Genomic DNA, 112,666 nt, shown 5'->3' on the forward strand with positions numbered 1-112,666 from the left:
GCAGGGCGTAGCACTTCTTGCCGAGCAGGGCGTTGCCGCCGTAGCCGGAGCCGTAGGACCAGATCTCGCGGTCCTCGGGGAAGTGCGAGATGTACTTGGTCGTGCTGCACGGCCACGGCACGTCGGCCTCGCCCTCCGCCAGCGGGGCGCCGAGGGAGTGCACGGCCTTGACGAAGAAGCCGTCGGTGCCGAGTTCGTCCAGCACCGGCTGTCCCATGCGGGTCATGGTGCGCATGGACACGGCGACGTACGCAGAGTCGGTGATCTCCACGCCGATCGCGGACAGCGGGGAGCCGAGCGGGCCCATGCAGAAGGGGACGACGTACATCGTGCGGCCGCGCATCGAGCCGCGGAACAGGCCCTTGTCACCGGCGAAGATCTCCCGCATCTCGGCAGGGTTCTTCCAGTGGTTGGTGGGCCCCGCGTCCTGCTCCTTCTCGGAACAGATGAAGGTCCGGTCCTCGACGCGGGCGACGTCGGTGGGGTCGGAGGCGGCGTAGTAGGAGTTGGGGCGCTTGATCGGGTCGAGCCGGCGGAAGGTGCCCTTCTCGACCAGCTCGCCGCACAGCCGCTCGTACTCGGCCTCGGATCCGTCGCACCAGACCACGCTGTCCGGCTGGGTCAGTTCGGCGATCTCGTGGACCCACGAGATCAGTTCCTGGTGGTTGGTCGGGACGGAGGGAGCCGCGATGTCGCGCGCCACGATTGCTCCTAGATGAGGGGTTTTTTGTTGGAGGCCCCGTGGGGGCTGCGGCCCGGATGCTGCACGATTCCCGATCTTCGGCGCTCATCCGGTGCCGACCGCACTCATCTGATCATCCGACGCTCGCGCCCATCTGTCCAGAAGGCATCACAGGTGAGCGACGTGAGGATCGCCACGCATAACCCGCGTTCTTTGCGTCCGCTTGACGTCCCGCTGAAGATTCTTTTGAGGGATCCCGGCCGGGCCCGCCGGCGGCCCGCGTGAGATGATGGCCACTCTTCGCCCCTCAACCGCCGACCCTGATCCGTAACTTACGGGTCCGTAGGTACGATGCCGCCCATGACTGCGCCCGCCCCCGACGCCTCCACGGACACACCGGCCGCCGGCCGCGGCCCCGTCGCGTTGTCCCTGCCGCATCCGGTCAAGCCCAAGCTCCGCGGCTGGCTGCATCTGGCCATGTTCCCGGCCGCGCTCATCGCCGGTCTGGTGCTCACCGCCCTGGCCGACTCCACCCGCGGGCGGATCGCCTGCGGGATCTACGCCCTGACCGCCTGCCTGCTGTTCGGCGTGAGCGCGCTCTACCACCGGGGCGACTGGAGCCCGCGGATGGACGGTGTGCTGCGCCGCCTGGACCACGCCAACATCTTCCTGATCATCGCGGGCACCTACACCCCGCTCACCCTGCTGCTCCTGCCGGAGACCAAGGGCCAGTGGCTGATGTGGGGCATCTGGGGCGCGGCCCTCGCGGGCATCGCCTTCCGGGTGTTCTGGGTGGGCGCCCCGCGCTGGCTCTACACGCCCTGCTACATCGCGATGGGCTGGGCGGCCGTCTTCTTCCTGCCGGACTTCATGCGCACCGGCGGTATCGCCGTGCTGGTCCTGGTGATCGTCGGCGGGCTCCTCTACAGCGCGGGCGGTGTGATCTACGGCATCAAGCGGCCGAACCCGTCACCGCGCTGGTTCGGCTTCCACGAGGTGTTCCACTCCTTCACGCTGGCCGCGTTCGTCGTCCACTACGTCGGCATCTCGCTGGTGGCGTACCAGCACACATAGGCGATTTTCAGCCTTCTCCTGGCCACGGCTTCCGAGCCGTGGCCATTTTTCATGCCTTCCGATACCCCACACAGGGTCAATTTTGACTGTGACTCGATTTTGAGAGTTACTCTCATTTCATGGACACTGTCACTACAGCAACCGTCACGCCCCACCCCCGTCGCTGGTGGGCCCTGGGCGCCCTGGTCGCGAGCATGCTGACGCTCGGCTTCGACATGACGATCCTCAACGTGGCCCTGCCGACCATGGCCGCCGAACTCGGCGCCGGCACCGGCGAACAGCAGTGGATGGCGGACGCCTACATCGTCGTCTTCGCGGCCCTGATGCTCCCGGCCGGACTGCTCGGCGACCGGTTCGGACGGCGCCGGATGCTCGTCGCCGGACTCGGCGTCTTCCTCGCCGGATCGGCGCTCGGCGCGCTCGCCGGGGACGTGCGGTGGGTGATCGCCGCCCGCGCCCTGATGGGCGTCGGGGCCGCGCTGGTCACCCCGCTCGCGCTCTCCGTGCTGCCCTCGCTGTTCCCGCCCGGGGAGCGCACCAAGGCCGTCGGCATCGTCTCGGCCGGGTCCACGCTCGGTCTGCCGCTCGGCCCGATCCTGGGCGGCTGGCTGCTCGGCCACTTCTGGTGGGGCTCGGTCTTCCTGATCAACGTCCCGATGGCCGCCCTCGGCATCGCCGCCTGCGTCCTGCTGCTGCCCGAGACCCGCGACCCCTCCTCGCCCCGGGTCGACGCCCTGTCCACCGCGCTCACCGCGGCCGGCCTCGGCACCCTGATCTACGCGATCATCGAGGCGCCCGCCCGCGGCTGGTCCGACCCGCTGATCCTCGCCCTGCTGGCCGCCTCGGCGGTCCTGATCGCCGCCCTCGTGGTGCGGGAACGGCGGGTCGCGCGGCCGATGCTCGACATGGGGCTCCTCGCCCACCGCGGGTTCCTGTTCAACACCCTCGCCGCGACGCTGGTGATGTTCGTGCTGTCCGGCCTGATGTTCGTGCTGCCGCCCTACCTCCAGGCGGTCCTCGGCCATGACGCCCTCGGCACCGGGGTACGGCTGCTGCCGCTGATGGCCGGGCTGATCGTCGCCGCGCGCGCCGCCCAGCCGGTCGTGGACCGCTTCGGGGCCCGGGCCGCGGTGACCGCCGGACTCGTGGTGATGGCCTTCGCCGCGTTCCTCGGCAGCCGTACGACGGCCGGGTCCGGCTACGGCTTCACCGCGCTGTGGCTGACCTTCGTCGGGGTCGGCTTCGGCTTCTCCGTCGTCCCCGCGATGGCCGGCGCCCTCACCACCCTGCCCGCCGACCGGGCCGGCAGCGGCTCCGGACTGCTGATGACGCTGCGGCAGGTGGGCGGCGCGATCGGGGTCGCCCTGCTCGGCAGCCTGCTCGCGGGCGCCTTCCGCGACCGGCTCGACGTCACCGGACTGCCCGCCGACGCCGCCCACACCGCCGGGGAGTCCGTGGTCGCCGCGCATCTGATCGCCGAGAGGGCCGGCTCCGCGCACCTCGCCGCCTCCGCGAACGGCGCCTACGTCCACGGCATGACCCTCGTCCTGCTGGTCTGCGGGGCGGCCGCCCTGGTCGCGGCGCTGCTGGCCGCCGCGTTCCTGCCCGCCGCACAGGCCGGACGGGACGCGGAGAGCGCGGACGACGACATGGCCGCGCCCACGGCCGATGCCCGACAATGAGGTCCATGACGGCCGCACGCACCACCTCCCCCGCAGAACGCCCCCGGACCCCCCGGCCGGGCCTGCGCGAACGCAAGAAGACCAAGACCCGCGAGGCGATCCGCACCGCGACGTACGCGCTGATCAGGGAGCAGGGGTACGACACCACGACGATCGACCAGATCGCCGAGCGGGCCGAGGTGTCGCCGTCGACCGTCTTCCGGTACTTCCCCACCAAGGAGGACATCGTCCTCACCGACGAGTACGACCAGGTCCTGCTGGAGGAGCTGCGGGCCCGCCCTGCGGACGAGCCGTGGACGGACGCCCTGCGCTGGGTGATGCGGGAGGCCGTCCGCACCGGCGTCGAGGAGGACGCCGAGGTGGCCCGCCTGCGCACCCATCTGATGGTCCAGGTGCCCGCCGTGCGCTCCCGGATGATGGAGAGCATGTCGGTCACCGGCCGGCTGCTGTGCACCGCCATCGCCGAGCGCACCGGCGGCGACCCCGACAGCCTGGAGGTCCGCGTCTACGCCATGTCCCTGATCGGCGGTCTGATGGAGACGTCCCTGTACTGGGCGGAGAACGGCCACCGGGACGACTTCGAGACCCTCGTCGACCGCACCCTGACGGTCCTGGAACACGGGCTGCCGGCCGGAAAACACTGAGGCCGCCCACCCCTCCCCCGTGCCATCCTGGCGGGGTGAACGCAGCGCAGATCCACGTCGAAGTCGCCCCCGAGCTGGCCCTGTTCGTCCCGCACGCCCGCCGCTCCGGCGCCACCGCGCTGGCCGTCGACGGCGTCTCCACGCTCGGCCATGTCGTCGAGTCGCTCGGGGTGCCGCTGACCGAGGTCGGCACCCTGCTCGTGGACGGCCGCGCGGTGGCCGTCTCCCATGTCCCGGCGGACGGCGAGGCGGTCGCCGTCCGCCCGGTCGAGCGCCCGCAGCGGGTGCCCGGCGCCCCGCTGCGCTTCCTCCTCGACGTCCACCTCGGCACCCTGGCCCGCAGGCTGCGGCTGCTCGGCGTGGACACCGCCTACGAGTCGACGGACATCGGCGATCCCGCGCTCGCCGCCCGCTCGGCCGCCGAGCGGCGGGTGATGCTCAGCCGCGACCGGGGCCTGCTGCGCCGCCGTGAGCTGTGGGCGGGCGCGTTCGTCTACAGCACCAGCCCGGACGAGCAACTGCGCGACGTCCTGGCCCGGTTCGCGCCCGAGCTGCGCCCGTGGACGCGCTGCACCGCCTGCAACGGCATGCTGCGCGAGGCCACCAAGGACGAGGTCGCCGACCAGTTGGAGCACGGCACCCGGCGGTCCTACGACGTGTTCGCGCAGTGCTCGGCGTGCGGGCGGGCGTACTGGAAGGGCGCGCACCACGAACAGCTCGAAGCCATCGTGGAGCGCGCCCTCAGCGAGTTCGCCGGCGACCGCTAGCAGCGGCCGGCAGCGGCTAGGACAGCCGCTGACTCTTGGTCACATCACCCTTTCCGCAGGCCACGCCGTCCCGGTTCGGGTCGATGCGCAGCGGGTCGTCCTTGCCGTTGACCTCCAGGCGGCCGTAGTCGTTCGCCTTGAGCCAGGTGCAGCGGGCGGCCGCGGTCGCCTTGACCTTCTTGGGGAAGGCCGTGGGCACGCACACGTTGATCGACCCGTAGTGCCGGTCGCAGCCGGACACGGTCGGGGCGACCTTCTGCGAGGTCCGCTTCTTGCCGGGCCCGGTGACCTTGCCGGACAGGTCGTCGGCGAAGGTGTGGACGTGCGGGGCGGCCGTCGTGCCGTCCGAGACGGAGAACGTCGACGGGGAGTCCGCGGTGAGCGCGGCCGGGCCCTGGAGGTGCACCCACTTGGCCACCGACGGCACGCCGTTGGCGTCCACCGCGAAGAGCATGTACCAGCCGGGCGGGGCCAGGTTGGGGTTGCTCGTCACGTTCAGGTCGATGTTGTTGCCGTCGACCGAGAGCGGCAGGTCCACGAACCGCTGGTTGGGGTCGGAGGAGTGGGTGACCGCCGCCGGGCGGATCAGCTCCGCCTTGGCGATGGGCCGGTCCACGGTGATCCGCTGGGTGTCGCCGTAGTTCCACTCGGTGTCGATGACCGAGGTGATCGTCGGCCGGGTGCCCTTGAGGAGATAGGGCGGGGTGTAGATCGACACGTTGTGGTTCCAGGTGCCGTTGCCCGGGTTGTCACCGGTGGACATCACCCGGCCGTCGGGCAGCAGGAACGACGACGAGTGGTAGCCGCGGGCCTGCGGATCGGCGGTGACCGGGTCGAAGGTGTTGGTCTCGGGGTCGTAGAGCGAGGACTCGAAGACCGGATCGGCCCGGTTGTGCAGCGCGCCGCCGGTCTCCAGGACCTTGCCGTCGGGCAGCAGCACGGCGGAGACGTACATCTTGCCCTGGGCGCCGGTCTGCGGGACCTTGCCGGCGCCGAGGTCGACCGTGCCCTGCGGGATCGGCGGTCCGGCCACGTACGTGGGGTCGGGCTGCTTGAGGTCGATGACGTCGGTCAGCCGGTTGGCGTCCGGGTTGGAGTCGATGTTGCCGCCGCCGAGGGTGAGGACCTTCTGGTCCTGCGCCGGGGGCAGCAGCACGCTCGCCGACTGGTCGCGCTGGTCCTTGTTCTGGAGACCGGGGACCTGGGTGACGGTGTTGGCGTCGTAGTCGTAGATCGCGGCGCCGGTGCCCGGGATGTTGTTGCCGAAGACATGGCTGCCGGAGTAGAAGAGCCGGCCGTCCTGCATGAGGATCATCGACGGGTACAGGCCCCAGTACGACCAGGTCTGGTTGACCTTCCACAGCGGCTGCCACTGCTGTTCCTCCTGGGAGAACAGCTCCGCGGTGACCGAGCCGGTGGAGTCCTCGCGCAGACCGCCGAAGGACAGCACGTCACCGTTGCCCATGATGGTGGCCGACGGGTACCAGTGGCCGTCGTTCATGTCGTTGGTCTTGATGTAGCTCTCGGTGGCCGGGTCGAAGATGTACGAGTCCTTGAAGCCCTCGTAGCCGTGTCCGCCGGGCACCGGGTACGCCTTGTTGCCGCTCATCACGAGGACGCGCCCGTCCTGGAGCTGGACGTGTCCGGCGCAGAACATGTCCTTCGGGGTGGGGATGACCTTGTAGCTGCCGTTGGCCGGGTCGTACACCGCGGAGGTGAAGGTGCCCGCCTCGAACTGCTCCTCGCTGTTGCCGGAGCCGGCGATCAGCAGCACCTTGCCGTTGTGCAGGACCACGGAGTGCATGGAGCGCACCGGGTTCTCGGTGGGCAGCACGTCCCAGCGGCCGTTGGCGCACTCGTCGGCGGTGCCGGTGCAGGCGGCGGGCGGCAGGACGTCGGGGACCTGCTCCATCGTGTAGTCGTCGGTGGTGGCCGAGCCGGTGCCGTAGACGGAGACGCCCCAGGTGATCTGGTCGGTGCCGGCGGGCACCTCGGGGGTGCGCACCGACGCCTCGGTCCAGGCGGCGGCCGTCTCCAGCGTCTTGAGGTCGGTCCAGTACTGCCAGCCGGCCGTGGTGTCGTGCCGGAACAGGGTGACGGCGGTGTCGGGCGTCGTCGACTTGTACCAGAGGGACAGGTCGTACTGCTTGCCCGGTGTCACCGTGGGCGCGCAGGCCGCGGACTCGGTGATCAGCGCCTTGCGGTCGCCGTCCACCCGCCGGGTCAGGGTCACCTTCATCGCCTTGGACCCGGTGTGGGCGTCGGAGGTGTGCTCGAAGGTGAAGTCGTTGTCGCCCCAGCCGGACTTCTCCCAGCAGTGCGGCATTCCGTCGGTGCCGGCGGTCTCGAAGCCGGGGTTGGTGATGAGGTTGGCGGCGGAGGCGGGTTGTGGTCCTGACAGCAACAGCCCTCCGGTGAGGGCCGTCACCGCCAGGACGGCGGTTCTCCTACGGCGTCTGTTCACGCAGTGCTCCTTGCGGTGGAACGGCTCCTGCGCAGTCCCTTGCGCGGGAGGTAGACCAGCGCTTCCGTGCCGGCGAAGCGCAGGACGAACGTGGTCACCAGCGCCAGCGCGGTCGCGGACAGCGCGTCCATCCCGAAGCGGTGCACGAACAGCGCGATCAGCGGGATGCGCAGCACCAGGTCGGCGTTGGCGAGCAGCGCGAACCGGCCGACCCGGTCCCACCAGCGGCGGTGGGCGCGGCGGTCGCGGAACAGCAGGTGTTCGATGAGGACGAAGTTCCAGGCCACGCCGAGCTGGTTGGCGAGGATCTCCGCCGGTACGTAGTGCAGTCCCGCGGCGGTGAGGGCGTACAGGCCGAGCAGGTTCGGCAGGAAGCCGCTCAGGCCGATCAGGCCGAAGCCGACCATGCGGGCGGCCGGGGAGGCGGTGCGCAGCCCGGCCAGATGGCGCAGGAAGCGCAGGCCCTCCTGTGCGGAGGACTTGGACTCGCCGGCGAAGCGGTCCTGGAAGACGAACGGGACCTCGCTGACCCCGCGCGGCCTGCTGCGGACGGCGAGTTCGAGGAGGATCTTGTAGCCGAGCGGTTTGAGGACGTCCGCCGTGACGGCGCTGCGCCGGATCGCGAAGAAGCCGCTCATCGGATCGCTGATGCCGTGCAGCCGGCGCGGGAACAGGGACTTGGTGAGCCAGGTCGCGCCGCGGGAGACGGCGACCCGGTAGCTGCCGGCGAGTCCGGCGCGGCTGCCGCCCTTGATGTACCGGGAGGCGACGACCAGTCCGGCGCCGGAGCGTTCGCCGGTGGCGACCAGCTCCGGTACCAGGGAGGGCGGGTGCTGGCAGTCGCCGTCCATGACGACGATCCAGTCCGACCCGGCGGCCTTCATGCCCTCGACGACCGCGCCGCCGAGCCCGCCGGCGGGCACCTCGCGGTGGATGACGGTGACCGGGTACGGGCAGTCCTTGGCCGCGTCCCGGATGACCTCGGGGGTGTCGTCGGTGGAGTCGTCCACGAAGACGACCTCGCAGGGCAGCCGGCCGGGCACCGAGTCGGTGATCAGGTGCAGCAGACGGCGGATGTTCGCGGACTCGTTGAAGGTCGGGACGACGATGGTGACGGCGGCCGGTTCGGCGAGTTCGGCGGTGCGCAGATCGGGGACGGGTGCGGTGGACTCGGTGTGGTCGTGGCTCATCGGACGCCTCCGGAGACGGTCTGGATCCGCCGGATCTCGATCCGGTCCTCGCCGGTGCCGAAGGTGGCCACGGGCGTCGAGTGTTCGAGGGCGGCGCCCACGCTCGGCAGGTCGCGGGCGTCACGCCGTACGGTCGGGGAGGCGACGACGTAGTCGATGTCCCGCCAGCCGTTCGGCAGGGTCTTGGTGACGGCGGGGTCGAGGTCGGCCTTGTAGAACCAGATCGCGCCGAGGCCCGGCCGGTAGCCGGCGTGCACGAGGTCCAGCCAGAGCGCGTCGTCGACCAGGACCCGGGTGTCGGCCGGGTTCTCCACCTCGGTGGCCAGCCACTTGGAGGCGGCCTGGTAGGGGGCGTTGGCGTCGGCGGTGAGGGCGGTGCGGTTGCCGTCGTACCAGTGCGGGACGACGTAGGCGCCGGCGGCCAGGGCGAGGACGACGGCGAGGGCGTAGCGGCCGCCCGTTCTCCAGCGGACCTCGTCCGGGCGGCGCCACCGGCGGAGCACGCCGTGGGCGACGCTGGCCGCGGCGGCGGCGAGGACCAGGGCGAGGAAGGGCAGCGCCTGGATGACGTACATCGCGGGCAGGTAGCCGCTGGGCCGCATCGCGACCAGGCCGAGGATGGCCACCGCGAGGGAGGGTCCGGCCAGGGCGCGGGCGGTGACCGACCAGCGCCAGGTCAGCAGGAGCAGCAGGGCGCCGGCGAGGCCGCCGACGATCAGGACGCGGTCGTAGTAGAGCCAGGACTGGAGGACGCCGTGCGAGCCGGAGCCGGCGTCCAGGATGAAGCCCGAACCGGGCCTGGTCATCTGGTACTTGATGCCGTCCCAGAGGGAGACATGGCCGCTGCCGGGGAACAGCTCGCCCTTGAGGAGGGCGAACAGCGGGTACGAGAAGCCGATCAGGGCGCAGGCGGTGACGGCGCCGGTGACGGCGAACTTGCGGGTGTCGCGGTGGCTGTGGCGCCACATGGTGACCAGGACCGCGGGGAGGACGAAGAGCATCGTCTCCTTGGTGAGCACGGCCGTCGCGGCGGCGATGCCGGCGCCGAAGTGGTGCCAGAGGTGACGGCTGGGCGAGGCGGCCAGGGTGAACGCGAGGAGCGTCCACATCACGGCGAGGTTGTCGAGGAAGATCTCCCGCTGGAGGACGACGGACAGCGGGGAGAGCCCGAACAGGGCCATGCCGAGTCCGGCGGCCCAGCGCGGCAGCGACAGCCGCCGGCCGAGGACGTAGACGAGGACCGCGCTGACGGCGCTGACCACGAGCATCGCGGCGCGCATGGTGCCGACGGTCATCGACTCGGGGCTGATCAGCTTGGGGATCCAGGTGAGCAGGGCGAGCTGGATCCAGCCGAACGGCGGGTGGTCGTACCAGTAGGTGTAGTGGGCGAGGCCGCGGCCCTCCTGGACGGCCCACGCCTGGGCGAGGTAGGTGCCCTCGTCGTCGCTGAGGGTGGGGTAGTCGGCGATGTTCCAGCCCTGGACGACGAGGATCGCCACCAGGAGGACACCGCAGAGCAGGAGGTCGGGACGGGACGAGCGGAGCCGCTTCGGCGGGGCTGTTCGGCCGGTCGGACGCGTATCAGGCACAGGTCGGCGCTGCGCGGGGACCTTGGCTGTGGTCACCGCGGGAAGGGTGGAGGTCACGCAGGAACGTCCTCTCGGGTCACTGCGGGTTCGGGTGCCGCGTCGGTCAGGTGCGCCCCGGTGTGCTCGGTCAGTTCCCAGTCGTTGCGGCCGCGCTGCTCGCGCCAGACGGCGCGCAGGGCCGCTCCCGCGAGGAGCACCTGGTAGAAGGGGCCGCCCACGACGAGCTTGACGTAGTGGACGAACCGGACGCGCAGGCCGTACTGCTTGCCGAAGTCGTGCAGTCCGACGAGTTCGAAGACGAAGGTGACGAGCGCGGTCACGGCCGGCAGGAAGGTGACGAAGGCGATGCCGACGGGGACGTCGAGGAAGAGCGCGATCGCCACGTTGAGCGGGATGATCACGCCGGAGAACGCCTGTAGGAAGGGCGTCATGAGGGTGTAGCGGGCGAGGAGGCGCTGCCCGAAGCCGGGGAGCTGCTTCCAGTCCTTCTTCCGGTACACCTGGAGGAAGCCCTGGTTCCAGCGGGTGCGCTGCTTGAGCAGCGACATCAGGGAGCCCGGGGTCTCCTCGCGGGTCACCATGTCGGAGTCGTAGGCGACGACGACCTTCTTGCCGACGCTGGACAGGCGGACGCCCAGGTCGCAGTCCTCGGCGAGGCAGTTGGGGTCCCAGCCGTCGGCGGCCCGCAGCACGTCGGTGCGGACGAAGACGGTGTTGCCGCCGAGCGGGATGAAGCCCTTCTGCGCGTGCAGATGGAGCCGGGAGCGGAACCAGAAGAAGTACTCCAGGCAGTTGCGCAGGCTGTACCAACTGGAGTGGAAGTTGATGAGCTGGACGCCGCCCTGGACGACGTCCGCGCCGGTGGTGCGGAAGGCGTGGTCGACGTGGGCGAGCAGCTCCGGGTGGACCTGGTCCTCGGCGTCGAAGACCCCGACGACGTCGCCGCGGCAGTGCGGCAGCGCCGTGTTCATGGCCTTCGGCTTGTTCTTCTTCTCGTGGGTGTCGACGACGACCCGGACCCGGGTGTCACGGGCGGCGGCCCGCTCGGCCACCGCCGTGGTCTCGGGGTCGTCGTGGCCCACGATGACGATGATCTCGAAGTCGGTGTGCGTGGACTCCAGCAGGCGCTGGATCGTGTGGTCCAGCACGGCCTGTTCGTGCCGTGCGGGAAGCAGCAGCGAGAAGGAGACGTGTTCGTCCCCGTCCGGACTGCTGAACCGAGTGGAGGCGAGCACTTCGGGCGTACGCCACGCGTGCATCTGCCACCACAGGGTGAAGGCCGCCATCCAGAACAAGGCCAGGGATATGGCGGTGATGAAGACAGACGTCAGCAAAACAAGATCCCCCCAGATCTCACTACCCCCTGTCGCGACGGCCTGTCACAGGCGTCGCGTCACTGTGAGGAGATTAGGGGGAAACTGTGAACCGCGGGGGATCTTCCGATAAATAGCTTGTTTCGCAACTGACCTGCCGGTAACCGGACTTATCCCGAACAGACGCTCACCTTCCGCGTCTGTCAGGGCCTGTCACCGATGCGTTTCAGCCGTTCAGCGCGGTGCGCAGACGCTCCGGATCGGTCGTCGGAGCGTCACACGTAAAGTTACGGCAGACGTACGCCGTCGGTTCACCGTCGCGCAGCGGCCGTCCGGCGAGCAACGGAAACTCGTCACTGTCCGTGGCCCCATAGGCTACGACAGCGCCCGGGGCGGTGCCCAGCAGCGCCGTCCGGAGCAGCTCCCGCGCCGCCTCGTCCTCGAACCCCTCGAACCTCTCTGCCACGACGGCGACTTCGCGCGGACCGTCGAGCAGCGCCTCCGCGGCGGCCAGTCCCCAGCCGACGAACCGGGGCACCCGCGGGCCGAGCGCCGCGACGACCCCGAGGGCCCTCTCCGCGGCCGTACGGTGCGGCTCCGAGCCGGTCTGGGCGGCGTACGACAGCAGCGCGGCCGCGGCGGCGGTCCAGCCGGAGGGCGCCGCGTTGTCGGTGGGGTCCTGCGGGCGCCGGATGAGCCGCTCGGCGTCCTCGGCGGTGTCGAACAGGGCGCCGGACTCCGGGTCGGTGAAACGGGCGAGCACATGGTCGAGCAGCAGACCGGCGAACTCCAGCCAGACGCCCTCCCCCGTCACCGAGGCGAGCGCGAGGAACCCCTCGGCGACGTCGCCGTAGTCCTCCAGCACGCCCGCGTGGGCGCCGGCCCGGCCGTCCTTGCTGGTGCGGAACAGCCGTGCCTGGTCGTCGAGATGGAGCCGCACGAGGAGATCGGCGGCGCCGACGGCGGCCTCGACCAGATCCGGCCGGCCGAAGTAGGCGCCGGTCTCGGCCAGCGCGGCGATCGCGAGGCCGTTCCAGGCGGCCACGACCTTGTCGTCCCGGCCGGGCGCGGGCCGCTCGGCCCTTCGCGCCAGCAGCCGCGCCCTGATCCCGGCCACCTTCTCCGCGTCGAACACGCCCTCCTGCTGCGGGAGTTGCAGCACCGAGGCGCCCTCCTCGAAGGTGCCCTCCTCGGTCACCCCGAAGTACTCGGCGGCCGTGCGCGCGTCGTCCTCACCGAGCACCTCGGCCAACTGCCCCGGCGTCCACACGTAGTAGGCGCCCTCGACGTGCCGCCCGGTCCCGTCGTCGCTGTCGGCGTCCAGTGCGGAGGCGAACCCGCCCTCGGCGGTGCGCAGTTCACGCACCATGAAGTCGGCCGTCTCCAGCGCGACCCGGCGCGCCGGCTCGGACCCCGTGGCCCGCCACAGGTGGGCGTACACCCGGCACAGCAGCGCGTTGTCGTACAGCATCTTCTCGAAGTGCGGCACGATCCAGTCGCGGTCGACGGAGTACCGGGCGAAGCCGCCGCCGAGCTGGTCGTAGAGACCGCCCCGCGCCATCCGTTCACAGGTGTCCCGGGCCATCTGGAGCGCGCCCTCGGCACCGGTGCGCGCGTGATGGCGCAGCAGGAACTCGATCACCATGGACGGCGGGAACTTCGGCGCCCCGCCGAACCCGCCGCGCTGCGCGTCGTACTCCCGGGTCAGCCCCAGCAGCGCCTGCGCCTGCTGCTGCTCCCCGGGCGGGCTGCCGTCGCCGTAGGAGATCTCACGGCCCGACAGATCCCGCACGATCTTCCCGGCGACCTCCGCGACCTCGTCCCGCCGCCCGTCCCACGCCTGCCGCACCCCCTCCAGCACCTGCCGGAAGGACGGCATGCCGTGCCGGGGCGCGGGCGGGAAGTAGGTCCCGAAGTAGAACGGCTCGGCGTCGGGCGTGAGAAACACGGTCATCGGCCACCCGCCCTGCCCGGTGGCCGCCTGCACGGCCTCCATGTACACGGCATCGACGTCCGGCCGCTCCTCCCGGTCGACCTTGACGGCCACGAAGCCGGCATTGACCAGATCGGCCGTCTCCTGATCCTCGAAGGACTCGTGGGCCATGACGTGGCACCAGTGGCAGCTCGAATACCCCACGCTCAGCAGCACCGGCACGTCCCGCCGCCGGGCCTCCTCGAACGCCTCCGGGGACCAGGGCCACCAGTCGACGGGGTTCTCGGCGTGCTGGAGCAGATACGGGGACGTCTCGTCAGCAAGGCGGTTCGGCATACGGCCATCCTCGCGCACCGGGGCTCCGGTCGCCGCTCTCGACCTGGCGTGAACGCGGGTCCGTTCGCACCCTCGCGCCCCGCAGCCCCTCACCCGCACACTTGAGCCACGGACGCTGTGACCGTTGGAGGGGGAGACGGGACGTGCGGGACAGCCACAGGACGGACGCCGAACGACTGCTGACTCGGGCCGTGGAGGAGGAGGTGCGGCGTTCCGGGGGCCGTACCGACCGGCAGGCGCTGATGACCCGGGCCCGGGGTGCGCTGGACGCCATGGCGAGCAGCGCGGCCGAGGAGTACGAGGCGTACGCGCGTGCCGCGGACGCGACGGAGGCGGGCCGGAGCGGCCTCGTGCGACGCTCGGCGCGGGCGGGCGGGCGGACCCCGCTGCTGGTGGCGGGCGTCGCCGCGGTCACCACCACCGTCGCCGACCTGGCGCTGGGCACCGGGCCCGGCACGGCGCTCGGCGCGGGGGTCGCCGTCGGGGTCGTCGGCGCCGCCACGACCGTGGTGAAGGCCGCCGGCACGCACCGGCCCGCCGAGGTCCCGCCCGGCGGTGCCGAGCAGTTGCGGCTCCAGTGGCTGACCGCGCTGGAGGTGCGGGGCATCCGCCCGTTCCTGGACCAGCAGCGGATGCTGGGCGCGACGACCGGGCCGAAGAAGCGGCCGGGACCGCGGCTGCGCGGCACGGACAAGAGCGCGGCGGCCCGCGGGCGGACGGTACTTGAGCAGTCGTTCGGCCAACTTCCCGATCCGGCGGGGCCGTTCGCGGGGCGGCGGGAGGAACTGGCGCGGATCCGGCAGTGGGTGCAGGCGGCCCGGGCCGGCACCGCGACCCGGCCGGTGGTCGTCGTCCTGCACGGCCCGCCCGGCAGCGGCCGCAGCGCGCTCGCGATCCGCGCCGCGCACGAGCTGCGCGACCAGTTCCGCGGCGCCTGCGTGGTCGATCTGCGCGGCGACGGCGCCCAGGAGGGCGTAGGTGAGGGCATCCGGGAGGGCACGCGCGAGGGGACCCTCGCCACCCGGCCGCTCACCACCCGGGACGCGCTGCTGCATCTGCTGAACCGGCTCGGCGCGCCCCGCGAGCAGCTCCTCTTCCGGGAGCGCACCTCCCCCGACCAGCAGGTCAAACGGCTCGGCGAGCTGTACCAGCAGCATCTGACCGGGCTGCCCGTCACGATCGTCCTGGACGACGCCCACGACCCGGAGCAGGTCCGCGCGCTCGTCCCGGAACGCTCCGAGAGCCTCGTCCTGGTGACCGCCCGGACCCCGCTCGACCTGCCCGCCGACCTGTCCGCGCAGGTGCACGAAGTGCCGGTGCTCCCGCTGGAGGCGGCCGGCGCCGAGGAACTCCTCGGCACCGCCGCACAGGACGCCTCGGGCCCCTACGACGCCGAATCCGCCGACCGCATCAGGGAGTTGTGCGGCGGACTCCCGCTGGCGCTGCGCATCGCCGGCTCCTCACTGGGCCCGCGCTCCCCGCGCGCCCTCGCCTCCGACCTGGCCGCCTACGGCCCGGTGGAACCGGCGGAGCGCGCCCTGTGGCTGCGCTACACCGACCAGCCCGAACCGGCCCGCCGGCTGCTGCGCCGGCTCGCGCTCGCCGGCCGGGCCTCGCTCGGTGCCGCCGCGGCCGCCGCGCTGCTCGCCACCGACCGCGAGGAGGCGACCCGGCTGCTCACGGCGCTCGCCGACGCCGGACTCGTCGACCGGGTGCGCGGCGACCGCTACCGTCTGCACGCCGTGGTCCGCGCCTTCGCCCGTGCCCGGCTCCTGGACGAGGAGGAGCCGGCCGAGCGCACGGCCGCCCAGGAACGGCTGATCGTCAGCCACGCCGAACTCGCCGACTCCGTCCTGCGGCTGGTCGACGGCAACATGTCGACCCGCTCGGACCGCTTCACCCCGCACGGCTTCACCTCCCTGGACGAGGCGCTGCGCTGGCTGGACGACGAGTCCAGCTTCATCACCGCGGCCCTGCGGCAGGCCGAGGGCGTCGACGAGGAGGCCGTGCTGAGCCTGCTGGGCGCGCTGTGCGACTACTGCCTGCTGCGCGGCGACCTCTACCGGCTCGGCGAGATCAACGAACTGGCCCAGGCCGTCGGCCAGGACCTGCTGGTGCGCTCCGTGCAGTGGCGCACCGGCATCGCGGCCCGGCAGCTCGGCGAACTGGACAAGGCGCGGACGACCCTCAGCTCGGTCGTGGACCTGTACCTCCAGGCCCATCACGACGCCGGCGCGGCCCGCGCCCTGTGCTCCCTGGGCATCACCCTGCACCACCAGGGCAACCTCACCGAGGCGGCGGCCCGGCTGCGGGAGGCGCTGGACCTCCAGGCGGCGCCCGGGCTGGCCACCGACCGCGCCTGGACCATGCACGCCCTGGCGGCCGTCGAACGCGACCGGGCCCGGCTCTCTGAGTCCCTGGACCTGCTCACCCGCTCCCTGGTCCTGCACCGCGAGGGCGGCTCCCTGCACGGCGAGGCATGGGCGCACTTCCAGCTCGGCCAGCTCCATCTGCGGCGCGGTGACGTCCCCCTGGCGGAGGGCGAGCTGCGCGACGCCCTCGGTCTGTACGGCCGTACCCGCGACGCCCGCGGCGAGGCATGGGCCCTGACCCAGCTCGCGCGGGCCCGGCTGGTCGCCGGGGACGCCCCGGCGGCGGAGGAGGGCCTGCGCACGGCGGCGGCCCGGCACCGGGACAACGAGGACGCGCGCGGCGAGGCGTGGACCGTGTACCACCTGGGCCTGGCCCTGGAGGAGCGCGGCGACCTCGACCGGGCGGTCCGCGAGCTGGAACGCTCCCGGTCGCTGTTCTCCCGGATGCGCGACGTCTACGGCCTGGCCTGCGCCCGGCACCACTCGGCGCGCGTCACCCGGGACCAGCGCGCCGCCCAGACCGGCTCGCTGCGCAACTCCGGCTTCGCCCGGCAGCTCCTCGTCGACGCCCGCGCCGACTTCCAGCGCATCGGCGTCGCCCACGGCGAGGCGTGGACCTGCCTGGAACTGGCGATCGTCGAGGCCGGCAACAGCCGCACCCCGCAGGCCCTGTCCCTGTGCGACGAGGCCCTGTCCCTCTTCACCTCCTACGGCGACCACCGCGGCGAGGACTGGGCCCGCTTCCTGCGCTGCACCCTCCTGCCGTACGCGTCACCGGGCGGCGTGGAGGTGGGCACGGCGGTGGCCTCGGCGGAACTGGCCCGGCTGGGCGAGGCGCCGGGTCCGCTGCGGGACCCGAGGCTCACCGAGTGCGCGGAGGCGTACCGGATCCTCCTGGAGCGGGGCGTCCGGCTGGAGGCGGGCTGGCAGGCGTGGCGCCTCGGCATGATCCCGGGACGGCACGCGCGCGAGGTGATGGGGGTGGCGGTGCCGGGGGCGGAGTCGTCGTAGGCGGCGGGGCGGGGGCACGGGAACGGACCGGCCCGGGTCTGTCGCCCGGGCCGGCCGTGATGTCCCGCTCGCGGCCTCGGTCAGCCCTGGGCCGGGGAGGGCTTGCCCTTGCCGGTGGCCGCCGTGGTCGCCGCCGCGCCGTCCTCGGCCGGCGGGGTCTCCTCGAAGGAGACCTTGCCCATGTGCTTGTTCATCGACTTCATGAGGCCCCACACCGCCACGGCCATCACCGCGAACACGATGAAGCCGAGGACGCCGGGGGTGACCTTGTTCTCGTCGACCTCCTTGGCGAGGGGGACGAGATGCGTCATTGCCAGGCTCACGCTTGCGCTCATGTCAGGCATTGTCGCGGATGCCCGCAAAGAGGTCGTCCTCGGGGAGGGACGTTCCGACGAGGGTCTTCGCCAGCTCGTACTCCTCCGTCGGCCAGACCTCCTTCTGGATCTCCATCGGGACCTTGAACCAGCCGCCGTCGGGGTCGATCTGCGTGGCGTGCGCGATCAGCGCCTTATCGCGGATCTCGTAGAAGTCGGCGCACGGGACGTGCGTGGTCAGCGTGCGCTCGACCCGCTCGAACTCGCTCCACCGCTTGAGCCAGTCCCCGTACGGCGACTCCAGGCCGCGGTCCAGCATCGCCTGGTGCAGCGCCTCGGTGCGGGGGCGGTTGAAGCCCTGGTTGTAGTACAGCTTCTGCGGCTGGTACGCCGGGCCGAACTCGGCCTCGGGGTACGTCTCGGTGTCGGCCGCGCCCTCGAAGGCCACCATCGTGATCTTGTGGGTCATGATGTGGTCGGGGTGCGGGTAGCCGCCGTTCTCGTCGTAGGTGGTGATCACCTGGGGACGGAAGGAGCGGATCTGCTTCACCAGCTCGCCGGCCGCCTTGTCGACGTCCTCCAGGGCGAAGCAGCCCTCGGGCAGCGGCGGCAGCGGGTCGCCCTCGGGCAGCCCGGAGTCGACGAAGCCGAGCCACTCCTGCTTGACGCCGAGGATCTCGCGGGCCTCGTCCATCTCCTTCTTGCGTACCTCGTGGATGTGCTCCTCGATGTACTTGTCACCCTGAAGCTTGGGATTGAGGATGGAGCCGCGCTCCCCGCCCGTGCAGGTCACGACCAGCACGTCCACCCCCTCGGACACGTACTTCGCCATGGTGGCCGCGCCCTTGCTCGACTCGTCGTCGGGGTGGGCGTGGACGGCCATCAGTCGTAGCTGGTCAGTCAAGACTCATCCTCGGTAAGTCGGCGCCCGGTGTGCACCGGCGCGATCGCAGGCTTCTATAGTGACCGAACCGGGGGGCGAATAATTCCGGGAGCCGGACGGGACGACCCGAATTCGGGACCGCGGTCCGCCCCCGCCGGACGCCAGGGCCCGGTCCGCCGGATGCCAGGGCTCAGCCGGATGCCAGGGCCGGATCAGCCGAGAGGACGATCATGAGTACGGCGAGCACGCGACCGCCCGAGGGCCGCTACGGCCGGGTCTCGGACGAGCACGCCGACCGCAGGCTCAGGATCCTCGGCGGGGTGCTCGGCGCGGTGCTGCTGGCCGTGGTCGGCTTCTTCGCCTACCACTACGTCGGCCAGAACAAGATCAGCGCCGAGGTGATCACCTTCAAGGCGACCTCGGACGACGCGGTGCGGGTGCATCTGGAGGTCCGCAAGGACGCCGGGGCGAGCGGCTACTGCACGGTCCGCTCTCAGGCCGAGGACGGCGCCGAGGTGGGCCGGGCCGACTTCCGCTTCTCCGGCGACGAGACCCGGATCGACAAGGTCGTCACGCTGCGCACCACGGCCCGCGGGACGACGGCGGAACTGCTCGGCTGTCACGCCGGCTGACCGGGCTCGATCCCCTCAAAACGTCCGCACTGACCTGCGTCGACGTAATTCTGGTGGCTTATGTCCTCCCCCTTTGCCCGCTGAATTGTTAGGCTCGTGGTTTCGCCCTTCCGCTGAGGAACATGCTTGAGGCAGGGCGATGCTTTGTCTTCCCAGTACCGACGAGGAGCACCTGTGACCCAGACCAGCGAGTCCGTCACCTGGCTGACCCAGGAGGCGTACAACAAGCTCAAGGTCGAGCTTGAGTACCTTACTGGTCCTGCGCGCACGGAGATCGCCGCCAAGATCGCGGCCGCGCGCGAGGAGGGCGACCTTCGCGAGAACGGCGGGTACCACGCGGCCAAGGAGGAGCAGGGCAAGCAGGAGCTCCGCGTGCGCCAGCTCACCCAGCTCCTGGAGAACGCCAAGGTCGGCGAGGCCCCGGCCTCCGCGGACGGTGCGGTGGCGCCCGGCATGGTCGTGACGATCGCCTTCGACGGCGACGAGGACGACACGATGACCTTCCTGCTGGCCTCGCGCGAGTACGCCAGCTCCGACATCGAGACCTACTCGCCCCAGTCCCCGCTGGGCACCGGCGTGATCGGTCACAAGGTCGGCGAGGACGCGGAGTACGAACTGCCCAACGGCAAGAAGGCCTCGGTCCGCATCCTCAAGGCCGAGCCCTACAGCGGCTGACCCCTCCCCGTTTCTTTCCGACGAGCCCCCGGCACCCGTGCGGCCGGGGGTTTCGTCATGCGGTCGTCTTGGTCATGCGGTGGCCGAGCGGTACTTGCGGACTGCCAAGGTGCGGAAGATGGCGATGATGACGATCGAGTAGATGATCGAGGCCCAGACGGGGTGGGCCATCGGCCAGGCGTCGGACGGGGAGACGCCCGGGTCGCCGAAGAGGGTGCGGCATGCCTGGACGGTGGCGCTGAACGGGTTCCACTCGGCGATCGGTTGCAGCCAGGACGCCATCTGCGAGGAGTCCACGAACGCGTTGGAGATGAAGGTGACCGGGAAGAGCCAGATCAGGCCGCCCGAGGTGGCCGCCTCCGGGGTTCTCACGGTCAGGCCGATCAGGGCGCCGATCCAGGTGAACGCGTAGCCGAGGAGGAGCAGCAGACCGAAGGCGGCCGCGATCTTGCCGGCGTTGGTGGGTTCGGCGTAGCCGGGGCGCCAGCCCACCAGGAGGGCGACGACCGCCAGGACGAGCAGGGTCAGCGAGGTCTGCACCAGGTCGGCGAGGGTGCGGCCGGTGAGGACCGCGCCGCGGGCCATGGGCAGCGAGCGGAACCGGTCGATGAGGCCCTTGTGCATGTCGTCGGCGATGCCCGCGCCGGCTCCGGCGGTGGCGAAGGTGACGGTCTGGGCGAAGATGCCGGCCATCAGGAAGTTCTTGTACACGTCCGGGTCGGTGGAGCCGCCGATGCTCATCGAGCCGCCGAAGACGTATGTGAACAGGACGACGAACATCACCGGCTGGATGAGCCCGAAGATCACCATCTCGGGGATCCGGCTCATCCGGATCAGGTTCCTGCGGGCGATCACCAGGGAGTCCCGGACGGACTGGCCGATCGCGCCGCCGGAGGCGGGGGCGGGTGCGGTGCCGCGCGCGGTGTCGGTGAGGGTGCTCATACGGCGGTCTCCTTGGCCTTGCCCTTGCCTGTACCGGTGCCGTCCTCGTCGTCGCCGCGGGCGTCGCCCGGTTCCGCGGCGTGTCCGGTCAGGGAGAGGAAGACGTCGTCGAGGGTGGGGCGGCGCAGGCCGATGTCGTCCATCTCGATGCCGCGGACGTCCAGTTCCCTGATGACCTCGGCGAGGAGCTTCGCGCCGCCGGTGACGGGGACGGTGAGTTTGCGGGTGTGTTCCTCGACGGTGGTCTCGCCCTTGCCGAAGCCGGCGAGCACCTCGCGGGCCGTGGCGATGTCCTCGCGCTCGCGGACGACGACCTCGACGCGCTCGCCGCCGGTGCGGGCCTTGAGCTGGTCGGAGGTGCCGCGGGCGATGACCTTGCCGTGGTCGACGACCGCGATGTCGTGCGCGAGGTGGTCGGCCTCTTCGAGGTACTGGGTGGTGAGCAGCAGGGTCGTACCGCCGGACACGAGGTCCTTCACCACGTCCCACAGGAGTTGGCGGTTGCGGGGGTCGAGGCCGGTCGTCGGTTCGTCCATGAACATGACGGGCGGGGAGACGACGAGGGCGGCGGCCAGGTCGAGGCGGCGGCGCATACCGCCGGAGTAGGTCTTGGTGGTGCGGTCGGCGGCGTCAGTGAGGTCGAACTGTTCGAGCAGTTCGGCGGCGCGGGCCTTGGCCGCCTTCGCCTTCATCTGGTAGAGCTGTCCGACCATCTGGAGGTTCTCGCGGCCGGTGAGGTATTCGTCGACCGCGGCGAACTGGCCGGACAGGCCGATGGAGCGGCGCACCTCGTTGGGGTGCTTGAGGACGTCGAGTCCGGCGACCTGGGCGCGGCCGCGGTCGGGCCGCAAGAGCGTGGTGAGGCAGCGGACCGTGGTGGTCTTGCCCGCGCCGTTGGGCCCGAGAAGGCCGAGGACGGTGCCCTCCGGGACGTCGAGGTCGACGCCGTCGAGGGCCTTGACGTCGCCGAAGGTCTTCACCAGCCCTTCGGCGTAGATGGCGCCTGGCATATGGGTCTCCACGTCGTTGGGGATTCTTCCGAAAGCCTAGGTCCGCGTATTTCGTCGTGCGCGGGATTTTCGTGGCGGGGCGACCACGAGACACACCATAACGCGATGTATCGCGTCTCACAATGGACTTACCCGAACGAGTGACACGACGGCGGGGCCGGCAGCCGCCCCGCGTCAGCCGACGACCGTGTAGCCCGCCTCGTGCAGCGCCCGGCCGACCTCCGTGCAGTGCTCCGGGCCCTTCGTCTCCAGGTGCAGTTCGACCTCCGCCTCGGTCAACCCGAGCCGCGGATCCGTCCGCACATGGCTCACGTCCAGGACGTTGGCGTCGACCACCGTCAGCACGCCGAGCAGGGTGGCGAGGGCACCCGGCCGGTCCGTCAGCCGCACGCTCACCGTGAGATAGCGGCCCTGCGCCGCCATGCCGTGCAGCAGCACCCGCTGCATCAGCACCGGATCGACGTTGCCGCCGGACAGCACCGCCACCACCGGCCCCTCGAAGGCGCCGGGATCGCTCAGCAGCGCGGCGACCGGGCTCGCCCCGGCCGGTTCGACCACCAGCTTCGCCCGCTCCAGGCAGAGCAGCAGCGCGGTGGACAGCTCGTCCTCCGAGACCGTGCGCACCTCGTCGACCAGGTCCGCGACGATCCCGAACGGCACGTCACCGGGCCTGCCGACCTTGATCCCGTCGGCCATCGTCGCCGGAGCGGACACCGCCACCGGATAGCCGGCGGCCAGCGAGGGCGGGTACGCCGCCGCGCCCGCCGCCTGCACCCCGACGATCCGCACGTCCGGCCGCAGCGCCTTCACCGCGACCGCGATCCCGGCCGCGAGACCGCCGCCGCCGATGCCGACGACGATCGTGCGGACCTCCGGGCACTGCTCCAGGATCTCCAGACCGACCGTGCCCTGCCCCGCGATCACGTCCGGGTGGTCGAAGGGATGGATGAACACCGCGCCGGTGCGCGCCGCGTACTCCTGCGCGGCGGCCAGCGTCTCGTCCACCACCTGTCCGTGCAGCCGCACCTCGGCGCCGTACCCGCGGGTGGCACTGATCTTCGGCAGCGGGGCGCCGCGCGGCATGAACACGGTGGCGCGGACGCCGAGCAGCGACGAGGCGAGCGCGACGCCCTGCGCGTGGTTGCCCGCGCTGGCCGCGACCACCCCGGCGGCCCGCTCCTCGGGCAGCAGCCCGGAGATCCGCACATAGGCGCCGCGCAGTTTGAAGGAGCCCGTGCGCTGGAGGTTCTCGCACTTGAGGTGCACCGGCGCGCCGATCAGCCGGGAGAGGTACCGGCTGCCTTCCATCGCGGTGGTCCGCGCCACGCCCGACAGCATCTTCTGGGCGCCGCGGACGTCGTCGAGAGTGACGGGCCGCAAGGAGTCAGCCGTGCCGTAGCTCATGACACCAGCATCGCAGTTCACAGGCGGGAACGACCGCTGTGACCAACCTCCGAGACCGGATTCCGAAGGGCAGGTACGGTGCGCCTTCCGGCCGCGTACCCTGTCCCCCAACCAGCAGCCCTTTCATGAAGTGAGCCCCCGGCCATGCCCACAACACCTGAAATGTCGATGGACATGACGACCGTCGGTGACACCGGCCTTCTCGACACGCTTCAGCACGAGGTCGCGGTGTTCGCGCGCCGTGCCGAACAGACCCGGCTCGGCGGCGTGGGGCAGGTGCGGAACTCCATGGACCGTGCCGCGTACCTGCTGCTCAACCGCCTCGACAACGAAGGCCCGATGGGCGTCAAGGCGCTCGCCGCGAGCATGGGCATCGACTCCTCGACCGTCACCCGGCAGGTCGCCCCGCTCGTGGACACCGGCCTGGTCAAGCGCACCTCGCACCCCGAGGACGGGCGGGCCGTGGTGCTCCAGCTCTCCCCGCGCGGGCAGTCCCGTCTCGAGGAAGTACGGTCCTCGCGCCGCCAGTTGATGGCCGAGCTGACCGAGGACTGGGCTCCGGAGGAGCGCGAGGCGTTCTGCTCGCTCCTGACCCGCTTCAACACCGCCCTGTCCGCTCGCATGGCGGCCCAGGGCCTGCCCGGCGCGGACGCGGGGACCACCGCGTCGTAGGTCCGCCCCCGCGCCCCGCCGTCCGGCACGTATCCCGCGCGTGCGCGGCTCTTGACCGAAAGCGTTCGCCTGGCCTCATATGAGAGCGGGGTACGAGGGGTGCCAGGGGGTCGCCGTACGGCGGGAGGCTCGATGTGCGTGAGACGCGTGCGGTACGGGAAGCCCGACGGGCCGGGGAGTTCGAGGCGTTCGTGGCCGGGGCGGGCGGCCGGCTGCTGCACACCGCGACCCTGCTGACGGCCGAGAACGACCGGGACAACCCGCGCGCGCGGCGCCTGCTGACACTCGCCCTCGCGCACACGTACGCGTGCTGGGACCGGCTGCGCGGCGAGGACCCCTACCACCACGCGCGCGTGCGTCTGGCGCTCCGCTTCGCGCACGGCGCCTGGCACCGGTACGCCGTCCTGCCGTTCGGCCGCGGCCGCCGGTCCGCCGTCGGCCCGCTGGCGGGGCTCACCCCGCAGGAACGGCTGATCCTGGTGCTGCGGCTCTACGAGGGGGTCGCCGAGGAGCAGGTGGCGGCACTGCTCGGACTGCCCGGGGAACATGTGCGCGCGGTCTGCGACCGGGCCACGGCGACCCTGCTGCACCCGCCGCGCGGACCGGCGCCCGCGCGTGTGGGGGCGGAGGTGACGGTCTCGTGAACCGGACGCAGCGGGAGGCCGCCGTCCGCCGGATCATGGAGGGCACCGAGCCGCGCGTCCCGCCGGGTCTGTGCGCGGACGCCGTGCGCCGGGGCGGCCGGCTGCTGCGCCGCCGGGAGCGGGCCCTGCGGCTGATGTGGCTGGTGCTGTGCGCGGCGACGGTCGCGTTCACCGTCTGGGCGCTCGTCGCCCGGCCGTGGGTGGAGCCGCCGTCGGAGACGACCCCACCCCTCACCGGCTGGTGAGTGAAGGCCGGTGGGTGAGCCGGTGGGCTACTTGCCCAGCGCCTGCTGGAGGTCCTCCAGCAGGTCCTCGACGTTCTCGATGCCCACCGAGAGCCGCACCAGGTCTCCGGGGACCTCCAGCGCGGAACCGGCCACGGACGCGTGCGTCATACGGCCCGGGTGCTCGATGAGGGACTCCACGCCGCCCAGGGACTCGCCGAGCGTGAACACCTTCGCGCGGTTGCAGACCTCGACCGCCGCCTCCTCGCCGCCGGTGACGCGGAAGGACACCATGCCGCCGAAGGACCGCATCTGCTTCGCCGCGACCTCGTGACCGGGGTGCTCGGGCAGGCCCGGGTACAGCACGCTCGTCACACGCGCGTGCCGCGACAGCATGTCGGCGACCTTCGTGGCGTTCTCGCTGTGCCGGTCCATGCGCACCGACAGCGTCTTGGTGCCGCGCAGCACCAGCCAGGAGTCGAACGGCCCGGCCACCGCGCCCATCGCGTTCTGGTGGTACGCCAGCTCCTCGCCGAGCGTCTCGTCGGCGGTGATCAGCGCGCCGCCCACGACGTCGGAGTGGCCGCCCATGTACTTGGTCAGCGAGTGCACCACGACGTCCGCGCCGAGCGACAGCGGCTGCTGGAGGTACGGCGTGGCGAAGGTGTTGTCGACGACCAGCCTGGCGCCCGCGTCCCGGGCGATCTGGGCGACGGCTGCGATGTCGGTGATGCCGAGCAGCGGGTTGGAGGGGGTCTCCACCCACACGGCCTTGGTCTTCGGGGTGATCGCGGCGCGGACGGCGGCCGGGTCGCTGGTGTCGGCGACCGACCACTCCACGCCCCAGCGGGCGACGACCTTGGCGAACAGCCGGAACGTGCCGCCGTAGGCGTCGTCGGGGATCACCACGTGGTCACCGGGGCTGAGCAGCGTACGCAACAGGCAGTCCTCGGCCGCCAGTCCGGAAGCGAACGCGAGGCCCCGGCGGCCGCCCTCCAGGGCCGCGAGGTTCTCCTCCAGGGCGGTGCGGGTCGGGTTGGCGCTGCGGCTGTACTCGTAACCGCCGCGCAGACCGCCGACGCCGTCCTGCTTGTAGGTCGAGACCTGGTAGATCGGCGGGACGACCGCGCCGGTGAGGGGATCGGCGGTGTTGCCCGCGTGGATCGCCAGGGTCTCGAAGTGCTGACTGATGTGCCTGTCGCTCATGGGAACCGAGCGTAGTGCGCTCACGGGAGTGCTGCCGGACAGGGCGCCCGCGGGGCCTGCGACGGGAGTGTGTCCGAAGGGTTATCCACAGGTGGGGGGACGGGTTGGCCAATTGTCGGCGCGGTCTGGTTCGCTGGAGGCATGGAGATTCTCTGGGTCCTGATGGCGCTGGTCATGCTCGGCTTCGTGGTCGTGCCGCTGCTGCGGCGCAGGCGCGGCGCGGTCGGGCTGGTCCCGGCCGGCCACCCGGACGGCGCGGACCCGGCGACCTACGGCTTCGCGCGCACGGAGGAGCTGGACATCCGTATGCCCGGCCCCGACCACGACCTGCTGGACGTCCTGGACGTCGTCCAGCGCACCCAGGACCACCGCGCGGCGCAGCAGTTGCTGGCCGGTACGGAGACCGAGGGCGAGCTGCGCTGGCAGCGCGTCCAGGCGTTCGCCGGCGCGGCCTCCCTGGAGCTCCAGCAGCGGCCGCGCGAGGTGAGCGAGACGCCGGGCGGCCAGTGGCTGCGGGTCTGGCGGACCGAGGCGCCGAAGGACCCGGGCGGTGCCGCGGTGTACGCCGAGTTCCTGGTGCAGCAGGCGTGGCGGACGTCGACGCCGGGCACCCAGGACTTCCGGATCATCATGGAGGAGGCCCGGGACGCGTGCGGTCATGCGGCGCTGCTCGCCCCCGACGACCCGATCCCGTACATCGTCGAGCTGTCGGTGGCCCGTGGCCTGGACTACCCGCAGTCGGAGTTCGAGCAGCTCTGGCTGAAGATCCTCGACCGCGCCCCGGCGCACATGGGGGCGCATCTGGCGGCCCTGCACTACTGGTGCGAGAAGTGGCACGGTTCGCGCGCGCAGGCGTACGCGTTCGCCGAGGCGGCCGCGGCCCGCGCCCCGCAGGGCTCGCTGCTGGCGGCCATGCCGCTGTTCGCGGTCTTCGAGCATCTCCCCGAGGTGAACCTCGTCCGCGGCTTCTACCAGAGCGAGGTCGTCACCAAGGCGATACACGGCGCGCTGTACGCGGTGCACGCGGCCCGTCCCGACGACCCGATGCTGGCGCACGTCCGCCATCTGCTGGTGTTCTTCCTGGTGGGCTCCGAGCGCTGGGCGGAGGCCATGAACCAGCTCGTCCACGTGGACGGCCATGTGGGCGCCCTGCCGTGGACGCTCTCGGCCGACCCGGCCGCCGAGTTCGCCGTCTACCGCGCGCTGGCGGTGGCGGGCTACGAGGCGAACGGCGGCAGCCCGGCGACACTGCCGCACTGATCCCGCCGGCTCCCGTCGACTCCCCCCGACGGAGACGCGAGACGCGACGGAAACGGGCCCGCCGGAGCGGGCCCGTCACGGCATTGCGGTCGGTCGGCCGTCAGCCCTCCGCGCGGGCGGGCAGTCGCCACCCCGGGCGGGGGAAGTGGCAGGTGTAGCCGTCCGGGTAGCGCTGGAGGTAGTCCTGGTGCTCGGGCTCGGCCTCCCAGAAGGGGCCGACCGGCTCCACCTCGGTGACGACCTTGCCGGGCCACAGCCCGGAGGCGTCCACGTCCGCGATGGTGTCCTCGGCGATCCGCTTCTGCTCGTCGTCCACGTAGTAGATCGCCGAGCGGTAGCTGAGGCCGATGTCGTTGCCCTGGCGGTTCCTGGTGCTCGGGTCGTGGATCTGGAAGAAGAACTCCAGCAGCGTCCGGTAGTCGGTCCGCTCGGGGTCGTAGAGGATCTCGATGGCCTCCGCGTGCGTGCCGTGGTTGCGGTAGGTCGCGTTCGGCACGTCACCCCCGGTGTATCCGACCCGGGTCGCCGTCACGCCCGGAAGTCGGCGGATCAGCTCCTCCATCCCCCAGAAGCATCCGCCGGCCAGTACGGCCCTCTGCGTCTGCGCCGCCATCACGGCCCCTCTCGCTCTTCGTCGTCCAGGTCTCTCGGGCCACGCCGTACGGGACCCACTGACCTCAACACACGAGGGCACCTGCCGATTCCGCGCCTCCCCGATACCGCGTCTGCACCGGCTCAGCGGACGGTGAAGCCGGCCGCCTCGGGGTCCAGCGTCGAGGTGCCGTCCTCCGCGGTGGCCAGGACGGCGACGTGCCAGCGGCCGCGCGGGGACGACGCGGCGTCGGCGCCGGTGACCTTCACGGTGTAGGAGCAGCGCACAGTGTCCCCGTTGGAGGGCGTGCAGTCGGCCCGCTCGGCGGCGGCCATGTCCGAGGGGGTCAGCTTCTTCTCGGCGAGGGACGAGTCCTCGGGCCAGGCCAGCACCTTCACGCTCTGCACCCCGGAGCCCGCCGTGACGTCGGTGACGAAGGACAGCGAACCCTCGCGGTCGCCGTCCGGCGCGGTGTAGCGGGCGGTGCTGCCCGCCAGCGTCGGCGCCTGCTCCCCCGCGTGGGCGAGAGCGAACGCGCCTGCACCGGCGCCGCCGAGGACGACAAGACCGGCGGCCACGGACAGGGCGATACGTCGGGACATGGAACTCTCCATCAGGCTCGGCACGAGAATCGGTCCGGCGCACTCCCCCGCGCCGCTGCGCCGATCCTCGCCGCCCGGCACCCCGCCGGGCATGGGCGCACATACTCAACCGGCCCTGAGTAGAACCCCCGAACACCCGGACACCCCGGACACCCCGGACACCCCGGACACCCCGGACGCCCCGGACGCCCCGGCTAGTCGACCTCGATGCCGAAGTCCCCGACGAGTTCTCCCAGGCCGCCCGGGTATCCCTTGCCGCCGAGGACGAAGTCCCAGTCGCCGTTGGGCCGGTGGCGGAAGGAGCCGAGGACCAGCGCGGTCTCGCCCGGCCGCCCGTCGGAGACCTCCAGTTGCCCCAGCTCCGCGAAGCTCGGGTCGAGGAGGCGGATACGGGCGTCGGTGAACCCGGCGAGGTCGGCGTCCGGGTCGGTCTCCGGGTCGACGGCGGCCACCAGGACGAGCCGGTCGGCCTCGGCGGGCAGTCCGTCGAAGGAGACGCAGATCGCGGCCTTGTCAGGAGGCGTCGCGGGGAGCGCGCGCACCGAGCCGTCCGGGGTCCGCGGGTTGTTGAAGAAGACGAAGTGGTCGTCGCTGAGGACCCGACTGCCGCGGCAGACGAGGGCGCACACGTCCAGACCGACGCTCCCGGTCCACGACATGCCCAGGACGTTGTAGTCGGCCGGCAACGCAGCGCCCGAGCCGGAGGCCGGACGGGAGGCCGAATCAGCAGCCGGCCCGGACGCCCCCGCCGGTGCTGGCGCCGCTCCCCGCCCGCCACCGTCCCCCAGACGCCCCCGCAGACCGTGCCGATGCAGCAGGTCGACGAGTTCGGTCCCCGACACGAGTTCCAGCGGCTTGCCGTTGGCGAAGGTGTGCGAGCCGGGGCCGAACCTCGACGTCGTCACGAGGACGCCCTTGTTGGCGCCGGCGTCCTGCACGGTCCCGTACAGGTCCCGTACGGCCGTGGGCGGCACGGTGTTGCGGTACCGCTTCACCTGCACGACGATCTTGCCGCCGCGGATCGGTGCCGGGTCCCGGGCGTCGACGTCCACCCCGCCGTCGTTGGAGCGCTGGGTGGTCACCGCCTGCATCCCCATGGCCCGGAAGAGGTCGGCGACGAGGTTCTCGAAGGCGATCGGGTCCATGGCGAACAGGTCCGGTTCCTCGTCGCCGCCGTGGGCGACGACCCGGTTGCCGACGTCGTCCGGACGTCTGCCGGGCCGTACCGGGGCGAGCTGGTCCGGCCGGGCCGAGAGCTGGCCGCGCAGCGCGTCGGTCAGGCAGCCGACGGGGTCCACCTGGGCGAGGTGCAGATCGTCGAACGTGGAGCGCGCGACCATGACGGTCGCGAGGAAGAAGCGTCCCGGGCGGCCCGTCGTGGGGTCGTGGCCGTCGACGAAGCCGTTCAGGGTCACCGATTCGAGGGCGCCCAGCTCGCCGTCCGCCGTGAACAGCTCGTGCAGCACGAGGAGCGCGCACTGGGCCAGCGTCTCCCGGTACAGGGCCCGGCGCTGGGCTGCCGGGCGGGGCACGTCCTTGTCCTGGTCGGAGCCGACCATGTACCGGACGGCCTTCGCCTCCGGGACGATGTCGAGCGCGGGCAGCTCCCAGTCCAGGACGAGCTGCCGGGCCGCCGGGTCGTAGGCCGCGGCCACCTGGCGCGGGAAGTCCTGCGGCCACGCCGTCGAGGCGTAGAGGGCGGCGGAGAGGTACTCGATCACCGAGTCGGGGTCCTGGCGCCGCATGCCGTCGGTGAGCGCGGCGACCCCGGCGTTGTGCCGCCGCACCTCGGCCAGTCGGGCGTCGGCCCACTCCTGGTACTCCCGCTGGTACGACGCCAACTGCTGCTGCCGCCGGGCCTCCGCGGCCTGGGCGGTCCGCCAGTCCCGTTCGAAGCGCGCCCGTGCCTCGGCCTGTGCCTGCTGGCGGCGGCTCGCGGTCCAGCCGCCCTGTGTCTGGTAGTGCTGGAGGTCCGGCATGGGCACCGGCTGCGCCAGGGCGCCGGGAGCGAAGGGCTCGACCACCTCGGGCCGCAGCAGCGAGGCGACCTGGAACGCGGGCGCGCGGCAGCCCGAGGCGAGGAGCCCCTGCAAGGCCGCGACCTGCGCGTCCAGTTCCTCCGTACGACGGATCGCCTCCGCCGTACGGTACTCACGGTGGCTCTGGGCGGCCCGGCGCTGATAGGCCCGCGCCTCCCGCTCCTGGTGTCTGCGCCGCCTGGCCTCGGCCTCCAGCTCGCGCTGCTGCTGGCGTTGCATCTCGGCCCAGACCCCGACGAAACCGGTAGAGCGACGACTCATGTGCTACACGCCCTCCCCAGGACGTCGGCAGCCGGAAATCACCGTGATGGCCCCCCACCCGGTGTGACGAGCCGACTCTATCCAGCGATCGCCGCTTCGCACATCCACTCGGCAAAGGCGGTCCACTGCTGCGATCCGCGCAGGTCGACGTCGCTGTGACGCCGAGTCCGGGTGATCACCGCGCCGCCGGGGCCGTGATGCCGAGGACGCGGTCGTGGAGGACGGGGAGTTCGGTGCGGATGCGGGTGACCTCGGACATGTCGAGGTCCGCGGTGAGCGTCTCCTGGTCCGGTCCGGCCTCGGCGAGGACGGTGCCCCAGGGGTCGACGACGACGCTGTGCCCTGCCTGGTGGATGCCGCTGTGGGTGCCGGCGGCGCAGCAGGCCAGCAGGAAGACCTGTTCCTCCAGGGCCCTGGTGCGGGTGAGGAGCCGCCAGTGCGTGAGGCGTGCCGCGGGCCAGGCGGCCGGTATCACGATCAGCTCGGCGCCCGCGTCGATCAGGGCCCGGAAGAGTTCCGGGAAACGCAGGTCGTAACAGATGGCGAGGCCGACGACACCGAAGTCGGTGGGGACGGTGACCACGTCCTCGCCGCCGCCCATCAGGGTCGCCTCGCCGGTGTCGAAGCCGTAGCGGTGGATCTTGCGGTAGCGGCCGCGCAGCTCGCCGTTCCGGTCGAAGAGCAGGGCGGTGTTGTACAGCGTGCCGTCCGCGTCCCGTTCGACGATCGATCCGGCGTGCAGCCAGGACCCGGCCTGCCGGGCGGCGGCGGACAGGGCGACGGCCGTGGGGCCGTCGACGCTCTCGGCCTCGCGGTCCCAGCCGTCGTAGGACCAGGCGCCGGCCGTCCACAGCTCCGGCAGGACCACCAGGTCGTCGCCCGCCCGGTCGCGGACCAGGGAGGCCGCCCGGTGACGGCGTTCTTCGGCGGACTCCGACGCGTCCACGGACAACTGGATCAGCGAGGCTCGCATGACTGTCACCTCCGGGACCGCCGTCGCAGGGGGCGCACGGTCCAGTCCGAGGGAACCTCTTCCCCTACGAGCCTAAGGACGCCGGTGAGCCTCCCGCACGTCCCGGCCCACGGAAAACCGGCCGGTGACGGCCGCGACCAGCGGATATGGCAGGGTGAGCCGACCCATTCATGATCTCTGGCCGGCCGAGCCGCCGGCTGAACGGCGATTGTCGGTGCCCGGTGTTTTCATGGAGGCATGGGTAGCAGGAGTGTCGCCGTCGAGCGTCTGGTCGGGGCCGGGCAGGGGGCCGTGTGGGAGGCGTTGACCGATCTGCGCGGGATGGAGCGGGTGCTCAGCGGGGTCAGCGAGGTCGAGGTGCTCACCGACGGGGCGTTCGGTGTGGGGACCCGCTGGTGTGAGACCCGCCGGATGTTCGGCAAGGACGCCACCGAGGAGATGTGGGTGACGGTCAGCGTGCCGCCCGAGCGGTACGTGGTCGAGGCCGAGTCGCACGGATCCCGGTACGTCTCGGCCTGGGACCTGATCCCGGCGGGCCCCTCGGCGACGACCGTGTGCATGACGTTCTCCGCCACCCCGACCGGCGGGGTGAGCGGCCTGCTCGCCAAGCTCATGGGCGGGCTGGGCGAGCGGGCGGTGCGCAAGGCCATCGCCAAGGACCTCGCCGACGTCGCCGCGGCGGTCGAGAACCGCGGCGCCTGAAGGACCGCCCTGACCTCAGATCGTCGCCGCGTCGATCACGAACCGGTAGCGGACGTCGCTCGCCAGCACCCGCTCGTACGCGTCGTTGATCTCCTGCGCGCCGATCAGCTCGATCTCCGCGCCGATGCCGTGCGCCGCGCAGAAGTCCAGCATCTCCTGGGTCTCCCGGATGCCGCCGATGCCGGAGCCGGCCAGTGTCTTGCGGCCGCCGATCACGGAGAACAGGTTGAGGGCGACGGGCTCCTCGGGCGCGCCGACGTTCACGAACGCGCCGTCCGTCCTCAGCAGCGACAGATAGGCGTCGAGGGGGAGCGGCGCCGACACCGTCGACAGGATGAGGTCGAAGGTGCCCTTGAGGTCCTTGAACGTCCGCTCGTCACTCGTGGCGTGGTAGTGGTCGGCGCCCAGCTTCAGGCCGTCCTCCTTCTTGCGCAGCGTCTGGGACAGCACGGTCACCTCGGCGCCGAGCGCGTGGGCGATCTTGACGCCCATGTGGCCGAGGCCGCCCAGGCCGACGATCGCGACCTTCTTGCCAGGGCCGGCGTTCCAGTGCCGCAGCGGGGAGTACGTGGTGATGCCGGCGCAGAGCAGCGGCGCGGCCTCGTCCAGCGCCAGGGTGTCGGGGATGCGCACGACGTAGTTCTCGTCGACGACGATCTTCTGGGAGTAGCCGCCGTAGGTGGGCTCGCCGTCCTTGCCGATCGCGTTGTACGTACCGACGCCGCCGCCGGTGCAGTACTGCTCCAGGCCGGCCGCGCAGTTGTCGCACTCACGGCAGGAGTCGACCAGGCAGCCGACGCCGACCCGGTCGCCGACGGTGAACTTCGTGACGCCGGGGCCGACCTCGGAGACGACGCCGGCGATCTCGTGGCCGGGGACCATCGGGAAGATCGCCTCGCCCCAGCCCTCGCGGGCCTGGTGGATGTCGGAGTGGCAGATGCCGGCGAACTTGATGTCGATCAGGACGTCGGACTCACGGACCGCGCGACGCTCGATCGTCGTGCGCTCCAGCGGTGCCTTGGCTGCGGGTGCGGCGTACGCGGCAACGGTGGTCATGCCGGGGTCTCCTAGCGGGGGGTTCGCGGTCCGGTCCGTCGTCGGACCGGGTACGGCGTCCAGCCTGCCCGCCGCCGCCCGGCTCACCCAGCCCACGCCTTTGCGTACGACCGCCGTGCCTACCACCGGCAAGGTCAGGCTGACGGTCGTACGACCGTGAATACTGGACGTATGGACGAACAGCCCGGACTGTCCGGCGCGCCCCTGGACCGGCGGGCCGAGCTGAGCGAGTTCCTGCGCACCCGGCGGGCCCGGCTGAAGCCGCAGGACGTCGGCCTGCCGGACTTCGGCAGGCACCGGCGGGTGCCCGGACTGCGGCGCGAGGAACTGGCGCAGTTGGCCGGGGTGTCGGTGGCGTACTACACGCGCCTGGAGCAGGGCAACGGGCGGAACGTGTCGGCGGAGGTGCTGGACTCGATCGCGCGGGCGCTGCGGCTGACCGACGCCGAGCACGCGCACCTGACGCATCTGGCGAAGCCGAAGCACAAGAAGAAGCACACCGCGCGACCCCAGCAGGTGCGGCCGGGGCTGCGGCAGTTGCTGGACAGCATGGACGGCGTGCCCGCGTACGTCGTCGGGCGGCGCGCGGAGATCCTGGCCTGGAACCGGATGGCGGCGGCGGTCTTCGGCGACTGGGCGGAGCTGCCCGTGGCCGAGCGGAACTGGGCCCGGCTGGTCTTCCTGGACGCCGGCTACCACGAACTGTTCGTCGACTGGGAGCAGAAGGCGATCGACGTCGTCTGCGCGCTGCGCATGGACGCCGGCTGCTACCCCGACGATCCGCGGCTGTCCGCGCTCGTCGGGGAGCTGTCCGTCAAGAGCGAGGAGTTCCGGCGGCTGTGGGCGACCCATGACGTCAAGGAGAAGAGCCACGGCGTGAAGCGGCTGCGGCATCCGCTGGTGGGCGAACTCTCCCTGAACTTCGAGGGGTTCCGGCCGGCGGGCGACGGCGACCAGACGATGTGGGCGTACCACGCCGAGCCGGGTTCGGCGTCGGCGGAGGCGCTGCGGCTGCTGGCCAGTTGGGGGACGGACGCGACCCGGGCGGGGTCCCAGACCCAGACCCCGTCCTCCTGACCGCGCCCCTCCCCCGAAACCCCCGTACTGGAGCCCTCGTACGACCGGCTCAGGCCGCTCCCGCGTTCTCCTTCACCGTGATCTTCCCCTTGCGGATGGTGGCGAGGCGCGGGGCCTTCTTCGCGATGGAGGAGTCGTGGGTGACCATGATGAAGGTCAGCCCGTGCTCCTTCCACAGGCTCTCCAGCACCTCCATGATCTCGTCGCGCATGCTCTCGTCGAGGTTGCCGGTGGGCTCGTCGGCGAGGAGCACCTTCGGCTTCTTCACCAGCGCGCGGGCGATCGCGACACGCTGCTGCTGGCCGCCGGACATCTCGGACGGCAGATGCCCGAGGCGTTCGCCGAGGCCGACGGAGCGCAGCGCCTCGGCGGCCCGCTCGCGCCGCTCCTTGACCTTGACGCCGAGCGGGACGAGGGCGGTCTCGACGTTCTCCTGCGCGGTGAGCGTCGGGATGAGGTTGAACGACTGGAAGACGAAGCCGATGTTCTCGCTGCGCACCTTGGTCAGCTTGGCCTCGGACAGCTTGGCCAGATCGGTGCCGTCGAGGACGATCTCGCCCTCGGAGGGCCGGTCGAGGCCGCCGAGCATCTGGAGCAGGGTGGACTTGCCGCCGCCGGTGGGGCCCTGGATGACGAGCCGGTCGCCGTCGGCGATGGTCAGGTCGACGCCGTCGAGCGCGTGGACGGTGCCCTTGCCGCGGGTGTAGCGCTTGGTGACGCCTCTGAGTTCGTACATGGGGAGGACAACTCCTGGTGTGGGTGAGGGGGTTGGCTGCGCGAAACGCCTGTTCCGCGCGCCTACTCGACGCGGCGCAGCGCGTCCGCGGGCCGCAGCCGGGAGGCGCGCCAGCCGCCGAACGCCCCCGCGATCAGACCGCCGGCGACGGCGAGGCCGACGGCCGTCACCACGGTGGTCACGCTGACGGGCGCGGTGAGCGCCACGTCGAGCGTCTTGGACGCCGCCTCACGCGCGGGGCCGCCGAAGCCGCCTCCGCCGCCCGGACCGGCCATGCCGCCGGGACCGCCCTGGCCGCCGCCCCCGCCGCTGCCGAGCTGGGCCTGGAGGGTGGGGCTGACGGCGGTGACGGCGTAGGCGCCCGCGAGGCCGAGGGCGATACCGAGGACGCCGCCGAGCAGGCCGTTGACCATGGCCTCGCCGACGACCTGCCGGGTGACCCGGCCGGACTTCCAGCCCAGCGCCTTCAGCGTGCCGAACTCGCGGACCCGGCGGGAGACCGCCGAGGAGGTCAGCAGACCGGCGACCAGGAACGCGGCGACGAGGACCGCGATCGACAGCCACTTGCCGACGTTGGTGGCGAGGGAGGAGGCCGTGGAGAGGGAGCCGGACACGGTGTCGGCGAGGTCGGCGGAGGTCGTCACCGTCGTACCAGAGACGTTCTTCTGGATGGTCGACTTGACGCTGTCGATCTGCTGGGAGTCGGTCGCCTTGACGTAGATCGTGGTGACCTTGTTCTTGGACTCGCTGAGGGTCTGCGCCTGGGCCAGCGGGATGTAGACGTTGGCGGCGGAGTCGCCGCTGTCGGCGGTGGCGACGCCGATCACCTTGAACTTCACGCTCTTGACGGTGATCGTCGAACCGACCTTGAGCTTCTTCTCCTTGGCGTACGCCGAGTCGACCACGGCGACCTTGCCGCTGGTCTCGGCGGAGGTGAAGGTACGGCCGCTGGTGATCTTGGAGGAGGTCAGCGGGCCCAGGTCGGGCCGGGTGACGTCGGTGCCGAAGACGGAGTAGCTGTTGACGTCGAAGTCGGCGCCGCCGCCGCGTACTTCACCCTGCGGCTGGCCGCTGCCGCCCCCGCCGGGGCCGCCCTGACCGCCGCCGTTGCCGCCGTTGCCGTTCTGCTGGAACTCGCCGCGGGTGAACTGGCCGCTGACCTTGAGGACTTGGAGGCTCAGTCCGCCGACCGCGTCGGAGACGCCGTTCTGCTTGCCGACCTTGGTGACGGTCGACGTGGACAGGGTCTGGAAGCCCTGGACCATCACCCGGTCGGTGCTCTGCTCCTCGTCGGAGTCGCCGTCCCGCGCGTCGAACTGGAAGCGCGGACGTTCGGAGGTGCTCGCGCTGGGCGAGGCGGCCTTGGTGACCGTCATGTCCGTGCCCAGGCCGTACAGGGACTGGAGGACCTTGTCCTGGGCCTTCCCCATGCCGGAGGACACGGAGGAGACCACGATGACCAGCGCGATACCCAGCGCGAGCCCGGAGGCGACGACGAGGGCCGCCTTTCTGCGGCGGCGCAGTTCGCGCCTCAGGTAGGTGAAGAACATGCGCCGCACGGTAGGTACGGCGCGTGATGACTGGATAAGGCGGAAATAAGAGAACCATGAGAAGGCTGTGATCGGCCCCGGAAACACCGATGCCGCCCCTGAGGGCGGCACCGGAAAAGCTGTGGATCCCGAAGGGTCCGGAGGGGTCCGGAAGGGCTGTCAGACGGCCGAACCGGCCTTCCACTGCGCCCAGTCCATGTTCCAGCCGTTGAGGCCGTTGTCCGGGGAGACCGTCTTGTCGCCGGTGTTCTGGACGACCACGACGTCACCGACGATGGAGTTGTCGAAGAACCACGCGCCCGGCGTGCTCTTGTCGTTGGCGCCCTTGGTGTCGGACAGGCCGACACAGCCGTGACTGGTGTTCACCGAGCCGAAGATGGACTTCGCGCCCCAGTAGTTGCCGTGCACGAAGGTGCCCGAGGTGGTCAGGCGCATGGCGTGCGGGACGTCCTTGATGTCGTACTCGCCCTTGCCGTCGTCGTCGGTGAAGCCGACCGTCGCGCCGTTCATCCGGGTCTCCTTGAACTTCTCGGAGATCACCATCTGGCCTTCGTACGTCTTGTTGTCGGGCGAGCCCGCGGAGATCGGGATGGTCCGGACCGTCTTGCCGTCCTGCGTGACCTTCATCTGCTTGGTCTTCGCGTCGACGTAGGTGACCTGGTTGCGGCCGATCTTGAAGGTGACCGTCTTCTGCTGGACGCCGACCACACCGGCCGCGCCCTCGACGCCGTCGAGGTCCAGCTTCAGGGTGACGGTGGAGTCCTCCTGCCAGTAGTCCTCGGGACGGCAGTCCATGCGCGTCGTGGAGAACCAGTGGCAGACGACTTCCTGGTTGCTGCTGGTGGTGACCGAGACGCCCTTCTGCACGGCCGCCTTGTTGGTGATCTCCTTGTTGAAGTTGATGGAGACCGGCATGCCCACGCCGACGGTCGAGCCGTCCTCGGGCGTGAAGTTGCCTATGAAGCTGTTGTCCGGGGAGACCGTGGTGAAGGAGGCGTTCTCATGGGCCTCCAGGCCCTTGGAGTCCTTCGCGGTCGCCGCCACCTTGTAGGTGGTCGAGCGCTCGAGCTGGGCGCTCGGCTTCCAACTGGTCTTGTCGGCGGAGAGGGCGCCCTCGACGGCGGTGCCGTCCGCGGTGGTCATCTTCACCTCGGTGAGCGTGCCCTTGCTCACGGTGACGGCCGCGGAGTTGTTGATGGAGGCGTTGTCGGAGCCGTCCTTGGGCGTGATCTCGATCTGCGCCTCGGAGGACTTCTGCGCGGCCGCCTCGTCGGCCCTGGCCTGGGAAGACCTGTCGCCGCCGTCGGACGCGCTGCTGTCACCGCTGGAACACGCAGAGAGCACCAGAACACCGCCGAGCAGTGCGGACGCGGTCATCAGACCTCGGCGCCGCCTACTGTCCGTCATCACACGCTTCTCCATCGTTGCCGATTTCCCGAACCCCGAGAGTCCCCGTCAAGAGCTTCAACGCTACGACCGGTTCGTCCCGTTCCACATTGTCCCAAGGTGTGGGGCATGCCACGTCCACGGGGTGGTGGGCCGCCCGGGGCGGGCGGCGCGGGTGATGCGGGTGCCGGTCGGTGCGCCCACTGAGACGACGCGACCCCGGGTGGCGGTTGCCGTCCGGGGTCACGATTTCCCCAAGACGATCAGCCGGCGCCGCCCGCGCGCGGGTCGTCGTCGCCCTCGTCGACGTCTTCGTCCACGTCATCCTCGTCGACATCTTCGCCGTCCAGGTCCCAGTCCGGCGAATCGGGGTCGTAGTCGACGCGTTCGCTGGACCAGGACGCCTGCTGGAGTTCCACCCCGGGCACCTCGCCGACCAGGTCGAACGGGTCGACCAGCGAGGCGAGCGCCTCGGCGGTGTCTTCCGTCACAGCGCTCGCGGCCAGGGCCTGCTCCGCCTCCGGGATCCGCGGACCGTCGGGATCCTCGGCGTCCCGGGCGATCCGTTCCAGCGCGGCCCGCGCCACGGCGTCCTCGTCATGAATTTCCAGGACCAGTTCCACGCGAAGACGGACAAATCGTGATGTCTTTTCGGCACTCATGCCCGGAGCGTACGGCTGGTTCGTCCCGCAACTTTCCCGCGACCCGCGCCTTTCATTAGCATCGGGCCACACGGCCAATTCGCCAGCGCCACAAGGGGATCGATATTCCGTGTCATCCGCTCGCCGTCCGTTGCTGACCGCCACCGCCGCGGGGACCCTCCTGGGCGCCCTGTGGTTCGTCCCGTCCGCCAACGCGTCCCAGGACGCCCCGGCCAGAACGGAGACGACGACGCAGGTCACCACCCAGGCGCGCGCCGCGTCCACGACGACGTCCAGCGCGACGTCCACGACGGCCACGACCACGGAGTCCGGCACCGCGACCGTCACCGACGCCACCACGACGACGGACGACGGCACCCGCCTCGCCGACACCGGAAGTTTCGACACCACGCCCTACGTCGTGGGCGGAACGTCGCTGCTCGCCCTGGGTGCCGGATTCGTCGTGTATTCCGTTCGCCGGGAACGTCTCGGATTTTGAATTGACTTGACTCTTTGTTGACAGCCCGTTCATAGTCCGCTCATGAAGAGATCATCGGGGGCGCGGCTGTGCGCCACTGCCGCGGTGGGCGCGCTGTCGCTCGCGCTCGTGACGGGTTGTGGATCGTCGGACGAGGGGTCGAAGGACTCCGGGGGCTCGAAGGGTTCCTCCTCCTCCTCGTCGGCCGCGGCGTCGGACGCGAAGGCGCTGACCAAGGCCGAGCTGGAGAAGCTGCTGCTCGCCCAGGGCGAGATCAAGGGATTCAAGGTCGACTCGGGCGACGACACCCTGCCGGCGTCGAAGTCGCTGGTGAAGACGGACAAGGCGGAGTGCGACCCGCTGGCCTGGTCGACGGCGGCGCTGGCCCCGGGCGACACGGACGCGAGCGTCGGCAACACCGTCTCGGAGGACAAGGCGTCGTCCGCCCCCACCTCCCTGGAGGAGCTGGACGAGGACGCCTTCGCGGACGCGTTCAACCTGGACATGACCTTCGTGGGTCTGTCCTCGTACGACGGTGACGGCGCGGAGAAGGCCATGAAGGCGGTCTCCGACGGTGTGAAGGCGTGCTCCTCCGGCTACGCCCTCAAGGCCGAGGGCGAGACCACCAAGGTCACCAAGGTGGCCCCCGCCGAGGGCACCGGCGGCGGCGACGAGGCGATCGCCTTCTCCGAGGACGTCGACATGGACGGCGAGGGCACGGCCACCTTCCACACCGAGGTGGTCCGCAAGGGCAACACCATCGCCACGTTCTACACCGTGAACTTCGCCGCGTTCGGCACCGGTGAGGCCATGAAGATCCCGGCCGCCGTGGTGCAGGCGCAGGTCGCCAAGCTCAAGTAGCCCAGCAGACATACGAAGGGGCCCTGCCGTCTGGTGACGGCAGGGCCCCTTCAACTGCCCTACCGCAGCGGCCCCGTGACCGACTCCGCCGCCGCGACCAGACGCCCGTCGCGCACGAACGCGTCCGCCGCCGCGAGGTCCGGGGCCAGGAAGCGGTCCGGGCCCGGGCCCTGGACGCCCGCCTCGCGTACGGCCGCGATGACGGCCCGGGTCGCGGGCGCCGGGGTGAGGCCCTCGCGCAGCTCCACGCCGCGGGTGGCGGTGTACAGCTCGACGGCGAGCACGCGCGTGAGGTCGTCGACGGCCGTGCGCAGCTTGCGCGCCGCCGACCAGCCCATGGACACGTGGTCCTCCTGCATCGCGGAGGACGGGATGGAGTCCGCGGAGGCCGGGACGGCGAGCCGCTTCAACTCGCTGACCAGCGCGGCCTGTGTGTACTGGGCGATCATCAGGCCGGAGTCGACACCGGCGTCGTCGGCGAGGAACGGCGGCAGGCCGTGGCTGCGGTTCTTGTCCAGCAGCCGGTCGGTGCGCCGTTCGGCGATGGAGGCGAGGTCGGCGACGGCGATCGCGAGGAAGTCGAGGACGTAGGCGACCGGCGCGCCGTGGAAGTTGCCGTTGGACTCCACGCGTCCGTCGGGCAGCACCACGGGGTTGTCGACGGCGGCGGCCAGTTCGCGTTCGGCGACCAGGCGGGCGTGGGCGATCGTGTCGCGGCCGGCGCCGGCGACCTGCGGGGCGCAGCGCACCGAGTAGGCGTCCTGGACGCGGGGCGCGTCGTCCTGGTGGTGGCCGGTCAGCTCCGAACCGGCGAGCACGGCGAGCATGTTGGCGGCGGAGTCGCCCTGCCCGGGGTGCGGGCGGATGGCGTGCAGTTCGGGGGCGAGGACCCGGTCGGTGCCGAGCAGGGCCTCCAGGGAGAGGGCCGCGGTGATGTCGGCCGACGTGTAGAGGCGGTCCAGGTCGGCGAGGGCCATGATCAGCATGCCGAGCATGCCGTCGGTGCCGTTGAGGAGGGCGAGGCCCTCCTTCTCGCGCAGTTCGACGGGCTCGATGCCGTGCGCGACGAGCAGGTCGCCGGCGGGCGCCACGACGCCGTCGGGGCCCTCCGCGTCGCCCTCGCCCATCAGGGTCAGGGCGCAGTGCGAGAGCGGGGCCAGGTCGCCGGAGCAGCCGAGGGAGCCGTACTCGTGGACGACGGGGGTGATGCCGGCGTTCAGGATGTCGGCCATGGTCTGCGCGACCTCGGGCCGTACGCCGGTGTGTCCGGAGCAGACGGTCTTCAGGCGCAGGAACATCAGCGCGCGCACGACCTCGCGCTCCACGCGCGGGCCCATGCCGGCGGCGTGCGAGCGGACGATGTTGCGCTGGAGCTGGGTGCGCAGTTCCTGGCTGATGTGCCGGGTGGCGAGGGCGCCGAACCCGGTGGAGACGCCGTAGACCGGGTCGGGCTTGGCGGCCAGGGCGTCCACGATCCCGCGGGCCGCGGCGAGGGCGGCGAGCGCCTCCCCGGACAGTTCGACGCGGGCCCCGCCGCGCGCCACGGCGAGCACGTCGGACGCCGTCACGCCAGATGTCCCCACCACCACAGTGTGCATATCCATATTCAGGAGCGTAGGCGGTGAAGACGAAGATGTCACCAGTGGAACCCCGGTTCGCCCCTTACCGATCGCGTCACACCCGGGAGGCGGTCAGGACCGGCCCCGGAACCGCCGACGCTCGGCCGCCTGCTCGCGCGGCGGCTCGTCGGCCAGGCGCACGACGGGGTCGTCGGGCCCCTCCCGGCCCGCGACGACCGGCCGGGAGGGGCCGCGTATCGCCTTGGCGCGGTACTGGGCGGCGTCGGCCAGCCGGAAGAGCCGGCGGGCCGAGCGGACCGGCCCGATCGGGTCCTCGGTGGAGGCGACCCCGCAGGCCACGCCCTCGCCCAGCTCCAGTTCATCGGCGCGGCGGCAGAGTTCGCCGGCCACCTTGACCACGGCGTCGGCGGGCGGCCCTGCCGCCAGCAGACAGAACTCGTCGCCGCCGAGGCGGGCGGCCAGGGCGCCCGGCAGCATCGCCCCGCAGAGCGACAGCACCGAGCCGAAACGTTCCAGCAGGCGGTCGCCGACCGCGTGCCCCCGGGTGTCGTTGACCCGCTTGAGCCCGTTGAGGTCGCACACCACCAGGCTGACGACGGTGCCGTCCGCCCGGTGCCGTTCGATCGCCTCCTCCAGCCGTACGTCGACGGCGCGGCGGTTGGCGAGACCGGTGAGGGCGTCGGTGAAGGCCAGCCGCCGGGCCTCCTCCAGCCGCTCGGTCTGGGCGATCCCGGCGGCCACGACGGCGGCCAGGACGGTGGCGAAGTCGGCGTCGGCCCGCGCGAACACCGTGGCGCCGGCCGCGCGCGCCACGTACAGCTCGCCCCAGGCGCGGCCGTGCAGCACGATCGGCGCGACCACGCAGGAGCCGCGGCCCCTGCGGCGCAGGGCGGCGACCCGCTGGTGGCAGTAGCCGGGCCGGCCCGCGGCGGGGCCCTGGGCCGTCTCCACCCAGGCGTCGGGCTCGCCGCCGGACGCCCAGCGCTCGTGCAGGAACTCGGTGATCTCGGGGAACTGGTGCACCGGGTACGCCTCGTCCTCCGGGAACTCGTCCTCCCCGGCGGCGCGGTCGCCCACGTTCACCAGGACGCGCAGCCGGCCCAGATCGCGCTCCCACACCGAGAGCGCGGCGAAATCGCCGTCCAGGGCCCGGCACGCGCCGAGCGCCGCGGCCCGCCACGACTCCCGGGGCGTACGGGCCGCCGCCATCCCCTGTGCCAGCTCCACCACGGCCGCGAGGCGTCTGTCCTCACCCATCTCCCCAGGTTAGGGACATTCGCCGCGAAAGGTGACGTCGGAGGGTCACCCGCCGTGACCGCCCGCCCTTGCTACTCCCCCGGCCACTCGGGCCGCCGCTTCTCGTTGAACGCCGCGACCCCCTCGGCCCGGTCGCCCGAGAACGCCACCGAGCGCCAGGCCGCGTCCTCAACCTCCAGGCCCGCCCGCAGATCGAGCCCCTGCCCGAGCCGCAGCGCGCGCTTGGCCGCCCGCAGGCCCACCGGCGAGTTCGCGGCGATCCGCGCGCCCATCGCGAGGGCCTCCTCGCGGTCCCGCCCCTCGTCCACCAGCACGTCCACCAGGCCCAGCTCGCGCGCCTCGGCCGCCTCCACCCGCCGTGCGGTGAAGATCAGCTCGGCGGCCCGCGCCGCGCCCACCCTGCGGGGCAGCAACTGCGTGCCGCCGCCGCCCGGGATCACCCCCACCGACACCTCCGGCAGCCCCACCACGGCGGTCCGGTCGGCCACGATCACATCGCAGGCCAGCGCCAGCTCGAAGCCGCCGCCCAGCGCGAACCCGTGCACCGACGCGACCGTCGGCACGGGCAGCTCCAGCACGCCGGTGTACGCGCCGCGCGCGACGGGCCGCTGCCGCACCAGGTCGGCGTCGCTGAAGGAGTTGCGCTCCTTGAGGTCGGCGCCGACGCAGAACGCCCGCTCGTGCGTCGAGGTCAGCACGACCACCCGTACGTCCCGGTCCTCACCGAGCGCCGCGCAGGCCCGGGCGACGGAGCGGGCCATCTCGGTCGACACGGCGTTCATCGCCTTGGGCCGGTCGAGCGCCAGCTCCGCGACCCGGCCGCCGTCCCCGTGCCGCCGCACCAGCACGAACTCCCCGAACCGCACCTCACTCATGACACCCTCCGGCTCCACACGGGTTAACGCGGGTTAACATCCCGCCCGCCCGATCATCGCAGGCGGGATCCGGGAGGGAAAGTGCCGCCGGGACGGGGGTGCGTACCGGCGGCACGCCGTGTTCCGTTCGCTGATGTGTGGCCCGTCCACCCGTTCGAGTGATATCTCGCCCAACTCGCCCCTGATCACCCAAGGCAGCGCATACCGTGCCGTCCGCCCCGGCGTTGACGGGGGCGGACGCGCACCGGGAGGGGACGCGATGGTGAGCACACCGGTGGACGACAAGCGTGACCAGGCAGAACACACCCCGATCTGGGCCATGCCGCGCGGCCGGCACCGGCGTCCGCGCCGGCGCAGGGTGCTGTTCGCGGCGGGCGGGCTGGCGCTGGCCGCGGGGGTGCTGAGCCTCGTACGGCTGACCTCGGAGCCGGGCGGTGTCGCCGGGCTCGGCACCGCCGAGGCCGAACCGCACCCCGACCCCGTCATCGGCGGCGCCCCGTCCACCGGCCTCCCGGCCGAGGCGGGCGCGACGGTCTCCCCGACCCCGACGAACGCCTCCCCCATGGGCGGCACCAGCGGGACTCCGACCCCCGAGGCGAGCCGGGTGCCGGGTGCCTCGGCCACCCCGACACCTGCGGCCCCCACACCGGGCACCGGCTCCTCCCCGGTCACGCCCGGCGCGATCCCGCTGCCTCCCCGGGCCCCGTCAGCCGCGCCTTCCGCGCCGTCCGCGCCCGACGACGACGATCCGCGCCCGGCCCCCACGACACCCACCCGTCAGCCGGCGCCCACCCCGTCCGCCACCCCTACGCCCCCGGCCCCGGCCCAACCCGGCCACCCGGGCCTCTGCGTCCCGATCATCGGGCTGTGCGTCGACGCCCTGGGCGGCCAGAACCGCTAGGTGGGCGGGGCGAGCCCATGCACAGTCCCGCGCCCGCCCGGGCCGGTCCGCTGAAGCGGGGGAAGAGCGGGAGAAGACCTCGTCGGCGCCCCGCACCCGCCCCGCCCGGCTCCCGGGTGCCGCAGGCCGGAGCCGCTGAGCGGGCGGGAGGGCTCCCGCGCCCGCCCGCCCCGGCCGGCCGGACGGTCGAAGCCGACGAGGGCAGCGGGCCGCAGACACCAGCGGGGCCATTCCCCGCCGCCGCCTACTCCTCGCCCCCGCCCCGCCGAGTCAGCAGCCAGGGCTCCACCACGCCCAAACCGCGCACCGGGCGTTGCCACATCGGCTGGAGGGCGAAGCGGTACGTCGGCGGGTCCTCGCCCTCCTTCTCCGCTGCGGCCGCCGCTTCCGCGGCCTCGGCCTCGGAGGCGGGGGCGTCGCCGGTGCGGATGAGTTCCTCCGCGAAGGCGCTGTCGACCAGGACCGCGTCCCGCGGCGCTATCGACGTCAGCCGTGACGCCAGGTTCACCGTCGTACCGAAGACGTCGCCCATCCGGGTCGTGACCGTGCCGAACGCCATGCCGACGCGCAGCTCCGGCATCGTCTCGTCGTTGCTCATCGTCTCGACGAGCCGCAGCGCGATGTCGGCGGCGGTGCCCGCGTCGTCGGCCGCGTAAAGCACCTCGTCGCCGAGGGTCTTGATGAGCCGTCCGCCGCGCGCGGCGACCAGGTCGGCGGCGGTGGTCTCGAACGCCTCGACCAGCTCGCCGAGTTCCTCCTCCTCCATCCGCCGGGTCAGCCGGGTGAAGCCGACCAGGTCGGCGAAGGCGACGGCGAGCCGCCGGTCGACCATCTCCTCGTCGTCGGCGGCCTGCACGACCCGCCCCGCCGAGGCGGCGAGCTGCCGGCGCCAGACGTAGACGAGGAACTCCTCCAGCTCGGGCAGGAGCAGTTCGACGATCGGATAGGTGACCTCGGTGCGGGTCATCCCGGGCTCGGGCGGCTCGGTCAGGCCCTCCAGGAAGGAATCGATCTGCCACTCCGCCAACCGGGCGGTGGTCTGCCCCGTGGACCGGGCGACCTGCACCGCCATGGCCTCGCTCAGCAGCCCCGCCTCGACGAGACCGGCGAGCCGGCGCAGCGCCAGCACGTCGGCCTCGGTGAGCGCCTTGGCCTGCCCGATGTCGGCGAAGCCCATGGCGCGCCAGAAACGCGACGCCAGCTCCATGGAGACCCCGGCGCTGCGGGCGGCCTGAAAGGGCGTGTAGCGCCGCTCGGCGCCGAGGATGAGCTGTTCGAGGCGGAGGGCGAGCGGGTCCTCGCCGGAGTCGGCGTCGGACTCGGCCGCGGAGAGCCCCCCGGGGTCGGCCGAAGCCTCGAACGGGGAGGGGTCCACCCGGCGTTCCGCGCCCGCGCCGGAGCCCGTGTCGTCGACGGTCACGCCTGCTGCCCTTCCGATCTTCCGCGGTCAGGTATCGACCGGCCTCAACTCTACGGCAGTGTGCGCCAGCTCACTCCGTCGGTGACGGACAACCGCTCCCTTCCAGGACCCTGCGCACCGCCGTCCGCAGCGGAGTACGTCCGCACCGGACGACCTGCTCATCCTCACCCCTCACGACCCCTCACGCAGGGCGTCTCACGCCGGCCGCAGATGGACCACGTCACCGGCGCCCACCGGTTCGCGCACCCCGTCCGCCGTGGCGATCACGAGCCGTCCGTCGCCGTCGACCGCCACCGCCTCGCCGACCAGGGCGCGCCCGCCGGGCAGCTCGGCGCGCACGGAGCGTCCGAGGGTCGCGCAGCCCGCCGCGTACGCCTCCTGGAGTCCCCCGACCGCCGGGTCCCCGCCGGCCTCGCGCCAGCGGCCGTACCACTCCTCCAGGGACCGCAGGACGGCCCGCAGCAGCGGGTCCCGGTCGGTGCCGGCCGCGCCGGCCAGGGCCAGCGAACCGGCCTGGGGCACGGGCAGCTCGTCCGCGCGCAGGGTGACGTTGATGCCGACGCCGACGACGACGCCGTCCTCCCCGGCCCGCTCGGCCAGGATGCCGCCCGCCTTGCGTTCCTCCCCGCCGACGGTGACCAGCAGGTCGTTGGGCCACTTCAGGGCGGTGTCCACGCCCGCCGCGCGGGCCAGCCCGGTGGCCACGGCGACCCCGGTGAGCAGGGTCAGCCAGCCCCAGCGGGCCACCGGCACCTCGGCGGGCCGCAGCAGGACGGAGAAGAAGAGCCCGGAGCGCGGCGGCGCGGTCCAGCGGCGGTCGAGGCGGCCGCGGCCCGCGGTCTGCTCCTCGGCGACCAGGACCGCGCCCTCGGCGGCCTCGCCCTTGACCGCCAGGGCCGCCAGGTCGGAGTTGGTGGAGCCGGTGCGCTGCACCACCCGGACGTCCGACCACAGTCCGCCCTCGCGGACCAGGGCCCGGCGCAGGGCGGCCGCGTCGAGCGGCGGCCGCTCCAGATCGGACCAGCGGCTGTTGTCGTCTGAGGCATCTCGCGGCGTCATGCAAGCCACCCTAGGTGTGTGAAACGCCGCACTGCCGATCGGTAGGTGCGCCACTACTCTACGGATGAGTAACCGTCCCCCCTTTTGAGCAGGCAGGGAGCCGCATCCCGATGTCCGAGCCGGAAGAGCGTCACGAGATCCACGAGACCCAAGGGATCGACATCCACACCACCGCGGGCAAGCTCGCGGATCTCCGTCGCCGTGTCGAGGAAGCGACGCACGCCGGCTCCGCGCGCGCGGTCGAGAAGCAGCACGCCAAGGGCAAGTTGACGGCCCGTGAGCGGATCGAGCTGCTCCTCGACGAGGGCTCCTTCGTCGAGTTGGACGAATTCGCCCGGCACCGCTCCACCAACTTCGGTCTGGAGAAGAACCGCCCCTACGGCGACGGCGTGGTCACCGGCTACGGCACGGTCGACGGCCGTCCGGTCGCCGTCTTCTCCCAGGACTTCACCGTCTTCGGCGGCGCGCTGGGCGAGGTCTACGGCCAGAAGATCGTCAAGGTGATGGACTTCGCGCTGAAGACCGGCTGTCCGGTCATCGGCATCAACGACTCCGGCGGCGCCCGCATCCAGGAGGGTGTGGCCTCGCTGGGCGCGTACGGCGAGATCTTCCGCCGCAACACCCACGCCTCCGGTGTGATCCCGCAGATCTCCCTGGTCGTCGGCCCGTGCGCGGGCGGCGCGGTGTACTCGCCCGCGATCACCGACTTCACCGTGATGGTCGACCAGACCTCGCACATGTTCATCACCGGCCCTGACGTCATCAAGACGGTGACCGGTGAGGACGTCGGCTTCGAGGAGCTGGGCGGCGCCCGCACCCACAACGCGGTCTCGGGCGTGGCGCACCACATGGCCGGCGACGAGAAGGACGCCATCGAGTACGTCAAGCAGTTGCTGTCGTACCTGCCGTCCAACAACCTGTCCGAGGCACCGGTGTTCCCGGAGGAGGCGGACCTGTCCGTCACCGACGAGGACCTCGAACTGGACACGCTGGTCCCGGACAGCGCCAACCAGCCGTACGACATGCACACCGTGATCGAACACGTGCTGGACGACGCCGAGTTCTTCGAGACGCAGGCGCTGTTCGCCCCGAACATCCTGACCGGCTTCGGCCGGGTCGAGGGGCAGCCGGTCGGAATCGTCGCCAACCAGCCGATGCAGTTCGCCGGCTGCCTGGACATCACCGCGTCCGAGAAGGCCGCGCGGTTCGTGCGCACCTGCGACGCGTTCAACGTCCCGGTCCTCACGTTCGTGGACGTGCCCGGCTTCCTGCCCGGCGTCGGCCAGGAGCACGACGGCATCATCCGCCGCGGCGCCAAGCTGATCTACGCGTACGCCGAGGCCACCGTCCCGCTGATCACCGTCATCACCCGCAAGGCGTTCGGCGGCGCCTACGACGTCATGGGCTCCAAGCACCTGGGCGCCGACCTCAACCTGGCCTGGCCGACGGCCCAGATCGCCGTCATGGGCGCCCAGGGCGCGGTCAACATCCTGCACCGGCGCACGATCGCCGAGGCGGAGGCGGCGGGCGAGGATCTGGAGGCGGTGCGCGCGCGGCTCATCCAGGAGTACGAGGACACCCTGCTCAACCCGTACATCGCGGCCGAGCGCGGCTATGTCGACGCGGTGATCATGCCGTCCGACACCCGCCGCCATGTCGTGCGCGGGCTGCGCCAGTTGCGGACCAAGCGGGCCTCGCTGCCCCCGAAGAAGCACGGCAACATCCCGCTGTAGTCCCGGATCCCGTGATCCCGTGATTCCGTGATCCCGTGATCCCGTTAGGAGTGGTCGTGACGATCAAGGTCGTACGGGGCAACCCGACCCCGGAGGAGCTGGCCGCCGCACTGGCGGTGGTCCGAGCCCGCGCCGCGGCGGCAGCGGCGGTGCCGTCCGGCGCGGCGGGCCCGAAGGACGCGTGGTCCGACCCGGCCCGGCTCGCCGGCCGCCGGGTGCCGCAGCCCGGGCAGGCGTCCTGGGCCCGTACCTACTGGCCCGGTTAGCCGGCCTGTCCGGAAGGACCGCGGGCGCCGGTCCGAGGATCTGAGTATCCCTACTCAGGCGCCCGCGTCCGCCAGGGGTCACGCTGGTGGAATGCTGTGGTCCGACCCCGAGAACGAGCCGCCCGAGGAACTCCGCGCGATGCAGGAGACCCTCAGACGGCTCGGCTTCTTCCTGGCGTGGGCCATGGTCATCGCGCTGTTCGTCCTCGCCCTGAAGTGCTGACGACGCCAAGAACACCGGGGGCGCCGCGGCGCTACGCTGACCGCATGCGCCGACTCGTCCTCGCCTCCCGTTCCCCCGCCCGACTGAACCTGCTGCGCCAGGCCGGCCTCACCCCCGAGGTGATCGTCAGCGGGGTCGACGAGGACGCCGTCTCCGCCCCCACCCCCGCCGAGCTGGCACTCGCCCTGGCGGAGGCCAAGGCGTCCGTGGTGGCCGCCCGGCCCGACGTCAAGGGCGCCCTGGTGATCGGCTGCGACTCGGTGCTCGACCTGGACGGCCAGGCGCTGGGCAAGCCGGCGGACGCCGAGGAGGCCGTGGCCCGCTGGAAGGCGATGCGCGGCCGCGCGGGGACCCTCCAGACCGGCCACTGCGTCTACGACACGGTCAGCGGGCGGTACGTCTCGGCCACCGCCTCCACCGTGGTCCGCTTCGGCGAGCCGAGCGACGACGAGGTGGCGGCGTACGTGGCCTCGGGCGAACCGCTGCACGTCGCCGGTGCCTTCACCCTCGACGGCCGCTCGGCGCCGTTCATCGACGGCATCGACGGCGACCACGGCAACGTGATCGGGATCAGCCTGCCGCTGGTGCGCCGCCTGCTCGGTCAACTGGGCGTGAACATCACGGAGTTGTGGACCCCGGCGGAGCACTGACGACGACGGGGCCGATGTCCTTGGAGGGCGTGCCCTTCGCGGGGGCGGGCTCGGCGGCGGGGGCGTCCTGGGCTCCGGTGGCCGTGACGACGGTGGTGTCCTCGGCCGGGGTGTCCTCCGTGCCCTTGGTGAGGCCGGCCTTCGCGGGCGCGTGCTCGACGGCGGTGTCCTTCGTGAGGCCGACCTTCGCCGGGGCGTCCTGCGCCGAGGCGACCGGCGCGCCCGTCTCCCCCGTGCCCTTCTCCCCCGCGTCCGCCTCCTGGGTCCGCTGCGGCGGGACCTTGCCGGAGGCGCTCTGCGCCGCGGGACCGCCCGCGCCCGCCGTGCCCTCGCCGGGCGCCGCCGGGGCCTCGGGCGGGGCCGCGGGGCCTCCGTCGGCCGCCGCGCCGTCCGTGGGGCCGCCAGGGCCCTGCGCGGGCGCTGGCTGACCGGCCGCGGGCTGACCGTCGTAGGTCATCAGCAGGAGCACGATCAGGGCGAGCATCACGATCATGAAGATGAACTGCGGCACGCCGAGCAGGCCCCAGGCGACCGCGCCCAGCAGACCGTGCACCACCGCCACGCTGATCAGCGCGACCCGGCCGAGGCCGGCCGGGGGCCGGTTGCGCAGGGCCACGAGCAGCGCGACCACGCCGCAGAAGACGAAGTAGAGCCCGAAGACGATCCCGCCCGCCTTCGACGACGTCGACATCACGTCCGGGTCCAGGCCGGCGAGGGACATGTCCTGCCGGTCCACGACCACACCCATGAACCATTGCAGCGCGGCGACCCCGAGGCCCTCCACGAAGAGCACGATCGCCACGATCCATGCCACCGGTCTGCGGACCACCGGCCCCCACCCACTTTCGACTGCCGCCCGAGCAAGACTGCGGTTACCCCAAGTACGTTCGAGACATCGCGAACGCTACTAACGGGTAAACCGCGGGACAAGGGTTCTGCGCACGGCAAAGAATCGTTGGGCCATTCGTAGGGACTCCACAAAGAAACGGAGTGTGCCGCAGCACGCTCTCACAGAGACCTTGGCCACATCAGAGGGCTAGGGTTGCCGGGAGGAGTGCTGCGTACGGCGGTACTACAAGGGATTTCGCGGTCCAGTGAGCCTCGCATCACGCTCCGTGTGGGCAAGCTCACCTTTGGGGACGGGTCGAAGTGCCGTGTCGGCAGTCCCTAAACTCGCGCTTGTTTCAAGGAGGGAGCCTCAATCGTGCGCAAGGTGCTCATCGCCAACCGTGGCGAAATCGCAGTCCGCGTGGCCCGGGCGTGCCGGGATGCCGGCATCGCGAGCGTGGCCGTGTACGCCGAGCCGGACCGGGACGCTCTGCATGTCCGGGCCGCGGACGAGGCGTTCGCCCTGGGCGGTGACACTCCGGCGACCAGTTACCTGGACATGGACAAGGTGCTGAACGCCGCGCGCGAGGCCGGCGCCGACGCGGTCCACCCGGGGTACGGCTTCCTGTCCGAGAACGCCGAGTTCGCCCAGGCGGTCCTGGACGCGGGCCTGATCTGGATCGGCCCGCCGCCGCAGGCCATCCGCGACCTCGGCGACAAGGTGGCCGCCCGGCACATCGCCCAGCGCGCCGGCGCGCCGCTGGTGGCCGGCACCCCGGATCCGGTCTCGGGCGCCGAGGAGGTCGTCGCCTTCGCGGAGCAGCACGGGCTGCCCATCGCGATCAAGGCGGCCTTCGGTGGCGGCGGCCGCGGCCTGAAGGTCGCCCGCACCCTCGAAGAGGTCCCGGAGCTGTACGACTCGGCGGTCCGCGAGGCGGTCGCCGCGTTCGGCCGGGGCGAGTGCTTCGTGGAGCGCTACCTGGACAAGCCGCGGCACGTGGAGACGCAGTGCCTGGCCGACAGCCACGGCAACGTGGTGGTCGTGTCCACCCGTGACTGCTCGCTCCAGCGGCGCCACCAGAAGCTGGTCGAGGAGGCCCCGGCGCCGTTCCTCTCCGAGGCGCAGGTCGCCGAGCTGTACTCCTCCTCGAAGGCCATCCTCAAGGAGGCCGGTTACGTCGGTGCCGGCACCGTGGAGTTCCTGGTCGGCCTCGACGGGACGATCTCCTTCCTGGAGGTCAACACGCGTCTCCAGGTCGAGCACCCGGTGACCGAGGAGGTCGCGGGCATCGACCTGGTCCGTGAGATGTTCCGGATCGCCGACGGCGAGGAGCTGGGCTACGGCGACCCCGAGCTGCGCGGACACTCCTTCGAGTTCCGGATCAACGGCGAGGACCCGGGCCGCAACTTCCTGCCGGCGCCGGGCACGGTCACCGCGTTCAACCCGCCGTCCGGTCCGGGTGTCCGGCTGGACGCGGGCGTGGAGTCCGGTTCGGTCATCGGCCCGGCGTGGGACTCGCTGCTGGCGAAGCTGATCGTCACCGGTGCCACGCGCGAGCAGGCGCTCCAGCGGGCGGCGCGGGCGCTGGAGGAGTTCCAGGTGGAGGGCATGGCCACGGCCATCCCGTTCCACCGCGCGGTGGTGAAGGACCCGGCGTTCGCGCCGGAGCTGACGGGCAGCGAGGACCCGTTCACGGTGCACACGCGCTGGATCGAGACCGAGTTCGTCAACGAGATCCCGGCCTTCGCGGCTCCGTCCGACGCCGAGGCCGAGGAGGACACGGACCGCGAGACGATCGTCGTCGAGGTCGGCGGCAAGCGTCTCGAGGTCTCCCTCCCGTCGTCGCTGGGCATGTCGCTGGCCCGTACGGGTCTCGCGGCGGGCGCCAAGCCCAAGCGCCGCGCGGCGAAGAAGTCCGGCCCCGTCGCCTCCGGCGACACCCTCGCCTCCCCGATGCAGGGCACGATCGTCAAGGTCGCGGTCGAGGAGGGCCAGGAGGTCAAGGAGGGCGACCTGGTCGTCGTCCTGGAGGCCATGAAGATGGAACAGCCCCTGAACGCCCACCGCTCCGGCACGGTCAAGGGCCTGACGGCGGAGGTCGGCGCGTCGATCACCTCCGGCGCGGCGATCTGCGAGATCAAGGACTGACCCGCCCTGTCCTTCCGTGAGGCGTCCACCTTGGTGGGCGCCTCACGGCGTTCCCGGGCCCGGGCAGGGCCGCCGTTCAGCCCGGCGCCGATGCCCTCGGCGACAGCGAGGGTCCGCGGACCGCAAGGCGGGCACGTTCGGCACGGAGCGCTGTCCGCCTCGCTCCGCGCGTGGGGGCCGTCCATCCCCCGCGCCCGGTGCGGGTGCCACGCACCGTTTCGCGTCACACGCCCCGCCGAGGGCCGCCCGGACGGCGCCCCGAGCCTGGGCGCGATGCGCACCGGAGGCCACGCGGGTCGGTCCCGTCGTAACCCACCCCACGGACACTGTTCGGGCTCACGCGTCCCGCGACGGTCGGCGCGCTCAGGGCCGTCCGGGCGGAGCCCCCTTTCACGGCCCCGGCCCCGCTGGGCGTCGCTCGGGCAGAGCCCCTCTCCTTGGAGATCCCGCCGGATCCCGTTCGAGCCCCCCGGCTCGACGCTCCAGGCCCCGCCGACAGGCGTCAGCGGCGGGGCACGTCGGCTACCCGGGGGCCCTTCCGTGCGAGGCGGCTATCCACCCAGGACCCGGCGAACGAAGGCCCCGCCGAACCCCGTTCGAGCCTCCCGGCTCAACGCTCCAGGCCCCGCAGGAAGCCGTCGGCGGCGGATGTCGACTACCCGGGGTGTCGTGCCAGGCGGTAGTTCGCCCAGGCCCCCGGCGACGAAGTTCCCCACCGGACCCGTTCGAGCCCCCTCGGCCAAAGCACTCCGCCCCCGCCGACAGGCTTCAGCGGCGGCACACGTCCGCCACCCTGGGGGGCGTTCCCTACCAGGCCGCTGTTCGGCTCAGGACCCGGCGAACGCAGGCCCCCGCCGAACCCCGTTCGAGCCTCCCGGCTCAACGCTCCAGGCCCCGCAGGAAGCCGTCGGCGGCGGATGTCGACTACCCGGGGTGTCGTGCCAGGCGGTAGTTCGCCCAGGCCCCCGGCGACGAAGTTCCCCACCGGACCCGTTCGAGCCCCCTCGGCCAAAGCACTCCGCCCCCGCCGACAGGCTTCAGCGGCGGCACACGTCCGCCACCCTGGGGGGCGTTCCCTACCAGGCCGCTGTTCGGCTCAGGACCCGGCGAACGCAGGCCCCCGCCGAACCCCGTTCGAGCCTCCCGGCTCAACGCTCCAGGCCCCGCAGGAAGCCGTCGGCGGCGGATGTCGACTACCCGGGGTGTCGTGCCAGGCGGTAGTTCGCCCAGGCCCCGGCGACGAAGGCCCCCACCGGATCCGGTTCGAGCCCCCGGCTCAACACTCCGGCCCCGCCAGCAGGCATCGGCGTGAGTGGCAGCGCAGGCGCCCGGGGGCGTTCCCTACCAGGCCGCTGTTCTCCCAGGCCCCGGCGACGAAAACCCCCGCCGGACCCCGTTCGAGCCCCCTCGGCCAAAAACGCTCCGCCCCCGCCGGCAGGCATCAGCGGCGGCGCATGTCCGCCACCCTGGGCCGTTCCGTGCCGGGGGGCTGTTCGCCCAGGACCGTGGCTGCGCGGAGGGGGGACGCGGTGCCGCCGGGGACCTGGCCTCGGCGGGGGGACGGCAGGGGGACGTCCCGGCGCTGCTGGGGGCGCGCCGGGACCGTGTCACCCCCCGGGCTGCCCGACGCCCCGGCCACGGCGATCTGCACCCCCTGGTCCGCGAGGGCCTGGAGTTCCGTGGCGGCACGGTCGTCGTGGGCCGGCGGTTCGTCGGTGACGAGCCGGGTGATGAGATCCGTCGGCACGGTCTGGAACATGGTGTCCGTGCCCAGCTTGGTGTGGTCGGCGAGGACGACGACCTCGGCCGCGGCCTGGACCAGCGCCCGGTCGACGGACGCCGACAGCATGTTGGACGTGGACAGCCCCCGCTCGGCGGTCAGCCCGCTCCCGGAGAGGAACGCCCGGGAGACCCGCAGCCCCTGGAGGGACTGCTCGGCACCACTGCCCACCAGGGCGTAGTTGGAGCCGCGCAGGGTCCCCCCGGTCATCACGACCTCGACCCTGTTGGCATGGGCCAACGCCTGGGCCACCAGCAGCGAGTTGGTGACGACCGTCAGGCCGGGGACGCGGGCGAGCCGGCGGGCCAGCTCCTGTGTCGTGGTTCCCGCTCCCACCACGATGGCCTCGCCCTCTTCGACGAAGTTGGCGGCGAGGTCCGCGATGGCGGTCTTTTCGGCGGTCGCGAGATGGGATTTCTGCGGAAAGCCGGACTCACGCGTGAACCCGCCCGGCAATACCGCACCGCCATGCCGGCGGTCGAGGAGTCCTTCTGCCTCCAGTGCGCGCACGTCCCGCCGTACGGTCACTTCGGAGGTCTGGACGACGCGGGCGAGTTCACGGAGCGACACGGCTCCGTTCGCTCGCACCATTTCGAGGATCAATTGGCGACGTTCTGCAGCGAACACGAAACTGACAGTAACGCGGGCGACCGTCTGCTTTCAGCTCTTTGCGCTGAATAGTAGAAGTTGTTCGCACAGAGGGTCGGAGAGTGGTATAGGGCCCCATTGGGCCCTTATTCCCGCACTCCACACCCTCCGGTCAGCCCTCCCCCGCCGTCTTACGGGTGTGCAACTGCCGGGCCACCTCGGCGATCGACCCCGAAAGGGAGGGGTACACGGTGAACGCGTTCGCGATCTGTTCGACCGTCAGATTGTTGTCGACGGCGATCGAGATGGGGTGGATCAGTTCCGAGGCGCGCGGTGCGACCACCACACCACCGACGACGATCCCGGTGCCGGGACGACAGAAGATCTTCACGAAGCCGTCACGGATGCCCTGCATCTTCGCGCGCGGGTTGCGCAGCAGCGGCAGCTTGACGACCCGCGCGTCGATCTTGCCCGCGTCGACGTCGGCCTGGCTGTAGCCGACGGTAGCGATCTCCGGGTCGGTGAAGACGTTGGAGGAGACCGTCTTGAGGTTGAGCGGCGCCACCGCGTCGCCGAGGAAGTGGTACATCGCGATCCGGCCCTGCATCGCGGCGACGGAGGCGAGCGCGAACACCCCGGTCACGTCACCGGCGGCGTAGACGCCCGGCGCGGTGGTGCGGGACACCTTGTCGGTCCAGATGTGCCCGGACTCGCGGACCTTGACGCCCGCGTCCTCCAGGCCGAGGCCCGCGCTGTTGGGGATGGCGCCGACGGCCATCAGACAGTGCGAGCCGGTGATGACCCGCCCGTCGGCGAGGGCGACCTCGACCCGGTCGCCGACCCGCTTGGCGGACTCGGCGCGCGAGCGGGCCATGACGTTCATGCCGCGGCGCCGGAAGACGTCCTCCAGGACGGCCGCGGCGTCCGGGTCCTCGCCGGGCAGCACACGGTCGCGGGACGAGACCAGGGTGACCCGGGAGCCGAGCGCCTGGTAGGCGCCGGCGAACTCGGCGCCGGTGACACCGGAGCCGACGACGATGAGTTCCTCGGGCAGCTCGGCGAGGTCGTAGACCTGGGTCCAGTTCAGGATCCGCTCGCCGTCGGGCTGGGCGTCCGGCAGCTCGCGCGGGTGACCGCCGGTGGCGATCAGGACGGCGTCGGCGACGAGGGTCTCCTCGGTGCCGTCGGCCGCGGCGACCACGACCTTGCGGGAACCGTCGAGGGCCTGCATGCCCTCAAGCCGGCCGCGCCCGCGCATCACCCGGGCGCCGGCCCGTGTGACGGAGGCGGTGATGTCGTGCGACTGGGCGAGCGCGAGGCGCTTCACCCGTCGGTTGACCTTGCCGAGGTCCACGCCCACGACCCGGGCCGCCTGCTCCAGATGCGGGGTGTCGTCGGCGACGATGATGCCCAGTTCCTCGTACGAGGAGTCGAAGGTGGTCATCACCTCCGCCGTGGCGATCAGGGTCTTCGACGGCACGCAGTCGGTCAGCACCGACGCCCCGCCCAGACCGTCGCTGTCGACGACGGTCACCTCCGCGCCGAGCTGCGCCGCCACCAGCGCCGCTTCGTAGCCGCCGGGCCCACCACCGATGATCACGATCCGAGTCACGTACTCCATTGTCCCGCACGCGCCCCGGTGGTACGCGCCGGGGCGCCCGGGGGCCCGCTCCCACCCGTGCACCCTCCCGCAACGGGGACGGCCCGGACCGGGAAGGGCCAGGTCCGGGCCGCACCGCGGAGCCGCGCCGGCGCCCCGCCGCCTCCGGGGACGGCAGCACCGCAGGGCGGGACGGGAGCCGCACGGGACAGGACCGCACCGAGGAGGTCCCGGCACACCGCCGGGCCGGGGCACGGCCGAGCGACCAGAGGGCCAGAGGGCCAGAGGGCCAGAGGGCCGGCACGCGGCCGTACCGCAGCCACGACGGCCCCCGTGCGAGCGCGGCACGCGACCGGCACGGGCCCCCAGCCACCCCCACCACCCCGCCCGCCGCCCGGCAAGCCCCCTCCCCCCGCTGCCGTACCCTCCTTCCATGTCGCTCTACGCCGCTTACGCCGGCAACCTCGACGCGCGGCTGATGACCCGCCGCGCACCGCACTCCCCTCTGCGTGCGACGGGCTGGCTGAACGGCTGGCGGCTGACCTTCGGCGGGGAGCAGCTCGGCTGGGAGGGCGCGCTGGCGACGGTCGTCGAGGCCCCGGACGACCCCGACGCGCAGGTGTTCGTCGCGCTGTACGACATCGCGCCCATGGACGAGGAGTCGCTGGACCGCTGGGAGGGCACCGGCCTCGGCATCTACCGCCGGGCCCGGGTGCGGGTGCACACCCTGGACGGCGAGACCGGCGCCTGGGTGTACGTGCTGAACGGGTACGAGGGCGGCCTGCCCTCGGCGCGCTACCTCGGTGAGATCGCGGACGCCGCCGAGTCGGCCGGCGCCCCGCACGACTACGTGATGGAACTGCGCAAGCGCCCCTGCTGACCGACCATGGGCGCATGAGCGGAACGCGCCATGTGTACGAGGTCCACTACACCGAACAGGCGGCGGCCGCGCGGGACCGATTGGCGCCGCACGAGCGCAACCGGTTCGACAAGGGTGTCTCGGTGCTGGCCCGCGACCCCTACGTGCTCGCGTCCCGGGCCGTCAGCGCCACCGGCGACGACCGCACGGTCCGGCTGACCCGGCACATCTGGGCGGAGTACCTGGTCAGCCGGGGCCGGCTGCTGATCTTCGTCATCGAGGTCTTCAGCGACGAGGACGTCCTCGTGCCGGACGAATGACCGCGGGCCGGACGAGTGACCGCGGGCCGGACGAGTGACCGCGAGCGAGACGGCCGTCTCGTTGGAAACGACAAGACAACGATCGCCATCCCGTGGGCTCTGTCATCTACGCGCGTAGGCATCGACCGGCTAGGCTCATCCGCGTGAACGCATCTCTTCTCCCGGACGACATCCAGGGCGCCACCCCGAAGGATCCCAGGGTCGCCGCCGACGCCGCCGCCGCGCGCCTGCGCGAACTGACCGGCGCCGAGACCCACGACGTCGCCCTCGTGATGGGCTCCGGCTGGGCTCCGGCCGTGGACGCCCTCGGCGCCCCCGAGACCGAGTTCCAGGTCACCGAGCTGCCCGGCTTCCCGCCGCCGGCCGTCGAGGGCCACGGCGGCAAGATCCGCTCGTACCGGATCGGCGAGAAGCGCGCCCTGGTGTTCCTCGGCCGCACCCACTACTACGAGGGCCGCGGGGTCGCCGCCGTCGCCCACGGGGTCCGTACCGCGGTGGCGGCGGGCTGCAAGACCATCGTCCTGACGAACGGCTGCGGCGGTCTGCGCGAGGGCATGCGCCCCGGCCAGCCGGTCCTGATCAGCGACCACATCAACCTCACGGCGACCTCCCCGATCGTCGGCGCGAACTTCGTCGACCTCACCGACCTGTACTCGCCGCGGCTGCGCGCGCTGTGCAAGGAGATCGACCCCACGCTGGAGGAGGGCGTCTACGCCCAGTTCCCCGGCCCGCACTACGAGACCCCCGCCGAGATCCGGATGGCCCGGGTGATCGGCGCGGACCTGGTCGGCATGTCCACGGTCCTGGAGGCCATCGCGGCACGCGAGTCGGGCGCGGAGGTGCTGGGCATCTCCCTGGTCACCAACCTCGCCGCCGGCATGACCGGCGAGCCCCTCAACCACGAGGAGGTCCTCCAGGCGGGCCGCGACAGCGCCACCCGCATGGGATCCCTCCTGGCCCAGGTGCTGGGCCGCCTGTAATCACCCGGGGGGGGGCGACCCACCGCACGACGATCCGAGAGGCTGACCACACCGTGACCGCGACCGACCACGACGCCGACGACCTCCTCGCCCGCGCCCGCACCTGGCTCGCCGAGGACCCGGACCCGGACACCCGCGAGGAACTCGCCCGTCTCCTCGACGCCGGCGACGTCAAGGAACTCGCCGACCGGTTCGCCGGCACCCTCCAGTTCGGCACCGCGGGTCTGCGCGGCGAACTGGGCGCGGGCCCGATGCGCATGAACCGCACGGTGGTCGTCCGCGCCGCCGCCGGCCTCGCCGCGTACCTCAGGGGCAAGGGGCAGCAGGGCGGTCTCGTCGTCATCGGCTACGACGCCCGCCACAAGTCGGCGGACTTCGCCCGCGACACGGCCGCCGTGATGACGGGCGCCGGGCTGCGCGCCGCGGTGCTGCCCCGCCCGCTGCCCACCCCGGTCCTCGCCTTCGCCATAAGGCACCTGGGCGCGGTGGCGGGCGTCGAGGTCACCGCCAGCCACAACCCCCCGCGGGACAACGGCTACAAGGTGTACCTGGGCGACGGCTCGCAGATCGTGCCGCCCGCGGACGCGGAGATCGCCGCCGAGATCGCCGCCGTACGGTCGCTGACGGACGTACCGCGTCCGGACGGCGGCTGGGAGACCCTGGACGACGCCGTCCTGGACGCCTATCTGGCCCGCACGGACGCCGTCCTCGCGGCGGGCTCGCCGCGCACGGCCCGTACCGTCTACACGGCGATGCACGGCGTCGGCAAGGACGTCCTGCTCGCCGCGTTCGCGCGGGCCGGTTTCCCGGAGCCCGTGCTCGTCGCCGAACAGGCCGAACCGGACCCGGAGTTCCCGACGGTCTCCTTCCCCAACCCGGAGGAGCCCGGCGCGATGGACCTGGCCTTCGCGAAGGCCGCCGAGACGGACCCGGACCTCGTGATCGCCAACGACCCGGACGCCGACCGCTGCGCGGTGGCCGTCAAGGGCCGCGACGGCGCCTGGCGGATGCTCCGCGGCGACGAGGTCGGCTCGCTGCTCGCCGCGCACCTGGTCGCCCGCGGCGCGCGCGGCACCTTCGCCGAGTCGATCGTCTCCTCGTCCCTGCTCGGCCGGATCGCCGAGAAGGCGGGTCTGCCGTACGAGGAGACCCTCACCGGCTTCAAGTGGATCGCCCGCGTGGAGGGCCTGCGCTACGGCTACGAGGAGGCCCTCGGCTACTGCGTGGACCCGGAGGGCGTCCGCGACAAGGACGGCATCACCGCCGCCCTGCTGATCACCGAGCTGGCGTCGGAGCTGAAGGAGCGGGGGCGGACCCTGCTCGACCTGCTGGACGACCTCGCCGTGGAGCACGGGCTGCACGCCACCGACCAGTTGTCGGTGCGGGTGCAGGACCTGACGGTCATCGCCCGTGCCATGGAACGCCTGCGCACGAACCCGCCGACCTCGCTCGGCGGCCTCGCGGTCACCCGCGCCGAGGACCTCACCCGCGGCACGGAGACCCTCCCGCCCACGGACGGCCTGCGCTACACCCTCGACGGCGCCCGCGTCATCGTCCGCCCGAGCGGCACGGAACCCAAGCTGAAGTGCTACCTGGAGGCCGTGATCCCGGCCCCCACCCACGATTCCCTCCCGTCCGCCCACACCAAGGCGACGGCCCTACTGGCAGCGATCAAGCGAGACCTGTCGGCAGCAGCGGGCATCTGAACGACGACACGACCGGGGGTCACGGCAGGACGACAAGGCCGCGGCCCCCACGGCGGGTTGCTCAGTTTCACCAGGGGCACGGCAGGAACAACACCGCCGTGCCCCCACCCGTGGATGACTCAACTCCACGGACGCAGCCCTGGGCCCCTTCACATCACCGCGCCCGAACGGGACTTCCCGACTGCCGTCGCCATCCGAGCGGCGCCCTCGCCGGGCGGGCGCGACAACACCCCGACCGGCCACACCGCCCCGGATCGCCGCCAGGCGCGGCCCCGGAGTCCGGCCACACCGCCGCGGCCGAACGGCTCGCCGCAACCAAGCCGGATCTGTCAGCGACCGCCGCTGTCCGAGCAGCGGCACCGCCAGAGGTCACGGCAAGAACAGCACCGCCGCAGCCCCCGCCGCCGCGATCAGCACCCCGAGCGGCCACACCGCACGTCCCCGTCGGGCCGGGGTGCTCAGTTCCGTCGGGCGCAACTGCGGGTCGCGCCACATCGCCGTGATCTCGGCCGCCGTTCGCTCGTACGGGTGTACCAGGCCGATGCGGTGTTCCAGCCAGGCCCAGCGGGGTGTGTGCACGGTCCACTCGCCGAACGACGTCCCCTCGCCGTCCACCCGTAGCTCGCCCGCCTTGGTCCGTACCGTGCGGATCTCGTCCCAGGGGAGCTGCCGGGCGCGCCGGAGGCCGTTGAACCACAGGCCCTCGCGGTCGGCGGTGACCCGCCAGGCGAGCCGGCGCGGCAGCACCAGCGCGGCCACCAGCGTCAGGCCGAACCCGGAGATCAGTCGCCACCACCCCGCGTCCCCGGCGAGGACGGCGGCGTAGGCCAGTGCCAGCAGGCCCGTGAACCAGTCCGGCCACCCGGCCCGCCACCGCCCGGCCGGCAACGCATCCGTGCCGGTCTCGCGGCGCACCTGATCGGCGGCGGCCACGCGCCGCTCCTCCTCACGGGCCTCGCTCTGTGCCTTGCCCCGCGCGGCCGCACCGCGCCGCCGCAGGGTCCACTCGGTCACCGGCCGCACCGCTCCCACGCCCACCTCGACAACCGGCGGCTCACCGGCCCGCTCGGCGGCGGTGAGGAGCACGACCTCGGCACCGTCGTACGGCACCCCGAACAGGACGGCCTCGCGCAACGGCCCGACACGCTCGTCGCCGAAGGCATCCTCGCCGTCGCCCCCGCCGTCGACCACCCGCGTGGCGACCGTGAACAGCGGACGCACCGCGCCCTCGTCGTCGGCGGCGAAGACCTCCGTCTCGACCTCGGCGCTCTCCCGCACGAGCACCCGCAGCACCGGCACCGGCGCCCCGCGCAGCCCGGCCGCGCGGTGCCGGGTGAGGGCCGCCGCGAGCAGGACGGTCAGTCCGAGCCCGGCCAGGCACCAGCCCGCGGCCGGGGCCCCGGCACGGTCACCGGGGTCCTCCCAGACGCCGGTGGCGGCACCGACCACCCCACCGGCCGCGGTCAGCAGCAGGCCCGCCCCGAAGAGGAACCTTCCCCGCTCCAGGCGTCCGGCCACCGCCGACGGCAACACGGCGGTCACCCCGCCGGAGGCGACGAGCGCCGCCGCCCTCTGCGGCCCCCGCGCGGTCACCCGAGCCAGCGAGAGCGCCCAGGCGAGCACGACCGCCGAGCCGAGCGCCAGGCTCCGCAGCGGCGACTCCTCCCCGTACGCGAGGACGACGCCCACGGCGACCGGCGCGAGGATCCGGGCCGCCTCGGGCCGCAGCACCATCCATACGAACGGCAGCACGGCGAGCGCCGCACCCCAGGCGGGCAGCACGCCGTACTCCCCGAGCAGCCCCGCCCCGGCGACCGTCACCAGCGGCAACGCCACGAACATCGCCGGATGCGCCCGCACCGGCACCCACCGCGAGGGCAACGCCCCGGTCCACCGCCGGGCGGCCTCACCGTCCCAGGACCGACAGCCCTCGGGTATCGCCGCATCCGGCAGCCGCAGCACGCCGTCGGAACCCGTACTCATCTCTCCCCCACCCGTTCACCTGCCCCTGACCTGCTCCTTCACGGCAGGGACGCGCGCCGATGATGGCTCAGGAACGGGTGATCCACAACCCTCACCCCACGATCAGCAGAATCCCCAGCACCACCGCGCCCGCGACCGCCGGCCCCACGATCTCCCAGGCCCACCGCACGGTCACCTCGCCCTGCGCGGTCTCCTCCTTCTCGCGGGACTCCCACAGGGCGCGTACCTCGTCCATGACCTTGTCGGTCTCGGCGCGCGCCGGGCCGCCGTCCGCGGCGCTCGCGTCGGCCCCGCCGAGGCCGCCGAACCCGCCGAAGCCACCGCGGCCCCGGCCGCCGCCGCCCTTGCCCTCGCGTTCCGCCGCCTGCCGGGCGCGGGCCCTGGCCTCCTGGCGGTTCGCCTTCTTGCGGGCGCGCAGCGAGACCGGGATCGCCCAGAGCTGGTACTTGGTGCCGTCCTTGGCCACCACCTCGTTGGAGTAACCGGAGCGCAGTCCGGCGATCTCGCCCCAGGGCAGCACGATCACCCGGAACGGGTTGCGCACCCGCAGCCGGTTCTCGCCCGCGTACACGGCGGGCCGCAGGGTGAAGGCGACGACCAGCGGCACCAGCAGGATCAGCGTGGCGAGCGCCAGCCACGGGGTGCGGCCGTGGCCGGCCACGATCGCGTCGATGCCGAGCCAGCCGATGAGGCCGAGCAGCAGCACACCGCCGACGATGCCCGCGGGCGACCGGTAGATACGGTCGTTGCTCGGGGTGGCCGGGGGCCGCGGTGACTGGTCTTCCGGGGTCGTCATGGCCCCGATTCTGCCCGACGCCCTCCCGGGCCTCATCCGGGCTCCCCTGTCGGAGGCCGAAGCCGAAAAGGGACCCGGGGAGAAACCCGGGGAGAAACCCGGGGAGGAACCCGGGAGCATCCCGGGGGCTGTACACCCGCTACGCGCGTAGATATGCTCGTCTGGTGACCATGCCCACCAATGCACCCACCGCAGCTCACGCCCTCACGGACGTCACCTCGTCCGCCAGCGCGCTGCGCCGCTTCCTCCACGGGCTGCCCGGCGTCGACGCGGTCGGCCTGGAGGCACGCGCCGCGTCGCTCGGCACCCGTTCCATCAAGACGACCGCGAAGGCGTACGCCATCGACCTCGCCATCTCGATGGTCGACCTGACGACGCTGGAAGGCGCGGACACCCCGGGCAAGGTCCGGGCGCTCGGCGCGAAGGCGGTCCTCCCCGACCCGACCGACCGGACGGCCCCCGCCACGGCCGCCGTCTGCGTCTACCCCGACATGGTGGCCGTGGCCAAGCAGGCCGTCGCCGGCTCCACCGTGAAGGTCGCCTCCGTCGCCACCGCCTTCCCGGCCGGCCGTGCCGCCCTCCCCGTCAAGCTGGCGGACGTGCGCGACGCGGTTGCGGCGGGCGCCGACGAGATCGACATGGTCATCGACCGCGGGGCGTTCCTCGCGGGCGACTACCTGAAGGTGTACGACGAGATCGTCGCCGTGAAGGAGGTCGCGGGCGCGGCCCGGCTGAAGGTCATCTTCGAGACCGGCGAGCTGTCGACGTACGACAACATCCGGCGCGCGAGCTGGCTCGGCATGCTCGCGGGCGCCGACTTCATCAAGACGTCGACCGGCAAGGTGGCCGTCAACGCCACCCCGGCCAACACCCTCCTCATGCTGGAGGCCGTGCGCGACTTCCGCGCCCAGACCGGCGTCCAGGTCGGCGTGAAGCCCGCCGGCGGCATCCGTACCAGCAAGGACGCGATCAAGTTCCTGGTGCTGGTCAACGAGACCGCGGGCGAGGACTGGCTGGACAACCACTGGTTCCGCTTCGGCGCCTCCTCGCTCCTGAACGATCTGCTGATGCAGCGTCAGAAGCTGGCCACCGGCCGCTACTCCGGCCCCGACTACGTGACGGTGGACTGATCACCATGGCATCCGCATTCGAGTACGCACCGGCGCCCGAGTCCCGCTCGGTCGTCGACATCGCCCCCTCCTACGGCCTGTTCATCGACGGCGAGTTCACCGAGGCCGCCGACGGCAAGGTCTTCAAGACGGTCTCGCCGTCCACCGAGGAGGTCCTCTCCGAGATCGCCCAGGCGGGCGAGGCGGACGTCGACCGCGCGGTGAAGGCGGCCCGCAAGGCGTTCGAGAAGTGGTCGGCGCTGCCCGGCTCCGAGCGCGCCAAGTACCTGTTCCGCATCGCCCGGATCATCCAGGAGCGCAGCCGCGAACTCGCCGTCCTGGAAACCCTCGACAACGGCAAGCCGATCAAGGAGACCCGCGACGCGGACCTCCCGCTGGTCGCCGCGCACTTCTTCTACTACGCGGGCTGGGCCGACAAGCTCGGCCACGCCGGCTTCGGCGCGGACCCGCGTCCGCTCGGTGTGGCGGGCCAGGTCATCCCGTGGAACTTCCCGCTGCTGATGCTGGCGTGGAAGATCGCCCCGGCCCTCGCCACCGGCAACACGGTCGTGCTGAAGCCGGCCGAGACGACCCCGCTGTCCGCGCTGTTCTTCGCGGACGTCTGCCGCCAGGCGGGCCTGCCCCGCGGTGTCGTCAACATCCTGCCGGGCTACGGCGACGCGGGCGCGGCGCTGGTCGCGCACCCCGACGTGAACAAGGTGGCCTTCACCGGCTCCACGGCCGTCGGCAAGGAGATCGCGCGCACGGTCGCGGGCTCGCACAAGAAGCTCACGCTCGAACTGGGCGGCAAGGGCGCCAACATCGTCTTCGACGACGCCCCGATCGACCAGGCCGTCGAGGGCATCGTCAACGGCATCTTCTTCAACCAGGGCCAGGTCTGCTGCGCGGGCTCCCGTCTGCTGGTCCAGGAGTCGGTCCAGGAGGAGCTGCTGGACTCGTTGAAGCGCCGCCTCTCCACGCTCCGCCTCGGCGACCCGCTGGACAAGAACACGGACATCGGCGCGATCAACTCCGAGGAGCAGCTCTCCCGGATCACCTCGCTCGTCGAGCGGGGCGAGGCCGAGGGCGCCGAGCGCTGGTCCCCGGCCTGTGAACTGCCGGAGGCGGGCTACTGGTTCGCGCCGACGCTGTTCACCAACGTCACCCAGGCCCACACCGTCGCCCGGGACGAGATCTTCGGCCCGGTCCTGTCGGTCCTCACCTTCCGCACCCCGGACGAGGCCGTCGCCAAGGCCAACAACACGCCGTACGGCCTGTCGGCGGGCATCTGGACGGAGAAGGGCTCCCGCATCCTCGCGGTGGCGAACAAGCTCCGGGCCGGTGTCGTCTGGTCCAACACGTTCAACAAGTTCGACCCGACCTCGCCGTTCGGCGGATACAAGGAGTCGGGCTTCGGCCGCGAGGGCGGCCGCCACGGCCTGGAGGCGTACCTCGATGTCTGACCGCACCAACGAGCGTCTGAGCGTCTTCAAGACCTACAAGCTGTACGTCGGCGGGAAGTTCCCGCGTTCCGAGAGCGGCCGGGTGTACGAAGTGACGGACCCGAAGGGCAAGTGGCTGGCCAACGCCCCGCAGTCGAGCCGTAAGGACGCCCGGGACGCGGTGGTCGCGGCCCGCAAGGCGTTCGGCGGCTGGTCCGGGGCGACCGCCTACAACCGGGGCCAGGTGCTCTACCGCGTCGCCGAGATGCTGGAGGGCCGCCGGGACCAGTTCACGCGCGAAGTGGCCGACGCCGAGGGCCTGTCGAAGTCGAAGGCGGCCGCGCTGGTCGACGCGACGATCGACCGCTGGGTCTGGTACGCGGGCTGGACCGACAAGATCGCCCAGGTGGTGGGCGGCGGAAACCCGGTCGCGGGCCCGTACTTCAACCTGTCCTCGCCCGAACCGACCGGTGTGGTCGCCGTGGTGGCACCGCAGGAGTCGTCCTTCCTGGGCCTGGTCAGCGTGGTCGCCCCGGTGATCGCCACCGGCAACACGGCGGTCGTGATCGCCAGCGAGAAGGCCCCGCTGCCCGCGCTCTCCCTGGGCGAGGTGCTCGCCACCTCCGACGTCCCCGGCGGTGTCGTCAACGTCCTGTCCGGCCGTACGGCGGAGATCGCGGCGCCGCTCGCCTCCCACCAGGACGTCAACGCGATCGACCTCGCGGGCGCCGACGAGGTGCTGGCGAAGGAGCTGGAGATCGCGGCGGCCGACAACCTCAAGCGCGTGCTCCGTCCACAGCCTGTGGATTACGCGCTCACCCCGGGCACCGACCGCCTGACGGCCTTCCTGGAGACCAAGACGGTCTGGCACCCCACGGGTTCCCTGGGCGCGTCCGGCTCGGCGTACTAGCCGCCGCCCCCGGGCATGAACGAGCCGCGCCGCCCCTCCGTCCGGGGGCGGCGCGGCTTCCTGTGCGGACCGGGTCAGCCGAGCACCTTGGCCACGTCCCCCACCAGCGGGAGCGTGCCGACCGACTGTGCCTGCGCCACCGGGCCGGTGAGTGCCTGGGACGTCAGCGGCTGGAAGTCGGCGAGCTGGGTGCCGACGCCGTTGTCGAGGGGGTCGACGCCCGTGCCCGCGAGGGGGTTGGGCTTGAGGGCGGAGACGGCGCCGGTGACGTACGGCAGCGCGCCGAGGGTTCCCTGGACGCCGGAGGCGGCGTCGAGGGAGCCGACGGGGAGGGGCGCGTCGGCGGCCGCCGAGGCCGATCCGGCACCGACGCCCAGCGCCACCCCGGCGGTCGCGAGGGCGGCGAGCGCACGCCGGCCGGTGAGGTTCTTCGGGGATGCGTGTCGGGCCATCGATGCCACCTTCTGCTGCGCAAGGTAATCCGGTCGACACGAAGGGTAGTTGAGGTGTGACGCGCGCTTCAAAGCCGACCCGCGGGGTCGTGAGGGGCCCGGCGGATGCCGCACACTGGTGTCCCGTGACCTCCCTGCCGCCCATACCCACGCGAGTCGTGCTGCTCTGCGGCCCTTCCGGCTCCGGCAAGTCCCTCCTCGCCGCCCGCTCCGGCCTGCCCGTGCTGCGGCTCGACGACTTCTACAAGGAGGGCGACGACCCGACGCTGCCGCTGGTCGCCGGGAGCACCGACATCGACTGGGACCACCCGGACTCCTGGGACGCGGAGACGGCCGTCGCCGCGATCGTCGAGCTGTGCGGCACGGGCCGTACGGACATCCCCGTGTACGACCTCTCGCTGAGCGCGCGGACCGGCACGGAGGCGGTCGAGTTCGGGGCGGTCCCGCTGTTCATCGCGGAGGGCATCTTCGCGGCGGAGATCGTCGAGCGCTGCCGTGCACTGGGCGTGCTGGCCGACGCGCTGTGTCTGAGCCGGGGTCCGGTGACGACGTTCCGCCGGCGTTTCCTGCGCGATCTGCGCGAGGGCCGCAAGTCGGTGCCGTTCCTGGTGCGCCGCGGCTGGCGGCTGATGCGCGCCGAGCGGTCCATCGTGGCCCGGCAGACGGCGCTCGGCGCGTACGCCTGCGACCGGGACGAGGCGCTGGACCGGCTGGCGGCCGCGGCGGGCACCTCCGAACCGGACACCTCCGCACCGGGCACCACCGAACCGGCGGCCCGCACCGCGGCGTAGAGCTTCGTAAAAACGAGTGCGGGACTGGACGGACCCCCCGGCCCTCCAGTCCCGCGTCCCCCGCTCCCCCGTGCTCCCCGGATCCCCCCGGATCCGAGGATGGTGCTTCCCCAAGTGGTGCGGTACCGCTCCCCCACGTCCCCCGTCGGGTCCCCCCGGTACCGCTCCCCCGTTACCCCCCGTGTCCCCCGTTCACCGGCTTCCCTGAGCGAAGCCGGGTCCCTCCCCCGTGACCCTCAGGCGACCAGCTCCCCGAAGGCGTCCTCCTCGTCACGGCCGAAGCTGAGGACCTCGTCCTCGCGCAGCCGGCGGAGCGACCGCCAGATGCTGGACTTCACCGTGCCGACACTGATGTCGAGGATCTCCGCGATCTCCGGGTCGGTGCGGCCCTCGTAGTAGCGCAGGACCAGCATCGTCCGCTGGAGTTCGGGCAGCCGGGCCAGCGCCTGCCACAGGACCGCGCGCAGTTCGGTGCCACGCATCGCGTCCGTGTCGCCGGCCGTCTCCGGCAGTTCCTCGGTCGGGTACTCGTTCAGCTTGCGGCGGCGCCACGCGCTGATGTGCAGATTGGTCATCGTCCGGCGGAGGTATCCGCCGACCGCGGCCTTGTCGCTGATCCGCTCCCAGGCCCGGTACGTCGAGAACAGCGCGCTCTGGAGCAGGTCCTCGGCCTCGAAGCGGTCGCCGGTGAGGTGGTAGGCGGTGGCGTACAGGGAGGCGCGGCGCTCCTGGACGTAGGCGGTGAACTCCGCCTCGGTCAGCGAGCGACGCTCCCCCGTGTCCTCCCTGTACGCGGCTCCCCCGTGAGCCGCCGTCTCCCCCGATTCGACGACCGTCATGAACCCGGTGTGCTGACGCCCGGTGTTGCGAGCGCACCCCCGCCCGCTCACAACACCGGACTTCTCTGAACCCCGGTGGACGTCGTGCAGGCGCGTGATCACTGCGCTGGTGTTCAGGCCGTGCAGCTTGTTCATCTCGCGCCCCCCGTCGTGGACTTACCGGTGTTCGGTCTGTGCTTCGGCCCGGCGTTCGTGGTGCTGCCTTGCCTGTGCCGAAAAGCTTGCCCACGCCAGTTCATGGCGGTGTCCGCCGACTGTCACAGACCTGTCACAGGGGTCTGTCACCGTCACACCGCGGTCGTCGCACAGACGTCGCCGGCGGGGTCCGCGGTTCTCCCCGAACACCCCTGCGAACGGGGTCCCGCGCAAGACCGGTGCCCCACGGGTCGAACGACAGCCCCCTCATGGGCCAGAATGAGCCCGTGCCTTCCCTGTTGCTGATCGAGGACGACGACGCCATCCGTACGGCCCTGGAGCTCTCACTGACGCGCCAGGGGCACCGTGTGGCGACCGCTGCGAGCGGTGAGGACGGTCTGAAGCTCCTGCGCGAGCAACGACCGGACCTGATCGTTCTGGATGTGATGCTGCCCGGGATCGACGGCTTCGAGGTGTGCCGGCGTATCCGGCGCACCGACCAGTTGCCGATCATCCTGCTGACCGCGCGGAGTGATGACATCGACGTCGTGGTCGGACTGGAGTCCGGCGCCGACGACTACGTCGTCAAACCCGTCCAGGGGCGGGTCCTCGACGCGCGGATCCGGGCCGTGCTGCGGCGCGGCGAGCGCGAGTCGACCGACGCGGCGACCTTCGGCAGCCTGGTCATCGACCGGGCGGCGATGACCGTCACGAAGAACGGCGAGGACCTCCAGCTCACCCCGACCGAGCTGCGGCTGCTGCTCGAACTGAGCCGGCGGCCCGGTCAGGCGCTCTCCCGGCAGCAGTTGCTGCGGCTGGTCTGGGAGCACGACTACCTGGGCGACTCCCGGCTGGTGGACGCCTGTGTCCAGCGGCTGCGCGCCAAGGTCGAGGACGTGCCGTCGTCCCCCACGCTGATCCGCACCGTGCGCGGCGTCGGCTACCGCCTGGACGCCCCTCAGTGACCGAACGGCACGGGGGGTTCCGCGGCTGGACCGCGGGGCGCAAGGGGAAGCTGTCACGGCTGCGTTTCACCAGCCTGCGACTGCGGCTGGTGATGGTCTTCGGGGCCGTGGCGCTGACCGCGGCGGTGTCCGCCTCGGGCATCGCCTACTGGCTCAACCGCGAGGCCGTGCTCACCCGTACCCAGGGGGCGGTGCTGCGCGACTTCGAGCAGGAGATGCAGAACCGGGCGGGTTCGCTGCCCGAGCATCCCTCGCAGGACGAACTGCTGCACACCGCCGGGCAGATGGCCAACAGCAGCCAGCGCTTCAGCGTGCTGCTGGTCGGCGCGGACGTCACCGGCCGGACCGTGTACGGCAGTTCGGGCGGGCTGAACGGCTTCTCGCTGGAGGACGTGCCCGCCTCGCTGCGCACCGCGGTGAACAAACAGCAGGACGGCGGCGACAGTTCGCCGTACCACGTGTACTGGCAGCGGGTCGTGGACGACGGGACGCCGTATCTGGTGGCCGGGACGAAGGTGATCGGGGGCGGGCCGACCGGGTACATGCGCAAGTCGCTGGAGCCGGAGGCCAAGGACCTCAACTCGCTGGCCTGGTCGCTGGGGATCGCCACCGGGCTCGCGCTGATCGGGGCCGCGCTGCTCGCGCAGGCCGCCGCCACGACCGTACTGAAGCCGGTGCACCGGCTCGGGGTCGCGGCGCGGCGGCTGGGCGAGGGGCGGCTCGACACCCGGCTGCGGGTCTCGGGGACGGACGAACTCGCCGATCTGTCACGGACGTTCAACCGGACGGCGGAGGCGCTGGAGAAGCGGGTCGCCGACATGGCGAGCCGGGACGAGGCGTCGCGGCGGTTCGTCGCCGACATGTCGCACGAGCTGCGCACGCCGCTGACCGCGATCACCGCCGTCACGGAGGTGCTGGAGGAGGAGCTGGACGCCGAGTCGGGCAGCATCGACCCGATGATCGAGCCGGCCGTGCGGCTGGTGGTCAGCGAGACCCGGCGGCTCAACAACCTGGTCGAGAACCTCATGGAGGTGACCCGCTTCGACGCGGGGACGGCCCGGCTGGTCCTGGACGACGTCGACGTGGCCGACCAGATCACCGCCTGCATCGACGCGCGCGCCTGGCTGGACGCGGTGGACCTGGACGCCGAGCGCGGCATCCACGCCCAGCTCGATCCGCGCCGGCTGGACGTGATCATGGCCAACCTGATCGGCAACGCGCTCAAGCACGGCGGTTCGCCGGTGCGGGTGTCGGTGACGGCGGCGCGCGACGAGGTCGTCATCGCGGTGCGCGACCACGGGCCCGGCATCCCGGAGGAGGTGCTGCCGCACGTCTTCGACCGGTTCTACAAGGCGAGCGCCTCCCGCCCGCGCTCCGAGGGCAGCGGGCTCGGCCTGTCCATCGCGCTGGAGAACGCCCACATCCACGGCGGCGAGATCACGGCCGCCAACTCCCCCGAGGGCGGCGCGGTGTTCACCTTGCGGCTGCCCCAGGACGCCTCCGATCCGGACGATCCGGATGATCCGGACGAGGCGGTCGATCCAGGGGATCCGGGTGAACCCGGCGAGACGGCCGCGCGTTCCGTGCCGGACGAGGAGAAGGCTCGATGAGGGTACGGGGACTGTTCGCGCTGCCGCTGCTGGCGGCGCTGCTCGCCGGCTGCGGGATACGGGCGACCGAGGTGCCCACCGACTTCGGGCCCGCGCCCTCCCGGGTGCGCTGCTCGCTCGCCGAGCCGGACATCACGACCCAGGCCGCGCCCGGGGTGCCGGTGCAGGTGTTCCTGCTGTGCGGCTCGTCGCTGGTGGCCGTCGACCGGGCGGTCCGGGTGACGGCCGGTCCCGCGGACGCGGAGCGGCGCGCGCTGGTGGCGCAGGGCCTGCTGGACCAGCTCGCGGAGTCGCCGACGGCCGCCGAGAAGGAGGCCGGGTACACGACGGACGTGCGCGGCGGCATGACGGTGGACGGCCCCGGCCCCGGCGACCCCGACGACGCGCTGCGGCTGAGCACCCCGCCGAACAGCCTGACCTCGTACGCGCTGGCCCAGGTGGTGTGCACGTTCTCCGACTCGGCGGCGGCCGAGGGCGACGGCTCGGTCATCCTGGGCGGCCCCGGCACGGACCCGCTCCGCCGCTACGAATGCACGGACGAGGTCCGCTCCCGCCCGGGCAGCGCGGAACCCCCGTCCTCCGAGGTCACGAACGACGCCTGACCGTCACCGGCGAGCCCACTCATAAAGGAGCACCGAACCGCCCAGGCGGACCGGCGGGGCCGCCTTCCCGACACATGGGCAAGGACCGCGTTTCCCTGAAGCGCCGACGCAGGCCGCTTCCCCGCGCGCGGAAAAGCACCGATCCGCCCCGGCACACCGGCGAAGGCCGCCTCCTCCTGCGCACGCGGATGAGGCCGGTCGCGCCCCCGGGCACAGGTGCGCCTGCGGCACCGTCCGGTGCACGGGCCGGGCTCCGCCCGCGTCGCGCACGGCACATGTGCGCCTGCCGCACCGTCCGGTGCGCAAGCCGGGCTCCGCCCGCATCGGGCACCCGTGGGGCGGAGGATTCGTCCCGATGTTCCGTGGGTCGTCGGAACCGAAGGTGCCGGGGGGTGCGTCTTGGGGGGCGTGCAGCGTCAAGGCTCCATCGGCGGCAGCGCCGCGATCCGTCTCCGTGCGACCGGGATTCTCCTCCTGGCCGCCCACCTCGCGTTCGTCGCCTGGTGCACGCTGCGCCCGCTCGACGTGCCGTGGGTGAGACCCGGCAATCTGCACCCCTTCGACGGGATCCGCGCCGACCTCCGGCTCGGTGGGCCCGAGGCGGCCCGGCGGATCGGTGAGGGGCTGGCGCTGCTGGCCCCGCTGGGTGTGCTGCTGCCGCTGGCGCACGGCCGGCTCCGGGTGTCGCCGTGGGCGTCCCTGCTCCGTACCGTCGCGGCGGGCGCCCTGATCTCGCTGGCCATCGAGCTGCTCCAAACCGGCGTGCCGGGGCGGGTCGTGGACGTGGACTCGCTGCTGCTGAACACCCTGGGCGTGGCGCTGGCGCACGCCGCGGTGGTGCCGGCGGCCCGGACCTGGCTGCGCCGCAAGAACGAGCGGCACGGGCGCGCGGCGGTCCGCACGGAGGAGGGGGCTCAGGGTCGGACCCCGAGGATTCCCAGGGTCGGGATCGCCCCCTAGAGCGACGCTTCCTCCCCTTTGTCTCCGTAGGGTCGAAGACAGACGGGGCCGCCGGAAGGGCCGCCTCGCACCGACGCCCGAGGGAGCCGCAGATGTCCAGCCTCGTCCGCCCCACGCAGGGCCGCATGATCGGCGGAGTGTGTGCCGCGCTGGCCCGGCGCTTCGGCACCTCCGACACCACGATGCGCGTGATCTTCCTGCTCTCCTGCCTGCTGCCCGGACCGCAGTTCCTGCTCTACATAGCGCTGTGGATCCTGCTGCCCGCGGAGGGGAAGGCGCGCACGACGGCCTGGTGACGGCCGTCCGTACGCCGCGGGGCGCCTTCCGTCACAGGGGGGCGCCCCGTCGGCGTGTGCTGCGGGAGAGCGTCAGCCCAGCGGGATGCCGTTCAGGGGCAGACCGTGCGTGGGCAGGCCCTGGCCGACCGGGAGACCGCCGAGGAGACCGGCGACGGGCTGCGTGGGGCCCTGGGCGAGCGCCTGCTGGGCGGCCGGCTGCACGGCGGCGACACCCGTGGCGAGCGCGGGCTGCGCCTGCTCCAGCTTGGCCTGCCCCAGCACCTTGCCGGCGCCTGGCAGCAGCTTGCCGACGTTCTCGACGGGCTGGGTGACCGGGCCCAGGGCCTGCGTGGCGTCGGGGAGCGCCGGGGCGGCGTTCGCGGCGCCCGCGCCGGCGGCGGCGAAGGCGGCACCGAGGGCGGCGACGCCGAGGGTCTTGGCAGCAGACTGCTTCATGATGAGCGTCCTCGAATGGGATACGGGAACCGAGCGGTCCACGACCGTAATCACGGGACGGGGGACGCCGCAAACATCGAAATGCGGACGGATGGTGAACGTCCGTCCGCATTCCGCGCCGGGAAAATGCCCTGCTCAGTCGCCCGCGGCCACAGAACCGCTGGTGGAAGCGGTCTGCTGGAACAGCCATTCGGACTTCAGCTCGGCATATCCGGGCTTGATCACGTCATTGATCATGGCGAGTCGTTCATCGAAAGGAATGAATGCTGACTTCATAGCATTGACCGAGAACCATTGCATGTCGTCGAGCGTGTAACCGAACGCGTCGACCAGGTGCTCGAATTCACGGCTCATGCTGGTGCCGGACATCAGCCGGTTGTCGGTGTTGACCGTGGCCCGGAAGTGCAGCCGCCGCAGCAGACCGATCGGGTGCTCGGCGTAGGAGGCGGCCGCGCCGGTCTGGAGGTTGGAGGAGGGGCACAGCTCCAGCGGGATCCGCTTGTCGCGGACGTAGGAGGCGAGCCGGCCGAGCGTGACCGAGCCGTCCTGCGCGACCTCGATGTCGTCGATGATGCGCACCCCGTGCCCGAGCCGGTCGGCGCCGCACCACTGGAGGGCCTGCCAGATGGACGGCAGCCCGAACGCCTCGCCGGCGTGGATGGTGAAGTGGTTGTTCTCCCGCTTCAGATACTCGAAGGCGTCGAGGTGCCGGGTGGGCGGGAAGCCCGCCTCCGCGCCCGCGATGTCGAAGCCAACGACCCCGAGGTCCCGGTAGCGGTTGGCGAGTTCGGCGATCTCCAGGGCGCGGGCGGCGTGCCGCATGGCGGTGAGCAGGGCGCCGACGCGGATCCGGTGGCCGTCGGCGCGGGCCGTGCGCTCCCCTTCGCGGAAGCCCTCGTTGACGGCCTCGACGACCTCTTCGAGGGTGAGCCCGCCTTCGAGGTGCTGCTCGGGGGCGTAGCGCACCTCGGCGTAGACGACGCCGTCCTCGGCGAGGTCCTCGGCGCACTCGCGGGCGACCCGGACGAGCGCCTCGCGGGTCTGCATCACACCGACGGTGTGCGAGAAGGTCTCCAAGTAGCGTTCCAGGGAACCGGAGTCGGCGGCCTCGCGGAACCAGATGCCGAGCTTGTCGGGGTCGGTCTCGGGGAGCCGGGAGTACCCGGTGTCCCGGGCGAGGTCGACGATCGTGCCGGGGCGCAGCCCGCCGTCGAGATGGTCGTGCAGCAGAACCTTGGGCGCCCGCCGGATCTGGTCCGCGCTCGGGGTGTGGCCCGTCTGGATGCTCTGGCTCGTCATTTCCGCACCCTAACTCCTACGCGCGTAGATCGCGCGTCGAACCACACCGTCGATACGTAACGGTGACCGCACGGACGGGTGGAGTACACCACTGCTTCTGACACTGTTCTGTCATGGCACAGCAAGCGACTCCGGCCCGAACGGCCCGGCTGGGGAAGGCACTCGGCCCCGAGCCGACGACGGTGAGCGGAGCGGTCCTGCTGCTCCCCGGCGGCGAGGAGGTCTCCGACCGCAGACCGTCCCCGCTGTGGGCGACGGCGTCCGTCCGCACCCTGGGGCGCTCCCTGGCCCGGGCGGGACAGCGGGAGGGTCTGGCCGTCCACGTCGTGCACTACCGCTACCGCGGCTGGAACGGCGGCGAGGCCCATCTCGCGGCCGACGCGGCCTGGGCGGTGGACGAGGTCGTCCGGCTGTACGGGGACGTGCCGGTGTGCCTGGCCGGGGTCGGCATGGGCGGCCGGGCCGCGCTGCGCGCCGCGGGCGGGGAGGCCGTCGACTGCGTGCTGGCGCTGGCCCCGTGGCTGCCCGCGGAGGACCCGGCCGCGGAGCCCGAGCCGGTCCGGCAGTTGGTGGGGCGGCGCGTGATGATCGTGCACGGCACCCACGACGAACGCTGCGACCCGGAGCGGTCGTTCCGGCTGGCGACCCGGGCGAAGAAGGCCAACCGGGACGTGTGCCGGTTCGAAGTGCACGCCGACGGACACGGGTTGCACCAGTACCGCGACGAAGTGCACGCCCTCGCCGCGGACTTCGTCCTGGGAGCGCTGTTCGGGCATTCCTTCGCCCGGCCGGTGGAGGACGCGCTCGCGGCCCCGCCGCCGCTGGGGCTGCGGATGCCGCTGGCGGTGGGGTTCGGCAAGTCCCTGCACCACTGAGGCGGTTCAGGCCGGGAGCAGGCTGCCCCGCCGGGAGAGCAGGAACTTCTTGAAGGCCGCCACGGGCGGGGTGTCCGGACGGCCGTCCAGCCAGGCCACGCCGATCTCGCGGACCGCGCGCGGCGCCGTGACCGTCAGCTCCACCACCCCCGGGCGGGCGACGGCCGGCGGCGGCAGCAGGGCCACCCCCAGACCGGCCGCCACCAGGCCCCGCAGGGTCTCCGCCTCCTCCCCCTCGAAGGCGACCCGGGGCCGGAAGCCGGCCTCCGCGCAGAGGTCGTCGGTGATCCGGCGCAGGCCGTAGCCGGGTTCGAGGGTCACGAAGGTCTCCTCGGCGGCCTCGGCGAGCCGGACCCGGCGGCGGGCGGCGAGCCGGTGGTCGGCGGGCACGACCAGACGCAGCTTCTGCTCGTCGAGACGGCGGGCGACCAGGTCGGGGGCGTCGGGCACCGGGGAGGTCAGACAGAGGTCCAGCTCCCCCGCGCGCAGCCGTTCGAGCATCGCCTCGCCGTAGTTCTGGACGAGACTGAAGCGGACCCGGGGGTGGTCGGCGCGGAAGGCGTGGATCAGTCCGGGCACGGTCTCGGCGCCCATGGTGTGCAGGAACCCGAAGGCGACCTTGCCGGTGGCCGCGTCGGCGTCGGCGCGGACCTCGTCGGCGGCCCGCTCGATCTCGGCGAGGGCCCGTTCGACATGGGTGAGGAAGGTGCGCCCGGCCGGGGTGAGGGAGACCGTGCGGCCGTGCCGGGCGAACAGGTCGACGCCCAGGTCCTGTTCGAGGCGGACCATGGCCCGGGAGAGGGTCGACTGCGGCACGCGCATCTCCCGCGCGGCCCGGGTGACGTGCTCGGTGCGGGCGACCCCGGCGAAGTACGCGAGCCGGGGCGCCAGCGACAGCACCATGTCTTCTGTGTCACCGGACGGTGACGGACGCTCCTGTGACCTCTGCTGATGCACCATGGGAACGATTATGGCCAGTTCATGCATTGGACGGATGAGCGGGAACGTCCGTAGGTTCGAGGCATGTCTCCCGCCAGTACCGGGGCGTCCGCAGTCGTGGACGCCGCCCCGTCCGTGTCCTCGCCCGACTCCCGTATGGCCCCCGGCGGTCCCGGCTACCGCCGGATGAGCCTCGCGCTCTTCCTCGCCGGGGTGGCGACCTTCGCCCTGCTGTACTCCACCCAGGCGCTGCTGCCGCTGATCTCCGGCGACTTCGGGGTGGCGGCGAGCGACGCGAGCTGGACCGTGGCGGCGGCGACCGGCGGACTGGCCCTGTTCGTGCTGCCGATGAGCGCCCTCTCCGAGCGCTACGGCCGCCGTACGGTGATGACGGCCTCGCTGGCGGTCGCGGTGACCGTCGGCGTGCTGGTCCCGCTCGCGCCCTCGCTGGGCGCGCTGGTGGTGCTGCGGGCCGTGCAGGGCGCGGCGCTGGCCGGGCTGCCGGCCTCGGCGACCGCCTACCTCGCCGAGGAGGTCCGGCCGAAGGCGCTGGTCACCGCGATCGGGCTGTTCGTGGCGGGCAACAGCGTGGGCGGGATGAGCGGCCGGGTCATCACCGGCTGGGTCGCGCAGGAATGGGGCTGGCGGGCCGCCGTCGCGGCGATCGGGGTGCTCGCGGTGGGCTGCGCCGTCGCGTTCCGGCTGCTGCTCCCGGCACCGCGGCACTTCACCCCGGGCTCGCTGCGGCCCGGCGACCTGGTCCGCACGGTCCGCGGGCATCTGTCCGACCCGCTGCTGTGCCGGCTGTACGCGATCGGCGCGCTGTTCATGACCGTCTTCGGCGGGGTGTACACGGTCATCGGCTACCGGCTGACGGAGGCGCCGTTCTCGCTCCCCCAGGGTGTCGTCGGCTCGGTCTTCCTGGTGTACCTGGTCGGTACGGTGTCGGCGTCCACGGCGGGCCGGCTGGTCGGCCGCCTGGGCAGGCGCGGCTCGCTGTACCTGGCGGGCGGGACGACCGCGGCGGGCCTGCTGCTCTCGCTGGCCGGCTCCCTCGCGCTGGTGCTGCTCGGCCTGGTGCTGATCACGGCGGGCTTCTTCGCGGGGCACGCGGTGGCGTCGTCGGCGGTCGGCAGGACGGCCACGACGGGACGCGCGCAGGCCGCCGCGCTGTACCAGTCGGCGTACTACATCGGCTCCAGCGCCGGTTCGACGGTCGGCGCGCTCGCCTTCCACACGGGCGGCTGGGCCGGCACGGTCGGGGTGGGACTCCTGGCGGTGCTCGGGGTCGTGACGATCACCCTCCTGGGCACCCGGGCGGCCCGCCGCGAGACGGTCGTCACGACGGCCTGACGGCGCGCGTTCCGCCGATACTGTCCTTGACACACCCCTCCCCACCTGCGGTTTCACCGACTCGGCGGGCCGTTGTCAGTGGGCTGCGGTAGCTTCCGAAGTGCTGGGCGCGAAGGCGCGCGACAGAGCGGAACGGCCACAGGGGCGGGTGGACGAGATGAGTGACGGCACGGCCGGTACGGCGACGGTGGAGGACCTCGACGTCAGGCTGGAGAGACACCGGGTCGAGCTGACGGGCTACTGCTACCGGATGCTCGGCTCGTCCTTCGAGGCCGAGGACGCGGTGCAGGACACGCTGGTGCGGGCCTGGCGCAGCTTCGACAAGTTCGAGGGCCGCTCCAGTCTGCGTTCGTGGCTGTACCGGATCGCGACGAACGTCTGCCTGGACATGCTGACGGCCGGCAACAAGCGGGCGCGTCCGATGGACCTGACCGAGGCCACACCGCTGGCCCGGGCCGCCCTGTCCCCCCGCCCCGACCACACCTGGCTGGAACCCATGCCGGACACCCGTGTACTGCCCACGGTCCAGGACCCGGCGGAGGCCGCGGTCGCCAAGGAGTCGGTGCGGCTGGCGTTCATGGCCGCGCTCCAGAAGCTGCCGCCGAAGCAGCGGGCGGTGCTGATCCTGCGGGAGGTGCTGGCCTGGAAGGCGAGCGAGGTCGCCGAACTGCTCGACACCTCGGTCGCCTCGGTCAACAGCGCGTTGCAGCGGGCGCGGGCGACGCTCGCCGAGCGGGCGGAGGCGGGCGCGGACGCGGAGGTGTCCGACCCGCTGGACGAGGAGCAGCAGAAGCTGCTGGAGCGCTATGTGGCGGCCTTCGAGGGCTACGACATGGCGGCCCTGACGGCGCTGCTCCACGAGGACGCCGTCATGACGATGCCGCCGTTCGACCTGTGGCTGACCGGGCACGACGACATCACGGGCTTCATGACGACGATCGGCGCGGCCTGCGAGGGCTCCCGTCTGCTGCCGGTGGAGGTCAACGGCCTGCCGGGGTTCGCCCAGTACAAGCCCGATCCGGAGAAGGGCGGGTTCACGCCCTGGGCCGTGCAGATCCTGGAGATCTCAGACGGCCGCCTCACCGGGTTCCACTTCTACCTCGACACCCAGCGCTGGTTCCCCCTCTTCGGCCTCCCCCTCCACCTCGACGGGGATACCGACGAGGTCGAGCAGGGCGCGTAGGGCCGGGTCGGGGGCGCGCAGCAGGATCCGCCCCCCGGCCCGCCGGGCGGCGAGCTGGAGCCGGGCCAGCAGATCCACGACGGCCAGCCCCGGCGGCCCGACCCCGCCCACATCGCAGACGACGACCCCGGCGGCCTCCACCAGCCCCCGCACCTCATCGACCAGCCCCACCACCCGGTCACGGGCAACGGGACCGGCCAGCACGAGCACGGGCGGTATCGGTGTCATGGACTCCACGACAGGTAGACCCCACCACCCCGCCCAACTCATCGGACCTGCGTGTGGCTAGTCCGCCGGGAACTCGGCGGTGTCGATCGTGACGTCGAAGGGAGCGGGCAGAGCGAGGGGCTCGCCGAACTTCGCGACGACGAGCGGGCGGTAGACATCGCCCTGCGGCTCCCCGAAGAGGGTCGCGGTGGGGCCCTCCGGCGACCAGCGGTCGACGAGGATGTAGAGCGGGATGCCCGCGGAGGCGTAGGCGGCGGGTTTGGCGACGCGGTCGTGGCGGGCGTTCTTCATCGACGTGACTTCGACTACGAGTTCCGCAGCGCCGGCCGGAATGTAGTTCCCCGCTTCGGCACACACCCTGGCAGGGACGACCAACAGGTCCGGAATGAACATGCCCAGGCACGACGGGACGGCGACGGCTTGTCTCTGGAAGATCTCCCAGGCCTCGGGAATCACGGAGTACAAGCGACGCTGGATGCGCTCCACGATCACGTGATGGCGGTAGGCGGGAACGGGCGACGTGGTGACGACCCCTTCGACGATCTCCGCCTTGCTGCCCTCGGGCCACTCCATCTCGTCCCAGAGCCGGACCAGGTCGTCCCAGCCCTGCCCGGGGTCGTGGTCCACGGTGAGTGCGCTCATTGTGGTCTCCCCCATCCAGCATCACTTCGGTGCGCGACCGATCTCAACATGCCGAACGGGACCGGTGCGGATGCACCGATCCCGTTCACCCGAAAGGGGAAACCGCAGGTCAGGCGATACGTTCCAGCACGACGGGGGACGGTGTGCAGGTCGTGGCGGGGGGTGCGATGTCGTAGGAGCCGTCGATGGCTGACAGGGCGTAGGGGAAGCGGTCCGGGGTGTCGGTGTGGAGGGTGAGGAGGGGCTGGCCCTCGGTGATCGTGTCGCCGGGCTTGGCGTGGAGTTCGACGCCCGCGCCGGCCTGCACCGGGTCCTCCTTGCGGGCGCGGCCCGCGCCGAGGCGCCAGGCGGCGATGCCGATGTCGTAGGCGTCCAGACGGGTCAGGACGCCGGAGGCCGGGGCCTTCACCACGTGCTGCTCGCGGGCCACCGGCAGGGCCGCGTCCGGGTCGCCGCCCTGGGCCGCGATCATGCGGCGCCAGACGTCCATCGCCGACCCGTCGGCCAGGGCCTTCGCCGGGTCGGCGTCCTTCACGCCGGCCGCGTCGAGCATCTCGCGCGCGAGGGCGATCGTCAGCTCCACGACGTCGGCCGGGCCGCCGCCCGCCAGGACCTCCACCGACTCGCGGACCTCCAGCGCGTTGCCCGCGGTCAGGCCGAGCGGGGTGGACATGTCGGTGAGCAGGGCGACCGTCTTCACGCCGTGGTCGGTGCCGAGGCCGACCATGGTGGAGGCCAGCTCGCGGGCGTCCTCGATGGTCTTCATGAAGGCGCCGGTGCCGACCTTGACGTCCAGGACGAGCGAGCCGGTGCCCTCGGCGATCTTCTTCGACATGATCGAGGAGGCGATCAGCGGGATCGCCTCGACCGTGCCGGTGACGTCACGCAGGGCGTAGAGCTTCTTGTCGGCCGGGGCCAGGCCGTCGCCCGCCGCGCAGATCACCGCGCCGGTGGTGTCGAGGACGTGCAGCATCTCCTCGTTGGAGAGCAGGGCGCGCCAGCCGGGAATCGACTCCAGCTTGTCCAGCGTGCCGCCGGTGTGGCCGAGGCCGCGGCCGGAGAGCTGCGGGACGGCCGCGCCGCAGGCCGCCACGAGGGGGGCCAGGGGCAGCGTGATCTTGTCGCCGACGCCGCCGGTGGAGTGCTTGTCGGCGGTCGGGCGGGACAGGGACGAGAAGTCCATGCGCTCGCCGGAGGCGATCATCGCGGCGGTCCAGCGGGCGATCTCGCCGCGGTTCATGCCGTTGAGCAGGATCGCCATGTTGAGGGCGGCCATCTGATAGTCGGCGACCTCGCCGCGGGTGTAGGCGTCGATGACCCAGTCGATCTGTTCGTCGCTCAGCTCACCCCGGTCCCTCTTGGTGCGGATGACGGAGACGGCGTCCATGGCCATGGCTTTCCTTCCGAGTGGTTCCAGAAGACGGTGCAAAGAAGACGTAAGCGGAAAACGTGCGGCCCCTCCGGCCGTCAGGAGCGCCGGAGGGGCCGCACGGGGGCTCATCCGAGGTGGCCGGGCCCGAACGCCTGGGGCAGCATCTCCGCGAGCGGCAGGATCCCCGCCGGGGTCTCCAGGAGCAGCTCGGGGCCGCCGAACTCGTACAGGAGCTGCCGGCAGCGGCCGCACGGGACGAGGATCTCGCCCCGGCCGTCCACGCACGTGAAGTGCGTGAGCCGGCCGCCGCCGGTGTTCTGGAGCTCCGAGACGAGACCGCACTCGGCGCACAGCCCCAGCCCGTAGGAGGCGTTCTCGACATTGCAGCCGGAGACGATCCGGCCGTCGTCGACGAGCGCCGCCACGCCGACCGGGAACCCGGAGTACGGGGCGTACGCCCGGGACATGGCGTCCTGGGCCACCGCGCGCAGTTGCTCCCAGTCGACCGGGCCGACCGGGTCGCCCGGGCCGACCAGGTCGGCCGAGTCGTCCGGCGTGGCGGCGGGGGTCACTTGCCCTGCCCCTTCCGATAGGGCAGACCGTCCGCCTTGGGCATGCGCAGCCGTTGGGCGGAGAGGGACAGGACCAGCAGGGTCACCACGTACGGCGTGGCGGTGACGACCTGGTTGGGGACCTCGTCCGTGCTGACGTACCAGATGAACATCAGCGCGGAGATGCCCGCGGTGATCGCGGCGGAGATGTACTGCTTCTTCCACGCCAGGTAGACCACACCGGCCACCAGCAGGATCGCGAGCAGCAGGATCAGCGCGTGCACATTGGTGGCGCCACCGCGCAGGTTGAGGCTGTCGGTGTAGCCGAACAGACCCGCGCCGAGGGCCAGGCCGCCCGGCATCCAGTTGCCGAAGATCATCGCGGCGAGACCGATGTAACCGCGGCCGGCGGTCTGGCCGTCCAGGTAGACGTTCGAGGCCACGATGGACAGGAACGCGCCGCCGAGGCCGGCGAAGCCGCCGGAGATGATCACGGCGATGTACTTGTACTTGTAGACGTTGACGCCGAGGGACTCGGCCGCGACCGGGTTCTCGCCGCAGGAGCGCAGCCGCAGGCCGAAGGAGGTGCGCCACAGCACGTACCAGGTGGCGGGGACCAGGGCGACGGCGACGACGGTGAGCGGCGACAGGTTGGTGATCAGACCGCCGACCAGTCCGGCGAGGTCGGAGATCAGGAACCAGTGCTTGCCGTTGAGGGTCTGGAGCCAGTCGGACAGGCCCGGGACGTCGAAGGTGCCCAGCGACTCGATCGGCGGGGACTGCTTGGAGGAGCCCTGGGGGGCGTCCTCGAAGGTGAACTTCGACAGATAGCGGGTGACGCCCAGCGCCAGGATGTTCAGCGCCACACCGGAGACGATGTGGTTGACCTTGAAGGTGACGGTGGCGACGGCGTGCAGCAGACCGCCGAGGCAGCCGCCGACGATGCCGAAGACGACACCGGTCCAGGGGCCCCACTGGTAGCCGGCCCAGGCGCCGAACCAGGTGCCGAGGATCATCATGCCCTCGAGGCCGATGTTGACGACGCCCGCCCGCTCGGCCCACAGACCGCCGAGACCGGCGAGGCCGATCGGCACGGCGGCGCGCAGCGCGGTGGACATCTGGCCGGTGGACGTGATGCCGTCCGCGCCGGTGATCAGGCGGACGACCGAGGTGAGGATCAGCACGCCCGAGATGACCAGCAGGAGGACGGGCAGCGACATCCGGCGGCCGCCCTTGCGGGGCTGCTTGCCCTTCGGCTTCGCGATGGTCGCGGTGCTCATCAGACCGCCACCTCCTTCTTGGTGTTCGCGGCGGCGGCGAGTTCCTCACCGACGCGCTTCTGCTGGCGGCGCAGACCCCAGGTGCGGACGACCTCGTAGGAGATGACGACCGCGAAGACGATCAGCCCCTGCATGATCATCGCGATTTCCTTCTCGTACGGCTCGGGAGTCGCGTAGTCGAGGGCGGGGGACGCCTTGTCGAGGAAGGCCCACAGGAGGGCGGCGAGCGCGATGCCGCCGGGGTTGTTGCGGCCGAGCAGGGCGATGCCGATGGCGGTGAAGCCGACGCCCGTGGGGAAGCTCAGGCTGTAGGTGTGGGCGTCGCCGAGGAGCAGCGGGAGTCCGGCGAGGCCGGAGACGCCACCGGAGACGATCATCACGGTGAGGATCATGCGCTTGGCGTCGACGCCGGAGGCGGCGGCGGCCGACTCGGACTCGCCGGTGGCGCGCAGGTCGAAGCCGAAGCGGGTGCGGTTGAGGACCAGCCAGTAGACGATGCCGAGGGCGACGGCGAGGAAGACCAGGCCGTAGATCTCGCCGACGTCCTGGCCGAGGTCGATGCCGGGGACCCAGCCGGACTCCTTCATGATGCCGGTGGTCTTGTTGTCGCCGACCAGCTCGCCGAAGACCTCGGGGAGGGTGAGGTAGGCGATGAGGCTGGTGGCGATGGCGTTCAGCATGATCGTGGCGACGACCTCGCTGACGCCCCGGGTGACCTTCAGGACGCCCGCGACACCGGCCCAGATGCCGCCGGTGAGGACGGCGACCAGCAGCAGCATCGGGACCTGGAGGAAGGCCGGCAGGTCGACATGGGCGCCGACCACGGCGGTCATCATCGCGGCCAGCCGGTACTGGCCGTCGACGCCGATGTTGAAGAGGTTCATACGGAAGCCGAGGGCGACCGCGAGGGCGGCGATGTAGTACAGCGACGCCTGGTTGACGATCAGGACCTGGACGTCGGAGTAGCCGATCTGCTCCAGCATGAGCGAGTACGGCTCGATCGGGCTCTTGCCGGAGGCGATCAGCACGACCGAGGTCAGCAGGATCGCCGCGACGAGCGCCATGACCGGGCCGGCCACGGCGAGGAGCACGCGCTCCTTGTCGAACTTCTTCATCGGGCCTCGTCCTCCGGACCGGCAGCTTCCTCGGTGGTGTCCGCGGTGTCCTGGTGCTCCAGGTGACCGGCCGCGGCGCCGGTCATGGCCGAACCCAGCTCCTCCGGGGTGATGGTGGCGGGGTCGGCGTCCGCGACCAGCCTGCCGTTGTAGATCACCCGGAGGGTGTCCGACAGGCCGATCAGCTCGTCCAGGTCGGCGGAGATCAGCAGCACGGCGAGGCCCTCGCGGCGGGCTTCGCGGATGCGGTCCCAGATCTGGGCCTGCGCGCCGACGTCCACACCGCGGGTGGGGTGGGCGGCGATCAGGAACTTGGGGTTGTGGCTCATCTCGCGGCCGACGATCAGCTTCTGCTGGTTGCCGCCGGACAGGGAGGCGGCCGTGACGTCGATGCCGGGGGTGCGGACGTCGAACTCCTCGACGATCCGGCGGGTGTCGTCCTGGGCGCCCTTGGGGTTCAGCCAGAAGCCCTTGGCGTTGGGGGCCTCGGTGACATGGCCGAGGATGCGGTTCTCCCAGAGCGGGGCCTCCAGGAGCAGTCCCTGGCGGTGGCGGTCCTCGGGGATGTAGCCGACGCCGGACTCACGGCGCTTGCGGGTGGACCAGGGGGTGATGTCCTCGCCGAGGAAGGCGATGGTGCCGGAGTCGGCGTTCTTGGTGCCGATCAGCGCGTCGATCAGCTCGGTCTGGCCGTTGCCCTCGACCCCGGCGATGCCCATGACCTCACCGGCGTGGATGGTGAAGCTGACGTCGTCCAGGACCCGCTTGACCTCGCCGCCCTCGGGGGCGAGCGTGATGCCGCCGGTGGGCTCGGCCTCGGTGCCCAGGGAGGCGCCGCCGCTGGCGAAGACGGTGAGCCCGGCGACCGTGAGGACGGCCTGGTCGGTGACCGTGGACTCGGCGGTCTCCGGGGTGGGCAGCTCGCTGCCGACCATCATCTCGGCGAGCTGGCGCGGCGTGGTCTTGGACGGGACGGCCGTGCCGACGGTGGTGCCGCGCCGGATGACGGTGATGTCGTCGGCGACGGAGAGGACCTCGCCCAGCTTGTGGGAGATGAAGATGACGGACAGGCCCTCGGACTTCAGCTCGCGCAGGTTGGCGAAGAGCGCGTCGACCTCCTGCGGCACGAGCACCGCGGTCGGCTCGTCGAGGATCAGGGTGCGGGCGCCGCGGAAGAGGACCTTGAGGATCTCCACGCGCTGGCGGTCGGCGACGCCGAGGTCCTCGACCAGGGCGTCGGGGCGGACGCCGAGCCCGTAGCGGTCCGAGATCTCCTTGATCTTCTTGCGGGCGTTGCCGCCGATGCCGTACAGCTTCTCGCTGCCCAGCACGACGTTCTCCAGGACGGTCAGGTTGTCGGCCAGCATGAAGTGCTGGTGGACCATGCCGATGCCGCGGGCGATGGCGTCGGCGGGGCTGGAGAAGGTGACCTGCTCGCCGTCGATCGCGATGGTGCCCTCGTCCGGCTTCTGCATGCCGTAGAGGATCTTCATCAGGGTCGACTTGCCGGCGCCGTTCTCGCCGACCAGGGCGTGCACCGTCCCTTTTCGGACAGCGAGGTGGATGTCGTGGTTGGCGACGACACCGGGGAAGCGCTTGGTGATCCCCGCCAGCTCTACCGCGATCGTCGACGGTGCGGTGAGCGGAGGGCTGCTGGACGCGTCGATGGCGCACTCTCCTTGGGAAAGGGGCCGCTCTACGCGCGTAGCGCCCCTGCTTTAAATAGTGCCCGGACCTGATCGATCGTTTTTGAGTCTCGATCCGTTCCGAGCATTCTGCCGCGCGAACGGGGCACGAGTCGCGATGGTGCCCGTGCCCCGTTCCGCGGCCGTAACGCTGTCATTTCAGCGCACTGCCGGCCAATACCTCTGACCGGTTCGATTCACCGGGTCAGGAGGTCTTGACGGTGATGCTGCCGTCCTTGATGCCCTCTTCGGCCTTCTTGATCGCGGCCTGGATGTCGGCGTTGTCGGCGAAGGCGGGGTTGGAGTTCGACACGCTCACGCCGCCGTTCTCCAGGCTGCCGCGGACGACACCGGTCTGCGGGTCGCCGTCCTCGACGGACTTGGCCAGGTCGAAGACCGCACCCTCGACGTTCTTCATGGCCGAGGTCAGGATCGAGTCCTTGTACGCCTTCAGCGCGTCCTGCTTGTACTGGTCCGAGTCGACGCCGATCGCCCAGATGTCGTTGGCGTTGGCGGCCTTGATGACACCCTGGCCGGACAGGCCGGCGGCGGCGTAGATGACGTCCGCACCGGCGTCGATCTGGCCCTCGGCGGCGCTCTCGCCCTTGTCCGGGCTGGAGAAGCCGCCCTCGGCGGCGGTCTCGGTCAGGTACTGCGACTTGACCGTGACACCCTTCTTGGTGTCCTCGACGCCCTGCTTGAAGCCGGCCTCGAACTTGTGGATCAGCGGCACGTCCACACCGCCGATGAAGCCCACGACGTCGGACTTGGTGGCCTTCGCGGCGGCGACGCCGGCGAGGTAGGACGCCTGCTCCTCGTGGAAGACCAGGTCGGCGACGTTGTCGGCCTTGATCTGCTCGTCGTCGACGATGCCGAAGGTGGTCTTCGGGTACTTGGCCGCGGCCTCCTTGACGGCGGGCGCGTAGGCGAAGCCGACACCGATGACCGGGTTGTAGCCCTGCTTGGCGAGGTTCTCCAGGCGCTGGACCTTGTCCGCGTCCGACTCGCCGTCCTGCGGCTCGACGGCGGTGGACTTGTAGCCGAACTCGGCGTCGGCCTTCTCCAGGCCGGCCGTGGCGGCGTCGTTGAAGGACTGGTCGCCCTTGCCACCGACGTCGTACGCCAGGGCGAGGCCCAGGTTCTTGGCACTGCTTTCGGAGGACGAGGACGACGTGGACGAGCTTCCACATGCGGAAACCGTCACGGCGAGAGCTGCGGTGGCGACACCCGCAGCAGCGATACGAGACACCCGGCGCATGGAACGAGACTCCTTTGTGCACGCGCCCATACCAGGCGCTGGTTCCGCCGCAGCGTAACGCGCGTAGACCGGCAGGAAAAACCCTTCTGTCCGCTCCGTTATCGAGCTGTGGCCACAGTTACATCCCAGAGTACGGACAGCAGTACGCCCCTTGCGGGAGGCAAGGGGCGTATGGGCTGCAAGGACGCCCGTAAGGGCGTAGCCCGGGGCCTTGGAGGCCCGTTCGGCGGTATTACGCGGTCACCCGCGGCCGGGTCACTTGGTGTCGACCGTGACCTTGCCGTCGATGATGTCCTGCTTGGCCTTGTCGACGGCCGCGACGACGTCCGTCATCGCCTTGTACTTCGGGTTGGAGTCGGCGAACCCGACACCGTCGTTGGAGAGGCTGCCGCGGACCACACCGGACAGCGGCTTGCCGTCGACGACGGACTTCACCAGGTCGTAGACCGCGCCGCCGACGTTCTTCAGCGCCGAGCCGAGGATGTAGTCCTTGTACGAGGCGAGCGCCTTCTGGTTGTACTGGTCGGAGTCGACACCGATGGCCCACACCTTCTTGGCGGCGGACTCGGTGATCACGCCCTGACCGGAGAGTCCGGCCGCGTGGTAGATGACGTCCGCGCCGGCCTCGATCTGGCCGCTCGCCGCGTCCTTGCCCTTGTCGGGGCTGGAGAAGCCGCCCTCCTGGGCCGTCTCGGTGAGGTACTGCGACTCGATCTTGATGTTCGGGTCGACCGACTTGGCGCCCTGGACGTAACCGGCCTCGAACTTGTGGATCAGCGGGATGTCCACGCCGCCGATGAAGCCGATGTGCTTGCCCTTGGACGCCTTCGCGGCGGCGACGCCCGCGAGGTAGGACGCCTGCTCCTCGTGGAAGACCATGTCGGCGACGTTCTTCGCCTGGACGGTCTCGTCGTCGATGATCCCGAAGGTGGTGTTCGGGAACTTCGCGGCGACCTCCTTGACGGCCGGCCCGTAGACGAAGCCGACGCCGATCACCGGGTTGTAGCCGGCCTGCGCGAGCTGGGTCAGCCGCTGGATCTTGTCCGCGTCGGTCTCGCCGTCCTGCGGCTCGACGTCGCGGCCGGTGATGCCGAACTCCTTCTCGGCCTTCTGGAGACCGGCGTAGGCGGCGTCGTTGAACGACTGGTCGCCCTTGCCGCCGATGTCGTACGCGAGCCCGATGCCCTTGCCGGTGTACTTGCCGGACGGCTTGGAGTCGCCGGTCGACGTGGAACCGCTGCTGGACTCGCCGCAGGCGGTGGCGGCGAGGGCGACGACCGCGACGGTCGCCGCGGCCTGGAAAAGTCTGGTCTTCCGAGATATCCGACGCACAGCAAGCACCCCTTCATCCCCACGGCGCCGCTACCGGCCCGCTGTCCCCTTCACGTGGCGCCGCCCCGGCCGAACTCCCCCAACAAGCCGTGCCGGGTGGCGATGTGGACGGACAGTAACGCGCGTAGACGGCCAGCGGAACGGGGTGTCGCGCTGCCGTTATCGAACCGTGCCGCCCCTCGGTTACAGGCGCGGTGCGGCGGTTACGGGTGGGTGACACAAAGGGGCGAAGGGGCGCCTTTCCGGCACCCCTTCGCCCCGTGACCGTGTCGGCTCGGCCCTGTCGGCTACGCCTCGCGGGTGGCCGCGTCCAGGAGGGCCGCCGCCGTGAACAGCTCCACGCCTACGGTGATCGCGTGCTCGTCGGCGTCGAAGTCGCCCTGGTGCAGATCGCGGACGGTGCGCTCGCCGGGCGGGCGGACGCCCAGCCGGGCCATGGCGCCGGGCACCCGCTCCAGGTACCAGGAGAAGTCCTCGCCGCCGAGGCTCTGTTCGGTGTTCTCGACGGCGGACGCGCCGCGCCGCGCCACCATCGCGTCGTGCAGCAGGGCGGTGACCGCCCCGTCGTTGACGACCGGCGGGACACCGCGCACGTAGTTGATCTCGGACTTGGCGCGGTGCAGGTTGGCGACCTCGTCGATGGCCGCGACGACGATGTCCGGGGCCTGCCGCCACGCCTCGATGTCCAGGCAGCGCACGGTGCCGGAGAGTTCGGCGTGCTGCGGGATGACGTTCGGCGCGTGGCCGCTCTCGATCCGGCCCCAGGTGACGGCCAGCCCGGCGCGGGTGTCCACCCGGCGGCCGACCAGCGCGGGGACGTCGGTGACGACCCGGGCGGCGGCGGTCACCAGGTCGGTGGTGAGGTGCGGGCGGGCGGTGTGGCCGCCGGGGCCGTCCAGGGAGATCTCCAGCCGGTCGCAGGCGGAGGTGATGGCGCCCTCGCGCAGCCCGATCCGCCCGGCGTCCACCCGGGGGTCGCAGTGCACGGCGATGATCCGGCCCACGCCGTCCAGCGCGCCGCCCTCGATGGCGTCGGCGGCGCCGCCCGGCAGGACCTCCTCGGCGGGCTGGAAGACCAGCCGCACGGGACGCGGCAGCCGGCCCTGACGGTGCAGCTCGGCGAGGACGAGTCCGGCGCCCAGGACGACGGTGGTGTGCACGTCGTGGCCGCAGGCGTGGGCGCGGTCGGGGACGGTGGAGCGGTAGGCGCACTCGGTCTTGGTGTCCGGGATCGGCAGCGCGTCGATGTCGGCGCGCATCGCGAGGATCGGGGTGTCCCCGGACCAGGTGCCGTCCTCGGTCCCGATGTCACAGATGAGGCCGGTGCCGACGGGCAGGACGCGCGGCGCGAGGCCCGCCTTCTCCAGGCGCGCCTTGATCGCCGCGGTCGTGCGGAACTCCTGGTTGCCCAGCTCGGGGTGCATGTGCATGTCGCGGCGGAACGCGATCAGCTCTGCGCGCAGGGCCTCCGGCAGGGTGCCGGGGAGGGTTCCGGGGAGCAGCGCTTCCCCGGCGGATTCGGCCTCGGACTCTCGGGACGTCAATTGCTTCACCCTCTGAAGGGTAGGACGCCGAGGCGGTCGACTGACCCACGATCAACAAAAGATCAACCCGTTAGGGGAAGAAAAGTTGGCCGCGCGGCGCATGACTGACGGGGGAGGTGGGTAAACTCGGCGGCTTTCGAGCCGAGCGGATCATGAGGGGCCCGCTGGTGGGGGACCGGCCATCCGTACCCGTTTCACATTCACGCTGTTCGTTCACTCTGTTCGTTTCTCCCACCCATACCACGACTCCCGGGTGGCCCGCTGTGACCATCCATGCCTCGGGACCGGTCGGGGGGGGGTGGAGATCTGTGCGTTCGCCTCACAGAGCGTGGCGGTGGCTCTCTACGCTGACGTGACGACTTTGTGTGACGGAGCGGCTACTTCGGGAGAACGGGTGGGTGCGCATGACGGTGGAGGAGCGGGAGCGGCGACCGGAGACACCGGCGGAGGCCGACGGCACGACGGGGCTGCTCACGGCCGTCGGCAAGATGCTGAGACTGCTGCGCGAACGCAAGGGGCTCACCCAGAAGGAGTTCGGCCGCCTGGTGGGCTACGGCCCGGACGCCGTCTCGGCCATGGAGCGAGGGGTGCGGACGGTCCGGCCGGAGGTGCTGGAGGCGGCGGACGATCTGCTCGACGCCGGCGGCCTGCTCCGGCAGGCGATCCCCGAGGTACGGGAGGCGGTGACCCGGGCGCGGACCCGGCATCCGGAGTGGTACCGGGGGTATGCGGTGCTGGAGGCCGAGGCGGTGGAGCTGCATCACTATTGCAGCTACGCGATGCATGGACTCTTGCAGACCGAGGCACACGCTCATGCCCTGTTCGCGAAGCGGAGGCCCTTCCTGAGCGAGGAGATGATCGAGAAGCGGGTGGCTGACAGGCTCGGCAGACAGCAGGTACTCGGCCGCTGGCCGGCACCGATCGTCAGCTACGTGCTGGAGGAGGTCGTACTGGACCGTCCCATCGGCGGACGAGAGGTGCACGCGGAGCAGTTGCGGCGCTTGCTGAGCGTCAGTGCCATGCAGAACCTCGAGATCCAGGTGATGCCGACGGGGGTGGAGGAACACCCCAACATGGACGGCTCGTTCAACCTGCTGACCCCCAAGAACCATGCGCAGGTGGCCTATACCGAGATCCAGGGGTACCCGAGGCTGATCACCGACCGGGAAGAGGTCCGGAAGATCGCCGATCGCTATGGGACGATGCGGGCTGTGGCGCTCCCGCCCAACCAGTCCCACGCGTTGATCGAAAAGAAGCTGGAGGAACTGTGAACAGGTATGACCTCACCTGGTTCAAGTCCAGCCACAGCGGCGGCGAGGGCGGTGACTGCCTCGAAGTCGCCTTCTCCTGGCGCAAGTCGTCCTACAGCAGTGGCGAGGGCGGGCAGTGTGTCGAGGTCGCCCTGTGTGCCGCCGTTGTCCATGTGCGGGACTCCAAGGCCCCGGCCGGGCCCCGGCTCGACCTCTCCCCCGGTGTTTGGGGGGACTTCGTCTCGGCGTTCATGTCACGCCGGTAGCGTGCGGCGGCATGAGCGATCTCGACGGTGAGTTCCTTCGGGCGATACGGGAGTCCTACGACGCCATCGCCGAGGCGTACGCGGCGGAGTTCCCCGATGTGGCCGGGCGGCCGCCGCTGGACCGGGCCGTGCTGTCCGCGTTCGCCGAGTCGGTCAGGGCGCGGGGCGGAACCGAACCCGTGGCCGACGTGGGATGCGGGCCCGGGCAAGTGACCGCGCTGCTGGACTCGCTCGGGGTGCCGGTGTTCGGGGTGGACGTCTCCCCGCGCATGGTGGCGCTGGCCGGGCGGGCGCATCCGGGGCTGCGGTTCCACGTGGGTTCGATGACCCGGCTGGGGCTGCCGGACCGCTCCCTCGGCGGGGTGCTCGCGCTGTACTCCCTGATCCATGTGCCGGACTCCCATCTCCCGCCGGTCTTCGGGGAGTTCCGCCGGGTGTTGGCCGACGGCGGTCAGCTTCTCCTCGCCTTCCAGACCGGACACGGCGAACGGGAACACCGCACCGAGCGCTTCGGCCGCGAGATCTCCCTCGACTACCACTGGCGGGACCCGGAGGCCGTGGCCGGACTGCTGGTGGACGCCGGCTTCGAGATCCGGGCACGGATGGTCCTCGAACCGGACGACGGCGCCAAACGGCCCCGCGCCTACCTGTTCGCCCGCACCCCGGACGCCCGGAGGTAGGGCTCCGACAGGCCCTCGGTGGCGTCACACCGCGCTCACCCTCGCCAACCGGTGCACATCCCTCGCCGTGCCCGTCACGCCCGACAGGAAGCCCTGGGCCCTGGGGGAGGCGTGGGCGGTGAGCCAGGTGGGGTCGATGTCGCAGACCGCGACCCTCACGGGGGTGCCGGTGAGGGCCAGGGGGAGGGTGTGGACGACCGTGGAGGGGAAGCTGAGGACCGTACGGCCGATCGGGCCCCGGCGGGCGATCAGTTCGAGGGGGAGGTCGGGGCGGACCACCTCCAGGCCGGTCTCCACGGCCAGCCGGTGGAGTTTGTCGGCGCTCTCGCGGCGGTGGGCGAAGTAGCGGGTCGCGCCGTGGGCGCGGGCGAGGGCGCGGACCGCCTCCAGGTAGTGGCCGTCGTCCACCACACCGGTCTCGACCAGCGACGTGCCGACCAGGTCCGCGCCCTTGGTGACCCGGGGCGGGCCGAAGCGGGCGCGGGTCCAGGCGAAGGTGTTGGCGGTGACCGTCACCCCGTCGGGGGCTTCCTGTACCGGCATGGCGGAGAAGATCTCCACGCGGGTGTGCGCGGAGGGGGTCAGGCGGCGCCTCGCCGCGGCGGACACCGGGGCGAAGAGCAGGTCGCGGGGGCCGGGCCGGCCGCCCTTGCGGTGCCAGCGCACCAGGCGTTCGCCGCGCGCGAGCTGGCCGACGAACTCCATCGTGGCCGTGCCGTCGTCGACCACGACGAGGTCGTCCGCCCGGGTGATGGACAGCAGGAGCTGTACGTAGCGGGAGAAGGGGTCCCCCATGACCACCCGGTGCGCCCGGCGCAGCAGCGGGGTCAGACCGCCGATGGTGCGGAAGGGCGCCGCCGTGCCGCCGCGGGCCTCCTCCCAGCGGACGGTGTGGCCCTCGTCCCGGGCCAGTTCGGCCATCCGCCGCAACTGGCCGCGGGTCATCGGGTCGTTCGGGGACAGGACGACGAGGGTGAGCTCCGCGCCGGGCGCCGCACCCGGCGCCTCGCCGGGCCTCTCCTGGGCGTGCGCCCATTCGAGCACGTTGAGGAGCTGCACCGGGCTCTCGACGAACGCGAGAGCGAGGGGGCGGGAGGGGGAGCCGGGTCGCTCACCGGCGCGGAGGCTCATCGGCGGTGTCAGACGGCGACCGGCTCGCCCGCCGCCGCGGCGATCTCCGCCTCCGCGACGACACCGGGCACCCGGCGCAGCTTCTTCATGGGGCCCAGCTCGGAGTCGTAGACCTTCTTGACGCCGTCGCCGAGGGACGCCTCGATGGTGCGGATGTCGCGGACGAGGCGGGTGAGGCCCTGCGGTTCGACGGAGGCGGCCTGGTCGGAGCCCCACATCGCACGGTCGAGGGTGATGTGCCGCTCGACGAAGACGGCGCCGAGGGCGACGGCGGCGAGCGTGGTCTGGAGGCCGGTCTCGTGGCCGGAGTAGCCGATCGGGACGTTCGGGTACTCCTTCTCCAGCGTGTTGATCACGCGGAGGTTCAGCTCCTCGGCCTTGGCCGGGTAGGTCGAGGTGGCGTGGCACATGACGATGTTGTCGGAGCCCAGGACCTCGACGGCGTGCCGGATCTGACGGGGCGTCGACATGCCGGTGGAGAGGATGACCGCGCGGCCGGTGGAGCGCAGGGCGCGCAGCAGCTCGTCGTCGGTGAGGGAGGCGGAGGCCACCTTGTGGGCGGGGACGTCGAACTTCTCCAGGAAGGCGACGGCCTCGGTGTCCCACGGGGAGGCGAACCAGTCGATCCCCTTCCCCTCGCAGTAGGCGTCGATCTGCCGGTACTCGTCCTCGCCGAACTCCACGCGGTGGCGGTAGTCGATGTACGTCATCCGGCCCCACGGCGTGTCGCGCTCGATGTCCCACTGGTCGCGCGGGGTGCAGATCTCGGGGGTGCGCTTCTGGAACTTCACGGCGTCGCAGCCGGCCTCGGCGGCCGCGTCGATCAGCTTGAAGGCGTTCTCCAGCTCGCCGTTGTGGTTGATGCCGATCTCGCCGCAGATGTAGACGGGGCGGCCGGGGCCGACCTCGCGCGAACCGAAGGAGCGCAGACGGGAGTTGGTGCTCATGGTGGGGATGTCCTTACGTGGTGAGGGGGTCGAGAGAAGGTCCGAGGATCCAGCCGGCGATCTCCCGGATCGCGCCGTCGCCACCGGGGAGGGTGGTGACCGCGCGTGCGGCGCCGCGTACGACGTCGTGGGCGCTCGCGACCGCCACCGGCCAGCCCACGAGGGCGAAGCAGGGGAGGTCGTTGACGTCGTTGCCGACGTAGAGCACGCGCTCCGGCGCGATGCCCTGTTCCTCGCACCACTGCTTGAGTGCGAGGTCCTTGCGGTCGATGCCGTGCAGGACCGGCAGCCGGAGCTTCCGGGCGCGGGCGGCGACCACGGGGTTCTGTTCGGTGGAGAGGATCAGCAGCTTCAGGCCCGACCGGCGCAGGGCGGCGATGCCGAGGCCGTCGCCGCGGTGGACGGCGACGAACTCCCGTCCGGCGGAGTCGATCAGCACCCGGTCGTCGGTCTGGGTGCCGTCGAAGTCGAGGACGACGGCATCGATGTCGCCGAGGGCGGGCAGGGCACCCGGCCGGTCCGCGTCGAAGAGCGGGGCGAGGGCGCGGGCGCGGGCCAGCTCGTGCGGGTCGTCGATCTCCAGGACGCGCGCCGGGTCGGTGCGCACGAGTTCGGTGCGGCCGAAGAAGCGGTGCCGGTGGGTGCGGAAGCCGGCCGCGTCCATGGCGTAGGCGGCGCCGGTCTCCAGGAAGTCCTGGGGGCGGTCCTGGCGGCGGGGGCGGAAGGACGTGTCGTGGTTGACGCCGAAGCCGCCCTCGCTCGTCTCGTCCGAGTGGCGCCACACGAAGCCGTGGAAGGGGGCGACGGTCACGGCGGTGTCCGCGCCCTGCTCGACGATGGCTCCGGCCACGCCATCGACGTCCTCGCGGACCAGGAAGGGGCTGGTGCACTGGACGAGCAGGACGACGTCCACCGGGCCGCCGTGCTGCGCCTCGTGGGCGTCCATGGCGTGCAGGACGGCCGCCTCGGAGGTGGCGGTGTCGCCCGCGATGGCGGCGGGCCGCAGCACGACCTCGGCGCCGGCCTCGCGGGCGGCGGCGGCGATGGCGTGGTCGTCGGTGGAGACGACCACGTCGGTGACGAGCCGGGCGGCCAGACACTCACGAACGGCACGGGCGACCAGCGGGACGCCGCCGACGGGGGCGAGGTTCTTCGCGGGAACACCCTTCGAGCCGCCCCGCGCGGGAATCACGGCGAGGACACGGCGCACGCGCGCGGCCGAATCGGACATGGTCTCTTCTCCTTGACGGGCCACAGGCCCGCCGGTCGCGGGGTGGCTCACAGCTCCCCCATCCGCCGGATCACCGGGGCCACCCGCTGCACGCCGTGCCGGTAGGCGCCGCGTGCCGCTCGGCGCACGATCCGGCGGACCGGGCCGGGGGCCCGGTCGGCGGCGGGGGCGCCGGGCAGGGGGCTGCCGTCGGGGGCGAGGTGGTGGCGGGCGAGGATGCCGGGGAGGTAGCCGGGGGCGGTGGCGGGGGTGTAGTAAGGCGTGAGGGGCGGCAGTCCGCCGGGCCGGGCGAGCAGCTTCGCGATGCGCTCACGGGCCGGGGCGAAGGCGGTGGCGTAGCTTCCGTCGCTGGCCACTCCCTGCCGGGACACCCACTCCTCGTCGGGCACCGGCCGGTGTCCGGCGTCGAGCTGGTCCCAGGAGGCGAGGCAGCCGGAGCCGACGAAGTGGTGGTTGCCGAGGGTCTCGCGCACCCCGAGGTCGGTGAGGACGACGGTGGGGATCCGGCGGTGCAGGGACTCCAGCGCGGCCGTGGAGCTGACCGTCACCATCAGGTCGGTGCGGTCGAGGACCTCGCCCATGTTGCCGTACACCAGGCGGAAGTTGGGCGGTGTGTCCAGCTTCCGCGCCAGCTTCTGGTAGGGCAGTTCCTCGATGTGGGTGGTGTGTTCGCCGGGCTTCGAGCGCAGCTTGAGCAGCACCTCGCGCCCGGGGTGCAGCCGGGCGTGCCGGACGAGCCGTTCGAGCAGGTATGCGCGGTCCTCGCGGCTCTCCGGGACGGAGGGCTGGGCGGCGAAGACGACCGTGCAGGGGTCGTGCTCCCCGCTGTAGGGGGCGCCGCCCAGGAAGGGCAGGGCGACCTCGGTCACCGCGGAGGCGTCGGCGCCCACCCCCTCGTAGACCGCGCGGAACCGCTCCGCGTCCTGGCGGGAGTTGGCGAGGACCAGGTCGGCGCCGTGCCGCAGCAGCAGGCCGTCGGCGAGCTTCTCGTAGACGACACCGACATAGCCGGTGACGACGACGGGCCGCGCGCCGCCGCCCTCCGCGATCCGCTTCAGCCCGTGCAGCACCGCCTGGACGCCGCCGCCGACGAGGGCGAGGACGACGATGTCGTACGAGGCGCGCGCGACGGCGTCCAGGAACTCGACGGCGGTCACCTCGCGCAGCGAGTCGGCGCGCACGCCGACCTCGGCGAGCTGGCGCGGGGTGGGCGTGGCGCGGCCGCGCAGCAGGAACCCGTCCAGGGCCGGAGCGACGCGTGCGTCGGGGCGCGGTCCGGCTTCCATGGGCGGCGCGATCCTCGCCGCGGTCAGCGCACCCCATTTCCATCGGGTGTCGGAGTCCGCGAGAACGGCGATCCGCGGGGGATTGGCAGTACTTGCTGGCACGCGGAAGACGCTAGAAAGCGAAACCCAGGATCGGCCCAACCCCCACTCAACGGAAAGTTAACAGCGCGCCACCGAACACCGAACTGGGCCGTCGGACGGCTCACGGAACACGGGATGCACCGATCCGACACATGGAGTTCACCCCCCGTCTCCTCTTCGGAAAGTTCCGTTGCCGGGGCCCCTTCTAGCATTTCGCGGGTGCCAAAGCTTTCCGTGATCGTGCCGTTCTACAACGTGCGGCAATTCGCCCCGGACACCCTCCGCAGTCTTCATCTCAACGCGCGCCCGGATTTCGAGTTCGTGCTGGTGGACGACGCCTCGAAGGACGGGACTCCGGCCCTTCTCGAACGGGCGGCCGACGAGCTCTCGCGGGTCGCCCGGGTGCGGTTCGTGCGCCATGAGGAGAACGGCGGGCTCGCCACCGCCCGCAACACCGGACTCGACGCGGCGCGAGGGGAGTACCTGACCTTCCTGGACGGCGACGACTGGCTGGCCCGCGGCCATCTGGGCGAGCTGCTCACCGCGATCGAGGAGCTGGGCTGCGACTTCGTCCGCACCGACCACGTCCAGGCCACCGGCCGCGCCCGGACCGTCGTACGGCATCCGCTGGGGCGGCGCGGGGAGGTGCTGGACCCGCGGGAGGCGATCCTGCCCGCCGACCGGTCGACGTCCGTGGACTACGCGTACGCGTGGGCCGGCGCCTACCACCGGCGGCTGCTCGACCGGGGGCTGCTGCACTTCACGGACGGGCTGCGCACCGCCGAGGACCGGCCGTGGATCTGGAAGCTGCACCGGGAGGCGACGTCGTTCGCCGTCCTGAACCTGCACGGCGTCTTCTACCGCCGGGGGGTCGCCTCCTCCCTCACCCAGATCGGCGACGCCCGCCAGCTCGACTTCATCCGCGCCTTCGACCAGGTCGTCGAGGAGACCGCGCGGGACCGGGACGCGGACCTGCTGCTGCCGAAGGCGGTGCGCACCTACTGCGCGATCATCGCCCACCACCTCGCGGACATCGACAAGTTCGAACCGGCGGTGGCCCGCCAACTGCGCACCCTCGGCTCGGCGGCCATACGGCGCATGCCGCAGGAGCTGCTCACCGACGTCCTGGACACCATGGACCTGCGCCGCTCCGCCACCCTGCGGCGGCTGCGGCGCACGGTCACCTCCGCGAAGGCGGCCGCCCTGTGACCCGTACGACGCGCACCACGCAGATCTTCTGCGCCTCCACCCTCTACGGCGCCTCCACCCTCGCCGCCGCCCTGGACTGCGGGCTGTTCCCGGCGGCGGACCGCCGGCTGCTGCTGGTCTGCAACAACGCCACCACCCCGGAGACCACGCCGGCCGTGGACGAGATGCCGGGCTTCGCGCCGCTGCGGGACCGCTTCGACGCGGTGCTGTCGTGGAACGACGCGATCAGCCCCTTCCACCCGGGCGCCTGGTCGCCCCGCCCCGACGACGTGCCGCTCCTGGAGCGCTATCTGCGGCTGCTGTGGGGGCTGGGCGAGGACCGGGTGGAGATCGTCCTGGAGTCGATCCAGGTCAACCCGGCCCAGGCGATCGCCCAGGCGTTCCCGGGCGCGCCGGTCGAGGTGTACGCGGACGGCCTGATGAGCTACGGCCCGACCCGCAACAAGCTCGACCCGCTGCTCGGCACCCGGGTGCGGCGGCTGCTGCACCTGGATCTGGTGCCGGGTCTGGTGCCGCTGCTGCTGACCGAGTTCGGGGTGCCCGCGGTGACCGTGCCGGCGAGCGCGTTCCTGAAGGTGCTCGGGCGGATCGGCGAGGACACGGCCGGGCTGCCGCCGCTGCCCGAGCACGCGGCGCTGCTGCTCGGCCAGTATCTGTCGGCGCTGGACATCCTCTCCGCGGCCGAGGAGGAGGACCTGCACGTACGGATGCTGCGCGGGGCGGTGGCCCGCGGTCACCGCCGGATCGTCTTCAAACCGCACCCGACCGCCCCGGCCCGCCACGGCCGCCTCCTGGAGGCGGAGGCGGAGCGGCTGGGCGTCGAACTGACCGTGCTGGAGACCCCGGTCCTTGCCGAGGTGCTGTTCGAGAAGGCGCGGCCCGCGCTGGTCGTCGGCTGTTTCTCCACCGCCCTGTTCACGGCGTCCGCGTTCTACGGGCTGCCGGTCGCCCGGATCGGCACCGAGCCGCTGCTGGAGCGGCTGAGCCCGTTCCAGAACAGCAACCGGGTGCCGGTCGTCCTCGCGGACGCGCTGCTGCCCGACCTGGAGGAGCGGGAGGAGACGGTCGAGGCCGGCACCCTGACCGGGCTGGTGTCCGCCGTCGGATTCGTGATGCAGCCGCAGATCCTCTCCGGACTGCGTCCGGTGGCCGAGGAATATCTGCGGACCCGGCTCGGGCCGCGCACCCGGCGGTACTTCAAACGCAAGCGGCTGACGTCGCTGGGACTTCCGGGCGGAATTCCGGAACGGCTGGCTTTCCTTCCGCACAACTCGACGGCACGGCGGGTGGTACGGCGGGCGAAGGCGCTGCGCAAAGCGATCCGCCGATAAACCCGGACAGCGGAAGAGCAATGGGGAATCCGGTTCGTGGACGCGAGGAGTTGGGCCGCGGTTCACCGACGCTCCCTAGCGTCCCCGAATGCCGTACACAGCGTTCTCCACAGCCCCGACCGCGGTGCGGGCGGCCACGCGGCGGCCCCTCGTCTCCTATGTGCTGCCCGTCTACGACGAGCAGGACGGCATCACCGCCTTCCACACCGAGCTGACCGCCGCCCTCGCCGGCCGGCCGGACCTCGACGCCGAGCTGATCTACGTCAACGACGGCTCCGCGGACGGCTCGCTGGCCCTGCTCAAGGGGTTCGCCGAGCGCGACGACCGGGTCCGGGTGGTCGACCTCGCCCGCAACTTCGGCCACCAGCTCGCCATCACGGCCGGACTCGACCTGGCCCGGGGCGACGCCGTGATCGTCATGGACACCGACCTCCAGGACCCGCCCCGGGTCAGCCTCGACCTGGTCGACGCCTGGCGCGAGGGCGCGGAGATCGTGCACGCCCGCCGCCGCTCCCGGCAGGACACCCCGTTCAAACGGGCCACCGCACACCTGTTCTACCGGCTGCTGCGGTCCTGGACCGATGTGGACATCCCGGTGGACACCGGCGACTTCCGGCTCCTGGACCGGCGGGTCGCCGACGAGCTGGGCCGGTACCGGGAGCACAGCCGGTTCGTGCGCGGCATCGTCGCCTCGATGGGCTACCGGCAGAAGGAGATCTCCTTCGACCGCGACGAGCGGTTCGCCGGGGAGACCAAGTACCCCCTGGGCAAGATGGCGCGCCTCGCCGTCGACGGGGTCACCAGCTTCTCCACCACCCCGCTGAAGCTGATCACCCGGCTCGGCTTCGTGGTCCTGACGCTGTCGCTGCTCGGCATCGTCTACGCGCTGGCGATGAAGTTCTTCCGGCCCGACATCACCGTCTCCGGCTGGACGATGCTGATGGTCGTCGTGCTGTTCCTGGGCGGCACCCAGATGCTGTCCCTCGGCGTGCTCGGCAGCTACGTGGGACGCATCTACCGCGAGGCGCAGGGCCGTCCGCTGTATCTGGTGCGCGAGGTGACCGGCGCCGGGGCCGCGAAGGACGGCGACGGTGACCGCTGACACGACCGCGCCGACGCCCACTACGACTGAGGCGCCCGCACGCCAGCTCGTCCGCTACACCCTGATCGGCGGCAGCGGCGTCCTGCTCGACCTGCTCGCCTTCGCGCTGCTGCACAACGGCGCCGGACTGGACGAGCAGCTCGTCAACGCCCTCAGCACCACCCTGGGCATCACCAGCAACTTCGCGCTCAACGCGCGGTTCACCTTCGCCCGCCGCGACCGCCTCGCCGTGCGCTTCCTGCGCTTCTACGCCGTCGGCCTGACCGGCATCGCCCTGACGAACCTGCTCTTCCTGCTCTTCACCGACGCGCTCGGGATCGACGCCACCACGGTCAAGGCGGGCTCCCTCCCGCCGGTCCTCGCGCTCCAGTTCGCCCTCAACAGAAAATGGAGTTTCGCGTGAACCTCGGCATCATCGGCGCCGGTGCCACCGGACTGACCGCCGCCTGGGACGCCGTGCGCGCCGGGCATCAGGTGACCGTCCTGGAGGCGGCCGGTGAACTCGGGGGACTGGCCGCCTCGTTGGAGGTCGGCGGGGTGCCCCTGGAGCGCTACTACCACCACATCTTCCGCAGCGACAAAGCCATGATCGCGCTGATCGGGGAGCTGGGGCTCGGGGACGCGCTGCGCTTCCACCGGACCACCACCGGCATCTACCGGGGCGGTCGACTCATCGACTTCAGCACGCCGTTCGACATGCTGCGCTTCCCGGAGTTCTCGCCGCTGGACGCCGTACGGTTCGCCGGATCGTCGGCGCTGCTCAAGGCCGTCCGTGACGGCGGGAGGCGCTACAACGACGTCACCGCCCTGGCCTGGCTGCGCCGGTACGCCGGCCGCAGGGCCACGGCGGCGATCTGGGAGCCGCTGCTGCGCGGCAAGTTCGGCGACCGCGCCGAGGAGGTGTCGATGGCCTGGCTGTGGGCCCGTGTCCACTGCCGGACCTTCGAACTCGGTTATGTGGAAGGCGGGTTCGAGCGGGTCTACGCGGCGCTGCGCGACGGCGTGCAGGAGCGCGGCGGCAAGGTGGAGTTCGGCAAGGCGGTGCGGCGCATCCGGCAGGAGGGCGACACGCCGGTCGTGAGCTGCGCGGACGGTTCGACGTACCGCTTCGACCATCTGATCGTCACCACCCCGCAGCCGGCCTTCGCGGAGGCGGCCGGGCTGCCCGCCGACAGCGCGGTGCGGCGGAACCAGTACCTGGGGGCGACCTGCTTCGTCCTGGAGCTGGACCGCAGCGCGATCCCGTACTACTGGCTCAACATCAACGAACCGGACTTCCCCTTCCTCGCCGTCGTCGAGCACACCCGGATGATCGACCCGACGGTGTACGGCGGACGGCACGTCCTCTACATCGGCACCTATGTGGAGCGCGAGGACTGGCGGTTCACCACCGAACCGGGCGAGCTGCTGCACGCGTTCCTGCCGTATCTGCGGCGGATCAACCCGGAGTTCGAGATGTCCTGGATCAAGGACTGGCACTTCTCGAAGGCCGGTTTCGCCCAGCCCGTGGTCACCCCGCGCTACCGGGAGCTGATCCCGGCCCACGAGACGCCGATGAGCCGGGTCACGCTGGCCACGATGGCCCAGATCCACCCGCAGGACCGGGGCCAGAACTACGCGGTGGAGATGGCGCGCCGGGTGACCGGATCCCTCGGGCTGCGCTGACCCCGCCCGGTCAGCGGCGGGTGCACACCACGGTCGGGGTGTCCTCCGACGGCGGCGGCGGCGGGCAGGCGTACGTCGCCCGCACCCGGGCGCGCAGTCCGGGGTCGACGTGGGCGAGCCGGAACCAGGCGCGGTCGAGGATCGCGTAGGGGGCCGGGTCGTGGTCGACGCAGTCGGCGTTCTCGGCGAAGGACGGCAGTGCGGCGACGTCGGGGAGGAAGCGGGAGCGCTGGAGGAAGGTGGCGATCGGGTAGCGGCAGCGGGCCGGGCGGTCCACGTGGTACGCCGTGTCGCCGAAGGCCAGGTACAGCACCGGCGCCCCGGCCGGGATCCGCGCGCGCAGCCGCGCCGCCTCCGCCTCCTCGCGGGCCGTGTCGCGCAGGAACGCCGCGTTGGTCGCGGTGACCTCGCCGTGCCGCACCAGATGCGGGGAGCCCGGCCAGACGGGCCCGGCCAGGCAGACCACGCCCGCGAGCGTGACGAGCGCCGCCGTCCGGACCGGCGCCGGGCGCCGCCGCCGTCGTACGTCCGCGGCCGCCGCGAGCAGCGCGAGCAGGCCGAGCGCCCACACCGTGGCCGGGCGGTTGAGGCCGCCGGGGGCGTGCGGGTAGAGCACGGGCAGGGCGCCGTAGGCGAGGGAGACGGCGCCGAAGCGCCACGGGGGCGGGCCGGTGGTGCCGCCGACGGCGAGGCCCCAGGCAGCGGCGGCCGCCACGGTCAACTGGACGGCGTGGTACGGGAACCAGTTGCCCTGCACGATCACCACGGCGAGCGAGCCGGCAACCACGAGTGCGGCCACGGCGAGGAGTTCGAGGCGGCGGGCGCGGCCTCGCGTGCGGGCCAGGAGCAGCAGCAGGGCGCCGGGCAGCAGCAGGAGCGCCGGGCTGAGCAGGGCCCGGTCGGCGAGGAAGCTCACGGAGTGGGCGAGGATCTCGCCGGGGCGCAGGCCGGTGCGGCCGAGCGCGGACTGGTTGATCCGGGGCATGTCCTCGGTCCACTGCCACTCGTGGGAGCCGAGGAGCACGCTCAGCCCGAAGAGGGCCGCCGCCGCGGGCACGGCGGCCAGCGCGGCCCGGAGCGCCCGGCCGCGGTCGGCAAGCCCGATCAGCAGGACGGCGAAGGCGGCCGTGGAGGCGGTGGAGTACTTCATCATCACGGCGAGGCCCAGCGGGAGCGCGGCGAGCAGGGCGGCGGGCCAGGGTCGGCGCACCCCGAGAGCGGCCGCGACGCCCAGCACCGCCAGCAGTACGGCGGCCCACTCGGGCTGGAGGAAGTCGGTGCGCGGCGCCAGCACCAGGGCGAGCCCGGTGGCGCCCGCGGTGACGGCGGCCTCGCGGGCGGTGACCCGGCGCAGCAGCGCCGCGTACAGGGCGAGGGCGGCGGCGGCCGCGACGACCGCGCCCTCGACGCCGATGACCGTCTCCCGTACGGCGGTCCCGCCGGTCGTCGGCAGGTCGAGGAGGGCGACGAACCACCGGTAGAAGAAGGGGCGGTGGGTGAAGACCTCGGACGGGGAGTAGCCGGAGTCGCCGCCGAGGCGCAGCGCGCCGAGCACGTACCGGAGGTCGCCGGAGAGCCGGCGGGTGAGCAGGGTGTGCACGACGGCCGCCGCGGCCGTGACGGCGACCGCCGGCCACCACAGGGGTGACCGGCGGACGCGGGGCGCGGCGGGCGCGCCGGCCGGGGCGGCCGTCGTCGCCACCGGGTCAGCCGCCCAGCAGGGCGCGCAGTTCGGCCGCGTTGGCCTCGGTGGTCTTCCACAGCTCCTGCTGCCGGCCGTGCACGTCGGCGACGGTGCGGTCGTGGTCGGCGAGGAGGTCGCGGGCGCGTTCCACGAGGACGGCGGCGAGGTCGCGGTCGTGCACCGAGACGCCCCATTCGGGGCGGTCGATGTCGCGCAGGAAGTACGCCATCTTGGGGTGCGAGATGAGGCTGATGATCGGCGTGCCGCAGCCGAACGGGATCATGCCGGCGTGGCCGCGCATGCCGATGACCAGCTTGGTGCGGGCGTAGAGGTCGCGGATCTCGTCGTTGCCGAAGTCGTACATCGGGATGACGGGCAGCGACACGCCGTGCTCGCGGCGCAGGTCGAAGGCGAGCTTCTCGTCGTCCAGGGAGTGCGCCGCGCACTTCACCTCGGCCAGCGCGCCGAGGTCGCGGACGGCCTGGGCCATCTGGGCGAGGAAGTGGCCGTAGTCGTGGCCGAAGCGCAGGCCCGCGCGGTCGTAGGCGGCGTTGAGGAGGATGGTGTCCTCGCGGGCGGCCGGGTCCTGCCAGCCGTCGACCAGATGGCGGGTGACGGTGGTGGGGCAGGGCTGGAAGCGGACCTTGTCGTGGAGGTGGGCGGGGAGCATCGCCCGGACCTTCTCGATGGAGCCGTGGTTGCGCAGGCCGAAGAACGACGCGCGTTCGACGAGCAGCCGCAGCGAGGCGCGGAAGCGTTCGGCGCGGTAGGACTGGCCGTCGAAGGCGTTGAAGCCGACGGCGTGGACGGCGATCGGCACGTCGATACGGGCGAGCAGGTCGTCGGGGACGTTCCACTGCCAGGCGCTGTTGCCGTTGGGCATGGTGTCCGGGATGAAGAGTCCGCCGCCGCCGATGACCAGGCCCCGGCGGGCGTTGACGCGTTCGAGGGCGGCCTCGTCGAAGAGCCGGTGGGCGTGCACGGGGTGCCAGCGGCGCGGGCCGGTGTCGGGGCCGAAGGTGAGCCGGACGCTCTCCGGGAGCAGCTTGTCGCCGGCGTTGCCCTGGCGGTCCATGTAGAACGCGACGTGCGCGAGCTGGTCCTCGGGGTGGCCGGCGGGCTGGGCGGGGACGCCCGCGGTGCGCTGGTGCCAGAGGCGGGAGGCGCGGTGGGTCGGGTCGACGGTGAGGCCGGCGGTGGCGTGGGCGCGGGCCCGGTCGTCGTCGCCGTGCACCCAGGCGATCTGGGCGAGGCGGGCGAAGGCGGTGGCGGCCCGGTTGGGGGCGGCGGTGGCCAGCAGGAGCTGGGCCGTGGCCTCGTCGTAGCGGGAGACGCTCATCAGGGCGTGCCCGTAGACCTCGTGCGGCCATGCCTCGTCGACGGGCAGACGGACGCGTTCCAGGATGTCGACGGCGGCCTGGTAGTCGCCGGCGCCGATGTGGGCGAGGGCGACCTTGCGGGCGGTGTCGACGTCGCCGGTGCGTGCGACGTGCGGGGTGCCGTAGTGCACCAGCAGGTCGTGGTGGAGGGTGTCGCCGGACTCCAGGTAGGCGGCGTGGAGTTCGGCGTCGGTCAGCTCGAAGGCGGCCCAGCGTTCCTGTGCGAGTCCGTAGCCGGCCTCGCCGCCCTGCCAGGGCTTGTGGCGGCCGGTGAAGTGCAGGACGGCGGTGTCCTCGGGGACCGGGAGGTCGCCGGAGAGGCGGCGCTTGACGAAGTTGTACCGGGGGTCGAGGTCGACGAAGTCGCCGTCCAGGAGGGCGTTGAGGATGCCCTGGTCGTGCTTGTCCAGCTCGTAGGTGCCGGCCCGGCCGATCGCGTCGATCTTCGCGCAGAACGCGTCGGTCAGATACTCCTTCTGGATGACGAGGAGCCCGCTGTTGAGCATCCGGGTCTTGTCGCCGTAGAAGAACTGCGGGACGGCGGCGAGGCCGTGGCGCAGGGTGAGGAGTTCGGTGATCGGGCCGAGGACCACCATGTCGGTGTCCAGGGTGATCACGGTGTCGTAGTCGCGGATCCGGAAGACGTCGAGGATGAAGTACGCCTTGCGGACGAGGTAGTTGTCCTGGTCGCCCTTGACGTAGGAGTCGTAGTGGGCGGCGTTCACCCGGCGGAACTGCACGCGCGGGTGCAGGGCGCGGACGGCGGCGACCGAGGCGGGGCGCAGCCCGTCGTGGAGGACGACGAAGTCCTCGCAGACGTCCGGGTTGGACAGCGCGAGGGAGCGCAGCAGGGCGAGGAAGCCGGGCAGGTAGTTCTCGTCGACGAAGCTCGCGAAGGCGATCCGGCGCTTGCCGGTGAGCGCGCTCGCGTCGGTGACGGGGGCGGCGTGGGCGGTGTGGGGCGCGGTGGTCGGTATGGAGGTGGTCAACGCAGGGAAATCCTCAAGTCGGAGACGCTCTGGGCCCGTTCCATGACCCACGCCTTCTCGCTGCCGTATGCGTGCACGTTGGTGATGGCCAGCTTCATCGCCTCGGGGAGGCGGTAGGCGCCGCTCTCGTAGAAGTCGAAGCCGATCAGGTCGAGGGTGGGGCTGACGTCGAGGAAGTCGAGCAGCCAGAGCATGTTGAAGCCGGAGGTGGGGATGCCGGTGAGATGGTCGGTGCTCGTGCCGCCGAGGGCACGCACCGGCCAGCGCAGCGACTCGTCGTTGACGCAACTCTGGGCGCCGGGAACCAGCTTGTTGCGGACCGAGTACTTCCAGTCGGGCGAGTTGCCGCCGAACACGAGCCGGGTGTCGACCGGCTGCTCCCAGTTGTAGGCGTGCTTGTGGATGGTGACGTGGATGTCGGTCCTCCGGCCCGTGTGGACCGGGTCGATGCAGTACGAGTTGAAGCGGACCACGAGGTCGTAGGCGTCGATCTCGGAGCCGAGCGAACTCTCCGCGATGCTGCCGGAGTTGGCGATCAGGCAGACCGACTTGCCGGCGATCCGGTTGCGGAACTCGCCGAGGCTGAGCCACTTCACCCCGCCGAAGAGGGGGTCGGGGACCGGGCCGCGCATCCGGTTGCGGCGGATGTCGGCGTACCGGGCGAGGGCCTGGGTGAGATCGGCGGTGGGCCGGGGCCGTTCGGCGGTGGCGAGGTCCAGGTACTGGGCGAGCGCCTCCAGGACCTCGCCCTCGGGGGCTCCCTGACGGTCCATGGCGCGCAGGGCGCCGACCAGCCGGGCCCGGGCGCCGTCGTGGTCGCCCGCGGTGTGCGCGGCGAGCCCGTCGGCCCAGACGTCGGTGGCGGGGCCGTCGGAGAAGCGGTCGGAGCCGAGGGCGGTGGCCTCCAGGAGGGTGAGCAGTTCGGCGCGGGCCCTGGTGGCGGCGTGGATGCCGTCGACGCGGGCGCGGACGCCGAAGCCGTCCTCCTCGGTGAGGCCGAGATAGCGCTCGTAGGCGTCGGCGGCGTCCTCGGGACGGCCCAGGGCCTCCAGGACCCGGCCGTGCAGCCGCCGTCCGGCGCGGGAGTTGCGGCGCTGCGCGAGGATCGTCTCGGTGATCAGCTCGGCCAGCCGCAGTTCGTCGTCGTAGCCGCAGGCGAGCGCCTTGTCGCCGACGGCGAGCAGGGCGTCGAGGACGTCGTTGCCGAGCGCGCCCGCCCCGGAGGCGCCGGAGGCGGCCGCCTTGGTGCGCCGCAGGATGCCGGTGGCGGTGACCGGCGGGGCGGTCCGCTCCTGGGCCGCCCACAGGGCGAGCAGCCGGCGCAGCGCCTCGGCGAGCGCGAGGCGGCGCGGGTCGAGGCTGCCGACCAGCTTGCCGCTGTGCACCGAGCACGCTCGCAGGGCTTCGTCCAGCGTTCGGACCCTCGTCATGGTTCTCCTGGCGTATGGAACTGCGAATGAAAAGACACGTGATGGATGCGCGTCGAGGGGAGGTCGAAAGAACGTAAGAAAGCAAAACGACGCCCGGATGAACCCCTTGGAACGGGGCGGCGAATGCTGATGGCGTCGAACAGGAGTTTCGCGGGTGAGGTCATAGAGTCCGCATGGACGGCACCCAGGCGAATCCCGAGGTACACCGGCGTGACACAGACGGTCGTGAACACGGCACAGGAGGGCCCCGCCGCCGCTCCCCCGCAGGCGGCGGCGCCCGGCGGCCGGCTGCGCGCCCTGGACGGACTGCGGCTGGTGGCCGCGCTGATGGTGGCCTGCTACCACTACGGCGGCCGGGGCGGCGAGATCACCCGCGCCTGGGGCGTCTCGCCGGACCGGGTGTTCCCGACCCTGCACACGCCGTTCGCCTACGGCTGTCTCGGCGTCCAGATCTTCTTCGTGATCAGCGGGTTCGTCATCTGCATGAGCGGCTGGGGCCGTTCGCCGCGCTCCTTCCTCGCCTCCCGCGCGGCCCGGCTGATGCCCGCCTACTGGGTGGTGGTCGTCCTGGTCACGGCCGTCTTCACGCTGCCCGTCGTCGCCCACGAGGCGGTCTCACCGAGCGACGCCCTGGTGAACCTGACGCTGCTTCAGCAGCCGCTGGGCGTGGACCGGGTGCTCGGCGTGGACTGGACCCTCTGGGCGGAGGTGCGGTTCTACGCCCTGTTCGCGGTGTGCGTGGTGCTGCCGGGCGCGACCCGGCGCCGGGTGCTGGTGTTCTGCGCCGGCTGGATCCTGGCGGCGGCGATCGCGCAGGGCGCGCGGCAGCCGGTGCTCGACCTGGTGCTGATGCCGCAGTACGCGCCGTTCTTCGTCGGCGGGGTCGGCCTGTACCTGGTGCACCGGGACCGCCGCGATCCGTACGCCTGGGGGATCACGGCGGTGGGCTTCCTGGTCGGACAGCACTACGCGGTGCGCGAGTTGTGGAACGCCGCCGATCCGGACGCCTTCGCGCACCGCACGTCGTTCGGCATCGTCGCGGTGGTCGCCCTCGGGTTCGTCGCCGTCGCGGCGATCGCGCTGGGCCTGCTGGAGCGGGTGGACTGGCGCTGGCTGACGACGGCCGGGGCCCTCACCTACCCCTTCTACCTGGTGCACGAGCATCTGGGCTGGGTGGTCGTGGAGACCCTGCACCGACGGCTCGGGGTGCCGTCGGCCGCGACCTTCGCGCTGACCGTCGTCTCGATGCTGGTGCTGGCGCGGGTGCTGAACAAGGTGGTCGAGGAACGGCTGACTCCGCGGATGCGGAAGGCGCTGGCGGCGCCGCGGGGGTGAATTCCCGGTGAATCGACGGTAATACGCGAGAGGCTCCTCTCAGGAAATTCCGTAACGCGCTCCGATTCCCGCGACGACGATGTCCAGACCTTCCTCGAAATGCGTGCCGTAGTCGGTGAAGATCTCCGCGCCCGCACGGGCCGTGAGCGGGAAATCCGCGAACAGCCGGGCGCGTTCCGCCACGTCGTAGCCCTCGCGCCGCTCGTCCGGCAGGGGCTGCACGCCCTGCTCCTCGATGACGAACCCGATGGTGTACGTGAAGGCCGTCGTCGTCGCCCGGACGGCCTGGCCGAGGGTGAAGCCGGCCGCCGTGAACAGCCGCAGCGTCTCCTCCATCGCGTGGGCGTGCTCGGTGCCGGTGAAGCGTGAGCCGCTGAACACCTTCGCGCCGTCCCGGTAGGCGAGCAGCGCGTCCCGCAGCCCGTGGTTGGCCTTGCGCAGCCGCTCCTGCCAGGTGTCGCCGGGGTCGAGCCGGGTCCCGGCGACCATCCGCCGGTACATCTCGGTCGCCATCTCGTCGAGCAGCGCCTGCTTGTCCTTGAAGTGCCAGTACAGGGCGGGCGCCTTCACATCGAGTTCCCTGGCGATGGCGCGCAGGGTCAGCCCGTCCAGGCCGGTCTCGTTCAGCAGGGCCAGGGCGGTGTCCGCGACGCGCTTGCGGTCGAGGGGGGCTCGTCGTCCGGTGGTCACGCTTGACAGTTTAACGCCGTTAAGTGCACGCTCGGGAGGGACGGTACTTAACAGCGTTAAGGAGAGAGTGATGACGGTGCACACGGACGTACTCGTCGTCGGCGCGGGCCCCACCGGCCTCGCCCTCGGCATCGACCTGGCCCGGCGCGGGGTGGACGCGCTGGTGGTGGAGCGGGGCGAGACCCTGGCCCCCGGCTCCCGCGGCAAGGGCATCCAGCCCCGCACGATGGAGGTCTACGAGGATCTGGGCGTCCTCGACGCGATCCTCGCCGCCGGCGGGCCCTACCCGGTCGGCATGATCTGGCAGGACGGCCGGCAGGCCGGGGAACACCGGATGTTCGACCCGGCGGAGGACGGCGAGGAGGGCTCGCGCTTCACCGAGCCCTGGATGGTCCCGCAGTGGCGCAACCAGGAGATCCTGCGGGCGCGGCTGGCGGAGCTGGGCGGCGAGGTGCTCTTCGGCCACGAGGTGGTGCGGATCGAGCAGGACCCGGAGGGCGTGACGGCGCACTTCGCCACCGGTGCGCCGGTACGGGCCCGGTACGCCGTCGCCGCCGACGGGGGCCGCTCGGCGGTGCGGCGGGCGCTGGGCGTGGCGATGAGGGGCGAGACGGTCGACCCGGATCCGCTGCTGGTGGCGGACGTGCGGATCCCGGGCCTGGGGCGGGAGTGGTGGCACGTGTTCCCGCCGGGCGGCGAAGGGGCGGGGTTCCTGGCGCTGTGCCCGCTGGCCGGGACGGAGGACTTCCAGCTCGTGGCGCAGTTCCCGGACGGCACGGACATCGACCTCTCCGCGGACGGCGTGCGGAAGGTCGTCGGAGAGCGCACGCATCTGGCGCCCGGGGAGGTGACCGAGGTCCGCTGGACGTCGGACTTCCGTCCGCGCGCGGCCCTGGCGGACCGCTTCCGCGCGGGCCGGGTCTTCCTGGCCGGGGACGCCGCGCACGTCCACTCCCCCGCCGGCGGCCAGGGGCTGAACACCAGCGTGCAGGACGCCTACAACCTGGGCTGGAAGCTGGGCGCGGTGCTCGGGGGCCGGGCGGCCGAGAGCCTCCTCGACACCTACGAGGAGGAGCGCAGGCCGGTCGCCGCGCGGATGCTCGGTCTGTCGACGGCGATCCACCGGGACGAGGCCCGGCGCGGGGCCGGCACCCGGCAGCTCGGTCTGCACTACCGGGAGTCGTCCCTGACCGAGGAGACGAGGACCGCGCCCGGCGCGCTGCGCGCGGGCGACCGGATCCCCGACGTGACGGTGGACGGCGTGCGCCTCTTCGACCGTCTCCAGGGCCCGGACTGGACCCTGCTGACCCTGCCGGACGGTGTGTTCCTGGTCCGCCCGGACGGCTACGCGGGATGGGCGGGCGCCACGACGGACGGCCTGGCCGAGTACCGGGCGCGGGTGGGGGCCTGACCGGTCAGGCGCTGGCCACGGACAGCTTCACCGCGAACCCGAGGAACAGCGCACCGGCCGCGGACGTCGCCCCGGCCGCCAGCCGCTTGCGCCGGCTGAACGCCGCCGCGAGCCGGGTCCCGCCGAAGATCAGCGCGCTCAGATACAGAAAGCTCGCCACCTGCGCGAACGCCCCGAGCACCACGAACGACAGCGCCGGGTACGCGTACCCGGGGTCGACGAACTGCACGAAGAAGGCGACGAAGAACAGGATCGCCTTGGGGTTGAAGAGGCTGATCACCAGCGCCCGCCGGAAAGGACGCTCGTCGGAGACGGGGGCTTCCCCGGCCTCGCTCAGGGCGCGCTCCCGCCGGGTGCGCCACATCCCCCACGCGGCCCGCAGCATCCCGATCGCGAGCCAGGTCAGATAGCCGGCGCCCGCGTACTTCACGATCCCGAACAGCACGGCGTTGGCCTGGAGCAGCGAGGCGACCCCGGCGGCGGACAGCGTCATCAGCACGGTGTCCCCGCACCAGACCCCGGCCGCGGCGGTGTACCCGGTCCGCACCCCGCGCCGCGCGGCGGCGGACAGCACGTACAGCGAGTTGGGCCCCGGAAGGAGGACGATCAGAACGAGACCCGCGAGATAGGTGGGAAGGTCGATGACACCGAACATGGGCACGAGTGTCGCACGGGGGTCCGACAGTCAGCCGTCGCCGTCCAGCAAGGTGTCCACGGACAGCTCGAGGGAGACCCCGACGGACTCGGGGACCGGCACGCTCTGCCCGCGCTTGAAGCGGACGGGGTCGGGATACGTGCCGTCGGCGGGGTCGGTGTAGAGGAGGACCTCGCCGTGCTTGCGGTCGGCGACGAGGTAGGCGGGGATGCCGGCCTGGGCGTAGCACTCGACCTTCGGGCCGAGGTCGTCGGACCAGTTCGACGAGGTCACTTCGAC

General features: G+C 72.0%; 101 protein-coding genes and 2 pseudogenes (1 of these 103 cut by a window edge). 47 read left to right on the plus strand and 56 right to left on the minus strand.

Going from position 1 to position 112,666, the window contains the following annotated elements; translation table 11 throughout:
• A pseudogene (locus G6W55_RS20105) lies at nucleotides 1-703 on the minus strand (phosphoenolpyruvate carboxykinase); the annotation flags it as partial.
• Nucleotides 704-1,042: 339 nt separating this feature from the next.
• Here G6W55_RS20105 and G6W55_RS20110 point away from each other — a divergent pair.
• The 4 genes from G6W55_RS20110 to G6W55_RS20125 all read left to right on the plus strand — a co-directional run bounded on the left by G6W55_RS20110 (nucleotide 1,043) and on the right by G6W55_RS20125 (nucleotide 4,849).
• On the plus strand, nucleotides 1,043-1,756 hold the full coding sequence (locus G6W55_RS20110) for a hemolysin III family protein (protein ID WP_175522230.1): 714 nt from the start codon (nucleotides 1,043-1,045) through the stop codon (nucleotides 1,754-1,756).
• A 119-nt stretch (nucleotides 1,757-1,875) separates the two neighbouring features.
• Complete coding sequence (locus G6W55_RS20115) at nucleotides 1,876-3,438, plus strand: MFS transporter (protein WP_175522231.1); 1,563 nt, start codon at nucleotides 1,876-1,878, stop codon at nucleotides 3,436-3,438.
• Nucleotides 3,439-3,443: 5 nt separating this feature from the next.
• On the plus strand, nucleotides 3,444-4,082 hold the full coding sequence (locus tag G6W55_RS20120) for a TetR/AcrR family transcriptional regulator (protein WP_175522232.1): 639 nt from the start codon (nucleotides 3,444-3,446) through the stop codon (nucleotides 4,080-4,082).
• Between the two features lie 35 nt (nucleotides 4,083-4,117).
• Nucleotides 4,118-4,849: a Mut7-C RNAse domain-containing protein gene (locus tag G6W55_RS20125; RefSeq protein WP_030783545.1), complete on the plus strand. Its 732-nt coding sequence runs from the start codon at nucleotides 4,118-4,120 to the stop codon at nucleotides 4,847-4,849.
• A 16-nt stretch (nucleotides 4,850-4,865) separates the two neighbouring features.
• On the opposite strand, the gene G6W55_RS20130 is transcribed toward G6W55_RS20125, so the two are convergent.
• The 5 genes from G6W55_RS20130 to G6W55_RS20150 all read right to left on the minus strand — a co-directional run bounded on the left by G6W55_RS20130 (nucleotide 4,866) and on the right by G6W55_RS20150 (nucleotide 13,674).
• Nucleotides 4,866-7,313, minus strand: coding sequence for a galactose oxidase-like domain-containing protein (locus G6W55_RS20130; RefSeq protein ID WP_175522233.1), 2,448 nt, complete (start codon nucleotides 7,311-7,313; stop codon nucleotides 4,866-4,868).
• Nucleotides 7,310-8,503, minus strand: coding sequence for a glycosyltransferase family 2 protein (locus G6W55_RS20135; RefSeq protein ID WP_030783539.1), 1,194 nt, complete (start codon nucleotides 8,501-8,503; stop codon nucleotides 7,310-7,312). The genes G6W55_RS20130 and G6W55_RS20135 overlap by 4 nt, the downstream gene beginning before the upstream one ends.
• Nucleotides 8,500-10,149, minus strand: a complete 1,650-nt coding sequence (locus G6W55_RS20140) for a glycosyltransferase family 39 protein (RefSeq protein WP_085207764.1) — start codon at nucleotides 10,147-10,149, stop codon at nucleotides 8,500-8,502. The genes G6W55_RS20135 and G6W55_RS20140 overlap by 4 nt, the downstream gene beginning before the upstream one ends.
• Nucleotides 10,146-11,426: a glycosyltransferase gene (locus G6W55_RS20145; RefSeq protein WP_085207765.1), complete on the minus strand. Its 1,281-nt coding sequence runs from the start codon at nucleotides 11,424-11,426 to the stop codon at nucleotides 10,146-10,148. Before G6W55_RS20145 ends, G6W55_RS20140 begins: the two co-directional genes overlap by 4 nt.
• A gap of 205 nt (nucleotides 11,427-11,631) precedes the next feature.
• Nucleotides 11,632-13,674 carry a thioredoxin domain-containing protein gene (locus tag G6W55_RS20150; RefSeq protein WP_175522234.1) on the minus strand — a complete coding sequence of 681 codons (2,043 nt, stop codon included), beginning with the start codon at nucleotides 13,672-13,674 and terminating at the stop codon, nucleotides 11,632-11,634.
• A 143-nt stretch (nucleotides 13,675-13,817) separates the two neighbouring features.
• Here G6W55_RS20150 and G6W55_RS20155 point away from each other — a divergent pair, with 143 nt between their 5' ends.
• Nucleotides 13,818-17,057, plus strand: a complete 3,240-nt coding sequence (locus G6W55_RS20155; protein ID WP_175522235.1) for a tetratricopeptide repeat protein — start codon at nucleotides 13,818-13,820, stop codon at nucleotides 17,055-17,057.
• An 80-nt stretch (nucleotides 17,058-17,137) separates the two neighbouring features.
• Here the strand turns inward: G6W55_RS20155 and G6W55_RS20160 are convergent, their stop codons facing one another.
• Nucleotides 17,138-17,401, minus strand: coding sequence for a hypothetical protein (locus tag G6W55_RS20160; RefSeq protein WP_175522236.1), 264 nt, complete (start codon nucleotides 17,399-17,401; stop codon nucleotides 17,138-17,140).
• Nucleotides 17,394-18,275 carry a mycothiol conjugate amidase Mca gene (gene mca, locus G6W55_RS20165; RefSeq protein ID WP_175522237.1) on the minus strand — a complete coding sequence of 294 codons (882 nt, stop codon included), beginning with the start codon at nucleotides 18,273-18,275 and terminating at the stop codon, nucleotides 17,394-17,396. Before mca ends, G6W55_RS20160 begins: the two co-directional genes overlap by 8 nt.
• A 209-nt stretch (nucleotides 18,276-18,484) precedes the next feature.
• On the opposite strand from mca, the gene G6W55_RS20170 reads away from it, so the two are divergent.
• On the plus strand, nucleotides 18,485-18,886 hold the full coding sequence (locus tag G6W55_RS20170; RefSeq protein WP_175522238.1) for a DUF4307 domain-containing protein: 402 nt from the start codon (nucleotides 18,485-18,487) through the stop codon (nucleotides 18,884-18,886).
• Between the two features lie 174 nt (nucleotides 18,887-19,060).
• Nucleotides 19,061-19,561 carry a transcription elongation factor GreA gene (greA, locus tag G6W55_RS20175; RefSeq protein ID WP_030783513.1) on the plus strand — a complete coding sequence of 167 codons (501 nt, stop codon included), beginning with the start codon at nucleotides 19,061-19,063 and terminating at the stop codon, nucleotides 19,559-19,561.
• Nucleotides 19,562-19,633: 72 nt separating this feature from the next.
• Here the strand turns inward: greA and G6W55_RS20180 are convergent, their stop codons facing one another.
• From G6W55_RS20180 to ilvA, 3 genes are all read right to left on the minus strand, one after another.
• Nucleotides 19,634-20,503: an ABC transporter permease gene (locus tag G6W55_RS20180; RefSeq protein ID WP_175522239.1), complete on the minus strand. Its 870-nt coding sequence runs from the start codon at nucleotides 20,501-20,503 to the stop codon at nucleotides 19,634-19,636.
• Nucleotides 20,500-21,513 (minus strand): ATP-binding cassette domain-containing protein, encoded by a 1,014-nt coding sequence (locus tag G6W55_RS20185; protein WP_175522240.1) that lies wholly within the window; start codon nucleotides 21,511-21,513, stop codon nucleotides 20,500-20,502. The genes G6W55_RS20180 and G6W55_RS20185 overlap by 4 nt, the downstream gene beginning before the upstream one ends.
• A 174-nt stretch (nucleotides 21,514-21,687) precedes the next feature.
• Nucleotides 21,688-22,917, minus strand: a complete 1,230-nt coding sequence (gene ilvA / locus G6W55_RS20190; RefSeq protein ID WP_175522241.1) for a threonine ammonia-lyase — start codon at nucleotides 22,915-22,917, stop codon at nucleotides 21,688-21,690.
• A gap of 162 nt (nucleotides 22,918-23,079) precedes the next feature.
• Here ilvA and G6W55_RS20195 point away from each other — a divergent pair, with 162 nt between their 5' ends.
• The 3 genes from G6W55_RS20195 to G6W55_RS38800 all read left to right on the plus strand — a co-directional run bounded on the left by G6W55_RS20195 (nucleotide 23,080) and on the right by G6W55_RS38800 (nucleotide 24,478).
• A complete protein-coding gene (locus tag G6W55_RS20195; RefSeq protein ID WP_175522242.1) occupies nucleotides 23,080-23,589 on the plus strand; it encodes a MarR family winged helix-turn-helix transcriptional regulator in 510 nt (169 codons plus the stop codon).
• 134 nt (nucleotides 23,590-23,723) lie between these two features.
• Nucleotides 23,724-24,233, plus strand: a complete 510-nt coding sequence (locus tag G6W55_RS38795; protein WP_309243764.1) for a sigma factor-like helix-turn-helix DNA-binding protein — start codon at nucleotides 23,724-23,726, stop codon at nucleotides 24,231-24,233.
• Nucleotides 24,230-24,478, plus strand: a complete 249-nt coding sequence (locus G6W55_RS38800) for a hypothetical protein (protein ID WP_309243765.1) — start codon at nucleotides 24,230-24,232, stop codon at nucleotides 24,476-24,478. The genes G6W55_RS38795 and G6W55_RS38800 overlap by 4 nt, the downstream gene beginning before the upstream one ends.
• Nucleotides 24,479-24,505: 27 nt before the next feature.
• Here the strand turns inward: G6W55_RS38800 and G6W55_RS20205 are convergent, their stop codons facing one another.
• Nucleotides 24,506-25,663, minus strand: a complete 1,158-nt coding sequence (locus G6W55_RS20205; RefSeq protein WP_175522243.1) for a cystathionine gamma-synthase — start codon at nucleotides 25,661-25,663, stop codon at nucleotides 24,506-24,508.
• A gap of 141 nt (nucleotides 25,664-25,804) precedes the next feature.
• Here G6W55_RS20205 and G6W55_RS20210 point away from each other — a divergent pair, with 141 nt between their 5' ends.
• Entirely contained in the window at nucleotides 25,805-26,923 is a 1,119-nt protein-coding gene (locus tag G6W55_RS20210) for a hypothetical protein (RefSeq protein ID WP_175522244.1), read from the plus strand.
• A 100-nt stretch (nucleotides 26,924-27,023) separates the two neighbouring features.
• Here G6W55_RS20210 and msrA read toward each other — a convergent pair whose 3' ends face one another.
• The 4 genes from msrA to G6W55_RS20230 all read right to left on the minus strand — a co-directional run bounded on the left by msrA (nucleotide 27,024) and on the right by G6W55_RS20230 (nucleotide 31,390).
• Complete coding sequence (gene msrA / locus G6W55_RS20215) at nucleotides 27,024-27,536, minus strand: peptide-methionine (S)-S-oxide reductase MsrA (protein WP_175522245.1); 513 nt, start codon at nucleotides 27,534-27,536, stop codon at nucleotides 27,024-27,026.
• 122 nt (nucleotides 27,537-27,658) lie between these two features.
• Nucleotides 27,659-28,117, minus strand: a complete 459-nt coding sequence (locus tag G6W55_RS20220) for a DUF5707 domain-containing protein (protein WP_175522246.1) — start codon at nucleotides 28,115-28,117, stop codon at nucleotides 27,659-27,661.
• 194 nt (nucleotides 28,118-28,311) lie between these two features.
• Nucleotides 28,312-30,417: a restriction endonuclease gene (locus G6W55_RS20225; protein WP_175522247.1), complete on the minus strand. Its 2,106-nt coding sequence runs from the start codon at nucleotides 30,415-30,417 to the stop codon at nucleotides 28,312-28,314.
• A gap of 175 nt (nucleotides 30,418-30,592) precedes the next feature.
• A complete protein-coding gene (locus tag G6W55_RS20230) occupies nucleotides 30,593-31,390 on the minus strand; it encodes a carbon-nitrogen family hydrolase (protein ID WP_175522248.1) in 798 nt (265 codons plus the stop codon).
• 237 nt (nucleotides 31,391-31,627) lie between these two features.
• Between G6W55_RS20230 and G6W55_RS20235 the strand changes: the two genes are divergently transcribed.
• Nucleotides 31,628-32,092 (plus strand): SRPBCC family protein, encoded by a 465-nt coding sequence (locus G6W55_RS20235; protein ID WP_175522249.1) that lies wholly within the window; start codon nucleotides 31,628-31,630, stop codon nucleotides 32,090-32,092.
• Between the two features lie 15 nt (nucleotides 32,093-32,107).
• Here the strand turns inward: G6W55_RS20235 and G6W55_RS20240 are convergent, their stop codons facing one another.
• A complete protein-coding gene (locus G6W55_RS20240) occupies nucleotides 32,108-33,148 on the minus strand; it encodes an NAD(P)-dependent alcohol dehydrogenase (protein WP_175522250.1) in 1,041 nt (346 codons plus the stop codon).
• 171 nt (nucleotides 33,149-33,319) lie between these two features.
• Between G6W55_RS20240 and G6W55_RS20245 the strand changes: the two genes are divergently transcribed.
• Nucleotides 33,320-34,225 (plus strand): helix-turn-helix domain-containing protein, encoded by a 906-nt coding sequence (locus G6W55_RS20245; RefSeq protein WP_175522251.1) that lies wholly within the window; start codon nucleotides 33,320-33,322, stop codon nucleotides 34,223-34,225.
• Nucleotides 34,226-34,274: 49 nt separating this feature from the next.
• On the opposite strand, the gene G6W55_RS20250 is transcribed toward G6W55_RS20245, so the two are convergent.
• The 4 genes from G6W55_RS20250 to G6W55_RS20265 form a co-directional block, all read right to left on the minus strand.
• Nucleotides 34,275-34,961, minus strand: coding sequence for an ABC transporter ATP-binding protein (locus G6W55_RS20250; protein WP_175522252.1), 687 nt, complete (start codon nucleotides 34,959-34,961; stop codon nucleotides 34,275-34,277).
• Nucleotides 34,962-35,023: 62 nt separating this feature from the next.
• Nucleotides 35,024-36,511, minus strand: a complete 1,488-nt coding sequence (locus tag G6W55_RS20255) for an ABC transporter permease (RefSeq protein WP_175522253.1) — start codon at nucleotides 36,509-36,511, stop codon at nucleotides 35,024-35,026.
• A 159-nt stretch (nucleotides 36,512-36,670) separates the two neighbouring features.
• Nucleotides 36,671-37,933 (minus strand): Ig-like domain-containing protein, encoded by a 1,263-nt coding sequence (locus tag G6W55_RS20260; protein WP_175522254.1) that lies wholly within the window; start codon nucleotides 37,931-37,933, stop codon nucleotides 36,671-36,673.
• Between the two features lie 227 nt (nucleotides 37,934-38,160).
• On the minus strand, nucleotides 38,161-38,559 hold the full coding sequence (locus tag G6W55_RS20265) for a hypothetical protein (protein WP_175522255.1): 399 nt from the start codon (nucleotides 38,557-38,559) through the stop codon (nucleotides 38,161-38,163).
• A gap of 109 nt (nucleotides 38,560-38,668) precedes the next feature.
• Here G6W55_RS20265 and G6W55_RS20270 point away from each other — a divergent pair, with 109 nt between their 5' ends.
• Complete coding sequence (locus tag G6W55_RS20270) at nucleotides 38,669-39,037, plus strand: LPXTG cell wall anchor domain-containing protein (protein WP_175522256.1); 369 nt, start codon at nucleotides 38,669-38,671, stop codon at nucleotides 39,035-39,037.
• Between the two features lie 42 nt (nucleotides 39,038-39,079).
• Nucleotides 39,080-39,877 carry a hypothetical protein gene (locus tag G6W55_RS20275; protein WP_175522257.1) on the plus strand — a complete coding sequence of 266 codons (798 nt, stop codon included), beginning with the start codon at nucleotides 39,080-39,082 and terminating at the stop codon, nucleotides 39,875-39,877.
• A 59-nt stretch (nucleotides 39,878-39,936) separates the two neighbouring features.
• On the opposite strand, the gene hutH is transcribed toward G6W55_RS20275, so the two are convergent.
• From hutH to G6W55_RS20290, 3 genes are all read right to left on the minus strand, one after another.
• The gene (gene hutH / locus G6W55_RS20280) at nucleotides 39,937-41,475 is read right to left on the minus strand and encodes a histidine ammonia-lyase (RefSeq protein WP_175522314.1); all 1,539 of its coding nucleotides are present in this window, start codon (nucleotides 41,473-41,475) and stop codon (nucleotides 39,937-39,939) included.
• A 93-nt stretch (nucleotides 41,476-41,568) separates the two neighbouring features.
• Nucleotides 41,569-42,714, minus strand: coding sequence for a GGDEF domain-containing protein (locus G6W55_RS20285; RefSeq protein ID WP_175522258.1), 1,146 nt, complete (start codon nucleotides 42,712-42,714; stop codon nucleotides 41,569-41,571).
• A 71-nt stretch (nucleotides 42,715-42,785) separates the two neighbouring features.
• Nucleotides 42,786-43,589 (minus strand): enoyl-CoA hydratase/isomerase family protein, encoded by an 804-nt coding sequence (locus G6W55_RS20290; RefSeq protein ID WP_175522259.1) that lies wholly within the window; start codon nucleotides 43,587-43,589, stop codon nucleotides 42,786-42,788.
• Between the two features lie 259 nt (nucleotides 43,590-43,848).
• Between G6W55_RS20290 and G6W55_RS20295 the strand changes: the two genes are divergently transcribed.
• Nucleotides 43,849-44,490, plus strand: coding sequence for a hypothetical protein (locus G6W55_RS20295; protein ID WP_254876351.1), 642 nt, complete (start codon nucleotides 43,849-43,851; stop codon nucleotides 44,488-44,490).
• Between the two features lie 244 nt (nucleotides 44,491-44,734).
• Here G6W55_RS20295 and G6W55_RS20300 read toward each other — a convergent pair whose 3' ends face one another.
• Both G6W55_RS20300 and G6W55_RS20305 read right to left on the minus strand, forming a co-directional pair.
• Nucleotides 44,735-45,910, minus strand: coding sequence for an adenylate/guanylate cyclase domain-containing protein (locus G6W55_RS20300; RefSeq protein WP_175522260.1), 1,176 nt, complete (start codon nucleotides 45,908-45,910; stop codon nucleotides 44,735-44,737).
• A 195-nt stretch (nucleotides 45,911-46,105) separates the two neighbouring features.
• Nucleotides 46,106-46,969, minus strand: a complete 864-nt coding sequence (locus tag G6W55_RS20305) for a biotin--[acetyl-CoA-carboxylase] ligase (protein ID WP_078634636.1) — start codon at nucleotides 46,967-46,969, stop codon at nucleotides 46,106-46,108.
• 110 nt (nucleotides 46,970-47,079) lie between these two features.
• On the opposite strand from G6W55_RS20305, the gene G6W55_RS20310 reads away from it, so the two are divergent.
• The 4 genes from G6W55_RS20310 (at nucleotide 47,080) to G6W55_RS20320 (ending at nucleotide 49,841) form a co-directional block, all read left to right on the plus strand.
• Nucleotides 47,080-48,702: an acyl-CoA carboxylase subunit beta gene (locus tag G6W55_RS20310; protein ID WP_078634635.1), complete on the plus strand. Its 1,623-nt coding sequence runs from the start codon at nucleotides 47,080-47,082 to the stop codon at nucleotides 48,700-48,702.
• Nucleotides 48,703-48,758: 56 nt separating this feature from the next.
• On the plus strand, nucleotides 48,759-48,968 hold the full coding sequence (locus G6W55_RS20315) for an acyl-CoA carboxylase epsilon subunit (RefSeq protein WP_078634634.1): 210 nt from the start codon (nucleotides 48,759-48,761) through the stop codon (nucleotides 48,966-48,968).
• Between the two features lie 91 nt (nucleotides 48,969-49,059).
• On the plus strand, nucleotides 49,060-49,191 hold the full coding sequence (gene mmpB, locus G6W55_RS39285) for a morphogenic membrane protein MmpB (protein WP_256861345.1): 132 nt from the start codon (nucleotides 49,060-49,062) through the stop codon (nucleotides 49,189-49,191).
• Between the two features lie 44 nt (nucleotides 49,192-49,235).
• Nucleotides 49,236-49,841, plus strand: coding sequence for a nucleoside triphosphate pyrophosphatase (locus G6W55_RS20320; RefSeq protein ID WP_078634633.1), 606 nt, complete (start codon nucleotides 49,236-49,238; stop codon nucleotides 49,839-49,841).
• Between the two features lie 334 nt (nucleotides 49,842-50,175).
• On the opposite strand, the pseudogene G6W55_RS20325 reads toward G6W55_RS20320, so the two are convergent.
• A pseudogene (locus G6W55_RS20325) lies at nucleotides 50,176-50,670 on the minus strand (hypothetical protein); the annotation flags it as partial.
• Nucleotides 50,671-51,045: 375 nt separating this feature from the next.
• Here G6W55_RS20325 and G6W55_RS20330 point away from each other — a divergent pair.
• Nucleotides 51,046-52,818 carry a biotin carboxylase N-terminal domain-containing protein gene (locus G6W55_RS20330; RefSeq protein ID WP_078634632.1) on the plus strand — a complete coding sequence of 591 codons (1,773 nt, stop codon included), beginning with the start codon at nucleotides 51,046-51,048 and terminating at the stop codon, nucleotides 52,816-52,818.
• 1,441 nt (nucleotides 52,819-54,259) lie between these two features.
• Here the strand turns inward: G6W55_RS20330 and G6W55_RS20335 are convergent.
• On the minus strand, nucleotides 54,260-55,225 hold the full coding sequence (locus G6W55_RS20335; protein ID WP_175522261.1) for a DeoR/GlpR family DNA-binding transcription regulator: 966 nt from the start codon (nucleotides 55,223-55,225) through the stop codon (nucleotides 54,260-54,262).
• Between the two features lie 133 nt (nucleotides 55,226-55,358).
• On the minus strand, nucleotides 55,359-56,807 hold the full coding sequence (locus tag G6W55_RS20340; protein WP_078634630.1) for an NAD(P)H-quinone dehydrogenase: 1,449 nt from the start codon (nucleotides 56,805-56,807) through the stop codon (nucleotides 55,359-55,361).
• 412 nt (nucleotides 56,808-57,219) lie between these two features.
• Between G6W55_RS20340 and G6W55_RS20345 the strand changes: the two genes are divergently transcribed.
• The 4 genes from G6W55_RS20345 (at nucleotide 57,220) to G6W55_RS20360 (ending at nucleotide 60,651) form a co-directional block, all read left to right on the plus strand.
• Nucleotides 57,220-57,666 carry a gamma-glutamylcyclotransferase gene (locus G6W55_RS20345; protein ID WP_030783408.1) on the plus strand — a complete coding sequence of 149 codons (447 nt, stop codon included), beginning with the start codon at nucleotides 57,220-57,222 and terminating at the stop codon, nucleotides 57,664-57,666.
• 14 nt (nucleotides 57,667-57,680) lie between these two features.
• Nucleotides 57,681-57,965, plus strand: coding sequence for a hypothetical protein (locus G6W55_RS20350; protein WP_078634629.1), 285 nt, complete (start codon nucleotides 57,681-57,683; stop codon nucleotides 57,963-57,965).
• Between the two features lie 143 nt (nucleotides 57,966-58,108).
• Entirely contained in the window at nucleotides 58,109-58,945 is an 837-nt protein-coding gene (locus G6W55_RS20355; protein WP_078634628.1) for a purine-nucleoside phosphorylase, read from the plus strand.
• Nucleotides 58,946-58,998: 53 nt separating this feature from the next.
• The gene (locus G6W55_RS20360) at nucleotides 58,999-60,651 is read left to right on the plus strand and encodes a phospho-sugar mutase (RefSeq protein ID WP_175522262.1); all 1,653 of its coding nucleotides are present in this window, start codon (nucleotides 58,999-59,001) and stop codon (nucleotides 60,649-60,651) included.
• A gap of 369 nt (nucleotides 60,652-61,020) precedes the next feature.
• Here G6W55_RS20360 and G6W55_RS20365 read toward each other — a convergent pair whose 3' ends face one another.
• A complete protein-coding gene (locus G6W55_RS20365; protein WP_175522263.1) occupies nucleotides 61,021-62,634 on the minus strand; it encodes a hypothetical protein in 1,614 nt (537 codons plus the stop codon).
• A gap of 91 nt (nucleotides 62,635-62,725) precedes the next feature.
• Nucleotides 62,726-63,430 (minus strand): PH domain-containing protein, encoded by a 705-nt coding sequence (locus G6W55_RS20370; protein WP_175522264.1) that lies wholly within the window; start codon nucleotides 63,428-63,430, stop codon nucleotides 62,726-62,728.
• A gap of 170 nt (nucleotides 63,431-63,600) precedes the next feature.
• Here G6W55_RS20370 and deoC point away from each other — a divergent pair, with 170 nt between their 5' ends.
• The 3 genes from deoC to G6W55_RS20385 are packed head-to-tail and all read left to right on the plus strand — an operon-like array spanning nucleotide 63,601 to nucleotide 66,891.
• A complete protein-coding gene (deoC, locus tag G6W55_RS20375; RefSeq protein WP_175522316.1) occupies nucleotides 63,601-64,560 on the plus strand; it encodes a deoxyribose-phosphate aldolase in 960 nt (319 codons plus the stop codon).
• Nucleotides 64,561-64,565: 5 nt separating this feature from the next.
• Entirely contained in the window at nucleotides 64,566-66,002 is a 1,437-nt protein-coding gene (locus G6W55_RS20380; RefSeq protein WP_030783386.1) for an aldehyde dehydrogenase family protein, read from the plus strand.
• On the plus strand, nucleotides 65,995-66,891 hold the full coding sequence (locus tag G6W55_RS20385) for an aldehyde dehydrogenase (RefSeq protein ID WP_175522265.1): 897 nt from the start codon (nucleotides 65,995-65,997) through the stop codon (nucleotides 66,889-66,891). The genes G6W55_RS20380 and G6W55_RS20385 overlap by 8 nt, the downstream gene beginning before the upstream one ends.
• 74 nt (nucleotides 66,892-66,965) lie before the next feature.
• Here G6W55_RS20385 and G6W55_RS20390 read toward each other — a convergent pair whose 3' ends face one another.
• Entirely contained in the window at nucleotides 66,966-67,343 is a 378-nt protein-coding gene (locus G6W55_RS20390; protein WP_175522266.1) for a hypothetical protein, read from the minus strand.
• A 56-nt stretch (nucleotides 67,344-67,399) separates the two neighbouring features.
• Here G6W55_RS20390 and G6W55_RS20395 point away from each other — a divergent pair, with 56 nt between their 5' ends.
• A complete protein-coding gene (locus tag G6W55_RS20395) occupies nucleotides 67,400-68,134 on the plus strand; it encodes a uridine kinase (protein ID WP_175522267.1) in 735 nt (244 codons plus the stop codon).
• A gap of 236 nt (nucleotides 68,135-68,370) precedes the next feature.
• On the opposite strand, the gene G6W55_RS20400 is transcribed toward G6W55_RS20395, so the two are convergent.
• Nucleotides 68,371-69,108 (minus strand): SigE family RNA polymerase sigma factor, encoded by a 738-nt coding sequence (locus G6W55_RS20400; protein WP_030783373.1) that lies wholly within the window; start codon nucleotides 69,106-69,108, stop codon nucleotides 68,371-68,373.
• A 287-nt stretch (nucleotides 69,109-69,395) separates the two neighbouring features.
• Between G6W55_RS20400 and afsQ1 the strand changes: the two genes are divergently transcribed.
• The 5 genes from afsQ1 (at nucleotide 69,396) to G6W55_RS20425 (ending at nucleotide 73,541) form a co-directional block, all read left to right on the plus strand.
• On the plus strand, nucleotides 69,396-70,073 hold the full coding sequence (gene afsQ1, locus G6W55_RS20405; RefSeq protein ID WP_175522268.1) for a two-component system response regulator AfsQ1: 678 nt from the start codon (nucleotides 69,396-69,398) through the stop codon (nucleotides 70,071-70,073).
• Entirely contained in the window at nucleotides 70,070-71,683 is a 1,614-nt protein-coding gene (locus tag G6W55_RS20410) for a HAMP domain-containing sensor histidine kinase (RefSeq protein ID WP_175522269.1), read from the plus strand. The genes afsQ1 and G6W55_RS20410 overlap by 4 nt, the downstream gene beginning before the upstream one ends.
• The gene (locus G6W55_RS20415) at nucleotides 71,680-72,285 is read left to right on the plus strand and encodes a hypothetical protein (RefSeq protein ID WP_175522270.1); all 606 of its coding nucleotides are present in this window, start codon (nucleotides 71,680-71,682) and stop codon (nucleotides 72,283-72,285) included. Before G6W55_RS20410 ends, G6W55_RS20415 begins: the two co-directional genes overlap by 4 nt.
• A gap of 408 nt (nucleotides 72,286-72,693) precedes the next feature.
• Nucleotides 72,694-73,245 carry a VanZ family protein gene (locus G6W55_RS20420; protein WP_175522271.1) on the plus strand — a complete coding sequence of 184 codons (552 nt, stop codon included), beginning with the start codon at nucleotides 72,694-72,696 and terminating at the stop codon, nucleotides 73,243-73,245.
• A 92-nt stretch (nucleotides 73,246-73,337) separates the two neighbouring features.
• Entirely contained in the window at nucleotides 73,338-73,541 is a 204-nt protein-coding gene (locus G6W55_RS20425) for a PspC domain-containing protein (RefSeq protein WP_175522272.1), read from the plus strand.
• A 72-nt stretch (nucleotides 73,542-73,613) separates the two neighbouring features.
• Here G6W55_RS20425 and G6W55_RS20430 read toward each other — a convergent pair whose 3' ends face one another.
• Nucleotides 73,614-73,979, minus strand: coding sequence for an ATP-binding protein (locus tag G6W55_RS20430; RefSeq protein WP_175522273.1), 366 nt, complete (start codon nucleotides 73,977-73,979; stop codon nucleotides 73,614-73,616).
• Between the two features lie 135 nt (nucleotides 73,980-74,114).
• On the minus strand, nucleotides 74,115-75,278 hold the full coding sequence (locus G6W55_RS20435; protein ID WP_175522274.1) for an adenosine deaminase: 1,164 nt from the start codon (nucleotides 75,276-75,278) through the stop codon (nucleotides 74,115-74,117).
• 113 nt (nucleotides 75,279-75,391) lie between these two features.
• Here G6W55_RS20435 and G6W55_RS20440 point away from each other — a divergent pair, with 113 nt between their 5' ends.
• Entirely contained in the window at nucleotides 75,392-76,153 is a 762-nt protein-coding gene (locus G6W55_RS20440) for a prolyl oligopeptidase family serine peptidase (protein ID WP_175522275.1), read from the plus strand.
• A gap of 6 nt (nucleotides 76,154-76,159) precedes the next feature.
• Here the strand turns inward: G6W55_RS20440 and G6W55_RS20445 are convergent, their stop codons facing one another.
• Complete coding sequence (locus tag G6W55_RS20445) at nucleotides 76,160-77,113, minus strand: LysR family transcriptional regulator (RefSeq protein ID WP_175522276.1); 954 nt, start codon at nucleotides 77,111-77,113, stop codon at nucleotides 76,160-76,162.
• 63 nt (nucleotides 77,114-77,176) lie between these two features.
• Here G6W55_RS20445 and G6W55_RS20450 point away from each other — a divergent pair, with 63 nt between their 5' ends.
• Together G6W55_RS20450 and G6W55_RS20455 are read left to right on the plus strand one after the other, a co-directional pair.
• Complete coding sequence (locus G6W55_RS20450; protein ID WP_175522277.1) at nucleotides 77,177-78,445, plus strand: MFS transporter; 1,269 nt, start codon at nucleotides 77,177-77,179, stop codon at nucleotides 78,443-78,445.
• A 157-nt stretch (nucleotides 78,446-78,602) separates the two neighbouring features.
• Entirely contained in the window at nucleotides 78,603-79,628 is a 1,026-nt protein-coding gene (locus G6W55_RS20455) for a sigma-70 family RNA polymerase sigma factor (RefSeq protein ID WP_175522278.1), read from the plus strand.
• Here G6W55_RS20455 and G6W55_RS20460 read toward each other — a convergent pair.
• From G6W55_RS20460 to G6W55_RS20505, 10 genes are all read right to left on the minus strand, one after another.
• A complete protein-coding gene (locus tag G6W55_RS20460; RefSeq protein WP_205071118.1) occupies nucleotides 79,512-79,856 on the minus strand; it encodes an STAS domain-containing protein in 345 nt (114 codons plus the stop codon). The genes G6W55_RS20455 and G6W55_RS20460 overlap by 117 nt on opposite strands.
• 57 nt (nucleotides 79,857-79,913) lie before the next feature.
• A complete protein-coding gene (locus G6W55_RS20465; protein ID WP_175522280.1) occupies nucleotides 79,914-80,498 on the minus strand; it encodes a Uma2 family endonuclease in 585 nt (194 codons plus the stop codon).
• A 109-nt stretch (nucleotides 80,499-80,607) separates the two neighbouring features.
• Nucleotides 80,608-81,891, minus strand: a complete 1,284-nt coding sequence (locus G6W55_RS20470) for a thymidine phosphorylase (protein WP_175522281.1) — start codon at nucleotides 81,889-81,891, stop codon at nucleotides 80,608-80,610.
• Between the two features lie 104 nt (nucleotides 81,892-81,995).
• Nucleotides 81,996-82,406: a cytidine deaminase gene (locus tag G6W55_RS20475; protein ID WP_175522317.1), complete on the minus strand. Its 411-nt coding sequence runs from the start codon at nucleotides 82,404-82,406 to the stop codon at nucleotides 81,996-81,998.
• Nucleotides 82,407-82,438: 32 nt separating this feature from the next.
• Nucleotides 82,439-83,701 carry an ABC transporter permease gene (locus tag G6W55_RS20480; protein ID WP_175522282.1) on the minus strand — a complete coding sequence of 421 codons (1,263 nt, stop codon included), beginning with the start codon at nucleotides 83,699-83,701 and terminating at the stop codon, nucleotides 82,439-82,441.
• Nucleotides 83,701-84,816 (minus strand): ABC transporter permease, encoded by a 1,116-nt coding sequence (locus G6W55_RS20485; protein WP_175522283.1) that lies wholly within the window; start codon nucleotides 84,814-84,816, stop codon nucleotides 83,701-83,703. Before G6W55_RS20485 ends, G6W55_RS20480 begins: the two co-directional genes overlap by 1 nt.
• Nucleotides 84,813-86,483 (minus strand): ABC transporter ATP-binding protein, encoded by a 1,671-nt coding sequence (locus G6W55_RS20490; protein WP_175522318.1) that lies wholly within the window; start codon nucleotides 86,481-86,483, stop codon nucleotides 84,813-84,815. The genes G6W55_RS20485 and G6W55_RS20490 overlap by 4 nt, the downstream gene beginning before the upstream one ends.
• A gap of 223 nt (nucleotides 86,484-86,706) precedes the next feature.
• Nucleotides 86,707-87,759, minus strand: a complete 1,053-nt coding sequence (locus G6W55_RS20495; protein WP_175522284.1) for a BMP family protein — start codon at nucleotides 87,757-87,759, stop codon at nucleotides 86,707-86,709.
• A 255-nt stretch (nucleotides 87,760-88,014) separates the two neighbouring features.
• Nucleotides 88,015-89,082, minus strand: coding sequence for a BMP family protein (locus G6W55_RS20500; RefSeq protein ID WP_375372460.1), 1,068 nt, complete (start codon nucleotides 89,080-89,082; stop codon nucleotides 88,015-88,017).
• A 296-nt stretch (nucleotides 89,083-89,378) separates the two neighbouring features.
• Nucleotides 89,379-90,644 carry an amidohydrolase gene (locus G6W55_RS20505; RefSeq protein ID WP_175522286.1) on the minus strand — a complete coding sequence of 422 codons (1,266 nt, stop codon included), beginning with the start codon at nucleotides 90,642-90,644 and terminating at the stop codon, nucleotides 89,379-89,381.
• A 395-nt stretch (nucleotides 90,645-91,039) separates the two neighbouring features.
• Here G6W55_RS20505 and G6W55_RS20510 point away from each other — a divergent pair, with 395 nt between their 5' ends.
• The 3 genes from G6W55_RS20510 to G6W55_RS20520 are packed head-to-tail and all read left to right on the plus strand — an operon-like array spanning nucleotide 91,040 to nucleotide 92,831.
• On the plus strand, nucleotides 91,040-91,906 hold the full coding sequence (locus tag G6W55_RS20510; protein WP_175522287.1) for a helix-turn-helix transcriptional regulator: 867 nt from the start codon (nucleotides 91,040-91,042) through the stop codon (nucleotides 91,904-91,906).
• Nucleotides 91,903-92,151, plus strand: coding sequence for a DUF397 domain-containing protein (locus tag G6W55_RS20515; protein WP_175522288.1), 249 nt, complete (start codon nucleotides 91,903-91,905; stop codon nucleotides 92,149-92,151). The genes G6W55_RS20510 and G6W55_RS20515 overlap by 4 nt, the downstream gene beginning before the upstream one ends.
• Nucleotides 92,152-92,162: 11 nt before the next feature.
• Entirely contained in the window at nucleotides 92,163-92,831 is a 669-nt protein-coding gene (locus G6W55_RS20520) for a class I SAM-dependent methyltransferase (protein ID WP_175522289.1), read from the plus strand.
• 24 nt (nucleotides 92,832-92,855) lie between these two features.
• Here G6W55_RS20520 and G6W55_RS20525 read toward each other — a convergent pair whose 3' ends face one another.
• Genes G6W55_RS20525 through G6W55_RS20540 form a run of 4 tightly spaced genes read right to left on the minus strand, consistent with a single transcriptional unit; the run spans nucleotide 92,856 to nucleotide 97,528 of the window.
• Nucleotides 92,856-93,962, minus strand: coding sequence for a hypothetical protein (locus G6W55_RS20525; RefSeq protein ID WP_175522290.1), 1,107 nt, complete (start codon nucleotides 93,960-93,962; stop codon nucleotides 92,856-92,858).
• Between the two features lie 8 nt (nucleotides 93,963-93,970).
• Complete coding sequence (locus G6W55_RS20530; RefSeq protein WP_175522291.1) at nucleotides 93,971-94,909, minus strand: N-acetylneuraminate synthase family protein; 939 nt, start codon at nucleotides 94,907-94,909, stop codon at nucleotides 93,971-93,973.
• A gap of 13 nt (nucleotides 94,910-94,922) precedes the next feature.
• Nucleotides 94,923-96,140, minus strand: a complete 1,218-nt coding sequence (locus G6W55_RS20535) for an N-acylneuraminate cytidylyltransferase (RefSeq protein ID WP_175522292.1) — start codon at nucleotides 96,138-96,140, stop codon at nucleotides 94,923-94,925.
• Between the two features lie 47 nt (nucleotides 96,141-96,187).
• Complete coding sequence (locus tag G6W55_RS20540) at nucleotides 96,188-97,528, minus strand: DUF6716 putative glycosyltransferase (protein ID WP_175522293.1); 1,341 nt, start codon at nucleotides 97,526-97,528, stop codon at nucleotides 96,188-96,190.
• Nucleotides 97,529-97,726: 198 nt separating this feature from the next.
• On the opposite strand from G6W55_RS20540, the gene G6W55_RS20545 reads away from it, so the two are divergent.
• The 5 genes from G6W55_RS20545 to G6W55_RS20565 all read left to right on the plus strand — a co-directional run bounded on the left by G6W55_RS20545 (nucleotide 97,727) and on the right by G6W55_RS20565 (nucleotide 102,814).
• Nucleotides 97,727-98,716: a glycosyltransferase family 2 protein gene (locus G6W55_RS20545; protein WP_175522294.1), complete on the plus strand. Its 990-nt coding sequence runs from the start codon at nucleotides 97,727-97,729 to the stop codon at nucleotides 98,714-98,716.
• Nucleotides 98,713-100,047 carry a polysialyltransferase family glycosyltransferase gene (locus G6W55_RS20550; protein ID WP_175522295.1) on the plus strand — a complete coding sequence of 445 codons (1,335 nt, stop codon included), beginning with the start codon at nucleotides 98,713-98,715 and terminating at the stop codon, nucleotides 100,045-100,047. The genes G6W55_RS20545 and G6W55_RS20550 overlap by 4 nt, the downstream gene beginning before the upstream one ends.
• Nucleotides 100,048-100,135: 88 nt before the next feature.
• Nucleotides 100,136-101,149: a glycosyltransferase family 2 protein gene (locus G6W55_RS20555; RefSeq protein ID WP_175522296.1), complete on the plus strand. Its 1,014-nt coding sequence runs from the start codon at nucleotides 100,136-100,138 to the stop codon at nucleotides 101,147-101,149.
• A complete protein-coding gene (locus G6W55_RS20560) occupies nucleotides 101,139-101,552 on the plus strand; it encodes a GtrA family protein (RefSeq protein WP_175522297.1) in 414 nt (137 codons plus the stop codon). Before G6W55_RS20555 ends, G6W55_RS20560 begins: the two co-directional genes overlap by 11 nt.
• Entirely contained in the window at nucleotides 101,549-102,814 is a 1,266-nt protein-coding gene (locus G6W55_RS20565) for an NAD(P)/FAD-dependent oxidoreductase (protein ID WP_309243766.1), read from the plus strand. Before G6W55_RS20560 ends, G6W55_RS20565 begins: the two co-directional genes overlap by 4 nt.
• Nucleotides 102,815-102,824: 10 nt before the next feature.
• Here the strand turns inward: G6W55_RS20565 and G6W55_RS20570 are convergent, their stop codons facing one another.
• From G6W55_RS20570 to G6W55_RS20580, 3 genes are read right to left on the minus strand one after another with little or no spacing between them, the layout of a single operon-like run.
• Nucleotides 102,825-104,516 (minus strand): hypothetical protein, encoded by a 1,692-nt coding sequence (locus tag G6W55_RS20570; protein WP_175522299.1) that lies wholly within the window; start codon nucleotides 104,514-104,516, stop codon nucleotides 102,825-102,827.
• A 4-nt stretch (nucleotides 104,517-104,520) separates the two neighbouring features.
• On the minus strand, nucleotides 104,521-106,866 hold the full coding sequence (locus G6W55_RS20575) for a glycosyltransferase (RefSeq protein ID WP_175522300.1): 2,346 nt from the start codon (nucleotides 106,864-106,866) through the stop codon (nucleotides 104,521-104,523).
• Entirely contained in the window at nucleotides 106,863-108,296 is a 1,434-nt protein-coding gene (locus tag G6W55_RS20580) for a glycosyltransferase family 29 protein (protein WP_175522301.1), read from the minus strand. Before G6W55_RS20580 ends, G6W55_RS20575 begins: the two co-directional genes overlap by 4 nt.
• Before the next feature lie 210 nt (nucleotides 108,297-108,506).
• Between G6W55_RS20580 and G6W55_RS20585 the strand changes: the two genes are divergently transcribed.
• Nucleotides 108,507-109,631, plus strand: a complete 1,125-nt coding sequence (locus G6W55_RS20585; protein ID WP_375372459.1) for an acyltransferase family protein — start codon at nucleotides 108,507-108,509, stop codon at nucleotides 109,629-109,631.
• Nucleotides 109,632-109,670: 39 nt separating this feature from the next.
• On the opposite strand, the gene G6W55_RS20590 is transcribed toward G6W55_RS20585, so the two are convergent.
• A complete protein-coding gene (locus G6W55_RS20590; protein ID WP_175522303.1) occupies nucleotides 109,671-110,321 on the minus strand; it encodes a TetR/AcrR family transcriptional regulator C-terminal domain-containing protein in 651 nt (216 codons plus the stop codon).
• 76 nt (nucleotides 110,322-110,397) lie between these two features.
• Here G6W55_RS20590 and G6W55_RS20595 point away from each other — a divergent pair, with 76 nt between their 5' ends.
• Entirely contained in the window at nucleotides 110,398-111,732 is a 1,335-nt protein-coding gene (locus tag G6W55_RS20595; RefSeq protein ID WP_175522319.1) for an FAD-dependent monooxygenase, read from the plus strand.
• Between the two features lie 4 nt (nucleotides 111,733-111,736).
• On the opposite strand, the gene leuE is transcribed toward G6W55_RS20595, so the two are convergent.
• Nucleotides 111,737-112,387: a leucine efflux protein LeuE gene (leuE, locus tag G6W55_RS20600; RefSeq protein ID WP_030783262.1), complete on the minus strand. Its 651-nt coding sequence runs from the start codon at nucleotides 112,385-112,387 to the stop codon at nucleotides 111,737-111,739.
• A 30-nt stretch (nucleotides 112,388-112,417) separates the two neighbouring features.
• Nucleotides 112,418-112,666, minus strand: partial view of a Uma2 family endonuclease gene (locus tag G6W55_RS20605; protein ID WP_175522304.1) — the final stretch only. It continues 333 nt past the right edge of the window; only the last 249 of its 582 coding nucleotides appear in the window; its start codon lies off the right edge, out of view; the stop codon is at nucleotides 112,418-112,420.

This window comes from Streptomyces sp. CAI-85 (genome assembly GCF_013363615.1).
In the GTDB taxonomy this organism is placed as follows: Bacteria; Actinomycetota; Actinomycetes; order Streptomycetales; family Streptomycetaceae; genus Streptomyces; species Streptomyces antibioticus_B.

What these genes read in the sequence shown, in the direction of transcription:
- G6W55_RS20445 (WP_175522276.1), bottom strand. Translation starts at nt 77,113, where the DNA reads ATGGTGCATCAGCAGAGGTCACAGGAGCGTCCGTCACCGTCCGGTGAC.
- G6W55_RS20435 (WP_175522274.1), bottom strand. Translation starts at nt 75,278, where the DNA reads ATGACGAGCCAGAGCATCCAGACGGGCCACACCCCGAGCGCGGACCAG.
- G6W55_RS20345 (WP_030783408.1), top strand. Translation starts at nt 57,220, where the DNA reads ATGTCGCTCTACGCCGCTTACGCCGGCAACCTCGACGCGCGGCTGATG.
- G6W55_RS20285 (WP_175522258.1), bottom strand. Translation starts at nt 42,714, where the DNA reads ATGGGTGAGGACAGACGCCTCGCGGCCGTGGTGGAGCTGGCACAGGGG.
- G6W55_RS20580 (WP_175522301.1), bottom strand. Translation starts at nt 108,296, where the DNA reads ATGACGAGGGTCCGAACGCTGGACGAAGCCCTGCGAGCGTGCTCGGTG.
- G6W55_RS20340 (WP_078634630.1), bottom strand. Translation starts at nt 56,807, where the DNA reads ATGGAGTACGTGACTCGGATCGTGATCATCGGTGGTGGGCCCGGCGGC.
- leuE (WP_030783262.1), bottom strand. Translation starts at nt 112,387, where the DNA reads ATGTTCGGTGTCATCGACCTTCCCACCTATCTCGCGGGTCTCGTTCTG.
- G6W55_RS20120 (WP_175522232.1), top strand. Translation starts at nt 3,444, where the DNA reads ATGACGGCCGCACGCACCACCTCCCCCGCAGAACGCCCCCGGACCCCC.
- G6W55_RS20525 (WP_175522290.1), bottom strand. Translation starts at nt 93,962, where the DNA reads ATGAGCCTCCGCGCCGGTGAGCGACCCGGCTCCCCCTCCCGCCCCCTC.
- G6W55_RS20210 (WP_175522244.1), top strand. Translation starts at nt 25,805, where the DNA reads ATGGAGATTCTCTGGGTCCTGATGGCGCTGGTCATGCTCGGCTTCGTG.
- G6W55_RS20455 (WP_175522278.1), top strand. Translation starts at nt 78,603, where the DNA reads ATGAGTGACGGCACGGCCGGTACGGCGACGGTGGAGGACCTCGACGTC.
- G6W55_RS20535 (WP_175522292.1), bottom strand. Translation starts at nt 96,140, where the DNA reads ATGTCCGATTCGGCCGCGCGCGTGCGCCGTGTCCTCGCCGTGATTCCC.
- G6W55_RS20485 (WP_175522283.1), bottom strand. Translation starts at nt 84,816, where the DNA reads ATGAAGAAGTTCGACAAGGAGCGCGTGCTCCTCGCCGTGGCCGGCCCG.
- G6W55_RS20110 (WP_175522230.1), top strand. Translation starts at nt 1,043, where the DNA reads ATGACTGCGCCCGCCCCCGACGCCTCCACGGACACACCGGCCGCCGGC.
- G6W55_RS20470 (WP_175522281.1), bottom strand. Translation starts at nt 81,891, where the DNA reads ATGGCCATGGACGCCGTCTCCGTCATCCGCACCAAGAGGGACCGGGGT.
- G6W55_RS20495 (WP_175522284.1), bottom strand. Translation starts at nt 87,759, where the DNA reads ATGCGCCGGGTGTCTCGTATCGCTGCTGCGGGTGTCGCCACCGCAGCT.
- G6W55_RS20115 (WP_175522231.1), top strand. Translation starts at nt 1,876, where the DNA reads ATGGACACTGTCACTACAGCAACCGTCACGCCCCACCCCCGTCGCTGG.
- G6W55_RS20370 (WP_175522264.1), bottom strand. Translation starts at nt 63,430, where the DNA reads ATGACGACCCCGGAAGACCAGTCACCGCGGCCCCCGGCCACCCCGAGC.
- G6W55_RS20220 (WP_175522246.1), bottom strand. Translation starts at nt 28,117, where the DNA reads ATGTCCCGACGTATCGCCCTGTCCGTGGCCGCCGGTCTTGTCGTCCTC.
- G6W55_RS20440 (WP_175522275.1), top strand. Translation starts at nt 75,392, where the DNA reads ATGGCACAGCAAGCGACTCCGGCCCGAACGGCCCGGCTGGGGAAGGCA.
- G6W55_RS20295 (WP_254876351.1), top strand. Translation starts at nt 43,849, where the DNA reads ATGGTGAGCACACCGGTGGACGACAAGCGTGACCAGGCAGAACACACC.
- G6W55_RS20205 (WP_175522243.1), bottom strand. Translation starts at nt 25,663, where the DNA reads ATGAGCGACAGGCACATCAGTCAGCACTTCGAGACCCTGGCGATCCAC.
- G6W55_RS20415 (WP_175522270.1), top strand. Translation starts at nt 71,680, where the DNA reads ATGAGGGTACGGGGACTGTTCGCGCTGCCGCTGCTGGCGGCGCTGCTC.
- G6W55_RS20255 (WP_175522253.1), bottom strand. Translation starts at nt 36,511, where the DNA reads ATGTTCTTCACCTACCTGAGGCGCGAACTGCGCCGCCGCAGAAAGGCG.
- G6W55_RS20460 (WP_205071118.1), bottom strand. Translation starts at nt 79,856, where the DNA reads ATGACACCGATACCGCCCGTGCTCGTGCTGGCCGGTCCCGTTGCCCGT.
- G6W55_RS20430 (WP_175522273.1), bottom strand. Translation starts at nt 73,979, where the DNA reads ATGAAGCAGTCTGCTGCCAAGACCCTCGGCGTCGCCGCCCTCGGTGCC.
- msrA (WP_175522245.1), bottom strand. Translation starts at nt 27,536, where the DNA reads ATGGCGGCGCAGACGCAGAGGGCCGTACTGGCCGGCGGATGCTTCTGG.
- G6W55_RS20150 (WP_175522234.1), bottom strand. Translation starts at nt 13,674, where the DNA reads ATGCCGAACCGCCTTGCTGACGAGACGTCCCCGTATCTGCTCCAGCAC.
- G6W55_RS20185 (WP_175522240.1), bottom strand. Translation starts at nt 21,513, where the DNA reads ATGCCAGGCGCCATCTACGCCGAAGGGCTGGTGAAGACCTTCGGCGAC.
- G6W55_RS20555 (WP_175522296.1), top strand. Translation starts at nt 100,136, where the DNA reads ATGCCGTACACAGCGTTCTCCACAGCCCCGACCGCGGTGCGGGCGGCC.
- G6W55_RS20230 (WP_175522248.1), bottom strand. Translation starts at nt 31,390, where the DNA reads ATGCGAGCCTCGCTGATCCAGTTGTCCGTGGACGCGTCGGAGTCCGCC.
- G6W55_RS20305 (WP_078634636.1), bottom strand. Translation starts at nt 46,969, where the DNA reads ATGACGCCGCGAGATGCCTCAGACGACAACAGCCGCTGGTCCGATCTG.
- deoC (WP_175522316.1), top strand. Translation starts at nt 63,601, where the DNA reads ATGCCCACCAATGCACCCACCGCAGCTCACGCCCTCACGGACGTCACC.
- G6W55_RS20350 (WP_078634629.1), top strand. Translation starts at nt 57,681, where the DNA reads ATGAGCGGAACGCGCCATGTGTACGAGGTCCACTACACCGAACAGGCG.
- hutH (WP_175522314.1), bottom strand. Translation starts at nt 41,475, where the DNA reads ATGCACACTGTGGTGGTGGGGACATCTGGCGTGACGGCGTCCGACGTG.
- G6W55_RS20195 (WP_175522242.1), top strand. Translation starts at nt 23,080, where the DNA reads ATGTCGATGGACATGACGACCGTCGGTGACACCGGCCTTCTCGACACG.
- G6W55_RS20180 (WP_175522239.1), bottom strand. Translation starts at nt 20,503, where the DNA reads ATGAGCACCCTCACCGACACCGCGCGCGGCACCGCACCCGCCCCCGCC.
- G6W55_RS20425 (WP_175522272.1), top strand. Translation starts at nt 73,338, where the DNA reads ATGTCCAGCCTCGTCCGCCCCACGCAGGGCCGCATGATCGGCGGAGTG.
- G6W55_RS20170 (WP_175522238.1), top strand. Translation starts at nt 18,485, where the DNA reads ATGAGTACGGCGAGCACGCGACCGCCCGAGGGCCGCTACGGCCGGGTC.
- G6W55_RS20520 (WP_175522289.1), top strand. Translation starts at nt 92,163, where the DNA reads ATGAGCGATCTCGACGGTGAGTTCCTTCGGGCGATACGGGAGTCCTAC.
- G6W55_RS20250 (WP_175522252.1), bottom strand. Translation starts at nt 34,961, where the DNA reads ATGTACGAACTCAGAGGCGTCACCAAGCGCTACACCCGCGGCAAGGGC.
- G6W55_RS20380 (WP_030783386.1), top strand. Translation starts at nt 64,566, where the DNA reads ATGGCATCCGCATTCGAGTACGCACCGGCGCCCGAGTCCCGCTCGGTC.
- G6W55_RS20480 (WP_175522282.1), bottom strand. Translation starts at nt 83,701, where the DNA reads ATGAGCACCGCGACCATCGCGAAGCCGAAGGGCAAGCAGCCCCGCAAG.
- G6W55_RS20465 (WP_175522280.1), bottom strand. Translation starts at nt 80,498, where the DNA reads ATGAGCGCACTCACCGTGGACCACGACCCCGGGCAGGGCTGGGACGAC.
- G6W55_RS20265 (WP_175522255.1), bottom strand. Translation starts at nt 38,559, where the DNA reads ATGAGTGCCGAAAAGACATCACGATTTGTCCGTCTTCGCGTGGAACTG.
- G6W55_RS20320 (WP_078634633.1), top strand. Translation starts at nt 49,236, where the DNA reads ATGCGCCGACTCGTCCTCGCCTCCCGTTCCCCCGCCCGACTGAACCTG.
- G6W55_RS20390 (WP_175522266.1), bottom strand. Translation starts at nt 67,343, where the DNA reads ATGGCCCGACACGCATCCCCGAAGAACCTCACCGGCCGGCGTGCGCTC.
- G6W55_RS20400 (WP_030783373.1), bottom strand. Translation starts at nt 69,108, where the DNA reads ATGAACAAGCTGCACGGCCTGAACACCAGCGCAGTGATCACGCGCCTG.
- G6W55_RS20260 (WP_175522254.1), bottom strand. Translation starts at nt 37,933, where the DNA reads ATGGAGAAGCGTGTGATGACGGACAGTAGGCGGCGCCGAGGTCTGATG.
- G6W55_RS20290 (WP_175522259.1), bottom strand. Translation starts at nt 43,589, where the DNA reads ATGAGTGAGGTGCGGTTCGGGGAGTTCGTGCTGGTGCGGCGGCACGGG.
- ilvA (WP_175522241.1), bottom strand. Translation starts at nt 22,917, where the DNA reads ATGAGCTACGGCACGGCTGACTCCTTGCGGCCCGTCACTCTCGACGAC.
- G6W55_RS20530 (WP_175522291.1), bottom strand. Translation starts at nt 94,909, where the DNA reads ATGAGCACCAACTCCCGTCTGCGCTCCTTCGGTTCGCGCGAGGTCGGC.
- G6W55_RS20225 (WP_175522247.1), bottom strand. Translation starts at nt 30,417, where the DNA reads ATGAGTCGTCGCTCTACCGGTTTCGTCGGGGTCTGGGCCGAGATGCAA.
- G6W55_RS20245 (WP_175522251.1), top strand. Translation starts at nt 33,320, where the DNA reads ATGGACGAACAGCCCGGACTGTCCGGCGCGCCCCTGGACCGGCGGGCC.
- G6W55_RS20275 (WP_175522257.1), top strand. Translation starts at nt 39,080, where the DNA reads ATGAAGAGATCATCGGGGGCGCGGCTGTGCGCCACTGCCGCGGTGGGC.
- G6W55_RS20365 (WP_175522263.1), bottom strand. Translation starts at nt 62,634, where the DNA reads ATGAGTACGGGTTCCGACGGCGTGCTGCGGCTGCCGGATGCGGCGATA.
- mmpB (WP_256861345.1), top strand. Translation starts at nt 49,060, where the DNA reads ATGCTGTGGTCCGACCCCGAGAACGAGCCGCCCGAGGAACTCCGCGCG.
- G6W55_RS20450 (WP_175522277.1), top strand. Translation starts at nt 77,177, where the DNA reads ATGTCTCCCGCCAGTACCGGGGCGTCCGCAGTCGTGGACGCCGCCCCG.
- G6W55_RS20135 (WP_030783539.1), bottom strand. Translation starts at nt 8,503, where the DNA reads ATGAGCCACGACCACACCGAGTCCACCGCACCCGTCCCCGATCTGCGC.
- G6W55_RS20510 (WP_175522287.1), top strand. Translation starts at nt 91,040, where the DNA reads ATGACGGTGGAGGAGCGGGAGCGGCGACCGGAGACACCGGCGGAGGCC.
- G6W55_RS20240 (WP_175522250.1), bottom strand. Translation starts at nt 33,148, where the DNA reads ATGACCACCGTTGCCGCGTACGCCGCACCCGCAGCCAAGGCACCGCTG.
- G6W55_RS20160 (WP_175522236.1), bottom strand. Translation starts at nt 17,401, where the DNA reads ATGCCTGACATGAGCGCAAGCGTGAGCCTGGCAATGACGCATCTCGTC.
- G6W55_RS20310 (WP_078634635.1), top strand. Translation starts at nt 47,080, where the DNA reads ATGTCCGAGCCGGAAGAGCGTCACGAGATCCACGAGACCCAAGGGATC.
- G6W55_RS20385 (WP_175522265.1), top strand. Translation starts at nt 65,995, where the DNA reads ATGTCTGACCGCACCAACGAGCGTCTGAGCGTCTTCAAGACCTACAAG.
- G6W55_RS20235 (WP_175522249.1), top strand. Translation starts at nt 31,628, where the DNA reads ATGGGTAGCAGGAGTGTCGCCGTCGAGCGTCTGGTCGGGGCCGGGCAG.